We start from the raw sequence: 114,145 nt of genomic DNA, 5'->3' as shown, positions 1-114,145 counted from the left end.
CCTAAGGTGGAGTCGGCAGTGGTGCGGTTAATACCTAAAGCAGTATCAGCCAGAGCCTTGGTGTCGGCCGAAAGCCTGAATCGGGTCTGCCTTGAAGCCTTTAATCAGCGCCGTAAAACGCTGCGCAATTGCTTTAGCAATATTGCTACTGCAGAAGACCTGCTGCAACTGGGGCTGGATCCGGGCCAGCGTCCGGAGCAACTGGCAGTGGAAGACTTTGTCCGCATTGCACAGTGGCTGGAGCAAAAAGAGTCGCAGCTATGAGTTCACATTACAACGTACCGGTTGAAGTAGAAACCTTTTATATCGCCGCGCAATCAGACCCGACCGCAGAACGTTACGTGTTTGCCTACAGCATTACTATTCGCAATCATAGCAATGAGACTGTGCGCCTGTTACGTCGCTATTGGCTGATCACCGACGCAAATGGCAAACAAACCGAAGTAGAGGGCGAAGGCGTCGTCGGTGAACAACCTCTGCTGGCCCCCGGCAGCAGCTATCGCTATACCAGCGGCGCGGTGCTGGAAACACCGGTTGGCACCATGCAGGGCCACTATGAAATGGAAACCTCACAGCAAGAGCGTTTTAATGCAGCTATTCCGCTGTTTCGTTTGGCCATGCCCAACATTCTTAACTGATGGCCACTTACGTAATAGGCGACTTGCAGGGCTGCTATGATGTGTTGCAACGGCTGTTACAACGCATCAATTATAACCCTGCACAGGACAAACTCTGGTTCTGCGGCGATTTAATTGCCCGGGGCCCGCAGTCATTGCAGTGTCTGCAATTTGTAAAAAGCCTCGGCGACGGCGCCGTAACTGTGCTGGGCAACCATGACCTGCATTTTATCGCTTGTTACTATGGCTTTAACACCGTTAAAGCCAAAGATCTGTTACAACCGCTACTGGATAGCCCGCAGTTAGATGAGCTGGTGCAATGGCTTCGCCAACTGCCGTTACTTTATATCAGCCCGGATCAGCGTTACCTGCTGGTGCATGCCGGCCTTGCACCGCAGTGGTCACTCAATGACGCCTTAACATTAACCAGCGAAGTGCAGCAACTGTTACGCGATGACCCGCACACATTACTTAGCGTTATGTATGGCAACCAGCCCGATTCTTTTGCCGCCGGCCTTAGCGCAGAGCAACGTTGGCGCTTTACTGTTAACAGTTGCACCCGGATGCGTTTTTGCCGTGAAGATGGCACACTGGAGTTGAAAGAAAAGGGCCACCCCCGCTACCAGACCGCACTGGTGCCCTGGTATGAATTCTGGCGTAATAAACCGCATCCTGAGCTGTTTTTTGGCCATTGGGCGGCATTAAACGGCTATAGTCCTGTGGCAGATATTCATGCGTTAGATACCGGCTGTGTCTGGGGCAATGCGTTGACCGCTTACTGCATAGAAACACAACAACGTTATAGTGTGGCAGGCCTGTAGCAATCGCTGTATAATTGCACGCTTTGGCCAGACTTGAGAAGTTATTCATCTTACGTTAAGGTGAACATCAAGCTAAAAATCGGGAGTTATTATGAAGTTAACCGTTGCATTGCGGGTGATCGGTGGGTTCGGTATTATTTCACTGCTCCTGCTTATCATAGGTGTGGCTTCCTATGTCAGCCTGAACAATATCAGTACGTCGACCGCCGAAGTAAATCAGGTATCCATTCCGGCACTGGAAAACAGTGCTCTGATGCAAAGCGAATTCGTTTCCATGAGTAAGCTTAGCTTACAGGCATTTTATGCCAACACTTTGACCGAAGTGGCGACACTGAAACAACAATTCTCTGATCAACAACAACGTTATCAAAAGGCTTCAAACACCCTGGCAACAGCGGTGCAAAACGAGCCCACATTAAAGTCAGCTGCAGCAACAGTGGCACAAGCCTATACTGACTTTACCCCGGTTACCGCCAAACTATTCAGTCAGTTGGAAAACAATCTTAGCTTACGTGACACCATAGACAGTAAATTATCTGACTTGGAAATGAATGCAGATGATATGGCGTCACTGATCCTTGATTTTACTGACGTACGTGACGTACAGCGGCGTTTTCCCCGCTCTTACCAGGCCGCTACCAGCATAGAAACCGGTATCAATACCCTTATCAGTAATGTGGTAGATTTAAACCGCACCACCTCTGATACAACCGCTAACACCATCAGCAATGAAATTGCCTTTCGCCTGAAAGATTTGAATGAGCAGTTTGCTGTTATCCGCACAGAAACCAACGGCCAGGTTAATCTGGTGGCAGACCTGGAAGAAAAAATAGCTGAAATTAATAACTTGCTTGACGGCAGCAACAGCATTCCGGGCTTAAAGCTACAACGGCTGCAACGTACTGCAGAGGCAACAGCCTCTTTAGCTGCAGCAGAAGAACAAACCGCCAGCGCCATGGCCAGTTTGCAGCGTTTGTTAAGCCAGGCCAGCGCCGCCGCAGAGCAGATTCAGCAGGATTCCGTTGCACAAGTGTCCAACGCCATCACCTTGATTTTTGTTGTGGTGCTGGGATCAATATTACTATCGGTGGTTATCGCCACGGTAACAGTGCGCAGTATCTCCATGCCACTGGCCAAAGTGAACCAAATTCTTGGTGTGGTTGCCTCCGGTGATATGACACAGAAGCTGGACGACAGCGCTAAAGACGAGTTTGGTGAACTGGCGCGTAACTGCAACAAAGTTATTGCTAACCTGCAGCAACTGATTCAGGGCATCATTTCCCGCTCGACACAGTTAGCCGCAGCATCAGAGCAAACCTCAGCCATTACCGTGCAGACTACGCAGGCCATACGTGAGCAGAAGTCACAGGTTACCCAGGCAGCAACAGCTACCACAGAGATGAGCAGCACAGCACAAGTCGTACTGCAAAGTTCAAACGATGCCGTGGCAGAGATTAAGAACGCCGACAACGAAGCCGAACGGGTTAAAGGGATTTCACTGGAGAACAAAGCCATCATCGTGCAGTTGTCACAAGATGTTGAGCAAGCCTCTACCGTGATCAACAAATTACACAAAGACAGCGCTTCTATCGGCAGTATCCTTGATGTTATCCGTGGTATAGCAGAACAAACCAACCTGCTGGCATTAAATGCTGCCATTGAAGCGGCTCGTGCCGGCGAACAGGGTCGCGGTTTTGCCGTAGTTGCGGACGAAGTACGTTCATTGGCCAGTAAAACTCAGGCCTCTACCCAGGAAATTCAGGCCATGATTCAGGTGCTGCAAAGCGGTGCTCAGGCTGCGGTAGAAGCCATGAACAAAGGCCGTAAGCAAGCTGAAAACTGTGTTGAGAAAACTGAAGTCGCCACCAAAGCACTGGATTCCATCACCCATGCGGTGCATCTGGCTCACGATATGAGTGAACAAATCTCTGACGCTGCAAAAGAGCAGAATCAGGTATCACACGAAATCAGCAAGTTGTTGGAGTCAATCGTGTCTATTGCCGAAGAAACGGCCTCCGGTGCCGAGCAGACTTCTGAATCGAGCCACGAAGTAGCGCGTTTAGCTGAAGAGCTGCGTGTATCTGTCGAACAATTCAAAGTGTAAGCAGAACAACAGCAATAAAAAAACCGCCCTCAGGCGGTTTTTTTATTTAATGAAGTTTTAACTTCCGGCCCGCTCTTTCAACACGGCCAATAGCGGTGACGCCGCAAAGCCGTTCGCTTCAGCCCATGCAATATCACCGGAATCGGCGATAGCTGAGCCGGGTAACTGCTTCGCAATAAACTCACCGACATCTGCCGCATTGCTGGTAAAAGAATGCCGGATCAAGCTCTGGCCGTTACATACCACACCGTCGTATATGTTACGTAAGCGCAGGCGATAGTCACTTAATACCTTACGCAAGCGGTTCTTATCGTCCGCGGCTACGTAGTCACACATAGAAGCAGCTAACTGATCATCGGCTACCGCAGCAGGCGCTACCAGTAATGACAACGTCACTGCTGCCGTACAAAACAAAGTTGGCAATAATCTCATTTACTACTCCTCGCTGTATATAACCTGAATCATCTTAACAACATGTGCTGACAGGTGCAAATATGGCCTAAATCGTACTTTGACGCTCCAGCGTTATAAAGCGACAGGTGTATGGATTTACTGAATCTGCGTTATGGTTTGATTCATCAACCAGGCGCCAGGGCCCGAACGGCTGGTAGTCAGGAAAACATGTATCGCCTTCCGTTTCCAGCGCTATCTCGGTTAGATACAAGCGCTGCGCCAGCGGCAAACATTGCTGATAAATTTGCGCACCACCTATAACCATAACTTCCGCCTGGCCTTGTAACAGGTTTAATGCCTGCTCCAAACCTGTCACCCACTCGGCGCCTTGCGCATCAGCCGGAGGATTGCGACTGATTACAATATTACGCCGGCCCGGTAACACATGACCGATAGACTGAAAAGTCTTACGCCCCATGATTACCGGCTTACCTAAGGTAACTTGTTTGAAATGCTTTAAGTCGGCGGGCAAATGCCACGGCATACGGTTATCTTTGCCTATTACTCTGTTGGCAGCCATCGCTGCCACCATAGATATAATCATTAACGTACCTTAGCGCTGATAAATCACTTCCACATCATAATCATCGTCATCGAAGTCGTCATCATCGTCGTCTTCATCAATCACCTGCTGTGCATCGACCGGGCTATCATCCCACTTAAAGTTTACCGGATCAGCCGCTTGTTCTGCCGCCTGCTCTGCCGGTAGTAACTCAATATAATTCAGGATATCAGCCGCTAAACGCTCAGTATTGGTGCGGCTGGCGGCAGCAATTTTGAAAACCGGGCCATCCCATTCCAGTGCGGCTGTGACCTGAGCAATAACTTCGTCCAGTTCATCGTCCATCACCAGATCAAGTTTGTTAAACACCAACCAACGTGGTTTACCAGCCAGCTTCTTACTGTACTTTGCCAGTTCCTGCACTATGGTAACGGCGTTTTCCGCCGGATCTGAGCCATCTGCCGGTAAGACGTCAATTACGTGCAGCAACAAACGGCAACGCTCTAAATGCTTTAAAAACTGGATGCCCAGGCCAGCGCCATCGGCAGCACCTTCAATTAAACCGGGAATATCGGCAATAACAAAAGAGCGGTGCGATTCAACCCGCACTACGCCCAAATTCGGCACCAGGGTGGTAAACGGATAATCGGCTACTTTCGGCTTAGCGGCAGATACTGCGCGGATCAGGGTAGATTTACCGGCATTGGGCAGACCTAACAACCCGACATCAGCCAGCAACAATAGCTCAAGGCGTAAATTACGGATTTCACCCGGTGTACCGTTGGTTTTTTTCCGTGGTGCGCGGTTAGTACTGGTGGCGAAGCGGGCATTACCCAAACCATGCCAACCGCCTTTAGCGACGCGTAATCGTTGGCCGGCACGGGTTAAATCGCCCAATGCTTCGTCGGTATCGACGTCTATAGCACGGGTGCCCACCGGCACGCGCAACTCCAGGTCCTTACCGCGTTTACCGGTACAGTTTACACTGCCGCCTTTTTCACCGGGCTCTGCGCGGTGAAACTTTTCAAACTGATAATCAACCAGCGTATTCAGGTTTTCATCGGCAACCAGATAGACATCGCCGCCATCGCCGCCGTCGCCGCCATTCGGGCCACCCTTTGATATAAACTTTTCACGTAAAAAACTGATAATGCCGTTGCCGCCGTTGCCGGCTTCAACCCGTATTATCGCTTCATCTACAAACTTCATCGGGTGCGTCCTGATTAACCATATTAAATAACTACCAGCAAGCGGCTGGCATATAAGTATAACTTAGCTTGTTGCACGCTGTGCACAAAATGCCTGTTAGGTTGTATCAGGCACAATGTTTAATAAAAAACCCCGCACAAGGCGGGGTTTGTTTAAAGTCTTACAGCTTATTCGCTGACGATGCTCACAAAACTACGATTGTGCTCACCTTTAACTTCAAATTTCACTTTACCTTCAGTTAAAGCGAATAAAGTATGGTCTTTACCGATACCAACGTTGGTGCCAGGGTGGAATTTAGTACCACGCTGACGCACGATGATGCTACCAGCTAAAACTGATTCGCCACCAAAACGCTTAACACCTAAGCGTTTAGCTTCTGAATCGCGACCGTTACGAGTGCTACCTACACCTTTCTTACTTGCCATGTGTCGATACTCCTGTTACGCGCTGATGCTGGTAATTTTCACTTCAGTGAACCACTGGCGGTGGCCCATCTGTTTACGTGAATGCTTACGACGACGGAATTTAACGATTTTAAGCTTGTCGCCACGGCCATGAGTGACCACTTCCGCTACTACTTTACCACCTTCAACTAAAGGTGCACCGATACTGATGTCTTCGCCATTAGCGACCATCAACGGTGTAAATTCGATTGTTGCGCCGGTTTCTAAATCTAGTTTTTCTAGACGTAGAGTTTGACCTTCCGTCACACGGTGCTGTTTGCCACCACTTTGGAAAACCGCGTACATAGTTAACTCCGTACAAAGCACGCCATCGCTTGTTTTAAGGGGCGTGTTAATTCAATTCACAGGGCGCGAATTGTACGCAATTTCCCCTACCCCCGCAAGTAGTAATATAAAAAAGATCACTCTGCTGACAAAAGGATCCGGTTTTGCTTTGGGACTGCCCAGCCGATAGTGTAGAATTAGCGCCATTCTAAGGTTTAAGCAGTTGTTTTTCATGACGCTCGAACAGATCCAGCAGCTATCCTCTGAGGATATGACCGCTGTTAATCAGCATATTTTTTCGCAGCTAAACTCTGACGTGGCCCTGATTAATCAATTGGGCATCTATATAGTCAACAGTGGCGGCAAACGTTTACGCCCTCTGTTGGCGGTGTTGGCCGCCAGAGCACTAGGTTATCAGGGCAATGCCCACGTTACCGTTGCCGCTATTATAGAGTTTATTCATACCTCAACGCTGTTACACGATGATGTGGTTGATGAGTCGACACTGCGCCGCGGTAAACAAACGGCCAATGCAGTGTTTGGCAACCAGGCCAGTGTATTGGTAGGCGACTTTTTGTACAGCCGCTCATTCCAGATGATGGTATCGCTGAACGACATGCGCATTATGCATATTCTGGCTGACGCCACCAATATTATCGCCGAAGGCGAAGTATTACAGCTAATGAACGTTAATGACGCTGATACCACTGAACAAAGCTATATGCAGGTGATTTACTGCAAAACCGCCAAGTTATTCGAAGCCGCTACTCAATTAGCCGCTATTATTGCGCAGCAACCTGAAGCTGTGGTGAACAGCATGAAGCTGTACGGTATGCATTTAGGCACTGCTTTTCAGCTGATCGACGATGTACTGGATTATCAGGCTGATGCCACTGAGCTGGGCAAGAATATTGGTGATGATCTGGCTGAAGGTAAACCAACACTGCCATTAATTCATGCGCTGAAACACGGCACAGTGGCGCAACAGGCGCTGATCCGTGAAGCGATAGAGGAAGGCAATGGCATGGCGCAGCTTGATGCTATTATGGCCGCGTTGCATGAAACCAACGCCTTTGGCTACACCCGGCAATTGGCAGAAGCCGAAGCAGAAAAAGCCCGACAGGCTCTTGCCGCTGTGCCGGAGTCAGACTACAAGCAAGCATTACTGGCATTGGCCGATATTGCGGTATCGCGCAGCCACTAGAGTCTTTTCCGGCGGCAAATAAAAAAGGCGCCTCAGCGCCTTTTTTATTTGCAGAACAACTTAGTTATTCTTTACAAACTCTTCGCCTAAGGTGATATCGGCTTTTAACGTGCCCAACATATCATTCATGGCTTTTTGCTCATAAGCACTTAAAGTACCGATTGGCAGTAATGCCTCTACGCCATTTTTACCCAGCGTAATTGGCTGAGCGAAGAAACGGGCATACTCGCCGTTACCTTCTACATAGGCATATTCAGTTACTTTCTCGCCCTGCAAACCCTTAATCAAGGAAATACAGAAACGCGCAGCAGCCTGGCCCATAGACAATGTTGCAGATCCGCCACCGGCTTTGGCTTCAACCACTTCGGTACCGGCATTCTGAATGCGGTGTGTCAGAGATGCCACTTCGTCATCAGAGAAACTTACACCGGCAACTTGTGACAATAACGGCAGAATAGTGGTACCGCTGTGGCCGCCGATAACCGGTACTGTAATTTCAGTCGGGTTTTTACCTTTTAATTCACCGATAAAGGTTTCAGCCCGAATCACATCCAGCGTAGTGACACCGAACAAACGACGCGGATCATAAGTACCGGCCTTTTTGAATACATCAGCAGCAATAGCGACAGTGGTATTTACCGGGTTAGTAATAATACCCACCAACGCTTTCGGGCACTGTTGCACAATAGCTTCAGCTAAGGTTTTTACCACACCGGCATTAATGTTGAATAAATCTGAACGGTCCATGCCCGGCTTGCGTGGCATACCGGCAGGGATCATCACAATGTCTGCACCAGCCAGTGCAGTGTGCAAGTCTTCTTTACCGTAACCTGTTACTTTAACAGCAGTAGGGATATGGCTTAAATCAACCGCAACACCCGGTGTTACCGGCGCCAAATCATATAACGCTAAATCTGTACCTGCTGGTAAGTCTAATTTCAGCAATAACGATAATGCCTGGCCAATACCGCCGGCGGCACCTAATACGGCAACTTTCATAATTATCTCCCTTGATAACGGTTGAATGAAAACGCGCCAACAATACTGAAACCGCGTTGAAAATACAAATAGCTTAAGCCTAAAGTCTAAGCATTTTAGCGAATTTTAGTGTACTTTACTTCACAAAGTGTACCGGACAACGAACTTTGCTAAGATAGCAGCAATAAACAACAGGTAAGAGCGTGGTATGACTAAGCAAGCAAAACAAGAAGCACTGATCCAGGCGTTTAAGGCGCTGTTGAAAACTGAAAGCTTTGGTTCTCAGGGCGAAATTGTTGAAGCACTTAAAAACGACGGCTTTGATAATATCAGTCAGTCGAAAGTATCACGCATGTTGAGCAAGTACGGCGCCGTACGCACCCGTAATGCCAAACAGGAGATGGTGTATACCTTGCCCCCTGAGTTGGGCGTACCGACCACCAAAAGTCCACTGCGTCAGCTGGTGCTGGATATTGAGCATAATGATGTGATGATTATTATCCGTACCAGCCCGGGTGCGGCACAACTGATTGCCCGCTTACTGGATTCTGTCGGCAAAGCCGAAGGCGTGCTCGGTACTATTGCCGGTGACGATACCATCTTTATTGCGCCAAAGAGTGTGAAAAACATCGACTTCACACTGAGGAAAGTCACCGAACTGTTCGAAAAAGTATAACCGGAAGATCGTGTTATACTTTGGCAGACAACTCCAAAAAGCTGATTGAAGGCACAAAGAAAGCCGCACTCAGCTCAATGCGGCAGTAGTTTAACAACAGATCGTAGCCCACCCCCTGTGTTGCCAGACCAAGCCTGTTCGTTAGTTGCAGCTGCAACGCAGTCGCATCTGCGGCGAAACTCAGCTGTATCAGCCCCTGCTGTGGTAGCAAACAAAACGGCATATTCTGTTGCAGTACCCGGGATGAACTGTCCGGATCCGGCTGCATCAATGCAATATGACTGTCAGGCAACAGCATCGTGTCGGCCAATCTTTTGCCGCTGACTTTGTCGTAGCCCATGATTTCTTCCTGCTCAGACACAGCCAGTTGCTGCCAGGCTACAGCATCAAAAGCCAGACGTTGCAGATAGACATAGCTGCCGGCGGCAAATACCGGTTGCTGCGCCGCATCCACCAAAGCCGCCTGCCGCTTGGCACGGCCTTTTGGATTATAAGGCGCATCAACAAAGCCGCTCAGGTTCCGGCCATCCAGATAACGAAAACCCTGTAACTGGTCTTGTAATTCAACGTGCCCTTGCAGCATCTGCTGTACCTGCATGCTGGCAATAATGTTGACATCCAGCCGGTCTGACCGGATATGGATCAATATATCCAATGGCACAGGGGCTAAGTCGATATCCTCAGTGTTGAAATCCGGAAAGGCAGTAAGGCCGGCAGGCCTGGCATCAGGATACAACAGATCCCAAAAACTACTGCCTATAGCAACCACACCGGTTAACATGGCTTCAGAAAAATGTTCAGCAAGCCGGTCAAACAATAGCGGCAGACGGGCCAGCTTGTGCCGCAGCACCCGCTCATGCCCCTCTAATGCATTAAATAGTAAATAACTGCCATGTAAATTCGCTTCAGCACAAACACCCAGTTGCTCTCTGGCCATAATATTCCTTTTGTAACCACAGGTTTTCAGCCCGGCTGCGACATATCGCACCCTAACGGCAGGCTTTGTTGTGAGATATATCTCACAAATGAGTGAGCTTAAACGCTATTTACCCCGGAAACTCACAACAAGAAATAGTCATAAACATATGATAAATATCATAAAATGATGTAAATCTCATGTTTTACAATAATATTACACTGTGCTTTTTTCTCAAAAGCCATGCTTAAATCGCGCTGCAGAGTTCATACTTAACTCGTCAACGGATCGACCCCCTGACAGGATGACAGGGTGTAACTGCAGGACGCAGTGCTTGGCTAGGATAGCACAAGGATGAATAACAGGACACGCTCAGGACGAGCAGGCCTTTTTTCAGATTCTTCGCAGGCGCTGAGAATTGCACGGAAGATACAGGACACTCTCAGGATGAGAGCACATTATCAGGATGATAATGTTTAAGGATGACAGGATCAGGCAGGATGCCTCAGGAACACTCCGGGACGGAGCCAGGGATGATATGCTAAGGACAGTATCGACAGGATGACGAAACAGGACCTTAGGTGGCCGCGCAGTTTGCGGCCTACCTTCTTCCTTCGTACTGCTAACCGCTTACTGTTTGTCCAGCCGCTTTTGGTATACCGAAAAGTCCGGTACTTCACGCTGATAATCCTGCTGATACAAGCTGGAGTGAATAATAAAGTCTGCCGTAGCCTGATTACACGCCACCGGAATATTCCACACCACAGCTAAGCGGATTAATGCTTTTACATCCGGGTCATGCGGTTGCGACGACAACGGATCCCAGAAAAACACCAACCAGTCAATTTTCTGCTCAGCGATCATAGCGCCAATTTGTTGATCGCCACCTAACGGGCCACTGGCCAGACACACTACATCCTGCTGCAGCGCTGCTGCAACTAACTTACCGGTAGTACCGGTTGCTACCAGCTGTTTATCGGCAAAGAACGCTTTATGCGCCGCCACCCATTGCAGCAAAGCCTGTTTCTTACCGTCATGTGCAACCAGGGCTATCGTTTTCATCTTGCCGTGCTCCTGTTTCAGAAACCTTAGCTTAACGCGAAAAAAAAGCCCTGCATAGCAGGGCAAAACAACCAAGGTCCACGTATAACATCATTATTGGTCAGGTAACACGGCGGCTTTTGGCCCGGCGCATACCTTTAACCACATCATTCTTTGAGTTACTGATTTGATTCCACTATGCGTTTCATCGCTGTCATATAACCACGTAATTTTTTACCTACTGTCTCTACCGGATGCTGGCGGATAGTCTCGTTCACCGCTATCAGTTTCAGGTTATCCACGCCATTACTGCCGCTGATGCCTTTACCGATGTACTCACTACTTAAGCCATCAACCATATCTTTCAGTAACGGCACCGCCGCATGAGCAAACAGATAGTTACCGTATTCAGCGGTATCTGATATCACCACATTCATCTCATACAAGCGTTTACGCGCTATGGTATTGGCGATTAACGGCGTCTCATGTAACGACTCGTAGTATGCTGACTCTGCCACTATGCCGGCATCTACCATGGTTTCAAATGCCAACTCTACGCCGGCCTTAACCATGGCAACTAACAACAAACCGCGGTCAAAATAATCCTGCTCGGCAATCTTTTCGTTCGACACCGGTGCTTGCTCAAAGCCACTGCTGCGGGTTTGCTCACGCCAGGTCAGCAGGTTTTTATCATCATTGGCCCAGTCTGCCATCATAGTGCGGGAAAACTCGCCACTGATAATGTCATCCATATGCTTTTCAAACAGTGGTCGTAATGTTTGCTTTAGCTGCTCTGCTAAATCAAAGGCTTTGATTTTCGCCGGATTGCTCAAGCGATCCATCATATTGGTGATACCACCGTGCTTTAACGCTTCGGTCACCGTTTCCCAGCCGTACTGTATCAGTTTGGCGGCATAACCTGCCTCCACCCCATCGGCCACCATTTTATCAAACGCTAAAATAGCGCCCGTTTGTAACATGCCACACAGGATAGTTTGCTCGCCCATCAGGTCGGATTTAACTTCCGCCACGAAAGACGACTGCAGCACACCAGCCCTATCTCCCCCCGTTGCCGACGCATATGCTTTGGCAATGTCTAAGCCTTGTCCTTTGGGATCATTTTCCGGGTGTACCGCGATCAATGTCGGCACCCCAAATCCTCTTTTATATTCTTCACGTACTTCCGTCCCCGGGCACTTGGGCGCCACCATCACGACCGTGATGTCAGGGCGGATTTGCTTACCTTCTTCAACAATATTAAAACCGTGTGAGTACGCCAGGGTAGCGCCCTGCTTCATCAGCGGCATAACAGCATCAACCACACTACTGTGCTGTTTATCCGGCGTCAGATTTAATACTAAATCTGCCGTCGGAATTAACTCTTCATAGGTACCGACAGTAAAACCGTTACTGCTGGCTTTTTGAAACGACGCGCGTTTTTCGGCAATTGCTTCTGCGCGCAGCGCGTAGCTGATATTTAATCCCGAGTCCCGCATGTTCAGGCCCTGGTTTAACCCCTGGGCACCACAACCAACAATGACGATATTCCAACCTTTTAACAGCTCGCAACCGTTGGCGAATTCAGCCTTATCCATAAAGCGGCACTGCGCCAACTGGCCTAATTGCTGACGTAAATTCAGCGTATTAAAATAGTTTGTCATGATACTTCTCTAAATTCGTTGTAACCGCTCTAACCTGTTGGTGAGCATAAGCAGCACTGGTCGTCTGCTTTAATAAGCTAATACTAGTTGCTGTTTCTAGTTGCGTGAAGTGATATATTCTGAAGTCTGTATTTCATATTTTGAAATAAAGGAGTTGTATGGATATCCGTAGTGCCCAGCTGTTTCAGCATTTGGCCAGCAGTTTAAATTTCAGTAAAACCAGCGAACAAATGTATGTCAGCCCGCCAACGCTGACGCGGGTTATTCAACGGCTGGAAGAAGAACTGGGCACAGAGCTGTTTTTTCGTGATAAGCGCTCTGTTCGGCTCACTTCCGCCGGGCAACGTTTTCAACGGTTCGTCCGTACCTGGTTGGATGAATGGCATCAGCTACAAGTGGATTTGCAGCTGGCCAGCGCCGAATTAACCGGCGAAATCCGCTTATTTTGTACCGTTACGGCCAGTTACAGCCATTTGCCAGCCATCTTAGATCGCTTTCGTTTAATGTGCCCTAAAGCTGAAATCAAACTGACCACCGGCGATGCCGCCTCGGCGATAGAAAAAGTGCGATTGGATGAAGCTGATATTGCGCTGGCGGCACATCCCGTAAACCTGCCGGCCAACCTGGCATTTCGCAGCATTGCCAGCCTGCCGGTGATGCTGATTGCACCCACAATTCCTTGTAAAGTAAACGACTTATTGCAGCAAAATCCGCTTTGCTGGGACAAGGTACCGCTGATTATGCCGGAACATGGCCCGGCCCGCAGCCGCTTTGATCGCTGGCTGGCCGATATGGCCATAACCCCCCTGGTTGTCGCTAAGGTGGATGGCCACGAAGCCATGGTATCAATGGTGGCTTTAGGCACCGGTGTTGCTCTGGTAGCCGATGCGGTAGTCGTAAATAGTCCGGTGAAAGACCGCGTCAGGGCATTGGAGCTGAACTACCGCTTTGAGCCATTTGACTTGGGAGTGTGTATGCTGAATAAGCGGCTGCACGAACCGCTTATTCAGGCATTTTGGCAGGTTGCTACCGCAAAAGCGGAGATTAACCGCTAATGTTACGCCACGACTTTGCTACTTCACTATTTTTAAGTGTGACGCTCTTTTTGGCTTAGGTGGTTCAGGCGGTACAGGCTCATCTTCAAGACTATCACTGAAAATCTCTGCTTCGTCTTCTTCTTCTTCCAGCGTAAACACAGTGCCGGCGCCATTTTCACGGGCATAGATAGCTAACACTGCTGTTACTGGTATATACAGCGCAAAGGGTTTACCACCGAAGCGGGCATTAAAGGTTACCGCATCATTACCCAGTTGCAGGTTACCTACCGCAGAGGGTGCAGTATTCAGTACTATCTGACCATTCTGCACAAACTGGGTCGGCACCTTTACATCGCTGGCTGTCGCATCCACCACCAGATAAGGTGTACTATTATTATCGACAATCCACTCGTAAAACGCCCGCAGCAAATACGGGCGGTTTGGCGTCATCTTCATTAAAACTTCATTCCTCTGCGGATCTCACGCTCCACGTCGCTTAATGAAGCCTGAAACGCATCACGTTCAAAAATACGTGTCATATAATTTTTCAGCTCTTTACTGCCGGGGCCATTCAGTTCAATGCCCAATAACGGCAAGCGCCATAATAACGCCGCCATATAGCAGTCAACCAAGCCAAACTCTTCGCTCATAAAAAACGGTGTTTCGTTAAACAGAGGTGCAATAGACAGTAAGCCTTCCCGCAACTCCTGCCGTGCCGTGGCAGCGTTTTCATCGCCATTAAGAATGGCGGCAGCCTGACGGTACCAATCTTTCTCTATGCGGTACATCATTAAACGCGCCTGGCCACGTGCTACCGGATACACCGGCATCAACGGCGGGTGCGGAAAACGCTCGTCCAGGTATTCCATAATAATATTGGCTTGATACAACGCCAGTTCACGATCAAGCAAAGTTGGCAGGCTACCATACGGGTTTACTTCGTACAGGTCCTCCGGCAAATTATCTTGTGCGACCTGAAGAATATCGACAGTTACGCCTTTTTCAGCCAGTACTATACGTACCTGATGGCTGAACATGTCATCAGCAGCTGAGAACAATGTCATCACAGGGCGTTTGTTGGCAGTGATCGCCATGTCTTCCTCCGGTAAAATAAAAAACGGCAAAGGGGCGCTAAGGCCCCTGTAAACATATCTAGTTGAAATAACTAGTTAATGTACATCTTTCCAATATTCTTTTTTCAGCAAGTATGCCAGCACAAAGAAAATCAGCAGGAACACCATAACCTTGGTGCCAAGCTCACGTGATTCCAGTTTGGTTGGCTCTCCAACGTACTCCAGGTAGTTTACCAGATCTGCTACTGCACTATCATATTCTTCTGTGCTCAGCTCACCGCTACCGTCGGTTTTAATGCCAACATAAACCTGTTTTGACTCACCATCCACTAAACGCGTCTCATAGGCTTTGTATGGCATACCCTGCAATTCCTGCAGTACATGCGGCATACCAACCATAGGAAATACGTCGTTATTTACCCCAAATGGCCGCGCCGGATCAGCATAAAAACTACGCAGGTAAGTGTATAACCAATTCGGGCCGCGTACACGTGCGACGTTGGTTAAATCCGGCGGTGTCGCACCAAACCATTTTTCACCATCTTTAGCCGACATATTGTTGGTGATATGGTCACCCACTTTCTCACCGGTGAACATCAGATTCTCCATACCGATATCTTCCGGAATGTCTAAATCGCGAAAGGTGCGGGCATAACGCTGATATTGCATCTGGTGACAGCCCAGACAGTAATTCTGGAATAACCTGGCGCCATTTTGTAAAGACGCCTTGTCTGTCAGATCGATCGGGGCTTTATCCAGTGGTATGGTTGAGCCTGCCGCCATCGCCCATGACGATGCAACGAGTGCAATTGCTGAAAATAAGTTCTTCATCATCAGGTTAACCTTACTGGTAATGGTTTTGTTTTTTCATTCTTACTGTAGAACCACAGTAGAATAAAGAAGCCAAAGTATGTGAACGAGAAAATCTGTGCCAGTAGGGTATAAATACCCTCTGCCGGCAACACGCCCAAAACACCCAGTGCCACGAAGCTGATGCAGAAGTTAATCAGGTTAGCCGTGTGTAGCGCACTACGGTAGCGCATAGAGCGCACTGAACCGCGGTCAATCCATGGCAGCAACGCCAGAGCCAGAATAGCCAAAAACATAAAAATGGCGCCAAACAACTGATCAGGTACGGCACGTAAAATGGCGTAGAACGGCGTGAAATACCATACCGGAGCGATATGCTCTGGTGTTTTTAACGGGTTTGCAGCTTCAAAGTTTGGCGGCTCAAGGAAGTAACCACCACCTTCCGGCAGGAAGAAAATGACCCAGGCAAAAATAAGCAGGAAACCAGCCACGCCAACCAAATCTTTTACCGTGTAGTACGGGTGAAACGGGATTGCATCAACAATCACTTTCTTTCCACCGCGGGTAAAGTATTGGTGGAAGGTGAATTTCTTATCCGCTTCTGTCAGCTCTACCGTGCCGTCATTGTCTTTCTTAATGTCGATACCATCGGGGTTATTTGACCCTACTTCGTGCAGCGCCATAATATGCAGGAATACCAAAATAACCAGCACCAACGGCAATGCAATAACATGCAGCGCAAAGAAACGGTTTAGTGTAGCACCGGAAATAACATAGTCGCCACGGATCCACAGCGTTAAGTCTTCACCAATACCGGGAATAACGCCGAAGATAGAAATAATAACCTGTGCCCCCCAGAACGACATCTGGCCCCATGGCAGCAAGTAACCCATAAAGGCTTCTGCCATTAGCACAAGGAAAATCAACATGCCAAAAATCCACAGCAGCTCGCGCGGCTTTTGGTAGGAGCCATACATCATGCCCCGCAGCATATGCAGGTACACCACAACAAAGAAAGCAGAAGCACCGGTAGAATGCATATAACGCAGTAACCAGCCGTAATCGACGTCGCGCATAATGTATTCAACAGACGCGAAAGCGCCGTCGGCTGAAGGTTCGTAATTCATTGTCAGCCAGATACCGGTCAGGATCTGGTTTACCAGTACCAGCATGGCCAGTGAACCAAAGAAGTACCAGAAGTTGAAGTTTTTCGGTGCCGGGTACTGCATGACATGGAGATTCATTTTATCCATGAATGGCAAGCGGTATTCAATCCAGCTCATCAGATTTTTAAACATCAGACAGTCCCCTCATCTTCACCAATCACAATGGTATTGTCGTCGATAAACATATACGGAGGGACCTGCAGGTTAGATGGCGCCGGTACACTTTGAAACACGCGGCCGGCCATATCAAACTTAGAACCATGGCAAGGGCAGAAAAAACCGGAGCTGACACCTTCAACCTGGGCGGCAAAATCATTCGCAATATAGGTAGGAGAACAACCGAGGTGGGTACAGATACCTACAGCAACAAAAATTTCCGGCTTTTTCGAGCGATGACGATTTTGTGCGTAAGCAGGTTGTTGTTCAACTTCAGATGCCGGGTCACGCAGTTTGTCTTCGTGTGTGGCCAGCTCATCCAACATAGCCTGAGGCCGCTTTACGATCCAAACCGGTTTGCCACGCCACTCAACCCGGATCAACTGTCCCGGCTCAAGCTTACTGATATCCGCACTGACCGCTGCCCCAGCCTGTTTTGCCTTTTCACTTGGCATCCAGGACGCGACAAAAGGCACAGCAGCTCCGACAGCACCCACGCCCCCTACAACTGAGGTTGCAATGGTAAGGAAGCGGCGGCGACCATGATCTACAGGCGCATTGCTCATCCACTCATCTCCACGTTAACGCTTAAACAGAATTTAAGCGGCTGAATTTCAGCAATTATTATAAATCGAAAAAATAACGCCGATCATAATGAAAAGCCCTGCTTTACACAAGGATTAAGGCAAACTGAATCAGTATTATCTTAGGCTTTTGCGTTATACGGCAAAGTTTCACTGCCGGTTTGCCGCTGCTGCCGACGGTAAAATACAGGCAAAAAAAACCCGGCAACGAAGTGCCGGGCTTTGTACTTGAAAAACGCTTAACGTTTTGAGTACTGTGGACGTTTACGTGCTTTACGCAGACCCACTTTCTTACGTTCAACCTGACGCGCGTCACGGGTAACGAAGCCTGCTTTACGCAGTGCAGGACGCAGTGACTCGTCAAATTCCATCAGTGCACGGGTAATACCGTGACGGATAGCGCCAGCCTGGCCGCTGATACCACCACCTTTAACAGTGATGTACAGGTCGAATTTCTCAACCATATCAACCAGCTCTAATGGTTGCTTAACAATCATACAAGCTGTTTCACGACCGAAGTATTCAGTTAACGCGCGCTGATTAACAACGATGTTACCTGAACCGGCTTTGATGAAAACGCGGGCCGTTGAGCTTTTACGACGACCAGTTCCGTAATATTGATTCTGTGCCATGTTATGCTCCGATTAAATATCTAATACTTGCGGTTGCTGAGCAGCATGCTGATGCTCGGCGCCGGCGTAAACTTTCAACTTACGGAACATAGCGCGGCCCAGTGGACCTTTTGGTAACATGCCTTTAATAGCAAGTTCCAGAACCATTTCTGGTTTCTTCGCGATCAATTTCTCGAAGCTGATTTCCTTGATACCACCAGGGAAGCCAGTGTGAGAATAATACATTTTGTTCTGTGCTTTGTTGCCGGTAACCGCTACTTTTTCCGCGTTTACTACGATGATGTAATCACCGGTATCCACGTGTGGCGTGTACTCTGGCTTGTGCTTACCACGTAAACGGGCAGCGATTTCAGTTGCGATACGGCCCAGTGTTTTACCTGACGCATCAACAACGAACCAGTCGCGGGTTACGCTTTCTGGCTTAGCAGTAAAAGTTTTCATTTATCGATCCAAAAATAACTTAGTTACACCTGACACAGTGCAGGGCTGATGCAGTTGTGTCGTTAGCGTACCCCTTCGAGTACAAAAACTACCGGGCTAACGGCAGTATTAGGCTGTAACGTAGGCCGGGCGCGGATTATATATTAACCAATTGCAAAAATCAGCACCTTGCACAAAAAATTCCGCCAAATTGACAAAAAAGTTAGGGTAAATGTGCTTTGGCCAGATAGTCGCGTGACTGCATCTCCTGCAACCGGCTGATACAGCGTTTAAACTCAAAGTTTAAAATGCCATCGCTATACAGCTGTTCCAGCGCGGTTTGTGCGGAAATAATCAGCTTAACATGACGCTCATAGAATTCATCCACCAGGGCAATAAAACGCCGCGCTACATCGTCATTCTGCCGCCCCATGGTTTTGACGCCAGACAACAACACCGTGTGGTAACAGCGGCTTAACTCCATATAATCATATTGGCTACGGGCGGTCTCACACAGCTCAGAGAAATCAAACCAGACAATGCCGTCAGCTTCGTGCCGGGCATGTAATGTACGATTGGCAACCTCTATTTCTGCCTGCTGCTGGCGCGGTTCAACCGACAAGGCGGTAAAATAGTGCAGTAAGTTCGTCTCGGCCTGTGTATCTAACGGATAGTGATATATTTCCGCCTTTTCCAGCGTACGCAGGCGGTAGTCTATGCCGCTGTCAACATTAACCGTTTGCGTGTGTTGCTTAATCAGCGCTATGGCCGGCAAAAAACGGGCGCGCTGTAAACCGTTACGGTACAAGCCATCCGGCTCGATGTTGGATGTTGCCACCAGAGTAATACCGCGGGCGAATAAGGCTTGCATCAGGGTGCCGAGAATCATTGCGTCGGTAATATCTGACACGAAGAATTCGTCAAAACACAGAATATCGGTTTCCTGTTTAAATTTATCCGCCACTTTTTCCAGCGGATCACTGACCCCCTTTAACAGTTTCAGTTCCTCATGCACGCGATGCATAAAACGATGAAAGTGAATACGCATTTTGCGTGTGCCGGGCAGGCACTCATAAAAGGTATCAACCAGATAGGTTTTGCCGCGGCCTACCCCACCCCAAAAATACAAGCCTTGTATCGGTGGCTGAACGGCTGCTTTGCCGCGCAGCCGCTGCCACAGCGACACTGTTGCCGGCTTTTGAGCAACGAAATCATCAAATAAACGCTGCAGTTGGGTGACAGCGAATTCCTGCGCGGCGTCATGCTGAAAATCGTCACGCGTTAAATCCTGGCGGTATTTTTCTAGTGGTGTCATTGAGTCTTACTTGAAAGCTGCGCTGATAAGCCCTAAATATGAGAGATAATAGTAACATGCCTTACCACTGTGGATAAGAAGTTAGGTTACACTATTGGAAGATATTACCCCGCAGGAGTTATTATGGACTACATGTACGCCGCAGCCTGGCTTGGCGCTGGTTTAGTTATCGGCGCCGTTATCGCGCGTTTGGTTACGTTAAAGCAGCTTAATCAGCACAAATTACAGCTGGAGCTGGAAGAAAGTCAGGCTCAGTTGGCACAGTACCGGCAGGATGTATCCAGCCATCTGGAAACCACCAATCAGCTAATGACGCAGCTGCAGGATAACTATTCCCGCATTGCCAGACACATTGCCGACTCAAAGATGCAACTGGTGGAGCGGCCAACGGAATCGGTGCGCCAGGATATAAATTATCTGTCAGGCGATACCGCAGCTTATATCCGTCAGTCGTTAAATCAAATTGACGAAAAACGCCGTGTCTACTCAAACGCAGAGCAGCAGCCACGCGACTACTCTGGTGAAGCCAGCGGCCTGATTAAAGACCGCAAACACAGTAAATCGGGCGAATAATTTGTTACATATCTACAACGCTGTCAGCTGAACTTTTTTTATTGCTAAACGTTCTTAGTCGCAGATCATTGAAGGAGACTACTACGCTATGAATAAGAAATTGTCATTGCTTGGCGCCGCCGTTACAGCCAGCCTGTTGTTGACAACAGCACCACCTGCGGATGCCAGAATACCGTTTTTTTCATCTGAACAGGAAATACCTACTCTGGCGCCGATGCTGGAGCAAGCCACTCCCGCAGTGGTACATATTTCGGTTGAAGGCAGCCGCGAGGTACGGCAGCGTTTACCTGAAGCTTTTCGTTACTTCTTTGGCCAACGCGGACCGAACGAGTTCCGCGAAGAGCGGCCATTTAAAGGCTTGGGTTCCGGCGTGGTAATAGATGCCGATAAGGGCTACATCGTTACCAATAATCACGTTATTCAGGACGCCAACGATATTGAAGTCCGGCTCAAAGATGGCCGCACTTTTAAGGCAAAGAAACTCGGTGCTGATCCGGAAAGCGACATCGCACTGTTACAAATTGAAGCGAAAAAGCTGGTGCAAATTCCGCTGGCAAACTCAGACAAAACACGGGTAGGCGATTTCGCCATTGCCATTGGCAACCCTTTTGGTCTTGAGCAAACCGTCACCTCCGGCATCATCAGCGCGCTGGGCCGTGGCGGTCTGGGTATTGAGGGACTGGAAGATTTTATTCAAACCGATGCAGCAATAAACAGTGGTAACTCCGGTGGTGCCCTGGTGAACCTGCGCGGTGAGTTAATCGGCATAAACACTGCGATTCTCGGGCCAAACGGTGGCAATATCGGTATTGGTTTTGCCATCCCGGCCAATATGATGAAAAGCCTGGTCGACCAAATTATCGAGTATGGCGAAATCCGCCGCGGCAGCTTAGGCATCCGTGGTGGTGACGTAAACGCCGAACTGACCGAAGCGATGAACTTAAGCGTTAGTCGTGGTGCCTTTGTTAACGAGGTGCTGCCTGACAGTGCAGCCGCCGCCGCGGGGTTAAAATCCGGCGACGTTATTATCAGCATGAATGGCAATAAGATTAACTCCTTTTTAGAGCTGCGCGCCAAAGTGGGCACCCTGGGCGCCGGCCGTGAAGCCAAGCTGGGTATTTTACGCGACGGCAAAGAGCGTAGCGTAACAGTTAAGTTGCAACAGTTGTCTTCCGGCCAGGTGGCAGCAAATCAAATGCATCCGATGCTGGATGGCGCCGAACTGTCAAATACTGACGGCGGGGTAAAAGTGGATGCGGTGAGCAATAACTCTGCCGCTGCGCAGATAGGCTTGCTGGCGGATGATGTCATTGTCGGTGTAAACCGGCAGCGTGTGGCTAATCTGGCAGAGCTGCGCAAAGCATTGGAAAACCGCAGCGGCGTAGCCGCATTAAATATCCAACGCGGCAGTACTAACCTTTATGTGTTAATTCGCTGATAGCAAAGGTTTAAGCAGTAGCCAACGGCTACTGCTTAAACGATATTAATGCTATGCTAGCACTACCTGAATTTTACAGACAACACCGACTCCGTGGCTAAATTTTTGTTTTTTTTGCTTAAAAGCATTGCCTACGGGCTGGCGCTGGCCTTTGTGCTGATGTTGTTTTTTCCATCCTTTAACTATCTGTCGACCCCGCTATTCGGTAACAACGAAGCAGGTAAAGAAGAAGCGGTTGTCAGCTACGCCAGAGCAGTACGCCGTGCTGCATCGGCGGTCGTTAATGTTTATACCCGCAGTACCCTGGTTGATCCACGTTCCTTACGACCACGCACTATAGAACGGCAAGAGCTTGGCTCCGGCGTCGTAATGAGTGCTCAGGGTTACATCCTTACCAACTACCATGTGGTGTATGGTGCTGATCATATCGAAATTGCCCTGCAGGACGGCCGCTGGTTAGAAGCGGTATTAATTGGCCAGGACGAGTTGACAGACCTGGCCGTATTATATGTACAGGCAGAGAATTTACCGGTTATACCGCAAGATGCCGAACTTGAGCCTCAGGTAGGTGATGTTGTATTGGCGATAGGGAACCCGTTGAATCTGGGCCAAACTATTACCCAGGGTATTATCAGCGCCAATGGCAATACCGGTTTAAGCTCGCGTGGCTATATCGATTTTATGCGGATGGATGCCGCCATTAACCGTGGCAACTCCGGTGGCGCTTTGGTGAACAGTAATGGTACCCTGGTGGGTATTAACGCCGCAGCGTTCCAGCTGGAGAGTCAGGATATTCAGGGGATTTTCTTTGCCATTCCGTATCGGCTGGCACTGAATGTGATGCAAAAGCTGATTAAACACGGCAAGGTTACCCGTAGTAATTTAGGTGTATCCGGTGATGCGGTAGTAAACGCCGCCGGTGACAAGCTGATTTCCTCCGGGCAAAGGTTATACGGCCTGAGTATTACAGCGGTAAACGCCAACGGCCCGGCGGCTGAGGCGGGCTTACAAATAGGCGACATTATCCAGGCAATAGACGGACGGCAGTTTGATACTGTGCAGCAAGCGCTGAACATGATTGCTGAAACCGAGCCCAATACCAGTCTGGCACTAACGGTAGACCGCAGTGGTCAGCAACTCACCATCAATGCTGTAACCCGTGAGCTGCGCCGATAAAAAACGCGGCTAAGAAGCCGCGTTAACACGTTCAATATTGGCACCGAGCTGCCTGAGCTTGTGCTCTATCTGCTCATAACCGCGGTCAATATGATAGATCCGATCTACCACTGTGGTACCTGATGCAACCAAACCGGCAATAACTAAGCTGGCAGAGGCACGTAAATCGGTGGCCATCACCTGAGCCGCCATCAGCTTGGCGGTATGTTGGCATACCGCAGTATTGCCTTCCAGACTAATTTTTGCCCCCATGCGCTGTAATTCAGGCACATGCATAAAACGGTTCTCAAAGATCGTCTCGGTTACCATGCCAACACCGGCGGCTACAACATTCAGCACAGTAAACTGTGCTTGCATGTCGGTGGGGAAGCCCGGGTGTGGCACCGTTTTAACATTTACGGCCCGCAATACCCGCCCGGTCATATTGGCACGGATCCAGTCAGCACCGGTCGTGATTTCAGCGCCGGCCTCACGCAATTTGTCCAGCACAACTTCCAGCTCGGCAGGGTCGGTACTGCGGCAGGTCACATCACCGCCGGACACCGCCGCCGCCACCAGGAAAGTACCGGTTTCAATGCGATCCGGCAACACTCTGTGCTCACCACCCTGCAAGGCACTTACGCCTTCAATTACAATAGAATCGGTACCGGCACCGGAAATCTTCGCGCCCATGGTATTAAGGTACACCGCCAGGTCGACCACTTCCGGCTCGCGGGCGGCATTATCAATGGTAGTAATACCATCGGCCAATACCGCGGCCATCATCAGGTTTTCTGTGCCGGTAACGCTGACCATATCCATAATGATATGCGCACCTTTTAACCGGCTGGCGCTGGCTTTAATGTAGCCGTTTTCCACCACAATCTCGGCGCCCATTTTACGCAGGCCGTCAATATGCAGATTAACCGGGCGGGCACCAATAGCACAGCCACCGGGTAAAGATACTTCAGCACTGCCAAAACGACTGAGCAAAGGCCCCAGTGCCAAAATAGAGGCACGCATAGTTTTTACCAGTTCATAAGGTGCAAACTGATTGTGAACTTTACCGGCATCAACCTGCACTACGTTGTCAGCAAAACTGACATCGGCACCAAACAACTGTAACAACTTCACCGTCGTTTCAATGTCTTTTAGTTTAGGCACATTGGTTATCGTAGTGGGTTTTTCTGACAATAAGCTGGCAAAAAGGATAGGCAAAGCGGCGTTTTTGGCACCGGAGATAACTACCTCACCGTGTAAAGCCTGACCACCTGTAACAAGAAATTGCTGCATAAATTACTACATCGGAGGGTTAAGAAGTTTTTCTCTACGCCACTGCTCCGGCGTAAAGGTCTTGATGCTGACCGCATGAATAGAGCCGTCAGCAATGGCTGCCATTAAAGGCGCATAAATCATTTGTTGTTGTTTCACCCGGCTAACATCAGCGAAACAGGTACCCACTGCCGTTACGGCATAATGAGAACCTTCCGCACTGACAATCACCTCGGCCAGTTGCAACTGTTGTTGCAGCAACTGCTCAATTTGCTTGATGTCCAAAGCTAAACCTTAATCATTAATTGGCAATAAAGATCGTACTGCCGTCACGTCGGCCAATGATAGCAGCTGTTGCGGCACATTACATAACGCAATCGTGATGCCCAGCCGTTTGGCTTCGGACAACTGCTGCAGCAACCAGGCTAAGCCGGCGGTATCAATATTATCCAACGTGTCAAAGTCAAACTTTACGCTGCCGGACAGCTTATTTAACTGCGTGAAGGGTGAATACAGCATTAACGTATCACGATTTAATACACCGGTAAAATGTATAGCGTCAGCTTGCTGCGTGATCTTTAATGTCACTTTTCCTCCGCTCGGGTGATGGGCGCCTGGGCTTTCTCCGTCAACAGTAAAGTGACACTTTTCAGGCCTTGCTGGCGGATCAGGTTACTCAGCTCCGCTCTTTTGCTGTCCAGCAAAGAAATACCTTCGGCGACCATGTCAAACACCAGCCAGGTATCAGAATCCTTGCCACGACGTAGTTTGAATTCAATATTAATATCCGGCTTACCCGGATCTATTACCCTGGTTTTAATGCTGATAATCTTTTGGTTATCAATAGCACGTGCCGGTTCGATCATCACTTTTTGATCACGATACTGCGTAAATACACCAGCATAAGTAGCAACCATATAGTTTTGAAACGCATCGACGAAAGCCAGCAGCTCTTCACGCGGTGTATTTCTCAGATCGGCGCTGTTACCTATTACCCGCAGAGCAGCATAGCGGCTGTCGATATAGGGTACCAACTCTTCATTAACGATAAGACGCAACACTTCCGGGTCTGCTTCAATTTTGCTTTGATCTTTGGCAATCCGGCTAAAGGTATTGTCGGCCAGCACTTCCATCATTTTATATGGATCGGTATAGGTCTGAGTTTCAGAGCGAACCCCAGTTGCCGCCAGGCTCAGCAAGGTTAAACTGCCGGCCAGTATCAATGCATAAAGTTTCATATTAATTCCCGCGGTTAAATAAAAATTGACCAATCAACTCTTCCAGTACTAAAGCCGATTTGGTGTCTTCGATATAGTCACCGTCAGCCAGGATCTCAACAGTTTCATCAAGAAAACCCGGTTGTAATCCCAAATACTGCTCGCCCAGTAAGCCTGAGGTTAAAATTGCCAGGGTGCTGGTTTCAGGAAAGTTACTGTAACTGTTGTTGATTTCCAGCGTTACCACCGGCCGGTAATAGGTAGTATCCAGCTCAATTGCCGCGACACGCCCCACGACCACACCACCAACTTTCACCGGTGAGCGCACTTTTAAACCGCCGATATTTTCAAACTTGGCATGCAGACGATAGCTTTGTCCTGTGCCGGCCACACCGGAACTTGCCACCTGCAGCGACAGCATTAAAAACGCCGCTATCGCCAACACAATAAAGCCACCTACCAGTATTTCAATTTTCCGCGTGGTCATGTTATCCACCAAACATTAATGCAGTTAAAATAAAGTCAAAAGCCAACACGGCCAGCGACGCAGTAACAACCGTTTGTGTTGTTGCCTGGCTGATCCCTTCCGACGTGGGAACAGCATCGTAACCTTTGTGCAGGGCAATCCACATCACGATCAAAGCAAACACTACACTTTTAATCACACCGTTCATCACATCCTGGTACAAATCGACGTTTGCTTGCATCGCAGACCAGTAACCGCCACCATCAACACCCAACCAGTCGACCCCAACCAAATGGCCACCCAAAATACCCACCGCGGTAAAAATCAGCGCCAGCAACGGCATACTGATGACACCGGCCCAAAATCTGGGGGCAATAATACGCCGTAACGGGTCAACAGCCATCATCTCCATGCCGGACAATTGCTCTGTGGCTTTCATCAGGCCTATTTCTGCCGTAATAGCGCTACCGGCACGACCGGCAAACAGCAAGGCCGTTACCACCGGGCCCAATTCACGCAGCAAACTCAACGCCACCAGAGGGCCTAACATCTGTTCAGCGCCAAACTTTACCAGCACAGTGTAGCCCTGCAGGGCCAACACCATGCCAATAAACAAACCGGACACCAGGATAATCAGTAACGACAGCACCCCTATTACATACAGTTGCTTTATCAGCAGCGGGAAGCCTTTTCGTATATCCGGTTTGCCCAGCAAGGCGCCAAACAGCATAATGCCGGCGCGGCCAAAACCGCGGACATTGTTGATGGTACCCGCGCCGAGTTGTTGTAACTTATCTGCAATCACCCGACCAACTCCATTAATTCCTGCTCATAAGGCGCCGCTTTATAGTGAAACGGCACAGCACCATCTGCCTCGCCTTTTAAAAACTGCTGCACTAATGGCGAAGGATGAGCCCGTAGTTGCTCCGGCGTACCATGGCCAATAACGGTTTGCTCTGCCACCACGTAGACGTAATCGGCAATACTCATCACTTCGGTGACGTCATGAGACACCACCACCGAGGTTAAATTCAACGCATTATTCAAAGAGCGGATCAGCCGCACTATCACCCCCATAGAAATGGGATCCTGGCCGGCAAAAGGTTCGTCATACATAATCAGTTCCGGGTCCAGAGCGATAGCCCTTGCCAATGCTGCCCGTCTTGCCATACCACCGGATAATTCTGCCGGCATTAAATCACGTGCTCCACGCAGCCCCACAGCTTCCAACTTCATTAACACAATCAAGCGAATGAGGGATTCCGGCAGCCTGGTATGCTCGCGGATAGGAAAGGCCACATTGTCAAAAACCGTCATATCGGTAAACAGTGCGCCACTTTGAAACAGCATACTCATCCGTTGCCTGGCGGCATACAGCGCACTGCGCGACAGCTTGGGAATATCCTCGTCACCAAACAAGATATGGCCGCTGTCCGGCTTTAACTGCCCACCAATTAAACGCAGTAAGGTGGTTTTGCCGATGCCGCTCGGGCCCATAATGGCGGTTACTTTGCCGCGGGCAAACTGCATATTCAGATCACGGTAAATCACACGCTCACCGCGACTAAACGTCAGTTGTTGAATATCGATTAGTATATCTGACACCTAAAATGCTCTCCGCCGCTGTCAGCGCTGTTGTGCCCTGAGAGGTATAAAATGCAATATACATACATTAGTGTATGTTTTCAATTATACTGATTTCTACGTTGGATTATTGTAAACGGATCCAGCGCTAAAGTCGTTACAAAAAATCGTAACAAACTGTGCGGAAAATCGATATTGGCCGGAAACTACAGCTTTTTTTGCAATTCGCACCGATAAGCAGGAAAATACCACGCGATACCTTACACAAGACTTACACAGAACAGGGAAATACATATTGTCACCTTTGCTACTCGCCATTATTTTTGTCGTTGTCGGGCTGGTGTTACTGATTTGGAGCGCTGATCGCTTTGTGTTCGGCGCCTCCTCTATCGCCCGCAGCGCCGGTATATCACCGATGATCATCGGCCTTACCATTGTTGCTATGGGATCATCGGCACCGGAAATGCTGGTATCTGCCAGCGCGGCCTGGCAAGGACGGTTAGATACATCGGTCGGTAATGCGCTCGGTTCAAACATCACCAATATTTTATTGGTTATTGGTGCCGCTGCCTTATTAAAACCCATTGCGGTATCGTCGTTAACGCTAAAGCGCGAGTATCCGTTGCTGCTGTTATGCACCCTGTTGGGCTATTACTTTATTTCCGACAATATGCTGACGCGCTTTGAAGGCGTGTTGCTATTAACGGCTTTTGTTGCTTTTCTGGCATTGCTGGTTTATTGGGGCAAACACGCCACACCGGATGATCCGCTCATCGCTGAACTTAATGCCGAAATGCCGGCGCAAATCTCAGCGTTAAGAGCGATGGTTTGGCTTGGTATTGGCCTGGTGTTGTTATTGGCCAGTTCGCAATTATTGATCCATGGTGCCGTAACCATTGCCACTTACGCTGGTCTGAGCGATTTAGTGATCGGCCTAACCATCATTGCCATCGGCACCAGTTTACCGGAGCTGGCCGCCAGTATTATCGGTATACTCAAAGGCGAAGATGATTTAGCGCTGGGTAATATTATCGGCTCGAATATTTTTAATATTCTGGCGGTGCTGGGGCTTGGCGCTGTTATCGGCCCGGCGGGTTTGGATCCTATGGCCGGTAGCCGTGATAGCTATGTCATGATAGCCGCCACAATAATAATGCTGCTGATGTCACTTCGGATAGGTAAAATCAGACGCATTAACCGTACAGAAGGCGTAATACTGTTATGTGGTTTTGTCGGTTATCAGTATCTGTTGTTTAATGCCCTGACCGCTTCTTAAACTGAGAGTGATATGACAACTGATTTTCGTATCCGCGCTGCCGAGGTAATACGCATCGAAGCTGAGGCTGTAGCGCAGTTGCAACAGTATTTGGATAGCAGCTTTAATCTGGCCTGCCAGCTCATTTTCGACAGCAAAGGTAAAACCATAGTGTCCGGCATGGGGAAATCCGGCCATATCGCTAATAAAATTGCGGCAACTCTGGCATCTACCGGCACACCGGCGTTTTTTGTCCACCCGGGCGAAGCCAGCCATGGCGATCTGGGCATGTTGTCTACGGACGATGTGGTGATTGCTATTTCCAACTCCGGCGAAACGCCGGAAGTGTTGACCATTATCCCGCTGATTAAACGGCTTGGTATTAAACTGATAGCCATGACCGGCAATCCGGCATCAACGCTGGCGAAACTGGCCGATGCCCACCTGTGCGTTAAAGTAGAACTGGAAGCTTGTCCACTCGGCCTGGCGCCGACTGCCAGCACCACGGCCACCCTGGCGATGGGTGATGCGTTGGCGGTGGCTCTGCTGGAAGCCCGCGGCTTTTCTGCCGAAGATTTTGCGCTGTCGCATCCCGGCGGCAGCCTTGGCCGCAAGCTGCTATTGCGGTTGGACGATGTTATGCACCGTGACGCTGAGGTGCCTGTCGTGCCGCAAACGGCGACGATTAAAGATGCTTTACTGGAGATCTCAAAGAAAGGACTTGGCATGACAGCGGTAGTCGACAATGCCGGCGCCCTGGCCGGTATCTTTACCGACGGCGATTTACGTCGCATTCTCGATCAGCGTTACGATATCCATACGAGTCTGATCGCCGACGTCATGACCCGGCGCTGTATTACTGCCCGGCCGCAGATGCTGGCGGCAGAAGCACTGCAAATCATGCAGCAGAAAAAAATAAACGGTTTGATTATTCTGGACGACAGCGGAAAGCCGGTTGGTGCGATGAATATGCACGACTTACTGCGGGCCGGGGTGCTGTAATATGACATTGTTTAATCGTTTATATCAGCCGGTCAGTGCACAAATCAACGCTAAGGCTGCCGCCGTTAAGTTACTGATCTGCGATGTAGACGGTGTATTTTCTGATGGCCGGATCTATCTTGGCAACAACGGCGAAGAACTGAAAGCCTTCCATACCCGCGATGGCTATGGCATTAAAGCCTTGCGCCAGGCTGGTGTAGAGGTTGCGGTTATTACCGGACGTAATTCTGCCATCGTACAACAACGTATGACGTCGTTAACCGTGCCCTATATTTACCAGGGTCAGGAAAACAAACTGGCCGCCTTTGCCGATTTACAGCAAAAATTGCAACTTACACCGTCGCAGATTGCCTATATCGGTGATGATCTGGCAGATTGGTCGGTAATGCAACACTGTGGCTTAGCCGTGGCGGTAAAAGATGCGCACCCTTACCTGTTACAACAAACTGATTATATTACCAGTTTGCCCGGCGGCTATGGCGCAGTACGCGAGCTGTGCGATTTGCTGCTGATCAGCCAAAACCAATTCGGCTTATTTGACGGCAGCAGTTCATGAGAAAATTTCTTGTTTTTATTGTCTTCCTGCTGGCCGGAACCGCCGCTTATCTCTGGTTCGAACCGGCAGATGACGGCGATGCGCTGCAAACCGATCAGGAACTGTTGCCGGATTACGTAGCACAAAAGGTAACCCGCCGCTTGTATGATGCCCAAGGCTACCTGGCAGACACTGTCAGCGCCGATCGGTTAGAGCATTTCGAATTGCTTGGCTTCACCCGATTCGAAAATCCGCTGTATACGCTATACAACGACGAGCATCAACCCGGTTGGACAGCCAGTAGCCGTCAGGCCATTTGGTTTAACCAGGACAGAATAATTCTGGAGCAACAGGTCAGTATTGTAAGCCTGATGCCGGACGAACTGATCGAACGCATAGACACAGAAACATTGGAAATGTTATTTCCGGACAATACCTTGCAAAACGATGCGCCGGTATTTATTCAGGGCAAAGGTTTCTATATTAACGGCAGTGGCCTGCGGGCTGATTTGACCAATGGCAGCTTACAGCTGTTACAACACCAGCAAACGGTATACCAAAATGACCAATAAAATAATTTCTGTTCTGTTGCTGCTAAGCAGCAGCGTGGTAGTGGCACAGCAGCCCGACTACAGCCAGCAAATTCAGATAGATGCTGATAACCTGGCGTCGTTAAAAGAAAACGTGCTGACCTATCGCAACAACGTGGTGGTTACTCAGGGCTCGTTACAAATGAAAGCCGATCAACTGGAAATTAATGCCAGCGCCGGTAAGGGCAAAGAGGTTTATATCGCTACCGGCAGCCCGGTTAGCTATTCGCAGCTCATGGCTGATGGCCAGCCGGTGACCGCCAAAGCCAACGAAATACGCTACGAACCCGCCAGCCGGATGCTGACGTTAACCGGCGATGCCGAACTGGCGCAAAGTGGTAGCGTAGTAAAGGCCTCGACAATAAGGTATAACGTAGAGAAGCAGGAGCTTAGTGCCGAAAGCAATGAATCCAAACGCGTTACCACCATCTTTACGCCAGAGGAAAAAAATAATCCATGAAGTTAGTTGCGTCCCATCTGGCCAAGAGTTACAAAGGCCGGCAGGTTGTTAAAGATGTCAGCCTGGAGGTGAATGCCGGGCAAATTGTCGGCTTACTTGGCCCTAACGGAGCCGGTAAAACCACTACTTTTTATATGATTGTTGGCTTGGTGCCCTCTGACAAAGGCACTATCAGCCTGAATGACAAAGATATTACCTTTGATCCGATCCATGCCAGAGCCAGGCAAGGCATTGGCTATCTGCCGCAGGAAAGCTCTATTTTCCGCAAACTTACCGTACATGACAACCTGCTGGCCATTTTGCAAACCCGCAAAGACTTAACACCGGCCAAACGCGAAGAAGTAGCAGACGATTTGCTGGAAGAATTCCATATCGGTCATATTAAGAACAGCCTGGGCATGAGCTTGTCCGGTGGCGAGCGCCGCCGCGTAGAAATAGCCAGAGCTCTGGCTGCCAACCCTGCATTTATTCTGCTGGACGAACCTTTTGCCGGCGTCGATCCAATTTCTGTACTTGATATCAAGAAAATTATTCAACATCTGTGTCAACGTGGTATCGGCGTGTTAATTACCGACCATAATGTGCGTGAAACACTGGATGTGTGTGAAACTGCTTATATTGTCAGCCATGGTGAGTTAATTGCGTCAGGCCCGCCACAGGAAGTACTGTCGAATCAAAAGGTACGTGATGTATACCTGGGTGAGCAATTCAGGCTATAGTTAGCAAAAAATAATACCAGCGTGTCATTCAGGAGAACGGTAGAAGTAGATGAAGCCCTCTTTGCAACTTCGCTTAGGACAGCAACTAACCATGACGCCGCAGTTACAACAGGCTATCCGCCTGTTACAACTGTCGACGATTGAGTTGCAGCAGGAAATTCAGGAAGCTCTTGATGCTAATCCGTTATTGGAAGCAGAAGACGAGCACGATAGCTTTGACACCGCCCCCAAAGAACCACAACAACAAGCTGACAACGGTACTGACGTCGACCATAACCCTGACGATAGCTACGAACCGGCAGAGCCGGACAGCAGCGAGTCGATGACCGAACAGAATATTCAGGAAGATCTACCGCTGGATAATAACTGGGATGATTTAGTCAGCGCCGCCCCGGTAAGTGCCGGCAACAACAGCGGCGATGAAGACCATGTTTATCAGGGTGAGACCAGCGAAAACCTGCAGGATTACTTACGTTGGCAAATGCAACTTACCCCCTTCTCTGACACTGACCGCGCCATCGCTGAAATCATCATTGAAGCCATCGACGAAAACGGCCTGTTAACCATCAGTTGTGAAGACATTCTCGAATCACTCGGCGTCGACGACATTGAAGCTGACGAAGTAGAAGCCGTGATTAAACGCATTCAATTATTTGACCCAGTCGGGGTTGGCGCCCGTTCGGTACAGGAATGCCTGTTGGTGCAACTACGTCAGTTTGATCCCGACACACCGTTTTTAGCCGAAGCCCGCAACATGATCAGCGAGCATACAGAATTTTTAGCTAATCGCGACTTTCGTTCTTTGATGCGAGTGACTAGACTCAAAGAGGATGAGTTAAAAGAAGTGATGCGGCTGATCCACAGCCTTAACCCAAGACCAGGTGCCGACGTTATCCGTGAAGAGCAGCAGTATGTTATTCCGGATGTCAGCGTGCAGAAAGTAAAGGGCCGCTGGCAGGTAGAACTTAACCCCGATGCCATGCCAAAGGTACGGATAAACCAGCAATATGCCGCTATGTCACGCACCGCAAAAAACAGTGCCGACAGCCAGTTTATCCGCTCACATTTGCAGGAAGCGAAATGGTTTTTGAAAAGCCTGGAAAGCCGTAATGAAACCTTGTTAAAGGTGGCGAACTGTATAGTGCAGCAGCAACAGGCTTTTTTTGAACACGGTGAGGAAGCCATGAAACCCATGGTGCTGAACGATGTAGCGGAGATGGTAGGCATGCACGAGTCCACCATTTCCCGTGTTACCACGCACAAGTATATGCATACACCACGAGGTATATTTGAACTTAAGTTCTTCTTTTCCAGTCATGTTAGTACGGAGAGCGGCGGTGAGTGTTCTTCCACTGCTATCCGGGCTTTTATTAAGAAATTAGTGGCGGCGGAGAACCCGGCCAAACCGCTGAGTGACAGCAAGATGGCTGACATTCTGCTGGAACAAGGTATTAACGTTGCGCGGCGCACCATTGCCAAGTATCGCGAGTCGTTGTTTATTCCGCCGTCAAATCAACGCAAGACCTTGCTGTAAATAAGCCTAAAGAAGGAATATGTCTATGCAAATCAATCTAACCGGTCGTCATGTTGAAATCACTTCAGCCTTAAAAGAATACGTAGACAACAAGTTCGCTAAACTGGAACGGCATTTTGATCATATAAACAATGTACATGTGATCCTAAACGTGGAAAAATTGAAGCAGATCGCCGAAGCCAAGCTGCACCTGAACGGTGGCGAAGTGTTTGCCGTATCTGAGAATGAGAACATGTATGCTGCAATTGACCAGCTGATAGACAAGTTAGATCGCCAGGTCATTAAGCATAAAGAGAAAATAGCCCGACACTGATTAGATGATGATGAATTTAACCTCTATGCTTGCCGAGAACTGCACTAAAAGTGCAGTTCTTTTTAACAGCAAAAAGCGCATTCTGGAATATATCGCTGAGCTGGCTCACCAGCAACTGCCGGATATGACAGAGTACAGTATCCTTGAAGCGCTGATGACACGTGAAAAGCTCGGCTCAACCGGCATAGGAGGTGGTATTGCTATACCACACGGCAAGCTAAAGTGTGTAACACAGCCAATGTTGGTGTTTGTCGTCAGTAAAGAAGCCATTCCGTTTGACGCCATCGACAACCAACCGGTAGATATCTTCTGCGCCATTTTAATCCCGGAAGATCAGTGCCAGGCACATCTGAGCACTCTGGCCGGCATAGCACGGCTACTCAGCCAAAAAGAGCTGACGAAAAAAATCCGCCATGCTGAAACTAACCAGCAGTTGTACCAGCTGTTAGTGGAGTACAGCGCTATGGAACCGGTAAAATGAAGCTGCTGGTAGTAAGTGGTCGCTCCGGCTCAGGCAAGTCTGTTGCACTGCGTGTGATGGAAGACCTTGGCTACTACTGTGTCGACAATATCCCGGTAAACCTGCTTCCTACCCTTGCTACCACAGTAATGGGCCAATATGAGCGTGTTGCCGTCAGTATTGACGTGCGCAACCTGCCACAGGACCCCGATGAACTGGCAGACATTTTATCTTACCTGCCACGTAAACTGGATTTAACCATCCTGTATCTGGATGCCGACCACGCCAGCCTGATTAAACGCTTTAGTGAAACGCGCCGGCTGCATCCGTTATCGCATCAGGCCATGTCGCTGGACGAAGCCATATCGCGTGAACAACAATTGCTGGATCCGATCTCCAGCCGTGCCGATTTGTATATCGACACCACTGATTTGAACGTGCACCAGTTAGCCGAACAATTGCGCGAGCGTATTCTCGGGCAAAAAACCGGTCGGCTGGTTATTCTGTTTGAATCTTTTGGCTTTAAATACGGCATTCCCAAAGACGCCGACTTTGTATTTGATGCACGCTTTTTGCCCAACCCGCACTGGGAACCGGATTTGAAGCCGCTGACCGGGCTGGATCAACCGGTAAAAGATTACCTGGCAGCACAGCCGGTAGTAGCGAAGTATATTTGGCAAATCAACAGTTTTATCAGCACCTGGCTACCGCACCTGGAGCGTAATAACCGCAGCTATCTGACCATTGCCATCGGCTGCACCGGCGGCCAGCACCGTTCTGTCTACATGGTTGAAAGCCTGGCCGAAAGCTATCGCAGTTCACGCGATGACGTACAACTGCGTCACCGCGAATTAGTCAGGCATCATAATAAGGCCTGAGCATGCCCAAATTCAGTGAAACTGTCACCATTGTTAATCCGTTGGGCTTGCACGCCAGAGCAGCCACTAAACTGGCCCAGCTGTGCCAGCAGTTTACAGCACGGATTGAGCTGATACAGGAAGATAAAACGGCCGATGCCAGCAGCGTATTAGCCTTATTGATGCTGGCCAGCAGCAAAGGCAAAACGCTGCAGGTGTGTGCTGAAGGGGAAGACGCTGAGCGGGCACTCAGCGCCGTGGTAGATCTGATCAAAAACGGCTTTGACGAAAGCTAACGCTAGGGTTTCGGTTGCCGGTCGTGTTGTTTTTGTTGTGCTGGATGAATATTCACTAAACCTGTGGTTTTCTGTATCGCTTTCAGCTTGTGATGCAACGCTGTTTTAATCAACATGTGCGCACTGATAGGTGCAGTGATTAGCAGAAAAATGGTGATCAACAATTCGTGCACACTGACATCACCGGAAACACTGAAAAAGAAAATAGAACCCAATAAAATACCGCCCATGCCTAAGGTAGTGGCCTTGGTCGGGCCATGTAACCGCATAAAGAAGTCCGGCATTCTGCTCAGACCAATAGAACCAATCAGCACAAAGCTACCGCCTAACAACAGAAAAAACGCTACCGCCCACTCCATCCAATGTTGCATCAGCTACTCCTATTCAATGATATCGCCGCGTAACAGAAACTTGCACACCGCCACTGTACTGACAAAGCCAAGCATTGCTATCAGCAAGGCAGCTTCGAAATACAGTGGAGAGCCCATCAGCAAACCATACAGGATAATCAGCGCTATGCTGTTAATGTACATAGTATCCAGCGCCAGTATGCGATCCGGCAGGCTGGGGCCTCGCAGTAAACGCCACAGGTTTAGCAATAAGGCAATACTGATCATCGCGAACACCAGCATAATAACGTTATCTAGCATTGGAAAATCTCCTTCAGTGGTGCCTCATAGCGCTGTTTAATCGAGGCAATCAGTTCCGCCTCATCGCCCAGGTTCAGCACATGAATCAGCAACCATCGCTGCGGCAACGGCTCACCCGGCACCAGTAATTCGGCACTTGGATAAATCTCTGCACTAACAGTACCCGGCGTCATTGACACCGTACTGGCCAGAATAGTGATGGGTAACTCGTGTTGCAGATCCAGTGGCACCCGCACAAATGCCGGATTCAACCGCCGTTTCGGCCCGAGAATTAACACTGCCACCTGGGCGTTGGCGGTAATAATGTCAGCAAATACAAGCAGTATGTAACGTAATGCTAATAGCGGTCGTTCAATCAGTGGCTGCGGATCACGAAAACGCAATGTCAGCATCGGGATCAACAGTGCGAGGATAATGCCGAAAAATACATGCACCGCTTCAACACTCTGGTTTAGCAATAACCAAACAATAAGTAGCAACATACTGCGATAAGGTGTTGGCAACCAACGGTATTTAGGCTTAAACCTCATGGCGTTTCTCCCTGAGAAACCGACTGACCCAGAATAATCTCAATAGTCGCGCTTGTATCATATAACTGCGCCGCCGCCTGGTGTGACAGTTCGGTCAAAGGCCCGGCAAAGAGCACCAGCAACGGGCTGGCCAGCAGCAGCCAGCAAACTGCAAACACCTGCAGCGGCGCCGCTTTTTCTCCGGCAGCATCACTGCCACTGATACGCCAGAATAAGGTGCTGCCGGCGCGGGATAAACCAATAATCACCAGCAAGCTGCTTACCAGCACAAAGCTCCACAGTAACAGCCGGTTGCCTGGTTCTGTTGCCGCTTGCAGCAGCATCAGCTTACCTATAAAACCGGAAAACGGCGGTAAGCCGGCGACCGTTAATGCGGCCAATACAAACATAAAACCCAACAGCACCGGCTGGATCACCCGCCGACCCGACACCAACCGGTCTGCCGCCTTGCCGCGCTGATTAGCGATAAGATCGGCCAGTAAAAACAGTGCCGCAGTAACCAAAGTGGAGTGCACGGTATAGTACAGGGCGGCGGCAGCGGACAACTCTGTTTGCAGCGCCACCAAACTGACCAGGGTACCAACCGACACCAGCACAAGGTTGGCCACCAACTTGCGAAAATCCTGGCTGGCCATCACACCGACAGCACCCAGGGCAATAGTGGCCAAACCGGCCGGCAGCAACCAGTCAGCAGCAATACCGCCTAGTTCACCGGCGCCGGGACCAAATATTGTGCTGTAAACCCGCAGCAAAGCGTAAACACCAATTTTCGTCATCACAGCAAATAGCGCGGCAACCGGTGCAGAGGCAGAAGAATAGGTAGCCGGCAGCCAAAACTGCAATGGCAATACGGCTGCTTTCAGTGCAAACACTATCATCAGCATCAAACCACCGGCTTTTACCAGCATCATATCTTCAGCCGGCAAGGCGGTAACCTTGAGCGCCATATCGGCAATATTCAAAGTGCCCAAAGTGCCATATAACACCGCCAGCGAAATCAGAAAAATAGCCGAGCCGGTCAGGTTCAACACCACATAATGCACCGCAGCTTTGGTTTTGTTTTTGCCACCGGCATGGATCAACAAAGCGTAAGAAGCAATCAGCAGCACTTCAAAGAATACAAACAGGTTAAATAAGTCGCCGGTTAAAAAGGCGCCGTTAATTCCCATGATCTGAAACTGAAACAACGGGTGGAAAAAAGAGCCCTTTTCATCTTCACCGGCACTACCGTAACAAATAGCGCCTAATGCCAGAAATGACGTTAAACACACCAGCACAACCGATAATGTATCGGCGACAAGAATAATACCAAACGGCGCCTGCCAGTTACCGACCGCGTAGTGCAGCAAGCCCTGTTGCTGAACCTGCAGTAATAACATTACCGCCAATGCCAACTGGATTGCCGCAGAAACCATGCTGAGCCAGCGCCGGCGCATAGGAGAGTAATGGATTGGCGGTAGCATAATCAGTAATGCTGTCAGCATCGGTAACAATACCGGCGCCGTAATCAAATGCCACATTAACGACTTTCCTTCTTCATATTGGCTGCTTCCGGTAATTTACCGTCCACATGATCATTACCTAAATCGGCCCTGGCGCGGATAGCAAGAATTACCAGGAAGGCTGTCATCGCAAAACCTATCACTATGGCGGTTAACACCAACGCCTGAGGTAGGGGGTCGGCGTATTGCTCAGCAGTGCCCAAAACGGCAGCACCACGCAACGTCAGCCGGCCGGAAGAAAAAATAAACAAATTGACGGCATACGACAGCATTGTCAGGCCCAATACTACCGGGAAAGTGCGGCCACGCAGCATTAAAAACACACCACAGGCGGTTAAAAAGCCGATACAACCGGCAAATAAGGTTTCCATCAGATCGTATCCTTATGCACAGGCCTGTGGCTGGTGGTCATCTTGCCTAAACTGGCCAGAATCAGCAGCGTAGAACCTACTACTGTGACATACACGCCCAAATCAAACGCTATCGCACTGGCCAATTCAATCTTACCCAGTAGCGGAATATCAAAGTAATCGAACCAGGAGGTCAAAAACGGCCGGTTAAACAACCAGCTGGCTACACCGGTAGCCAAAGCAATTAACAGTCCCACCGCGACCACACGTTGATATTCCACATTCATCCGCGCTTTTACCCAATCGACACCCTGAGCAATGTATTGCAGAATAATGGCAACTGCGGTGACCAAACCGGCAATAAAACCGCCACCAGGCAAGTTATGGCCGCGGAAGAAAATATATACCGACACCATAATTGCCAGCGGTAACAAACTTTGCGACACGGTAGACAATAACAGCGAATGGCGCTCAATGGCCCAGGGCCGGCCATCGCCGTCACTGCTGGGTTTAAACAGCGGGATCCGCGTCAGCAGTTTGAAAATACCCAGCGAGGCGATACCCAGTACCGTAATTTCACCCAAGGTATCAAAGCCACGGAAATCGACCAGAATAACGTTAACCACATTAGTACCGCCACCACCGGTTTTGGCGTTAGCGATAAAGAAATCGGAAATTGTGCTGAACGGCCGCGTCATCAGGGCATAGCTTAAGCTGCCGACTATCACCCCCACCATACTGGCAATACTGATATCCCGCACCACCCTGGATGCTTCTGACTGCTTCGGCGTTTTGTGCGGTAAAAAGAACAGTGCCAGCATCAGCAAAATAATAGTCACTACCTCAACCGATAGCTGAGTTAACGCCAGGTCCGGTGCCGAAAAACGGGTAAAGGCGATGGACACCATTAAACCAACCACAGAAATCATCAATAAGGCGATCACGCGTTTGCGGTGCCAAATAACTGTTGCAAAGGCTGCCAGCAGCAGCATTACCGCACCGGCGGCGTTAACCGCATCTACTGCCAGCTCTTGCCGTCCACCCCACAGCGTATCTAAACTCAGCAACGGCATACCGGCTAACACAATAAAGGCGAATAACAAAAAGGTCATATAGCGCTGCAAAGAACCGTTATCCAACCAGTCATACAGCCGGTTGCAGCTGGCAGCAAACTTTTTAATACTGTTCTCAAAACTGTTTAAAGCATCAAAATCAGGTAAGGAGTTCTGAAAATCAAACAAATGTTTGCGGTTAACGTAAATCAACATGCCACCGGCCAATGCCAATACACTCATCATCAAGGGTAAATTAATACCATGCCAGATAGATAAACTGTACTGTGGCACCTCACCGGCTAACACCGCTGCAGATGCCGCATGCAACAAATTGCCGACGATATAGCCCGGGAAAATACCGACTAAAATACACAAAGCGACCAGTACTTCTACCGGAACCCGCATATAACGTGGCGGCTCGTGCGGTGTTTTCGTCAGGCCTTTAGGCTGACCATTGAAAAACACGTCGTGGATAAAACGCATCGAATAGGCAACCGAGAACACCGCTGCCACTGTTGCCAACACAGGAATAACCCAGGACAAGGACCCCAGCAAATGCTGATGCAGGGTTTCGGCGAAAAACATCTCTTTGGATAGAAAGCCGTTCAGCAAAGGTACCCCGGCCATCGCCGCTGCTGCCACCATGGCCAGTGTCGCGGTTATCGGCATAAATTGCCATAAGCCATTCAGCTTGCGCATATCGCGCGAACCGGATTCATGGTCAATTATGCCGGCAGCCATAAACAGTGACGCTTTAAACGTGGCATGGTTAATAATATGAAATACCCCCGCTACCGCGGCAAGGTCACTGCCCATGCCGAACAGCAGAGTAATTAAGCCCAGATGGCTGATGGTTGAGTAGGCTAACAAGCCTTTTAAGTCATGCTTAAACAACGCCAGATAGGCGCCGATTAACAACGTTGCCAGCCCGGTCAAACTCACCAGGATAAACCATAACTCCGTGCCGGATAAGGCCGGATAAAACCGCGCCAGCAAAAAAATACCGGCCTTTACCATAGTAGCCGAGTGTAAGTAAGCACTTACCGGCGTAGGCGCTGCCATGGCGTTAGGTAACCAGAAGTGAAACGGAAATTGCGCCGATTTGGTAAAGCAGCCCAGTAAAAACAGCACCAGCAACAGCGGATACCAACTGTGCTGCTGAATAATATCGGTGCTGGCCAGCACCACTTCCAAATCATAACTGCCTACCACTTCACCAATCAGTAAAAACGCGGCTAATAAGGCTAAACCGCCGGCTCCGGTTACTGTTAACGCCATACGTGCACCGCGGCGTGCTTCGGCTTTATGCCACCAGAAGCTGATCAGTAAAAACGAGCTGATACTGGTTAATTCCCAGAATAACCACAGTTGCAGCAAATTGCCGGACAGCACTATGCCCAGCATCGCTGTCATAAACAGCATCAGATAAGCGTAAAAACGCGGCATCGAGTCGCGCTCAGACAGGTAATAGCGGGCGTACAAAATAATTAACAGGCCAATGCCTAAAATCAGCAGACTGAATAAAAACGCCAGGCCATCAAGACGCACTACTATATCTAACCCCAGTAGCGGTACCCATTGCCAAAAGAAGCGCAGGCTTTCGCCGGCTAATATGGTTTCGGCGTGGTACAGCAGCAACATCAGCGCGAACGCCGGGGGTATAGCAGTAGCAAGGGCGCAAGCACTGCGGCTCCACTTAGCAGTGAGCACCGGCACCAAAGCCCCCAGCAGCGGCAGAAGTAAAATCCACAAAAGTGTCATAGCTGTCGCGCATCCTTATTAAAATTATTCTTAACTGCCAGCCCATTCTGCACCGCTTGGCTTACAGATTAAGTTGTTGATATCCAAAGGCAGTTAACTAAGCATAGAAGACGCATTGCCTTTGCAACATGGACGGGTGCAAAAAATCAGCTTGTCAGTTATTCAGCCGGTATTTATACCGGGATTTGGCATAAAAGTCTATTTATCACGCCGCGCCACGGCGCATCTGTACAGAGTTTCACCTTGCAGCCTAGCCGGTTTATCGCAACACTAAACTGGCAACACCGCACTAAAGCAAGTACAACTAATAGCAAGGTGATGCAGCAATTTTAAAGGAGTGGATATGAAAACCAGAACTGAGCGCGACAGCATGGGTGAACTGCAGGTGCCGGCCAGCGCGCTGTACCAGGCACAAACCCAACGCGCGGTGCAAAATTTTCAGCTTAGCGGCCTGACCTTACCAGTTGGCTTTATCCGCGCCTTATTGCAGATAAAACAGGCCGCCGCCACGGTAAACCAGCAGTTAGGCTTGCTCGACAGCAAGATTGCCGGCGCAATAGTTAAAGCCGCTAAAGCACAACTGGCTGACACCGACATGCAGCAGTACCCGGTAGACGTGTTTCAAACCGGCTCTGCTACCAGCAGTAATATGAATGTAAACGAAGTACTGGCCACCCTGGCCGAGCAGCTAACGGGCCTGGCGGTTAGCCCGAATGATCATGTTAACCTCGGCCAAAGCAGCAATGATACGATTCCCTGCGCTATTCATGTCAGCGCGGTGCAGGCTATTACCCGGCAACTGATCCCGGCACTGCAGCACTTGCAAGCGGTGTTGATAAGCAAAAGCCAGCAAATTGGCCATATTGTAAAAACCGGCCGCACCCATTTAATGGATGCCATGCCGGTAAACTTCAGCCAGGTGTTGGGCGGCTGGCAGGCACAACTGGCACAGGCTGAACACGGCGTACAACAGCAACTGCAGCAAATACAGGCACTGGCACAGGGCGGTACTGCTGTTGGCAGCGGTATTAATGCCGACCCACGCTTTGCCGCAGCCTTTTGCCGCCAACTGAGTGACGATACCGGGCTGGCATTTCGTCCGGCGGACAATTTTTTCAGCGCTATCGGTTCGCAAGACAGCGCGATTGCCACTTCAGGTGCATTGAAAACCCTGGCGGTGTGTCTGCTGAAAATCAGCAACGATTTACGCTGGATGAATTCCGGCCCGCTGGCCGGCCTTGGCGAAATTGCACTGCCGGCATTACAACCCGGCTCGTCCATTATGCCCGGCAAAGTCAATCCGGTGATCCCGGAAGCCGTGGCCATGTTGTCGGCTCAGGTTATAGGTAACGACACTACCATTACGCTGGCCGGCCAGTCCGGTAACTTTGAGCTAAACGTAATGCTGCCGCTTATTGCCTACAATTTGCTGCAAAGCATCAGCCTGCTGGCCAATGGCTGCACCGCGCTGGCAGATCAAGCCATCAGTGGTTTTACTGTGCTGGAAGATAATATCAGCAAAGCGCTGGCGCGAAATCCGATCCTGGTCACTGCGCTTAACCCACTGATAGGCTATGCCAAAGCCGCGGAAATCGCCAAGCAAGCCTATAAACAACAAAGGCCGGTGCTGGATGTCGCGCTGGAGCACACCAGTTACAGCCGGGCTGAACTGGAACAACTGCTGGACCCGGCGCGCTTATGTGAAGGGGGTAATGCCAGCTAAAGCCGGCGTTGTATTTTGTGGCCTTTAACTGCATAAAATAAAATCATGCCGTAGCACGGCAGCAGCAACCAGTATGCTTGCTGGCTGCCGCCGGCTTGTGCCAGCCCGCCATACAACAGCGGCAGCACGGCACCACCGGCAATGCCCATAATCAGCAATGCCGAAGCGGTAGCGGTAAGCCGCCCTAAGCCCTGCAGCGCCAACGGCCATACTGCCGGCCATACCAAAGCATTGGCCAGTCCGAGCAGGGCCAGATAAAATACCGGATCAGGCACCGCCGGCACCCCTGTCCAGCCAATCATAGTTTGCGATAATTGCAGGCTGTCTGCCGGGCTTAGCAGCACGCCACAGGTAAAGCCGATACCGCACAGCGCGGATAGCAGCAATGCCTGTTGCTGACTAAGCCAACGCGGAATACACAGTATACCCAGCACATAGCCCACTACCATAAAAGCCATAGTATAGGAGGTCAGGCTGCCAAAATGCGCCACCCCCAGCCCCTGACCAAATAACCCTATGGTATCGCCTGCAATAACTTCGACACCGACATAGCAAAATAATGTCAGCATCCCCAGCAATACCTGAGGATAACGCAGCACTGCGCGCCAGTTGCGGCTGTCGTCATCTGTATTAGTCTCCAGCTGGAGTTCAGGCAACGGCGACCACCAGACAAAGGCCATTAACCCGAGTAAAACCGCACTCATCAGCAGATAAGGCGTAATCAAGCGCTGCGACAACTGCATCAGCATCTGCTGCAACTCGTCGCTACTCAACTGTGCCAATGCCTCGTTGCTGTATGCGTCCATACCGGTGAGGATCCAGGCACTGAATAACAGCGGCACAATAAAACCGGCACCTTTATTGACAATGCCCATGCAGCTGATCCGCATAGCGGCACTGCTGCGCGGGCCAATACAGACAATATAGGGGTTGGTTGCTGTTTGCAGTATCGTCAACCCGGTACCCAGCACAAACAGCGCCAGCAAAAACAAGCTGAACTGAGCCGTTAATGCTGCCGGTATAAACAGCAATGCGCCGGCGCACATCACGGCCAGGCCGATCACCATGCCGTTTTTGTAGCCAAAACGGGTCAGCAATGCCGACATCGGCAGCGCCATCACAAAATAGGCAATATAAAATACAAAGGCGACCAGCAGTGCCTGAAATTCATTCAGCTGACAGGCTATTTTTAAGAACGGGATCAGCGCACCGTTCAGCCAGGTAACAAAACCAAACACAAAAAACAAGATGCCTATTAACAGCATAGGCAGCAGGCTACTGCGCTGTGGCAGCGCTTTTTCCGACATAAGTTCCGACATCAGCTTTCCCCGTTTTTCTGCGCTCTAGCGCTTATTGTAAGCGGCCGGCTATCCAGCTTGCCTGCACCTTGCCGGCAGCGTTTAGCCACACCAAATCGGCCGTTAATCCCTCTGTTATGGCGCCGCGCACTGCCGACTGGCCGATAAATGCTGCCGGCGTGCTGCTGGCCATTTGCACCGCCGCTACCAGCCCGGTTGCCAGCTCTGTGGCGGCATAATGCACCGCGCTGGCCATATCCAGCACCGAACCGGCCAGCGAACCCTGTGCATTAGTCAGTCTCATGCCACAGCGCTGTACTTTGCCGTCAAAAAAAGCAAATTCACTGTCATTCGTACCCACCGGTGACATAGCATCGGTTACCAGCATCAGCCGCGATACTCCTTTGGCGTTAAACGCCACCCGCGCCGCTAACGGGTGCAGATGTTCACCATCTAAAATAATGCCACAGTAAGCGCGCTTATCTGCCAGCGCACAGCCCACCATACCCGGCTCGCGCGACGTTAACGCCGACATGCCGTTGTATAAATGCGTAAAGCCGCTGGCGCCGGCGTCCAGCGCCGCCATTACAACATCAGCACTGGCATTGGAATGCCCCAGGCTAACCAGCACACCGTTTTGCACCAGCAGGCGGATCTGCTGCGGGCTGATATGCTCCGGCGCCACCGTCAGCAGGCGTACCCCCAGGTCTGCACGCAGATACAATGCCAGCTCAGCCTCTGTTAGTGGGCGTAAGTAATTAAGCGGATGACAACCACGCTTAGCTGTGGATAAATGCGGCCCTTCAAAATGAATACCCACAATACCGGGCAGCGCCTGCTGTAGCGCCTGCGCGACTGCATCGGCAGCGCGGCGCATCACGTCAATATCATCAGTAATGACCGTTGGCAGCATAGCCGTAGTGCCAAACCGGCCGTGCGCCTGCATCATCTGTTGCAGTGCCACCAGCGTGGGCTGCTGATTAAACAACACCCCGCCACCGCCATTTACCTGAGTATCAATAAACCCCGGCACCAGCACACCGTGCGCCAGACGCTGCAGCGGTACAGCGGCCGGCGGCTGGTCACTGATTTGCCGGATAACTCCATCTTGCACCGTTACATATTTATTCTGCCGCAATTGCCCGTCCAGCAGCACTGATGCGGCATGCAGGCAGAAAAATTCAGCTGACATATTGCTGTCCTGTTTTTAATGCCCGGCCTAACAGCGCAGCCCCTCGCACACCACTGGCAGCACCAAACTCAGCGCGGGCAAACTGTGGTAACCGGGCGCCGTGAAATAAATGCCGGGCCGTGGCTTCAGGCAACGCCTGCAGCAACTCCGGAATGTCCGACAAGCCGCCACCGAGCACAATAATGTCCGGGTCTAACGTCAGGATCTGCGCTGCCATAACGCTGCCCAGCGCACTGATATAACAAGCAAAGGTGGATACAGCAGCAAGCTCGCCTTGCCGATACGCACTAAGCCACTGGTAGCTGTCTGTCTGTGGCAGGCCACTAAAATGCTGGTATAACCTTGCCAGGCCGCTACCGGAAACATAAGGCTCGGCACAACCGGTCAGGCCGCAGCCGCAGCGGAACAACGGCAGAGCAAATTGATGTACCACCGCAGCAGCCAGGCCCTGATGGCCAAACTCCCCCGCCAGTTGCGCTGCGCCCTGATACAGCCTGCCATCCAGACAAAAGCCACCACCGGCGCCGGTACCAACAATAGCGCCGAACACCCGGCGCTTGCCTTTCCCCGCGCCGAGCAGCGCCTCGGACAACGCAAAACAGCGACAGTCGTTGCCGATGGCAACCGGGCGCTGCAAACGTTCGGTCAGCGCCGCGGCCACTGCTTGATTTGTCAGGCAAGGCACATTGCTGGATAACACTGTGCCGTCAGCCCGGATCACGCCCGGCAAGGCAATACCCACAGTGCCACCGTTGCCGTGCAGCTGATCGGCCTGCTCTACCTGCGCCACTACCGTTTGCAGAAAGCCGGCATAATCATCGGTAGGCGTTGCCAGCCGCCAGCTTTGCACCGGCTGCATAGCGGCATTAAATACCGTCAGCTCTATTTTGGTGCCGCCTATGTCCAGCCCGTAATGCATCAGTTACTCCGTTAAAGGATACAGCGTAACACCCTGCACCACGCGGTTTACCTGACCACCGGGACAGGGGTTATCCGGCGACACGCCCAGTTGCAGCGCTTTATAAAATGCCAGCGTCTGACACCAGAGCACAAAGGGTAAACCAAGCCAAACGTCAGCCAGCGCAGCGTCTGTAGCAAACTGATCCTGCGACAGCAAATCAATAGCCAATGCCTGTTTGTCCTGCTGCAGCTCACGCAGTAAATCCAGATCATATTGCCGGCTGTACTTGTCTGCAGACTGTAACAACAGGATTTGCGTACCGGCATTCACCAGCGATTTCGGGCCATGGCGAAAACCAAGCGGCGTCTCAAAGCTGCTTAGCACCTTGCCCGCTGTCAGTTCCAGATATTTTAATGCCGCCTCCTGCGCGATAGCTTTGAGCGGACCGGCACCTAAAAACACCATCCGCTGACAGGGTTGCAACGCCTGGGCACGGATCTGATCCAGCCGGCTGTGCAGTATCTGTTGCGCCAGCGCTATACTGCCGCTAAGCGCGTGTTGGTCGGGCGCAAAAGTCAGCAGCGTGGCCAGGTACATGCAGCTGAAACTGCTGGTCATCGCAAAGCTTTGGTCATGCGCCGCGTCAGGCATTAAGTACAGCAGGCTGCTGGCCGGATGCTGGCGCGCGTATTGCGCCAGCTGGCCCTCTGCATTACAACTGATCAGCAGATGGCGGCAGTTTGGCAGCAACTGGTCTGCCAGTTGCACCGCCGCCACACTTTCCGGGCTATTGCCCGAACGGCCATAAGACACCAGCAAGGTTGGCAATTCACTGCCTAAATACAGTTGTGGGTGGCTGACAATATCGGTGGTGCTGACAGCCTCTGCCCGTTGCCCGGCCAGCGGTAGTTGCTGCTGAATATAAGCAGCCAGGGCTTCGCCAATGTAAGCCGACGTGCCGGCACCGGTAAAAATAATACGCAGCTGTGGCTGTGCCAACAACGGCGACAGCCAGGCTGTCAGTTGCGCAGCAAAACCGCGATGTTGTTCAGCCAGTTGCTGCCACAGCCGTGGTTGCTGGCAAATTTCACGCGCCGTCCAACCAGCACCGGCTGCGGTTAATTGGGCCGGATCGGCTAATAACTGTTGTTCGGGGATATCAGTGGCTAACATCAGCGTCAGCTCCTTGTGTAATACTCATGCCACAGGCTGTGGCATAGTCAGCCAGCACCTGGTCTATTTTATCAAGCAGCAAGGCTTCGCCATTGTTGTCCAGCTTGCCACGCAACACAGCCTGATACTGCAGCGGCAGATACTGACTAAGCAGCGGCAGTGGCACGGGCCGGTTTAAATTACGTAGTAACCTGGCAACCGCTTGTTGTAATTGCACTTGTGGCCAGTAATAACGAATACGATCACTGAAGCTGTACAGTAATTGCCAGCTTAGCGCACTGCTGTCGGTATAAAAGCTCTGCCAGTAGTCCGGTTGCTGTTGCATCAGCGCGCTACAGTGTCCGGCTAAACCGGAACAGTCTGCCGCCGGCAGCAGCAAGCTTTCAATATGGGCCAACGCCAGTAAGGCTTCGCGCAGCGCAAAGGTCAGCTGCGGACCGACCTTTAAAATAGCAAAATGGCCGCTAACCAGGCCGGCATACAGCTCCGGCAACTGATAGTCAGTAGAATGCGCCTCGTATACCAGTTGTGGCTGCTGGCCGATATAGCGGCTTAGCGCGGCCGCCGCCTCAGGTTTAAACAGCTGCACCTTGCTGTTATCAAATTCAACACCCGGCTGCACCACTACTGCCAGTACTTTTTGCCAGACTGCCTCACCCAGACCGGCGGCCAAAAATGCCTGACGGTGGGTTTGCAAGGTTTTATCCACCGCTGCCACCGGTGTTACTGCGACATGGTGTTCCAGCTCGGTTACGCCGCCGGGCGCCGGTACTTCGGTGCCAATGACATAACACAGTTGCTGCCCGGCTACACAATGCTGCTCGGCAACCTGACACAGCCGTGCGGCCCGCGCCGCGATCAGCTCATCGCTTAACAGCGCGGGGTCGTCTGCACAGCGCATACTGGTATCAAGGTGAATTTTGCAAAAACCGGCGCGGACATAGGCCGCGATAAGTTGTTCCGCCTGCGCCAATGCCACTTCGCTGCTTTGTTTGCACCACACTACCGGGCCAAGATGGTCGCCACCGAAAATCAGTTGCTGTAACGGCACACCTTCAGCAGCAGCCAACTCTGACACATAACGGATAAAATCTGCCGGCTGCATACCGGTATAACCGCCATACTGGTTTACCTGATTGGCCGTTGCCTCTACCAGCAGCAGCGACTGATCTGCCCGCGCCCGGCGCAGCGCCGCCTTTAATACCAAAGGCTGGGCAGAACACACCGAATAAATACCTTGTTGCGCACCGGCTTTGTTTGCCTGTAGCACAACACGCAGGGCTGACACTGCAGCAGCGGAGGAATCTAATGCTGACATAGCTGCTCCTTAACCCACTATGCCCAGGGGTTTACCGGTTTGCCAGGCGCCACGGCTAAAATCAGGGAAATCTTTTGAATTACTGCGATCAGCCACCGACGCCACTGAAAGTGGCAGAACTGCAGACCAGGCGGCACCGTCGTAGACATCCTGATCCAGCGGCTCGGCATTACGCAGGCAATAAATCATCCGCCAGCACATTAAAAAGTCCATGCCGCCATGGCCGCCATTCTGCTCCGCTTCTTTGCCCATGCGTAACCACAAAGGGTGGTCATATTGGGCGTACCACTTCGTCATATCCTGATCCCAGTGGTGAAAATTACCACTGCCGCCCTGCTCCAGCGCAATGCGGTTCGGGAAGCCGGCAAACACACCATTGGTGCCCTGAATTAAATTATGCCGGCTGTAAGGCCGCGGTGTAGTGGTATCGTGCTGCACCATGATGGTGCGGCCTTTTACCGTTTTAATAATGCTGGTATTGATATCACCATGAATATAGTTCAGTTGATTGCGCGGATGATCGGCAGCAAACTCACGTTTGGCATAGGCTGCCCGGCCCAGCGCCGGCGAACTGGCCGAGGTTAAATAGTCAAAGCGGTCACCGCGGTTAATATTCATATATTGCGCGACCGGCCCCAAACCGTGCGTCGGGTACATATTGCCGTTCAGTTTGGTATGGAAATGAGTGCGCCAGGAGCCGGTTTTACGCTCGGTTTCCTTCATCTGCCAGCGCAACTCATGGATATATGCCGCTTCGCCGTGCAGCAGTTCGCCAAACACGCCCTGGCGCACCATATTCAGCACCATCAGTTCATCACGGCCGTAGTTGACGTTTTCCATCATCATGCAATTGCGTTGCGTGGCTTCAGAGGTATCTACCAGATCCCACATTTCTTCTAATGTCAGCGCCATCGGCACTTCAACAAAGGCATGCTTGCCGGCCAACATCGCATCTTTAGCCATCGGGTGGTGCCACTGCCACGGCGTGGCGATAATCACAATATCAACATCGTCACGGCTTAGCAGCTCACGGTAGCCGTATTCGCCCTTGTTGTAATAAGCCGGAGTATCGCGGCCGTAGCGGCTGACAATATCTTTGGCGCGTTTTAATACCTTAGCGTCAGGATCACAGACTGCGGTAATGCGGGCACCGGCAATCTTGCTGAAATGATGCACAAAACCTGAACCCCGTTCACCGACACCAATCAGGCCTACCCGTACCTCATGCATTGCCGGCACCACCAACCCCATTACCGATTTCCCCTTAGCTTTGGGTGTAAAACCGGTATTAGCGCCGCTGCCGGCACAAGACGCCAGCGCCCCCAGAGCTGCAGTGGCCATTGATGCTTTTAAAAATGAACGACGGTTTAAGCCTGACATACCAATCCCCTGTTACAAGTTAGCTTTATCTATCAGGTGCAATTGCACACCCTGTTTGGTTAATTCTTCGGCATAGTGCTCCGGAATGCCGCAGTCGGTTACCAAAGTGTGTATCGCCCGGCTGGCACAAATCACATGAAAGGCCTGCTGCTCAAATTTGGACGAATCTGTCACGACAATGATCTCGTTGGCAATCTCACACATCAGCCGGTTTAAACTGGCTTCTTTTTCAAAATGGGTGGTTAAACCGGCGCGTAAATCGAAACCGTCCACCCCCAGCACCAGCTTGTTAAAGTTGTAATCGCGCAGACTTTTCTCTGCCACACTGCCATAAAACGACATCGATTTTTTTCGCAGCAGGCCGCCGGTCAGCATTACTTCCACGTCTTCTGACTGCGCCAGCTCCATCGCAATGTTTAAGCCATTGGTCATCACGATCAGATCGCGGCGTTGGCTTAAATTCGCTGCCACCTGCTGGGTGGTCGTGCCCGAGTCCAAGATCACTCTGTCACCGTCATGGATCAGCGCCGCCACTGCCTGGCCCAGCTGTTGTTTTAATGCCGAGTAACAATGCCGTTTTTCTTTCAGTGACAGCTCGCGGCTCAGTTCACTGTTAATCAGCGCACCGCCGCGGGAGCGCACCAGTAGTTTTTTCTGATCCAGCACCGCCAAATCGCTGCGAATTGTCACCTCCGACACCGCAAAATGCTGCGCCAGTTGCTTTACTGCCACCTTGCCCTGTTGCTGCGTCAGCCGGACAATTTCCTGCTGTCGTTCAATGGTATTTAACATGTCCATGCTATTTTCCGTCAGTTTGCTTTCACTATGCCGAACATAGCATGCGGCTTTAGCTTTCAAAAGCTTTCGAAACAAGCAATAGCGGCAAGTATCCGCTGCCAGGCCTGTTCACATGCCGCTATTAGCGGCTTTCGCCTGGCTGACATCACTTTCACTTTACCTTAGCATGCCGCATTTCGAAAACAAATAAAAGTTTTTTTGCACTTCGTTATTGATCATTGTCTATTTTTAGCGCTATAAGTAAATACAAGAAAGCAATAGCACCTTCACTTGCTTTCGTTACAAAGTAGAAAATGGCAACAGCCGTACTAATAACAACAGCGGGGGAAGAATGAACAGCATCACAGCAAAACCAGCCATACTCAGTCTGGCCATCGGCCTGGCACTCAGCACTCAGGTTAACGCTGAGCAACAAAGCGAAACCGGTAGCGAGCAAGATGTAGAGCGTATCCAGGTATCGGGGATCCGCAGCAGCATTAAAGAATCGTTATTTCAGAAACAGAACGCCACCAGCGTGGTTGATCTGGTGGTAGCTGACGATATTGGTAAGTTTCCGGATGAAAATCTGGCCGAAGCGCTACAGCGTATTCCCGGCATTACCATTACCCGTAATGGCGGTGAAGGCCAGAATATACTGGTACGTGGCTTAGGCGGTGGCTATAACGTCACCACACTGAATGGCCGCAAACTGGCATCAGAATTTGCCGGCCGGGATTTTAACTTCGACACTATCGCCTCCGAGCTGGTTAGCGTACTTAAAGTGTATAAATCACCGCAAGCCCAGCTGCCGGAAGGCGGTATAGGTGCCGTCATTGATATTGAAACCCGTAAACCGCTGCAACTGGACGGCCGCACTGTTGCCGCATCAGCTAAAGGTATTTATGAATCCCGTACTGAAGACGTGCATCCGCATGCATCGCTGATTATCGGTGACAAAACCGCTGACAGCCGTTTTGGCGCACTGTTTTCTGCGGTGTATTCGCGTAAAACCCTGCGCGCCGACACCTATTCAGCATCAGGCTTCTTTGACGAAGATGAAGGCTGGGGCGTGGATAGCGCCGGCGTGCCGGTGGATACCAACAATAACGGCGTAATTGATGCAAACGAAACCTATGCCTCGAAGATCCCCAGCTATATGTATTTTGCCAACGCGCAAGACATCCGTGAACGCTTAGGCGCTACCCTGGCACTGCAGTGGCGTCCGACAGATAAGCTGGACCTGAATTTTGACGCCTTATATTCCCGCTACAACACCGACGGCAACCGTTACCAGATCGGCTTTGTCAATTACGATGAAGACTGGACACCGGGCACGCCGTTGTTCAGCGACGCCGAATTTGACGAGTTAAACCGGGTAATTAAAATGCGCCAGACCGGCGAAAACACTATGGTGGAATTGCTGAATATCAGCAGCCCGCGCAAAACCGACACCTATCAGCTGGGTTTAAATGCGCTGTATCAGCTGACGCCGCAGTGGTCTGTTACTCTGGATGGCGCTTATTCGGCAGCCAAGAACCAGAACGCCGGTGATAACCGTTTTATCGTCGCCCGCGGTTTTGTCGATGCTATCGACATCGATTACAGCACAGGCAATATCCTGCCTGATGTCACTATCAGCCCCGGCCTGACAGCAGAGCAGGATTACGGTGCCCACTACAGTTACAACTCCGGTACCGGCGTAGAGGATAAAATCACTGATTTGAAGCTGCTAAGCAACTATGTGCCGCTGGAAGGCTTGATCAGTAAAATTGATGCCGGCCTGCACTATGTTAAACAGACTAAAAGCCAGAGCCAGTTTGCCTCTGCCAACCCCAGCCAGTTTAGCCGCGGCGGCTTTTACCTGACCCGGGATGGCTATAGCTTTGATAACAGCAGTGTCTTTACCAAAGGTGAGTTTGAGTTATTCAAAATTCCGGCTGATGTGTTTGTACCGGCTAATTTTGATAACTTCCTCGACGGCGAAAACAGCATATCGCCCGAGCCCTGGCCCAGTTTTGATTACGACAAACTGCTGGCGTACTACCGCAGCCTGAACGCCGAAGCCGCAGATAACAGCATAGTGGCGGTGCCAAACCGCGCCGGTAGCTATCAGGTAGAAGAAGCTGTCAGTACCGCCTTTGTGCAGCTGACTATAGAACAGGACATGTTCGGCCTGCCGTATATGTTAAATCTTGGCCTGCGTGCCGGCAAAACCGATGTCACCTCCAGCGGCTTTGGCTACGACTTAAGCAAAGTGGTACTGGACAGTGAAGGCCAACCCATCAACAACGACTGGCGCCAGGTATTACCGGTAAGCTACAGTGACAGTTACGCTAATGTGCTGCCCAGCCTGAACTTTAAGCTGCACCTGACCGACAGCTTACTAATGCGGATCTCCGCCGCCGAAGTGTTAAGCCGGCCGGCATTGTATTATCTGCGTTCCTGGGCGGCGCCAAATTTTACCACCCGCGAGCAGGGCTTACCGACGCTGGCTATGGGTAACCCGGGCGTAAAGCCGGAAGAAGCGCGCCAGGCAGATTTAACCCTGGAGTGGTATTACGGTGACAGCAGCGCATTAAGCGGCGGTATCTTTGTGAAAGATATAAAGTCTTTTGTCACTGAGGACAAATTTGCTGCCAATGTGGCCGGCACCGATTATCTGGTGACGACCTCCGTTAACGGCGACTACGGCGCCACAGTCAAAGGCTATGAAGCGGCATGGCAACAATCATTGCAAGACTGGCTACCCGAGCCCTTTAACGGCCTGGGTTTTCAGTTGAACTATACCTTTGTTGACAGCAGCTATGATGAACCGGCATTAAAAGCCAAAGATCTGCCATTTCAGGGTATGTCGGAAAGCTCTTACAACGCCGTGCTGTATTATGAGCAATATGGCGTGCAAGCCCGCTTAGCCTATAACTGGCGCTCTAAGTTTGTTACCAACCCTGAAGATTGGGGCGGCCCGTCGTGGATTGCCGACTACGGCCAGTTAGATGCCAGTTTCAGCTACGACATTATGCCCAAACTTACACTGTTTGTTGAAGCAACCAACTTAACCAACAGCCGCTACCGGGGTTATGTCAAACGCGAAGATCAGGTGAACTATCTGGAACGTTTTGGTACTCAGCTGGCGCTGGGCGTGCGCGGCAGTTTCTAAGCGGCATGTTACGCTTTACAGAACCGACAGCCCTTAACCAAGCAATAAACTAAGGCATGGCGCAATTGACGATTCAATTGCGCCACTACCTTGTTAAATAATAAATAAAAACTATTGCCAACTACATATTGTTGCCAGCTATAATGCCGCTTTTATTTTACACAGCAGCAACAAAAAGGAAGCAGTTATATGGAAAACACCTTCGGCACCACCGCGCCACAGCTCAGCCAGGCGCGCATCAGCAAAGTAGCCTTCAGCGGCCAGGCCGGTGAATTTTTTGGTATTTGGATCGTCAATCTGTTACTCAGCATCGTTACCTTGGGTATCTACAGTGCCTGGGCTAAAGTACGCACCAATCAGTATTTTTATGGCCACACCAGTATAGAAAACCAATCGTTCCGTTACCTGGCCAGCCCGATACAAATTTTAAAAGGCCGCATTATTGCAGTCATTATCTTTGCTTTGTTTTTTGTGTTATCCGCTGTATCGCCAATACTTGCGGTGATATTAGCGCTGGCTTTTTTAATTGCCTCGCCATGGTTACTTGTGCAAAGTTTAAAATTCAATATGCGTATGACCAGCTACCGCAATGTGCGGTTTGCTTTTAACGGTGATTATGCCGGCGCCTTTAAGCACTTTGTCTTGTTGCCGGTGCTGGCAGCATTCACGTTGTATCTGGCCATGCCGTGGGTATTGAAACGGATGGACCAATTTGTTTACGGCAATATCAGTTATGGCGGTAAGCAATTTGAGGCCAACACTGAAACCGGCAATTACTATATCGCTGCCCTGGTGGCCATCGCCGCTGTGGTGTGTGTCGGTATCGCTTTCAGTGTTATCTCAGCACTGGTGATTGGCGCCACAGCCTTCGGTACCGAAAGTAGCTTAAATGGTGTGCTCGGTGTCACCGGCTTTCTGATTTTTGTCATGTACTTTTTAATGCTGACCCTCAGTGGTGCCATTTATCAAACTATGATCCGCAACCATTTATTCGAGCGCACTGCATTGCCACAGATTGTACAGTTCAAATCTGAAGCCCGCGTCATGCCGTTTTTATGGTTAACCATCACCAATTTGCTGGCGATTATTGTCACCTTAGGCCTGGCATATCCGTGGGCCAGGATCCGTAAAGCCAGCTATCTGGCAAGCGTGACTACGGTAGCGGTGTATCCACAAGCCGATTCGCTGGTTGATCAAGTACAACAAAGCAGCAGCGCCTTTGGCGAAGAAGCGGCCGGCTTATTTGATATTGACGTGTCGTTAGCCTGATGCACGCCAGCCACCGGGTTGCCGGGCAATTTCAGCAAGCTGCCAGCAGCATCTTGTATGCCGCGGTGGCAACCATCAGTGCCAGCGGCAGGCTGAGCATAGTTAGTGCGGCGGATCAGCGCAGCCTTTATCAGGCCAGTGCCGACGACTATCGCTTCGGTACTGTGCTGCCGGGGTTAGCAGTAGAACTGCAGCTACGCGATGGTGCAGTATTTGTGCCGGATGACCGCAGCTTTCGCTGGCCACAGCTTAGTGGCAAAGCCAAACTGGCCGCCTGGCTGGAAAGCCACAAGCTGGCTATGGTTGCAGCGGTGTTTTTATCGCCGCTGTTGCTGTGGTGGATTATTGTGTATGCCATGCCGATGGCGGCCAGTGCTGCCGTGCCCCTGGTACCTGACAGCGTAAAACGCCAAATGGGCCAGCAAACTTTTTACAGTTTGCAAAAAACCGTGCTGCAGCCTACAGAGTTAGCGGCACCACAACAGGCCGCTGTGCAGTACCACTGGCAAATGGCATTGCAGCAACTGCCGTTGCAACAGAGCAACTATAAGTTGTATTTGTACAAGTCAGACTTTTTTGGTGCCAATGCTTTTGCCCTGCCTGACGGCACTGTAGTAGTAACCGACGAGCTGGTAAAACTGCTGCACGACAAACCGGATGCGTTACTGGCGGTATTGTTGCATGAGATCGGCCATGTTGAAGGCCAGCACAGTGTGCGTTTAGTGGCACAGTCACTGGGCGCGGCTTTGGTGTTTGGTATTTTGTTTGGCGACCCGGAAGGCATTGCCGAGTTGCTGCTGGGCTCGGGCTCTGTGCTGCTGCAAAGTGCCTTTTCGCGTGATATGGAGCGTGAAGCCGATCAGTTTGCGTTACAGCAACTGAAAGCTTTGGGTAAGTCGCCATCTGCTTTTGCCGATGCCATGTCAGCACTGCTGAGCGAACACGGCGATAGTGATGGCAGTTCTGCCAGCTTGTTAAAATACCTCAGCTCCCACCCTGATACGCGCGAGCGTATAGAGCAGGCAACACAGCACCACACCGACTGAACCACCGTGCCGGATTCCGCCGGCGCGGTTTTATTGCTATAGTTGGCAGCAAAACCAAACAGAGACAATACCTTATGTTGCGCTTTGCCAGCTTAGCTTGTGCGTTATTTACTACCGGCCTTTTTACCGGCAATCTCAATGCTGCGCCGGTGGTACTGTCAGATATTAAAGGTTACGGCTTTGACCAGCAACGCCAGCTGCAGCAGTTCAGCGTGCTGGTATTTGATGATGCAAGCGGCAAAGTATTGGCACGTGGTGATGCCAGTGTAGCAGCCGGCTATCCGCAGGCTAAGCAACTGGCCGGCAACGGCAAAACCTTGCTGCCGGGTTTAATCGACGGCCATGGCCACGTATTGGGGCTGGGGCAATATTTAGCCGAGGCAGAATTGCGCGGCAGCGCCAGCGAACAGGACGCCGTAACACGGGTAGCACAGTTTGCCAAGGCCAATAAAGACGCCCCCTGGATTATCGGCCGTGGCTGGAACCAGGTATTGTGGCCGGACAAACAGTTCCCTACCACCGCCCTGCTCGATGAGGCCATCAGCGACAAACCCGTGTACCTGACCCGGGTTGATGCCCATGCCGGCTGGGCTAACAGCAAAGCGCTGGCGCTGGCAGGGATCAGCAAAGACACTATAGACCCCCCCGGCGGCGAAATTATCCGCGACAGCAAAGGTAACCCCACCGGGGTATTAATAGACAACGCCATGGCGTTGGTAGCACAACATATACCCGAACCGGATAAAAACGACACTTTGCGCGCCCTTAACGTGGCCTTTTCGCACTTGCTGGCGCTGGGCATTACCAGTGTGCACGACGCCGGCGTCGACACCGATACGGTAAAGCTGTATCAGCAACTGGCGGCAGAGCAAAAGCTACCAATGCGGATCTACCCGATGCTATCGGCGCGCGACCCGCAGCTACCGCAGTGGCTGCAAGCCGGTATTATTGATGACCCCAGCGACTTTCTCGATATCCGCTCGGTAAAAATTTATGGCGACGGCGCCCTGGGCAGCCGTGGCGCGGCCTTGATCGAACCCTACAGCGACCAGCCGTCGCAAACAGGCCTGCTGGTAACTCAGCCGGACCAATTAACGCAAATTATGCAAATGACGATAGATGCTGGTTTTCAAACTAATGTGCATGCGATAGGCGATTTAGCCAACCGCTTAGTGCTGGACCGCTTTGAACAGCTGGTGCCGGCAGATAAACGCGAATCAAGCCGGCATCGGGTTGAGCATGCGCAAATTGTGTCACCCAAAGATATACCGCGCTTTGCCAAACTGCAGGTGTTGCCAGCGATGCAAGCGGTGCATGCTACCTCAGATAAAAATATGGCCGGCGATCGCTTAGGTGTAGCGCGGCTGCGTGGTGCTTACGCCTGGCGCAGTTTTATTGATCAGGGCAGCATTATTGTTGGCGGCTCGGATTTTCCGGTCGAACTGGCCAATGCCTTTCATGGCATTCATGCCTCGGTTACGCGGCAAAGCCAGGATAACCAGCCGGAGGGTGGCTGGCTGCCGGAGCAAAAACTCAGCTTAACTGAAGCGCTACGCTCTTTTACTGTTGACGCCGCTTATGGCGCTTTTCAGGAGACCAGCATGGGCAGCCTGGCGCCGGGTAGCTGGGCTGACTTTATCCTGGTAGATCGCGATATCTACAATATTCCCTCCGAGCAATTATGGCGGGTAGAGGTAGAGCAAACCTACGTTAATGGTAAACAGGTATTCGCTAAATGATCAGCCAGAAGTGGAGCAAGTTAATCCGCTCCTTACAGCAAAAAAAATACCGCAAAGCCGAACAACTGTTTTTTGTTGAAGGCGAAAAAGCCGTGCTGGAATTGCTGGCCTCCGGCTGGCAGGTAGAAGCTGTTTTTGCCACCGACAACTTTTTACAGCGTCACCCGCAGCAAGTAACCACAGCGGCACTGGTGCAACAATGCAGCGCCGATGAACTGGTAAAAGTGGGCACTTTTAGCAGCAATGATGCTGCGCTGGCGGTGGTGAAAATGCCGGCACAGAGCGATTTTGTGCCGCATAGCCACGGCTTTGTGTTGGTGCTGGATCAGATCAATGACCCGGGTAACCTGGGTACTATTATCCGCATTGCCGACTGGTACGGCATTAAACATATTGTCTGCTCGCCGGATACTGCTGACTGCTACAACCCCAAGGTGATTGCCGCCGCCAAAGGCTCGTTTTTACGGGTGCAACTGCATTATCAGCCGCTACAGCCGCTGCTGGCACACAGCACACTGCCGGTATACGGCGCTTACCTCGGTGGAGAGTCAGTACACAGCCTTAAGCTAAACGGACAAGGCGGTTTTATCGTACTGGGTAACGAAGCCAACGGTATCAGCGCAGAGTTAGAGGGCGTGATCAGCCGTAAAATTACCATTCCCGCCTTTGGTGAGGCAGAGTCACTGAATGTGGGTATAGCGGCAGCAGTGATCTGCGATAATTTGCTGCGGCTAAGCCAAAAATAGGTTCGCGCCGGCAACAACGCTGTTAAACCGATATCAGTCGGCTCAGTAACACGGCGTTGTTACACACCCTTTTCGATGACTGTCAGCGTTCTTTCGATAAAACGTTCAACGGCAGGCTGCGGAATAAAATCCGTTTTATGTTCCGGGTTAAACTTGCTCAGGATGCGCTGTATTTCAGCGTTATTTTTAATCTCACTGACTGTCAGGCCCTGATCGTGCAGCACTTTTACTTGTGCAACCCACTGCAGGGTGTTTTGCCGGAACAGCTTAAGCTGCTGCTTGTCGGTTGGTTTACCGTGGCCCGGTACGATAAGGCTGTTTTCATCGCCTAAGTTTAAGATGGTATCGACAGCGGCGACAAAACCGGCTACGCCTCCGGCATAAAACGTCGGGTGCCAGTTGGTGGTATAAATATCGCCGACAAAAATAGTATTGCTAGGCTTATGCACAAAGATGGCATCGTTGGCAGTGTGTGATTTCACTGTCATGCTGTCAAAATCTGCGAAAGCAGCTGTAGATTGTATCAACTCACTGCCAGCGGCAATAAAATAGGCATTGCCACCGCTATGATCACTATGCTCATGCGTGTTGAGAATATAAGTTACTTGCTTAGCAAAGATACTCTTCACCTGCGCACTTAACGCCTCCAGCTGATTTTCGCCCGGCATCGGGTCAATCAGCACTACTCCTTTTGCGGTGTTAAACAAACCGATATTGGTCGCATACGCCGGTGTTAATATATAGGCATTAGCTGAGCGTTTAGTGACGCTAGTATCTGCCGTATCGGCAAAGCCGGACAAAGGGCAAATTAACGCTATAAAAAATAAGATGATTTTCATTCAGATCCCTTTATGAAAATAAAAGCTGTCAACCACACAACCTAGCCTGCTTTGCCTGGTTTGACAATAACCTGCTATTGGCAACTCAGCGCTTAAGCATTAACAGCCAGCTGGCTTTGGGCTACACTGGCGGCAGTGTTTTCCTCTTTAACCCGGCGGCTTTGGCTATGACTTTTCCTACTCTTGAACACACCATTGGCAACACCCGGCTGGTGAAATTGCAGCGCATGGCGGCGCATACCAACAGTACCGTATTGTTAAAGCTGGAAGGCGATAACCCGGCCGGTTCGGTAAAAGATCGCCCGGCGCTGAATATGATAGTGCAGGCCGAACTGCGCGGCACTATAAAGCCCGGCGATCGCATTATTGAAGCCACCAGCGGTAATACCGGTATTGCTTTGGCAATGGCGGCGGCGATTAAAGGCTATGCCATGACGCTGATTATGCCGGATAACGCTACTGAAGAGCGCAAAAGCAGTATGCGCGCTTATGGCGCCGAGTTGATACTGGTCACTAAAGAGCAAGGCATGGAAGGCGCGCGCGATTTAGCCCTGCAGATGCAGGCACAAGGTAAAGGCATAGTGCTGGACCAGTTTAATAACGCGGATAACCCGGCAGCGCACTATGCCGGCACCGGGCCGGAGATTTGGCAGCAAAGCCGGCAGCAAGTAAGCCATTTCGTGTCCAGCATGGGCACCACCGGCACCATTATGGGCGTGTCGCGCTACTTAAAAGAACAAAATCCGGCGATCCAAATTATTGGCCTGCAACCGGCTGAAGGTGCCAGCATTCCCGGTATCCGCCGCTGGCCCGAGGCCTATTTGCCGGGCTTCTTTGATAAAAGCCGCGTCGATCAGATTATTGATATCAGCCAGCAGGATGCGTTAACTGCGATGCGCCGCTTAGCGCGCGAAGAAGGCATCTTTGCCGGCGTCAGCTCCGGCGGTGCCGTACATGCGGCAATACAGTTGGCCGAGCAGCACGATAATGCCGTAATAGTGGCGATTATTTGTGACCGCGGCGATCGCTATTTGTCTTCCAATATCTTCTGAAGATAGCCGGTTTAACCCGGCCACAGCTATTTTAACCAACTTTTTTGGTCAGAATAGTTGGCCGCGTAATTTGGTCTTAGCAGCAAATTGCGCTATCCTTTAAAGCCCCCCTGCTTTAAATCTGATACAAAATAAGGATTTACTATGTTCTCACCTCGCAGTATCAGTCTGATCGCTGCCGTTGGGCTATGCCATTTCTCTGCCCATGCCACTGAAACCGATGACATTAAACAGCAACTGGCAGCGCTGAAGGCGCAAATTGCCGCCCTGGAACAACGCTTGGCAGAGCAGGAAGTTGCCGGCGAAAAAGCCACAGCACTGCTGGCGCAGCAACAGGCTGACACAGCTGACAATGCGGCTGATGCCGACAAAGACGGTATTAATGTCGGTGGCGCTATCCGCACCAATTACAGCCATACCTCGTACAGCGACGGCAATAAAAACCGCGGCGGCGACTTTGCTTTTGATATTTTCCGGCTGAATTTAAACGGCAGCATCGGTGATGTGCTGCTAAATGCCGAGATCCGCTTTTTTGACTATATGACCGCGGTAAAATACGCCTATGTTGGCTATCAGCTAACGGAAGACTGGCAGGTACAGGCCGGTATTACTCAGGTGCCTTTTGGTAACTGGCCATACAATTCGCATAACTATTTTTTCAGCACTAACTATTATTTGGGGCTGGAAGATGATCATGACCTGGGCATTATGTTTAAGCGCCAACTGGCCGACAACTGGCAGTTGGATCTGGGCTTTTTTAAAAATGATGAACTGGGTGGCGTTGATGGTTATGTCAGCAGCCGCGCTGATCGCTACTCGTACGACGTGGTAGGCTACCGCCAGGGCGATGACGGCATTTATGACGACCCGACACAGCCATTGGGCGAATACAATACGTTCTCCGGCCGTTTTGCCTATCAGTTAGAGCACAGCAGCGACTTTACCACGGAGCTGGGTGTCTCAGCCTTAGCCGGAGGCCTGCACAACGGCAGCTCACGCGCCGGCAGTTATAATGCCTGGGCGTTGCATTTAAACAGCCACTACCAGCGCTGGAACCTGCAATTACAACATGGTGAATACCATTACAACATCGACGATGTTGACCGTATGGCTGTAGGCGCTTATGCCTTTTATGACAGCATTGCCGCCAAAGCCAAAACCAGCACCGTTAACCTGGCCTACAGCCTGCCCATTGAGTGGGGTCCGGTAACCGGGCTGCAGTTTTATAACAACTATGGTTTGGTATACGACAAATCAGACAACAGCCGCGACACGATGATGAACGTCACCGGTTTCTCTGTAGCCGCCGGCGGCCTGTTTACCTATTTTGATTTAGTGCATGCCAGAAATCAGCCCTTCGTTGGCGGCAGTGCTGCCGGTGACAGCAGCGAAACCGAACGCCGCTTCAACATTAATATCGGCTACTACTTTTAACAAAGGCTGCGGCTTTGAGCACAGAACAAGGACAACAGCATGACTGATTATAAAGATCCGATGATCCCGGACGGTAAAGTTAACCCGATAGATACCGATTACCAAATAGGCCAGGACAATATCCTGGTAAAAGTCGGCCCGTTCGGCCTCGATATTCATAACAGAGTGTTTTTAATTTCTGCATTGGTAGTGGTGTTGTTTGTCGTACTGACCATCAGCTTTCAGCAACAGGCAGGGCCGGTGTTCACCAGTATGCGCGGCTGGCTGACAGCCAACCTCGACTGGTTTTTTATTTCTGCCGCCAATATTTTTGTCCTGCTGTGTTTAGGTTTAATAGTGTCGCCACTGGGCAAGGTGCGCCTCGGCGGTACCGAAGCCACACCGGACTTCAGTTACGCCGGTTGGTTTTCCATGTTGTTCGCAGCCGGCATGGGCATTGGCCTGATGTTTTATGGCGTGTCTGAACCGCTGTCGCACTTTAGCAGTGCATATGGCGGCGTTAGCATAACCGATGGTGTGCGCACCGATTGGGCCCCGCTGGCCGGTGCTGCCGGTGATGCGTTAGCCGCCGAGCGATTGGGCATGGCGGCCACAATTTACCACTGGGCACTACACCCCTGGGCTATTTACGCCATTTTGGCACTGGGATTAGCGCTGTTTTCCTTTAACAAGGGTTTACCGCTAACCATCCGCTCGGTGTTTTATCCGCTGCTGGGCGAGCGCATTTGGGGCTGGCCCGGCCATATTATTGATATTCTTGCTGTGTTTGCCACGCTATTTGGTTTAGCTACTTCGCTGGGGCTGGGTGCATCACAAGCCGGTGCCGGCTTGCATTATCTGTTTGACTGGCCGCAAGGCAGCACCACGCAAATATTGCTGGTGGCAGGCATTACCGCCATAGCGCTGATCTCCGTATTGGCCGGGCTGGAAGCCGGAGTAAAACGCTTATCTGAAATTAATATGCTACTGGCGGCATTACTGCTGCTGTTTGTCATTATTGTCGGGCCTACGCTGGCCATCGCCAGCGGCTTTGTTGCCAACCTGGGTGCTTATTTGCAGCATTTGCCGGCACTGGCCAATCCGTTTGGCAGGGAAGATGTTAATTTCTCGCAGGGCTGGACCGCATTTTACTGGGCCTGGTGGATCAGCTGGTCACCTTTTGTCGGTATGTTTATCGCGCGGGTATCGCGTGGCCGTACCGTGCGGGAATTTCTAATTTCTGTGCTGTTAATCCCTTCATTGGCCTGCGTGCTGTGGATGACGGTATTTGGCGGCACTGCAATTAGCCAGGTGGTGCAACAAGGCTACGAAGTAGCAGCCGGTGCCGAGTTACCGTTACAACTGTTTGCCATGTTAGACGTATTGCCACTGGCGCAAATCAGCTCTTTTATTGCCATTATTCTGGTGGTGGTGTTTTTTGTTACCTCGTCTGACTCCGGCTCACTGGTGATTGATACCATTGCCGCCGGCGGTAAGGTAAATGCTCCCACGCCGCAGCGCGTATTCTGGTGTACCTTTGAAGGTCTGGTCGCCGTGGCACTTATTCTGGGCGGTGGCCTGGTGGCCTTACAGGCTATGGCGGTGTCTACCGGCTTTCCGTTTACGCTGGTCTTGTTGGCGGCCTGTGTGGCGGTGGTAAAAGGCCTGATGTCTGAGCCCAGAGCCTGATGCGGTGAATAATATGGCTGGTGGAAACTAACCCTGATGGAAATAGAGCAAATTGAAATATTGCAATTTCTGCAGCGGCATTCGCCGTTTCAGGAGTTGCCGCCGGAGCAACAACTGCAGTTAGCGCAAAGTATTAATGTCGGCTATTTTCAGGCCGGCAGCGAGATACTGCGCTATAACGAGCCGCTGCAGGCGCTGCACCTTATTCGCAGTGGCGCGGTAGAAACCTTTCGTCGCAACGGCGATTTATATAACCGTTTAAGTGAAGGCGGTATTTTCGCTGAGCAAGGCCTGCTGCGTGGCGGCAAGGTACGCTTTCCGGCGACCGCGCTGGAAGATACGTTAATTTACTTTATTCCCGATAACGTATTTCAGCAGCTGTTTGACAGCAATGAGTTTTTTGCCGATTACGTTGAAGTAGGCGATACCGAACGGCGTAAATCGACCAAAGCGGCAAAGCAGGCCGAAGCCGATCTGCTCAGCGCGAAAATCAGCACCCTGTTACAGCGTGAGCCGGTGTGCCTGGCCAGCAGTGCCAATGTCTGGCAGGCGGCGCAAACCATGACAGAGCATGGCGTGTCCTGCTTGCTGATCCTGCATGATAGCGGCGCTGAGCAAAGTGCTGAAAAAGCTGCTAAGCGAGGTACCTTGGCCGGTATTATTACCGACCGCGATATCCGTTCACGCTTAGTGGCGCCAGGGCTGAAATCAGAAACCTGCGTCAGCGACATTATGTCCACCAGGCTGGTGACCATTGACCAACACCAGTATCTGTTTGAAGCCATGATGCTGATGCTGCGCCACAATGTGCACCATCTGCCGGTGCTGCAGCAGGCGCGGCCGGTAGGCGTATTGGCACTGTCGGATATTATCCGTTACGAGTCGCAAAACAGCTTGTTTGTGGTCAGCAGTATTTTCCGCCAGCAATCGGTAGACGAGCTCAGCGCACTTGGCAAAGATGTTAAAGCCTGCTTTGTGCGGATGGTCAATGAAGACGCCAACTCGCATATGATTGGCAGCGCCATGGCCGCCATTGGCCGCAGTTTTAAACAGCGGCTGCTGGAGCTGGCCGAACAGCAGCTTGGCCCGCCGCCGGTGCCGTACTGTTTTTTAGCGCTCGGCTCGATGGCACGCGACGAGCAGCTGATTGTTACCGATCAGGACAACGCCCTGGTGCTGGATAACAGCTTTGATCCGGCAAAGCACGATGCTTATTTTCAGCAACTGGCGGCTTTTGTCTGCGACGGCCTGGCCGCCTGCGGTTACAGCTATTGCAGCGGCAATATTATGGCGACTAACCGACAATGGCGCCAGCCGCTGCGGGTATGGCAGCAATATTTTACCGACTGGATAGAACAGCCCGATGCCGAACGTTTGCTGCACGCGAATATCTTTTTCGATTTAGACGCCGTTTGGGGTGAAACCCGCTGGGGCGATGAGTTAAATCAGCTGATAGCCACAGCAGCAAAAAACCGGCCGCAGTTTCTCGCCTGCATGACCCGTAATGCGCTGCAACGCACACCACCGCTGGGCTTTTTTAAAGACTTTGTCATGGAAAACGACGGCCGGCAAAATAACAGCCTGAATATTAAACGCCGCGGCACAGCGCCAATGGCGGATCTAATTCGCGTGCATGCGCTGGCGATTGGCTCTTTGGCAACCAATTCCTTTGAACGGCTACGCGATATTATTGTCGCCAGGGTGCTGCCCAACGGCCGCGGTGAAGATTTACGCGACGCCTTTGAAGTGATCGCCATGACACGCATCCGCCAGCAAGCTCTGGCCTTGCAGGCCGGTGAAACACCAGACAACAACGTGGTGCCGGAGCGGTTATCTGAATTTGAGCGTAAGCATTTAAAAGAGGCGTTTTCAGTGCTGAGCAATGCGCAAAAATTCCTTAAATTTCATCTGCGGGCCTAAGCATGCTGTATTTGGGCCCTTCCAAACTGCCACATGCCATCGGCCGGCAAGCAGACCCGGCCATCAGCAACTGGCAACAGTACTATCAGCAGCAGGCTGAACACAGCCAACATGCGCTGCTGCGGCAGTTTTATCAGGCCGGTATGGTGGCCGCCGACACCCCTGTTCGCGACGTGCCCTTGTTGGCATTGGATATTGAAACCACCGGGCTCAACCCTGCCAGCAGCGGTATTGTCAGCATTGGTTTATTGCCAATGGACTTAAACCAGATTTATGCCTCCAGGGCCAGGCAATGGCTGTTAAAACCGCGCTTTGCCCTTAGCGATGAGTCGGTTACGCTGCACCGTATTACCCATTCAGATATTGCACAGGCGCCGGATCTGAGCGAAGTCTTACCACAGTTGTTAGCCTTGATGGCCGGCAAAGTGGTGATAGTGCATTACCGCGGCATAGAACGGCCATTCTTACACGCAGCAATGCAGGCCCGGTTAGGGCAAGGTTGTTACTTTCCTGTGATTGATACTATGGCACTGGAGGCGCGGTTACACCGGCGCAAAACGCTAAGCCTGTGGCAACAACTGCGTGGCAAAAAGCCGGTATCTATCCGCCTGGCAGACAGCCGCTTACGCTATGGCTTACCCTCCTACCGGCCGCACCATGCTGCCACCGATGCGCTGGCCTGTGCCGAGTTATTCCGTGCCCAGCTGGCGGCACGTTTTAGCCCCGACACCCCGATCAGCCAACTGTGGTGTTAGGCCGCCTCTTGCATTTATCGCAGCCAGTTGGCATAGTGCGACAAAGCCACAACAGGTCAGACCACAATGAACCAAATTAAACCCAACAAACTGCAGCGCATCGTTACTAAGTGTTATCGGCTGCCGCAATCGTTGCAGGCCTTTGCGTTAAGCACAGTATTTGGCCGCGTGATTAAATTTGCCGGTACTGCCGGGGTAGAAGTATTAGAGCTAAAAGGTGCGCGCTCGGTGCTGCGGCTGAAAAACCGCAAGAAGGCGCAAAACCATATCGGTTCGGTACACGCTGCCGCCACCGGCTTACTGGCTGAGTCTGCCACCGGCTTTTTAGTCGGTATTCACCTGCCCGACAGCAAGCTGCCGCTGTTAAAGCAAATGCAGATTGACTATATCAAACGCTCGACCGGTGATTTAACCGCCGTAGCCACACTAACCGACGAGCAAATCGCGGCGATGCACAGCGAAGATAAAGGCGAAGTAACAGTAGCGGTAAGCATTACCGACAGCGCCGGTATTGAGCCGGTAAACGCTAAAATGACCTGGGCCTGGATCCCGAAAAAGCGCTGAGCCTGCAAGCAAACTAACGTATAATCCGCGTTTTCTCCGGCGCGGAGCTCACCTTGTCTTACGAATATCTGGCGTTAGCGGCTGCAGCTTGCTGGGCGCTTGGCAGTTTATTGTCGGCGCAAGCCTCTACTCATCTGGGCGCTTTTGCTTTTACCCGCTGGCGTATGCTGTGCGCTGCGCTGATGTTATGGCTGATTGCCGCTGTTAGCGGCGGCTGGGTAACCCTGGCCGTCGACAACCTGAGTGTGCTGGTGCTGTCCGGCCTTATCGGCATCTTTATCGGCGATACCGCGCTGTTTGCAGCGATGAACCGCCTCGGCCCGCGCCGTGCCGGGGTGCTGTTTGCTACTCACGCATTATTTTCTGTGGTACTGGCATATATTTTCCTTGGTGAAACCCAATGGGGCTGGACACTGATCGGCAGCAGCTTGCTGCTTAGCGGTGTAATGACAGCCATATTTTTCGGTAAACGCAAAACCGAACTGCATGCATGGGAAGCCAACCAAAGTCAGCTGAAAAGCGGCGTTGCTTTGGGTTTGCTGGCCGCATTGTGCCAGGCCGTGGCTACGCTAATGCTGAAACCTTTAATGGAAACTGCTATTGACGCCGTCTCTGCCAGCGCCGTGCGCATGACAACCGCCTTTGTGCTGCACCAACTGATCTTTATGTTGGGGTTTAAAGTCGCCCGCGCTTATTTGCCGCTGAACAAAAAAGTGTTTTTACTGGTGCTGGCCAATGCCGCGCTGTCGATGGTGTTGGGCATGACATTAATATTGCAGGCATTAAAATACGGCGACGCCGGTATGGTGGCAATACTGTCATCGGTTAGCCCGGTACTGGTATTGCCGCTGTTATGGCTGGTGTATAAGCGCAGCCCGGCAGCCGGCGCCTGGCTTGGAGCCTTGCTTACAGTAACGGGTACAGCATTAATATTGCTTAAATAAGCAACGCAGCGCGCTCTCACACCAGCCACCGCTTTTTAACTTAACGCAAACTGAATATATTACTTGCGGCTAATGCTTTATTAGCCCAAGATTGCCTAAAATAACTACAGAAATGCGCTTCCTGATGCCGCAAAAGTTTCATTTTATCTCTGGTTTACCACGCTCAGGTTCAACCCTGCTGGCCGGTATTCTCAAACAGAATCCACGTTTTCATGCTGCGATGAGTAGCCCTGTTGCCGGTCTGGTTAACGGTGCCTTAGAGCAGATGGGCGCGGCCAGCGAATCCTATTCGTTTTTTGATGAAGCAAAACGTAAGGCTATTTGCCGGGCCTTGATCGATGCGTACTACGCCGATAAAACCCGGCCGGTGTTGTTCGACACCAATCGCAACTGGACCGCCAGACTGCATCAGTTGGTCGAGTTGTTTGATGATTTTAAAATGATTTGCTGTGTGCGTAACCCTGCCTGGATTATGGACAGCTTTGAAGTGATTTACCGCAAAAACCCGTTTGATTACAGTCGGATGTTTAACGCCGCTAACCGACAAACGGTGTATAGCCGCTGCGATGCGCTGATTAATGCCGGCGGTGCCGTTGGTAGCGCCTGGACCGCACTAAAAGAAGCCTATTATGGCGAATTCTCTGACCGGCTACTGCTGATTGATTACGATATTCTGACCCGACACCCGGCACGCAGCATTGAGTTGCTGTATCAGTTTCTTGGCGAAACACCGTTTAAACACAACTTTGACCAGGTTGATTACGAAGAGAGCGAGTTTGACCAAAAACTCGGCGTTAAAGGTTTGCATTCCGTCAGAAAGAAAGTGGAGTTCAAATCCCGACGTAGCATTTTGCCACCGGATTTATTTACAAAGTATCAGGATATGGATTTCTGGCAAGACAAAACCGGTACCGCCGCCCATATTATCGCGGCAACCAAAACCTCTGACAGTGCCGAATAAAGGATCATAATTATGCATAGCAATATTCTTACCGCTTTATCCGGCCTGATCCTGCCGTTGGCTGGCTATGCCATGCCGGCTGCCAGCGGCAACACTTATCAACGCAGCTACCTTGCTGCCGCCCGACAAACTTCAGCTGCAGATCTTGTATTGCATAACCGTCCGGTAAAGAGCAAGGCTAAGCCAATTACTAATACTACAGTTGATGAACTCCAGTTGGGGCAAGCCAATCCGGTGCAGGAGCTAGTCATTATTGACAGTGCTGTACCAGACAAAGCCGTGCTGTATAAAGCGGCCAAACCGGGCACAGTCATTGTTGAGTTAACCGCTGATACCGATGGTTTACAGCAACTCACTGCTATTTTGCAGCAGTACCGGGGCCTGACGGCACTGCATCTGGTGTCGCATGCAGAACAAGGTGTATTGCTACTGGGTAACAGTCGTATTGATGCAGCACAGTTACAACAAGAATTGACCCTGTTCAGTTCGTTAAATGGTGCGTTAAAACCCGGCGCCGATCTGCTGTTATACGGTTGCAACCTGGCAAAAGGTGATGCCGGCGCTGAGTTTCTCGATATTCTGCAAACTAATACTCAGGCCGATCTTGCCGCGTCAAATAACGTTACCGGTAATCCGGAGCACGGTGGCGATTGGCAACTGGAAATCCAGCGCGGTCAGATTGACACTGAGCTGGTTTTTTCACAAAAAGCACTAAAAGACTTTTCTGCAGTTTTGGCATTAACTGAATACACAGCCCTGAGTATCTATAACAATGCTGGCGGTAGCTATTACAAACAAGCAGAGTTAAGTTCGGCAGATGATAAAGTCATTTTCAGTTCTCCGAGCGGATATGTTACCGCATACAACGCAGGCTCTTTGGGCATAATAACGGCTCTGAACTCGTCAAACAGTTATCTTGGTACACCTCTGCAAGTGAGCACTGACGGTAACATTGCGGCAACTTTCGAACTGCATCAGTTAAAGATGTGCGTGCAACACTACGAAGGAACAGAACAAACCTTAAATCTAACAATCAATGGCTACAATCTGCAAAACAGTAATGTACGCACACACAATTTCGCCATCACGACTCAACGGTGTGACGTCACTGAAGACATTGATACCGTAGATTTATCGGCCATTTTTGGCAGCAACTATGATTTAAGCCGTTTTGTTATCAGTTATGACGGAGCTACACCATCAGAGTACTTTTACTTTAAATCCGTCACTCTGGATAACTTTAAAAGTCCTGTTACTACCCCGATTGTCACCGATGCCCGTATCAGTATTTCCGGCGCCAGCGGTACCGGTGGCGCTTATAAAATTGGCGATACCATCAGTGCAACCTGGAACAATACTGCCGGTGGCGATAATAACGCTGGTATTACCGGTGTTACCGCGGATTTTTCCCAGTTTGGCGGCGGTGCTGCCGTAACGGCCACTAATAACGCCGGCACCTGGACAGCAACCTATACCATCACGGCAGGCGCCATTGATGCTACCAACCGTAATATCAGCGTCACTGCCAGCAATGCTGATGGCCCAACCACCACCGCCGACACCAGCAATGCTAGCGTCGATAACGTGGCACCTGCAGTAACCGATGCGCGGATCAGTATTTCCGGCGGCACCGGCTCTGGCGGAACTTATATTGTCGGCGACACTATCACCGCCAGCTGGAACAATACCGCAGGCGGAGATAACAATAGCGATACCATTAGTGGCGTGACTGTTAATTTCAGTCAGTTTGGTGGCGGTACAGTTGCCGCCAGCAATAGCGCCGGCACCTGGACAGCCACTTACACCATCGTTGCCGGTGCAATAGAAGCCGGTGGCCGTAATATAGCGGTTACTGCGACTGATAACGCCGGCAATACGACAACCACTGCCGATAGCAGCAATGCCGCTGTGGATAATGCCGCCCCTGTTGTCGGTAGTGTTAACGTACCAGCCAATGCTACCTATATTGCAGGACAAAACCTGGATTTTGTGGTTAATATTGCTGCTGTCAGTGATGTCGTAGTAGACACCGCTGGCGGCACGCCGCGCATTGCACTGACTGTCGGCGCCAGCACGCGTTACGCCAGCTACATCTCCGGTTCAGCCTCGCCTTGGTTAACCTTCCGTTATATAGTCCAGCCCGGTGACTTTGATGCTAACGGCATTACTGTCGCGGGTGTAATTGACGCCAATAGCGGTACCTTAACAGACGGTTCGGGCAATAATATGAATCTGACACTGAACAGTGTCGGCAGTACAGCATCTGTGCTGGTGGATGGTATAACGGTACCCGACGCCCCAACCATAGGCACAGCCACTGCTGGTAATGCCCAGGCCAGTGTCACCTTTACTGCTCCTGGCAATAACGGCGGCTCAGCCATTACCACTTATACCGCTACTGCCAGCCCCGGTGGCGCCTCAGGTAATTGTGCCGGCCCTGCAGCTTGCAGCATTAGCGTAAATGGCCTGGATAACGGTACCTCCTACAGCTTTACCGTGACAGCAACCAATATTAAAGGCAATAGCGTTGCTTCTGCGGCCTCTAATGCTGTAATCCCTAAAGCAAATCAAACCATTACCTTTAATAATCCCGGAGCGCAGAACTTTGGCACCACGCCGACATTGACAGCAACGTCATCTGCCGGAGTTGGCTATGCAGTAAGTTTCAGCTCAGCCACTACCGGTGTTTGTACCATTACTACCGGCGGCAGCCTAACCTTTATTAGCGCAGGAAGCTGTACTATTGACGCCGATCAGCCCGGTGATGCTGCCATTAATGCTGCGACGACTGTATCCCGAACCTTCACGGTGAATGCGGTTGCACCCGGAGCGCCTGGCAGCCCGGCAGCAACAGCAGGCGATACTCAGGCCAGCGTTGCCTTTGTAGCGCCGTTGAATAACGGCGGCTCCGCGATTACCAGCTATACGGTAACAACAAATCCGGCGGATGTTGCGCCGGTAAATGGCGCAGCGTCGCCGGTAGTGATTACCGGGTTAACCAACGGCCAGGCCTATACCTTTACTGTCACAGCAAATAACGCAGCAGGCACTGGCCCTGCATCGGCAGCATCCAACTCAATAACGCCGGCTGCTATCCAAACTATTACCTTTGCTAATCCGGGTGCGCAGAACTTTGGTACTACACCAACCCTGACAGCAACGACAGACTCCGGTTTAACGCCTGTATTTACTTCTTCCACACCAACAGTTTGTACTATAACAGCGGCAGGCGCACTGACGTTTGTGACCGCGGGTACCTGTACAATCAATGCCGACCAGGCCGGTAATGGTAGCTACTTGCCTGCTCCGCAAGTAAGCCGGACCTTTACTGTTAATCCGGTAGTACCGGGTACACCCACGGCTGTTGTTGCCACTGCGGCTGATACTGCTGCAAGCATTGCCTTTACCGCCCCGGCGAGTAATGGTGGCGTGAATATTACCGGTTATACAGTTACATCTAACCCCGGCGGCCTTACCGGCGTTGGGGCGGGCTCGCCGGTAGTCGTCAACGGTTTAACTAACGGCACGCCTTATACTTTTACCGTTGCGGCAACTAACAGTGCCGGCACAGGTGCTGCCTCGGCAGCTTCAAATGCTGTTACGCCCAATCCGGCTAATTCTGCACCGCAGATCTCAGGCTCACCGGCCACCAGCGTAGAGCAAGGCGAGGCGTATTTATTTACTCCCACCGCCAACGACATTGATGCCGGCACAACATTACAATTCAGCATTGTTAATAAACCCACCTGGGCCACCTTTGATACAGCAACAGGTACTCTTAGTGGTACACCGGCGCGCGAGCATGTTGGCACCAGCAGCAATATTGTTATTTCGGTCAGCGACGGCAGCCTCAGTGGCAGCCTGGCGGCGTTCAGTATTGAAGTTATATCGGTTAATGCCGCGCCGGTAGCCGTAGATGACAACATTGAACTACCGTTTAGCGCCAACCACACCTATCTGCTGGATGTAGCCGCTAACGATACCGACCCGGACGACGACAGCCTGACCATTACGGCCGCCAAAGCCGGTATTGGTCTGGTCAGTGTGCAGAGCAATAAACTGTTGTTTACTGCCCCGGACAATTTCAGCGGTACCGCCTCTTTCAGCTATAGCATCAGCGATGGCGAGCTAAGCGATATGGCGCAGGTAACATTGCAAATTGCAGGCAGTAACCCGGATGCACCGGTTATTACCGCACCGGATGATTTAATCGTCAATGCTACCGGCCTGTTTACCAAAGTAAATGTGGGGGTGGCCACCGCAGTTGATGTTGCAGGCAACCGGCTGGCAGTATCTTTGGTTAACGGCTTACCGATGTTTGCAGCCGGCAGCCGCGAACTGTACTGGCGGGCAACCGATGCCAGCGGTCTGAGCAGCACTGTCACCCAGTTATTACAGGTAAACCCTTTAGTCTCGTTAAGCAAACCGCAAACCGTGATTAACAACAGCACAGTTACAGTAGAGGTGATACTGAATGGCCAGGCACCGGTTTACCCGCTGGAGGTAGCTTACACTGTCAGCGGCTCTGCCGATGCCCTGACCGAGCATGATCTGGCAGCAGGCTCGGTACAGATTAACTCCGGGCTGCGCGCCAGCTTCAGCTTTAACCTGTTTGCTGATTTAAGCAGCGTGGCAGAAAAAGATATTGTGATTACACTGGATAATGGCCTGAACCTTGGTGCCAATGCCAGTACTACCATTAGCGTTACCGAAGCCAACCTGGCGCCCGTGGTCGTATTGGATGCACAGCAACAGGGCGAAAACCGGCTGACACTAAGTAAAGCCGGTGGCGTAGCAACCATTACCGCGCAGGTTAGCGATCCTAACCCGGGTGACAGTACCGGCCTGCAATGGCAAGCTGATGCGGCGCTGACTAATATCTCCGGCGATGCGATGCAGTTTGTGTTTGACCCTGCAGGCCTGGCTACCGGTGTCTATCGCATTGCGCTGACAGCCACTGATGATGCCGCTGCGCCGCTGAACAGCACCACCGAAATTTATCTGCTGGTGCAGGACAGCTTGCCGCTGCTGGATGACAGCGACAGTAACAACAATCTGATCTCTGACCAGGCAGAGGGTTTTGGCGACAGTAACAGCAATGGTATTCCTGACTATCTGGATCCGGGGTTTGACTGCAACGTCATTCCGGAACAACTGGCCAACGTTGTGCAGTTTGTCGCTGAAGGTGAGCCCGGTATCTGCCTGCGTAAAGGTACAACGGCAGCACTGAGCAATTCCGGTGGTATTCAGCTGACAACTGCAGACCAGCAAGCTCTGGAACCGGATATGCTGGCCACGAATATCGGCGGCAGCTTCGACTTTATGTTGCATAGCTTGCCTGTTGCCGGTGCCAGTTATCGTCTGGTATTGCCGCAGCGCCAGCCGGTGCCGCAAAATGCGGTTTACCGTAAATTTACTCAAGCCAATGGCTGGAGCAACTTTGTGCAGAATGAGCGCAATCAGTTGTTTAGTGCTGCCGGTGAACCGGGTTTCTGCCCTCCGCCGGGCGACAGCAGCTGGCAGAATGGCTTAACCGCCGGCCACTGGTGTGTGCAGTTACAGATAGAAGACGGCGGCGCTAACGATGCTGACGGCCTGGCCAACAGTACCATTGTTGACCCGGGCGGTGTGGCCGTTATCCTCAATGGTAACCAGTTACCTGTAGCCGCAGACGACAGCTACTCGGTACAGTGGAACCAAAGCCATACGCTGGACGTGCTGCAAAACGACACCGATGCAGATGGTGATACGCTGAGCATTAACCAGGCCTCTGCCGCATTCGGCAGTGTCAGTATCAGTGATGATGGCCTGACGCTGCTATATACTCCGGCACAGGATTTTGTTGGTACTGACACCTTAAGTTACGGCGTCAGCGATGCTAACAACGGCAGTGCCAGTGCAACGGTTACTGTAGAGGTGTATTATAACCGGCCTCCTGTCGTGGCCAATGCTACGGCCAATACCAATGACAAAACCGCTATCGATATTGATGTACTGGCCAATGCCAGCGATCCGGATGGCGATGCGCTTGTTATCAGCAGCGCCAGCGCACAACACGGCACGGTAACAATCACTGCAGCGCAAACCCTGCGTTATACGCCACAGCCGGGTTTCTCCGGTACAGATACCGTCAGCTTTACCGTCAGCGATAACCGTGGCGGCAGTGTTAACGGCGAAGTGCTCATCAGTGTCACTGCATATGAGGTCATAACCGTGGTAAATAAATCGTCCGGCGGTGCCGCCAATGGCTGGCCGCTGCTGTTGCTGGCCTGTTTGGTGATGCTTCGCCAACGCCAAATACTGCTGAAAACGTTATTGATGTTAGTGGCAACGCTGAGCTTTAGTGCCAGCGCTAACTGGTCTGTTGATGCATTTTTCGGCAAAAGCACTACGAAACAATCAACTACGGAGATCCGCAGCCAACTGCCGGCTGAAGCCGAATTGCTGCAATACGATAATAGCGGCAGAAGCTGGGCGCTGGGCCTGAGCTACTACTTCACGCCGCGGCTGGCAATACAGGCGCATTACGTGGATTTAGGTGATGCCAGTGTCAGCATGCGTGGCGAGACGCTCACTCCGGAAGCGTTCCACCGCAGCGTATCAGACATAGGCCCTATGCTGGCCAAAGGTGTGCGCAGCGGCCTTAATTACCATGTATGGCAGCATGCCGGCTGGTCGGCAACGGTGCAAGCCGGCGTGTTTGCCTGGAACAGCGAAACCCACAGCAGCGCCGGCGATAATTTTATCCGCTATAAAGTAAGCGACACCGACATTTACTGGGCGCTTGGCGCAGGTTATGCGTTGGACCAACATATAACCCTGCGCACGACATTTACCCGCTACCATCTGGAAGGGAATAAGGCTGATAATATTATGCTTGGCGTCAGTTATAACTTTTAATCAGCATTAAGGCGCCTGCGGGCGCCTTTACTTTCGTCGCGCCGCTTTCACTGCATGGTGAAATGGTTAATACTGGCGTAAGCCTGAGCCCGCCATGCTGTTAACCGGAGGCCGCCATGAAGCCACTTAGCAAATATTTAAGCAAACTCAGCCCTGCACAGCGCATCTTGGCGTTATTACTTTGTCTGTTGCTGTTGGCGGCCGGTATTTACACTGGCCTGCTGCAACAACGGGCGGTAAACCCGCTACTTGCACCGCTGGATGACAGAGCCACTGCTGCGCTGCAGCGCAGCCTGGTGTTGAGCAGCGCCTCTTTTGCTACTGCGCGCTTAATTGACCGCGGCATTGCCTTTGTGTCGGAGGCCGAAGTCGGCGTCGGGGTTGCCAGTGTTAAACCCGGCCAGTTATTAAAGCCGCTACAAGATATGGCCGTGCGATACTCTGATCTAATGGTATTGGCGATGACATCCATTGGCCTGCAGCTGTTTTTACTTGAGTTCGGTAAATTAGCGGCCCTGCCGTTATTTGGCTGCGGTATTTTACTGTCTGCTGTATTGCTGTTGCTGGGGCCTGCCGGCTGGCGCACCAGCTGCAGCCAGTTATTGCGTATTTTTATTGCCCTGCTGTTGGTGATCCGTATTGGTGTGCCACTGGCCGCTTTTGGTGTGGCTGAACTGTCAGACTGGGTATTAGAGCCGCAGCGTATTGCCGCCGAGGCCGCACTGAGTGGTGAAACCGCCGCGCTGCAGCGGGTAGATCAGCCGCTGCAAAATGCCGATGAAGGCTCATTCAGTTGGTTACGTCAGATGGCAGCGCAGGCGAATGATATGTTTGCCGCGGTTAAAAGCTTCTCCGACACCATGGTAGAAAAGCTGATCCAGCTGATAGTGGTATACAGCTTACAAACGCTGATATTTCCACTGTTATCGCTGTGGCTGTTATGGCATCTGGGGCGCTGGTTTGTACGCCGGCCACTGCCGGCAGTGCCGGCGGCAACCAGCACGGTTGCTGCAGCTTAAACGCGAAAGCGCTGTACCAAAGCACTTAAACGCTGTTCTATGCCGCCCAGCTCATCGGTCGATTTGGCCAGTTCAGAGGCGTTATTTGCTGCCTGGTCGGCCAGCTGGGCAATTTCATGAATACTGCGGCTGATATCTGCCGCCACAGCAGTTTGCTGCTCTGCCGCCGTGGCAATTTGAATATTCATCTGGGTAATGGTGCTAACCGATTTGGTAATGGTTTGCAGCGATTCACTGGCTTTATCGGCCTGGGCTACCGTTTGCACTGACTGCTCCTTGCCGCGCTGCATTACCAATACCGCATCTTTGGTGCCCTGTTGGAACACATCTATCATCTGCTGAATTTCATTGGTGCTTTGCTGGGTACGGGTAGCCAGGGTGCGTACTTCGTCGGCGACAACAGCAAAGCCGCGGCCCTGCTCACCGGCGCGTGCGGCTTCTATTGCCGCGTTCAAGGCCAGCAGGTTGGTTTGCTCGGCAATACCGCGAATTACATTCACCACTGAGCCAATCTGGTCGGCGTTAGCGCCGAGTTTCTCAATCGCATCGCCGGCACGGTTCACATCTTCGGCCAACTTATTAATCGAGCTGATGGTAAGCGATACACTGTGCTGGCCACCTACCGCTTCTTTATCGGCGTCCTGAGCGGCACCGGCAGCTAAACCGGCACTGCTGGCCACTTCCTGCACTGCTGTCGACATCTGATACACCGCGGCGGCGACCTGGGTGGTTTCGGCTTTTTGCGTGCCGGCATCCTGATCAGTTAAATGCACAATCTGCTGCATAGTACTGGCCGAATGGCTCAGCGCCAACACCGCTTGTTTTACTTCGCTAACCAGTTGCTGAATTTTTTGCGCAAACTCATTAAAGCCACGTGCCACTTCGCCTACTTCATCTGCTGTTTCTATCTGCAGCCGTTGGGTTAAATCCCCCTCGCCCCGGCCAATATTAATCAGCGCCGCTGAGGCTTTTTGCAGCGGCGATACCACTAAATTTGCCACAAATAACGCCAGCAACACCACCAACACCAGCAGCACTATAGCACCGCCGATAATCATCAGCAGCGTATCGCGGATGCGCTCGCTGATTTGTGCCTCCTGCTCTGCTACCCGGCGGTCAATATCATCAATATAAAAGCCCGAGCCTAACACCCAGCGGTTGTTATACAGCGGGGCAGCATAGCCCAGCTTGGGGGTTAAGCCGCCACGGGTTTTCTCATCCCACATATAAGTAACAAAGCCACCGCCTTTTTTGCCGGCGTCAATTAACTCGCGGATCAAATAAATACCATTCGGGTCCTGCAGGCTCATTAAATTACGCCCTTCCAGCGCAGCATTAGAGCCGTGCACTATATTCACGCCGTCCATATCATAAACAAACATATAGCCGTCATCGCTGAACTTCATCGCGCGGATCACCGCTTTTGCAGCCTCCAGTTGTTCGGCTGCGGGCGCACCACTACCGAAATAGGGTGCAACGGCTGTTACCGCAATGGCCACATGGTGTTGCAGCGCCGTTTGCTTCTCTGCCATCATATCGGCGCGAAACTGCACCACTTCTTCTTCGCCCATGGCGCGCATTTGGCTGTAAATCAGCAACATCAGCGCCAGCACTACCGTCACCATCGGCAATACCGCCAGCAGCAGCATTTTGTTTTTCAGCGTAAAATTGAACATCGGCAGGCTCCGCAAAATGGCGACAACAAATTGATTCTGTTACAGCATAGTGTAAATCATAGGTAAATAAAGCCGGCTACGACCTTAGTCGCGTATAGCAGAAGCACCGTTGCTGCATACGTATGCACCAAAAAAAGGCAGGCCGGCGCGAATAATCCCGGTTACTTTAAGCGACAAGAAAACCAGACAGGGTAGATATATGTGTAAAAAAACCTTAATACTGATGCTAAGCGTTGCCAGCGCTGTGTTGCTGGCCTGCAGCAAAGCACCGGAGCCGGCCATGCCAACCGACACACAACCATCAGCCGTCAGCAGCAACCAGGTCGATAACAAAATAGTGGTGTATCAGGTATTTACCCGTTTATTTGGTAATCAAAACAACACTAACAAGCCGTGGGGCACAGCGGAAGAAAATGGCGTTGGTAAGTTTGCCGACTTCACACCACAGGCGCTTAGCGCCATTAAAGCCATGGGCGTCAGCCATATCTGGTATACCGGGGTGCCACACCACGCCTTGGTGCGTGACTACAGCGCTTACGGCATCAGTAATGACGACCCGGACGTGATTAAAGGCCGCGCCGGCTCACCTTATGCGGTAAAAGATTACTATAACGTTAACCCCGACTTAGCCACAGATCCGGCCAACCGCTTAGCCGAATTTGAAGCCTTAATTGCCCGCACTCATCAACATGATATGAAAGTGCTGATTGATATAGTGCCAAACCATGTGGCACGTTCGTATCAGTCGCTAACCAATCCGGGCAGTGTTACTGATTTTGGCGCCAACGATAAAACCAGTGTTGAGTACCAACGCGACAATAACTTTTACTATGTGCCAGGTAGCGCCTTTAGCGTGCCACAGTGGCCGGCAGACTATAAAGTATTAGGCGGTGATGCTCATCCGCTGGCCGACGGCCATTTTGCCGAGTATCCGGCCAAATGGACCGGCAATGGCGCCCGCGCCGCACAGCCGGCGTTTGATGACTGGTACGAAACAGTAAAGATTAACTATGGTGTAAAGCCAGACGGCAGTTACGACTTTGACACCCTACCCAACGACTACGCCGACAAAGACTGGCCGGCGCATTACGCCTTTTGGCAGGGCAAAGATGTGCCTGACTCCTGGCGTAAGTTTCGCGATATTACCCAATACTGGTTGGCGAAGGGCGTGGATGGCTTTCGTTACGATATGGCCGAGATGGTACCGGTAGAATTCTGGAGCTATTTAAACGCCCATATTAAACATACCAACCCGGCCGCCTTTTTGCTGGCCGAGGTGTATCAGCCGCATTTATACCGCGACTATATTAAACTTGGCAAAATGGATTACCTGTACGACAAGGTCGAGTTTTACGACAGCTTAAAACTGGTGATGCAGGGCAAGGGCCCTACGTCTGCGTTAGTAGAAACCCAACAGCGGATGGCCGATATTGAGCACCATATGCTGCACTTTTTAGAAAACCACGACGAGCAACGTATTGCCGCCCCCGAATTTGCCGGCGACGCGCGCAAAGGCATGCCGGCAATGGTGGTATCTGCCACCATCAGCACCTCACCTACTATGCTGTATTTTGGCCAGGATGTCGGCGAGCCGGGTGCCGGTGACGCCGGTTTTGGTAAAGCCAGCCGTACGACTATTTTTGACTACTGGGGTGTACCGCAGCACCAGAAATGGATGAACGCTGGCAAGTTTGATGGCGGTGGCTTAACTGCTGACGAGCTGGCATTACATAACTTTTATAAAACTTTGCTTAGCTTTACCGCCGGCGCGCCGGCGCTGATGGGTGAATATACTGAATTACATAGTGTTAATCTGGCAGCCGGCACCGCCTACAGCGAGCAACAACTGGCGTTTGCCCGCTACAGTGCAGAGCAAAAACTGCTGATTGTCAGCCAGTTTAACAGCGACAACAGCGTTAATTTTGCCTTAACCGTACCCGCAGAGCTGATCAGCAAATGGCAGCTGACCGATGGCCAATACCGGCTTAGCGATAAGCTAAACGGCGGCGAAAACAGTCTGATAGTTAAAGACGGCGTCGGCACCGTAACTCTGCAACTGGCACCGTTAGCCTCGGTAATTCTGGAGCTGTAATTTATGCGCTTATTTATGCTGTTACTTGCCGTTTTTTTTTCTGCCGCCACCTTTGCCGCGCAGTATCAGGCACATCAGCTCGATGGCAATAGCCTGCTGATCCAAACCGAAGAGGGCAAGCTTAGCCTGACATTTTACCAAAGCGATGTAGTAGAAGCCTTCTACCAGGCCGACGGCGTTAAACAGCTGCCGTCATTTTCCATTAGCCAGCAAAGCGAACCGCAGCAGTTACGCCTGACAGAAACTGCAGAGGCGTTAACGCTGGGTTCGGCCAGTTTAACGGTAAAAATTAATAAAGCCCCACTGCAGCTAAGCTATTACTATCAGGGCAAGTTACTGCTGGCCGAAGAGCAAGGTTATTTTCAACAGCAACCGCCGCAGCAGCACGGCTTTCGCTTTGTCCTGAGTAAAGATGAAAAACTGCTCGGTGGCGGCCAGCGCGTGCTGGGTATGGACAGACGCGGGCAGAAATTCCCGCTGTATAACAAAGCACATTATGGCTACAGCACAGAGTCCAGCCAGATGTACCTTAGCCTGCCGGCGGTAATGTCGAGCAATAAGTATCTGTTGTTATTTGATAACTCCGCTAAAGGTGAAGCCGATTTAGGCCATACCGAGCCGGATATTATGCAGTTTAGCGCTGAAGGAGGCCGTAGCAGTTATGTGGTTGTTGCAGGTGACAGCTATCCGCAGCTGATAGACAACTACACTGCCCTCACCGGCCGTCAGCCACTGCCGGCGCGCTGGACCTTAGGCAACTATGCCTCGCGCTTTGGTTACCGTAACGAGGCCGAAGCCCGCGCCGTAGTACAAAAGTTTCGCCAGCTTAAACTGCCGCTCGATGCCCTGGTGCTGGATTTATACTGGTTCGGGCCGGATATTCAGGGCCATATGGGCAACCTGGCCTGGGATAACAATGCCTTCCCGCAACCGGAACAAATGCTGGCCGATCTGAAAGCCGATGGCATCAATACCATTTTAGTCACCGAGCCCTTTGTGCTAACCAGCTCTAAGCGCTGGCAAGAAGCGGTAGCGGCCGGCGCCATAGCAGCAGGCCCGGATGGCAAACCAAAAACCTTTGATTTTTACTTTGGTAACACCGGCTTAATTGATGTATTTAGCGCGCAAGGCCAAAGCTGGTTCTGGCAAATTTATAAGGGCCTGGCAGAGCAAGGCGTAGCCGGCGTATGGGGTGATTTAGGCGAGCCGGAAGTGCACCCGGACGATACCGTGCATGCCATCGGCATGGCCAACGAGGTACACAACGCTTACGGTCATCAATGGGCCGATATGGTGTACAGCGGCATGCGCCGCGATTTCCCAGAACAAAGACCCTTTATTATGATGCGCGCCGGTGCGCCGGGCAGCCAGCGTTTTGGTATGGTGCCCTGGACCGGAGATGTCGAGCGCAGCTGGGGCGGATTAAAACCGCAGGTAGAACTGGCGCTAAGCATGGGGCTGTTTGGTTTTGGTTATATTCACTCTGATTTAGGCGGCTTTGCCGGTGGCGAGCAGTTTGATAAAGAACTGTATATCCGCTGGCTGCAGTACGGCGTGTTCCAGCCGGTATACCGGCCGCATGCCCAGGAGCATATTGCGCCGGAAATGGTGTTTCACGATGCCGATACCATCGAAACCTTGCGCCCCTGGCTGAATTTACGTTATCAGTTGCTGCCATATAATTACACCCTGGCGTATCAAAACAGCCTAACCGGCATGCCGTTAATGCGGCCCTTGTTTTTTTATAAAGACAGTTTTTCAGACGAGCAAAACCCGGCGCTGATGGATGAGAAAAACAGCTACTTCTGGGGTGACGCTTTTTTAGTCGCGCCGGTCACCGAACCCGGTGTCACGTCATGGCCGGTGCAACTGCCTGGTGGCGTTTGGTTTGATTACTTCAACGGCACCCGCTACGAAGGCAGTAACAAAGTCGAGGTGCCGGTAACGCTGGACACTATCCCGGTGCTGGTAAAAGCCGGTAGCTTTGTGCCAATGGCGGAACTGGTGCAAAGCACGCGCGATTACAAAAGTAACAAGCTGACGCTGCATTACTATGCCGATAGCAGCGTGGACTGCGCTAAAGGCGAGATGTATGAAGACGATGGCAAAACGCCGGATGCGATAGCCAAAGGTGAGTTTGAGCTGCTGAACTTCTATTATCTGCAGCAGGATGGCGAGCAGCAATTTGAACTGCGCCGCAGCGGCGACTATGCCGGTAAGCCGGACAGCCGCGAGTTGACGCTGGTAGTGCATAACCAAAGCGCGACACCCAAGCATATCAGTATCGATGGTCAGTACCTGCAGTTGGTGCCGCAGCAAGCCCGCTTTAACCGCATGCACAATGTAGCCTGGTACGACAAAGCCGCTAAGCAGCTGCATGTAAAACTGCACTGGCAGGCAGATAAGCAGCAGATCCTGATCCGCTAATCCGTACAACAGCAATACCCTCCAGACTTCGGCACTGCAGCAGCAAATGGCTGCAGTGCCGCACGACTTTCCGGACCGGTTATAACCGGCCGACATTGGCAATATGCGGTGGTAAATGTAAAAGAAATCAAAACCTTGCAAATAGAATAAATAGCAGCTTTACTTGTTAACTCTGCCTGCGCGCCAGCCTGAGCAGCTATCATTCAGTTAACAGAGGCCAGCCAATGCAAACCTTATCGATTAAACAAAAAATTATGGTTTTAGCGACCATCCCGGTAATTTTGCTAACGCTGGTGCTCACCTGGCAATCTATCCGCCAAGCCAATGCCATTGCACAAATGAGCGTGCAACAACTGGAAGCTTCACTGTTTGCCGAGCGCCGATCACAACTGGATGCTTTTCTTGAGCTGGCGATCAGCGCCACAGCATCAGCCGGCACGGACGAAGCACGCAAACAGATCCTGCGCCAGCTGCGTTACGAGCAGGGCAACAATTACTTTTTCGTTTACAACACAGCAGGGGTGCAGATAGTCAGCGCTGACAATCCGGCAAGGGAAGGACAGAACTTTTACCAAAGCAGCACCCCGGATGGCCGCTATCTGGTACAGGATTATATTAAAGCCGCGCAAAGCGGCGGTGGCTATGTGGAATACAGCTGGCCACGCGTTGGCAGCAGCGTTGCCTCACCTAAGCTCGCCAAAGCCGTGCTGTTGCCGGGCACCGACTGGGTGCTGGCCACCGGCTTTTATATTGATGATTTACAGCAGCAGTTAACCGCCCTGGAGCAACAAAGCAACAATGAAGTAAAAAGCGGTATTATCCGGTTGGTGCTTATTGCTTTGCTGTTGCTGGCGCTGATCATTGCGCTGGGTTATACACTGGCACGTAGCATCCTTACGCCTTTGGCCCAGGCCGTACAAGCGATGAAAGACATTGCCCAGGGTGATGGCGATTTAACCCGTCGGCTGGACGATCAGGGGCATGAACTGGGCGAATTAGCCAACGCATTTAATGCATTCGCAGCGCAGGTCGCGACCCTGGTCGACAATGTACGCAGCTCGGTAAACAGCTTAAGCCAGTCTGGTGAGCAGTTATCCGGTCTTATGCAACAAGCTGAACAGGGTGTGCAGCGCCAGCATAGCGAAAGTGATCAGGTTGCCACGGCCATGCATGAAATGGCCACCACAGCACAGGATGTCGCCAGCAGCGCCAGTAACGCTGCGCACGCCGCCAATGATGCTGACCGTCAGGTACACCAGGCTGCGCTAACCCTGCAAAGTGCCATTGAGGTGATCCACGGCTTGGAGCGGCTGGTGCAAACCGGTGTCGATGTTATCGGCAGGGTCGGCAGTGAGTCGCAAAATATCGGCGGTGTGGTAGAAGTGATCCGTGGCATTGCCGAGCAAACCAACCTGCTGGCGCTAAATGCCGCTATCGAGGCAGCCAGGGCTGGCGAGCAGGGCCGCGGTTTTGCCGTGGTTGCTGATGAAGTACGTACCCTGGCTGCCAGAACAGCAACCAGCACCCAGGAAATTAACAACATGATTGGCCGCTTGCAACTTGGCGCTAAGGAAGCGGTCAATGCCATTAATCAAATCAAAGATGGCAGCAGCCATACCGTCAGCGAAGCATCAAAAGTCGACAAAGCATTGCACGAAATCCAAAATGCCGTCAGCACCATTAACGATATGAACAATCAAATAGCCAGCGCTGCCGAAGAGCAAACCACAGTGTCTGAAACCATCAACCAGAACGTACATACTATTGTCGAAATTGCGCAGGAAACAGCAGACGGCACCGGCAAGGCTGCCAGTATCAGTGAGCAACTGGTGATGTTGGCAAGCGGATTGGAGCAGCTGATTTCACGCTATAAAACCCGATAATATTAATAGCCGGTCGCCGGCTGTTACTTCTGGTAACCGCTGGCTTTTGCATTACAATGAAGCGGTTAGTAACCGGATGGATGTAGCCTGTGTACACTGCTGATTTTAATCATAAACGTAAGTTTGTCGTCAAACTGGGCAAGATGCTGCATAAGTACGGCACCCCGGCGTACCGGCTGGAAGCGCATTTAACCGAGCTGACTACCCACCTGGGACTAAAAGGCTCCTTTATTATCTCGCCCACCTCGATGACCTTTGTGCTGTGGACCGATGGCCACGAGCAGGAATATACCCATGCTTCCAGGGTAAACCCGGGCGATCTGGATCTGGGCGCGTTATCGCGCACCGACGAACTGGTCGATCAGGTGCTGCAGGGCAAAGTCAGCATTAATGAAGCCGATGCCCTGCTGGATGCTATAGATATGCGGCCCAGTTCATACAGTAAACTGGCCACCGCAGTAGCGATGATGGCCTCCGGCGGTGCCTTTGCCATGTTAATGGCCACCAGCTGGAATGATGTGCTGTGGTCGTCTTTACTGTCATTACTGGTTTATCTGTTTATGTTATGGGCACAACGTTCGCCGCGCATTGCCAATATGCTGGAGCCGTTAGTGGCGCTGGCGGCCGGTATCGGTGCCTGTGCTATCAGCAGCTATATCGATCCCGGCATTAATATCCGCCTGGCGGTTTTGTCGGCCATTATCTCCTTTATTCCTGGTCTGGCCCTAACCATCGGCTTTGCCGAACTGGCGGCACGCCATCTGGTATCGGGCAATGCCCGTATTATGGATGCGCTGATGCTGCTGTTTAAGTTGTACTTTGGCGCGCTGCTGGGTATTGCTATCGGCTTTGCCTTATTTGGCGTGGTCGACTTTGTCAAACCAGCGCCGATATCGCACCACTTTGCCTGGTTGGCCGTGGGTATTTTAGTCAGCTCGCTGATAGTGCTGTTTAAAAGCCGTGGCAAATATACACTGTGGTCACTGGCCGCCGGTTTTATTGCTTATGGCGTCAGCATCAGCGGCGCCAGCCTGTTCGATTACACCATAGGCGCCTTTCTCGGTGCCTTTGCCGTGGGCATTTACAGCAACCTGTTTACCCGGCTGGCGAATGCGCCGGCGGTTATTGTCGCCATGCATGGCCTTATTGTGCTGGTACCGGGCAGTAAAACCTATATCGGCTTAAACTCGCTGATCTCCGGCCAGGATTTTGTCGTGTCTGACCGTGTTGGCCAGCAAACCTTTCTTATTTTAATGGCCTTAGTAGCCGGGCTTATTTTTGCCAATGTAGCGCTGCCGCCGAAAAAAAGTTTGTAATATTATGCAGCCGCTGTCGATTTCATCCTTGCCGTAACGACCAGTTATACCGTTGAGGGTAAAACAGGAGCTACAACATGAATCACAGCCAACAAGTACAACAAATTACCGATCTGCTTGCGGGTTGGGCTAACGCATTGCGCCGCAAAGACGTTAGCAAAATTATGACGCTGTACCATGACGACATTATTGCCTTTGATGCAATAGCGCAGTTGCAATTTAAAGGCAAAGCCGACTACCGCGAGCATTGGCAACGCTGCATGGAATTTTGCAGTGGCGAATCTATGTTTGAAGTGCATCAGCTAAAAGTGCAGGCTAACGAACAACTGGCGTTTAGCCACAGCCTGACCCACTGCGGCGGCACCAATGACAAAGGCGAAATGCAAAGCTGCTGGATGCGCGCCACCCAGTGCTGGCAACATGGCAGCGATGGCTGGAAAATAGTACACGAGCACTACTCGATGCCATTTGATATGGAAAGCGGTGCTATTCTGTCAAACTTAGCGCCTTAAGGAGCACAACGATGAAATATCTGTGTCTGGTGTACAGCGACGAAAACAGCCTGCATAGCCTGCCCGACAGCCCGCATGACAGCGAGTGCAATGCCTATGCTGAAAAGATACAGGGCAGTGGCCGCATGCTGGCCGCCGAAGCTTTGCAGAGCGTCAGCACCGCCACCACCATTCGGGTGCGGAGTGGTAAAGTCAGCATTACCGATGGCCCCTTCGCAGAAACCAAAGAGCAACTGGCCGGCTTTTATCTGGTAGAAGCGCACGACTTAAACGAAGCGATCCAAATTGCCGCCGGTATACCGGCAGCGCGGGTCGGCTCGGTAGAAGTGCGGCCGGTGCGCCAGTTGGAGCTGTAACCGCGTATGCCGGTTAACCCCGCTCAAAGTGGCCAGATCCGGGCCAGGCTGAGCAAGCTATACCGGCAGGAGTCGCGCAAGGTACTGGCGACGCTGATCCGCCTGCTGGGCGATTTTGACTTAGCCGAGGAAGCGCTGCACGAGGCCTTTCATGCCGCACTGCAGCAATGGCCAAGGGATGGCATACCCGCCAACCCCAGCGCCTGGCTGGTGTCGGCCGGGCGTTTTAAAGCCATAGATCAGCTGCGAAAAACTGCGCGTTTAACCCAATTGCCGGATGAAATACTGGCACAGCTGAGCGCAGAAGAAACGCCGGACGCTGAACCGATAAGTGATGACCAGCTGCGGTTAATCTTTACCTGCTGTCACCCCGGGTTAGCCGCCGATGCACAGCTGGCACTAACGCTACGCGAAGTATGCGGCCTTACCACCGAGCAAATTGCCCGTGCCTTTTTAACCAGCCCTACTACCGTCGCGCAGCGCATCGTGCGTGCTAAAGGCAAAATCCGCGATGCGCGCATTCCGTATGAAGTACCGCTGCCGGCTGAGCTGCCACAGCGGCTGGATAACGTGCTGCAAGTGATCTATCTGCTGTTTAATGAAGGTTATTCGGCATCGATAGGCGAGCAGTTGCTGGATATCAGCTTAAGTGACGAAGCGATACGGCTTGGCCGCTTAATGCTGCAACTGCTGCCCGATGCCGAAACTGCCGGCTTGCTGGCGTTAATGCTGCTGCAACATGCCCGCCGCGCCGCCCGCATCTCAGCGCAGGGCGAGCTGGTATTGCTGCCGCAGCAAGACCGCAGCTTATGGCAACAGCATGACATACGCGAAGGCAGTGAGTTAGTGCAATGGGCGCTGCGTACCCGGCGTATCGGCCCTTATACCTTACAAGCTGCCATCGCTGCCATCCACAGTGAAGCGGCAACGGCAGCAGACACCGACTGGCATGAAATCAGCGGCTTGTACAATTTGCTGCAGCAGGCCGACCCGTCGCCGGTTGTGGCGCTCAACCGCGCCGTGGCCATAGCGATGCGCGACGGCCCGGCCGCCGGCCTGACGCTGATTAGCGAGTTGGAACAACAAGGTGAGCTTAGCCAGTATCATCTGCTGTATGCAGCCAAAGCCGACTTACTGCGCCAGCTTGGCCTGAAAACAGAGGCCCTACAGGCCTACCAGCAGGCGCTAAGCCTGTGCAAACAAGCACCGGAGCAGCGCTTTTTGCAGCAGCAAATTGCTGGCTTGCAAGGCTGACAGCCGCCGGCACTGGTCCGGGCTGTAGCTGAATACGTATGCATTTCGGGTATCTGCCTTGCTGCATCGTGGTGCAATGCTCTAGGGTTAGAGCACCAGAAAAGTCAGCGGAACCGTTTATGTTTATCTTCAACCTGCGTCGTTACCAGCTGTTATTGCCTGCTTGCTTAGTTTTATGCGCATTACCGCTGTCTGCCGCCAGCCTGAACGTCAGCTCCCCCGATGGCAATATAGTGCTGACGCTGGACGACACGGCGCTGACCTATCAGGTGCAATTTAACGGCCAGCCGGTGATAGCGCCCTCCGCGCTGGGCTTTCGTTTTCTGCAGCTGCCGGCCATTGGCAGCGGCTATAAAATCAGCAACCATAGCCGTAACAGCGTAAACCAGAGCTGGCAGCAGCCGTGGGGCGAGCGCGCAACCGTCGTTGATCAGCACAACGAACTGGCCGTAACGCTACAGCACCCGCAGCGCAAAGCACCCTTTACGCTGCGCTTTAAACTGTTTAACGACGGCCTCGGCTTTCGCTACGAAGTGCCGCAACAAGGCGTGGCTACGCTGGATATTATTGACGAGCTGACCGAGTTTCGCATCAGCGACAGCAAACAGACTACTGCCTGGTGGATACCGGGCCGCAGCTGGAACCGCTATGAAATGCTGTACCGCACTACAGCGCTAAACGAGGTCGACCGCGCCCATACACCCTTTACCGTTAAGCTGCCAGGCGGCGTACACCTGAGTATTCATGAAGCTGCGCTGGTCGATTTTGCAGCTATGGTGCTGGATCAGCAGCGTGACGGCGTGTTAAAAAGCGAGTTAACGCCCTGGTCAGACGGCATTCGGGTTAAAACCAACGGCAGCTTTACCACGCCATGGCGCACGGTACAAATTGCCGGCAGCGCGGTGGGTTTGCTCAATTCTGATTTAATCTTAAATTTAAACGAGCCGAATAAACTCGGTGATGTATCCTGGGTAAAGCCGGGCAAATACGCCGGTATCTGGTGGGGCATGCACCTGGAAACGCAAAGTTGGGGCAGCGGGCCTAAGCACGGTGCGACCACGGCAAATGCAAAACAATATATCGACTTTGCTGCCGCCAATGGCTTTGATGGCGTGTTGGTAGAAGGCTGGAATACCGGCTGGGACGGTGAGTGGTTTTTAAATGGCGCGGTGTTTAACTTTACCACGCCCTACCCCGACTTTGATTTGGCTGCAGTTACCGCTTATGGTGCAGCAAAAGGCGTTAAATTAGTTGGCCACCATGAAACCTCCGGCCATATCAGCAACTACGAAGCGCAAATGGCCGACGCCTATGACCTTTACGCCAAGCATGGTGTCAGCCAGATTAAAACCGGCTATGTCGCCGATGGCGGCCAGGCCACGCGCATTGATGAAAACGGCATAGAGCGCAAAGAGTGGCACGACGGCCAGCTGATGGTAAACCACTATCTGCATTCGGTGAAAGAAGCGGCCAAGCGGCAAATCAGCATTAATACCCATGAGCCAATTAAAGATACCGGCCTGCGCCGTACTTATCCGAACTGGATTAGCCGCGAAGGCGCCCGTGGCCAGGAATATAACGCCTGGGGCTCGCCGCCCAACCCGCCGGAGCATACTGCTATGCTGCCCTTTACCCGCATGTTATCCGGCCCGATGGACTACACACCCGGCATCTTTAACCTCGCCTATAAGGGTTTAGACGCGGAAAACCGCGTGCAATCAACACTGGCTAAAGAGCTGGCGCTGTATGTGGTGTTGTATAGCCCCATTCAGATGGTGGCCGACTTACCCGAACATTACGACGCCCACCCCAAAGCCTTTCAGTTTATTAAAGACGTCCCCACCGACTGGGCACAAAGCACAGCGCTGCAAGGTGAAGTCGGCGATTTTGTTGTGTTTGCCCGCAAGGATAAACACAGCAACGACTGGTACTTAGGCGCACTGACTGATGAACAGGCACGCACTGTAACGGTAAAACTGGACTTTTTGCCGGCCGGTAAGCGTTTTAGCGCACAAATTTACCGCGATGGCAAAGACGCCGACTGGCGCACCAAGCCATACCAGATGATTATCGAGCAGCAAAGCGTAACCGCTAACGACAGTTTAACCCTGCCGCTGGCCGGCAGTGGCGGCGCCGCCATTCGTTTTAAGGCAGAGTAACCTATGTACGCTAAAACCTTACTGGCGCTTAGCGCCGCCGGCTGCCTGCTAAGCAGCCATGCCATGGCACAAAGTTTTCAGCCAGACCGTTATCAAATAACACGGTTAGAACCCGCCAACTGGTGGGCCGGTATGCAGCATCCACAGCTGCAATTGCTGGTATATGGCAAAGATATTGCCAAATTAACTCCGGCGCTTAATTACGACGGCGTCAGCGTAACCGGCGTGGAACGCACCGCTAACCCAAACTATCTGTTTGTTAACCTCAGCCTGGCCGCTGATGTACAGCCGGGTGATATCGCACTGCAGTTTAGCCTGAACGGCGAAACGCTGCTTAGCCACAGTTACCCGCTGTTACAGCGCCGCGCCAACTCCGCCAAACGCCGGGGTTTTAACCCGGCTGATGTGATTTACCTGCTGACGCCAGACCGTTTTGCTAATGGCAACCCGGCCAATGACAATATGCCCGGTATGCCGGACAAAGCCAACCGCAATGACGACAACGGCCGCCACGGTGGCGATTTAGCCGGTATGCAAAACGCCCTGCCCTACATCGCCGATATAGGTTTTACCACCATTTGGCCAACACCACTGACCGAGAATAACCAAAGCGCCTATTCCTACCACGGCTATGCCGCGACCGATTTGTACAACATCGATGCGCGCTTTGGCACTAACAGCCAATACCGCGATTTTGTTGCTGCCGCCAACAGCAAGGGCATTAAAGTGATTCAGGATATTATTCTGAACCATATTGGCTATCAACACTGGTGGCTAAAAGATCTGCCGGATAGCAACTGGCTGAACAGCCAAAGTTTTTTAACCGGTACGGCCTTTGTTGGCACTAACCATAACCGCAGCACGGTGCAAGACCCGTACGCCAGCATCGTTGATAGCGCGCAGTTTACCGACGGCTGGTTTGTCGACACTATGCCGGATTTAAACCAGCGCCATCCGCTATTGGCGACTTACCTGATCCAAAACAGTATCTGGTGGGTAGAGTACGCCAATTTGGCCGGCATCCGCGAAGATACCTACAGCTACGCCGACAAGCAGTTTTTAAGCGAATGGGCACGGCGCCTGATGCTGGAGTACCCGGATTTTAATATTGTTGGCGAAGAGTGGAGCCCGAATCCGCTTATCGTGTCGTACTGGCAACGTGGTAAGCAAAACAAAGATGGTTATGTATCGCACACACCGGCGATGCTGGATTTTCCGCTCTATGACGCCATGTTAAAAGCATTGACCGACGATGAAAGCTGGAATGGCGGCTGGATTGGCTTGTACGAGATGCTCAGCAACGACCATATCTACGCCGAGCCGTTTAACCTGGTCACCTTTGAAGGCAACCACGACACCGCACGGATTTTTTCCCTGCTTAACGAAGATATGGCTTTATACCGCATGGCAATAAGCTACCTGCTTACCATGCGCGGTATACCGCAAATGTTTTACGGCACTGAAATCGCTATGACCAGCCCCAAAGTGCGCGATGACGGCAAAGTACGCGCCGACTTCCCCGGCGGCTGGGCCGGCGATAAGGTTAATGCCTTTACCGGCAAAGGCCTAAACAGCTCGCAGAAAAGCGCACAGCAGCTGGTAAAAACTCTGCTGAACTGGCGCAAAACAGCCAGCGCCATTCACAGCGGCAAGCTGATGCACTATGCCCCGGACAGAGGCACTTATACCTATTTCCGTTACAACGACAAGCAAACCGTGATGGTGGTAATGAATAAACAACACCAGCCGGTAACGCTGGATTTAGCCCGATTTAATGAAGTACTGCAACAAGGTAAAACCGCAACCGAGGTAATTACCGGCAACAGCATTAAGCTGGATAAACAACTCACCGTACCAGCACGGGGCACTTTGGTGCTGGATATTCGTTAGTTTTAAACACCCACAGCGGTGCCAGCCGCTGTGGTTTCTCAAAGCTCTGTCATTTTTTAGCCGCAATACCGCAAGTAAACACTGTATAACCTACTGTAAAGCAGCAATACTTTTGTTAATAAGTCAATCGCAAGCTTAAACCCCGCTTTCACCCAGACACATATTAAGCACGGTACAAGATGTTGTTGATTTAGCGACAAATGTTGGCTAGTTTAGCAGGGTGTGAAATCAGGATAGAAGGGTGAAACCCGCAGTGGAAAGCAGGGATTTTGCCTTCTAATAATATTGTTATACAACTTAAAGGGTTTAGCGGTGGGTTACGTTCCTTTTTTATTACTTGTTATGGTAATGCCGCTTATATTAGTGCCAGTGGTTTTGTTGCCTGCACTTTTGTTCCTGAGAGCCAGAATGGTTAAATCATTACAAATTTATATTGCAGTTGGGGCGTCTGTTGGCGGTTTGCTAGGGTGTGTTTTTAGCTATTCGTTTTACGCTCTCAGTAATGAGTTTAATAGTTACTATGTGTTTTTAACTTTGGCTTCAATACTAGTTGGCGCTACAGTTTCGTTCGTTGCATGGCGTTCAACCCAGGGGCGTAAAGTTGTATAACAAACGCCATCAAAGACGCGCCCTTTGGGCGCTCGACTCGCAACACGTTGCTCGCGTTTGTGGCGGGCGTTAGGCATTTAAAAGGACGTTACGTGAACTGGGCACGAATTGCTAAATACACAGTGGTTTACTTTATCTGTTCGACTGCTTCGGGAGTGCCATTGGGGTATGTTATTGGGCGCTATGATTCAGCTGGTGAAATGATTCCGAGCTCAATTTACTGGAGCTTTATTTTCCTTTCTATGGTTGTTGAAGCAACGATCATTTATTTTCTAGTGAAGAACCAGAAAAAATTTGCTTTTATACATGCACTTATAGTTGTTTTGCTCAGTTCTTTAATTGCATCATGTATTCTGTTTTTTCTTGCTGGCGAGGTTCTTTTGGGCGGCTGGCAAATTGATTATGTCAGTATGTTTATTGCGCTTTTGTTTGGTGTTGCCTTGGGCAAGCAAGCAGCAAAAAGTTCAGGTGTTGCAAATGCCTAACAATCGCCATCAAAAACGCGCCCGTTGGGCGCTCGACTCGCAACAAGTTGCTCGCGTTTGTGGCGGGCGTTATGTGGTGAGAGATGGACGCTGATTTGTTCATTCAAGATATAGGCCCGCTATTGAAGCAGAGTGGCTTCAAGAAGAGCAATTCCACTTGGCGAAAAGACCAAGGTGAGAGCATTGCCGTCTTCAACGTTCAAAAATCACAATGGGGTGCAGGCACGTTCTACATAAATTTGGGGGTCTATTTCCGCGCTTATGGCGACGAAGCATCCCCCACGGAGAACAAGTGTCATGTTCGGGTTCGTCTTCCGGTAGAAGAGGCATCGGCAGTGGTCGCCGCTGCTGTTGACTGGTTCGGGGCAAGGGTATCGCTACAGGATGCTGCGATCTTAGCAGAAGCAGACTCTAAGAAGGGACTGGTAGCCAAGGAGCTTCGAAATGCGGCAGCCACATAACAAGGCTAGGCACGGCGACGGCTTTTCCGTTGCGGCTACGCCTTCACTACAAAGCCGCGCGTGCTGGCGGCGTTAGGAAACTAGAACGATGGTTACATTTAGACCAGCTAAGGACTTAGCAAAAGCAGCAAACTTTACTTTGACGAATATGCGCCCATATTACGAACAATACTCTGTAGATTGGGATGAAGCTCAGATTGAGCAAATGACACAAGAGCTTGTGAACTTTGATATTTTGTTTGAAGAAAAGCTTGTTGGTGTCATTAGATTATCTTTCGACACTGAAGAGTGCTGGGTACGTGATTTGCAAGTGGATCAGAGTTATCAGAACCGAGGGATTGGCTCAATTGCTCTTGCTGAGGCGGAACGTTTGGCTAAAAATCACTGTTCTCACATTTTGAAACTTAGAGTGTTTAAAAATAGCCCTGCCATTCATTTGTATAAGCGGCAAGGGTTTGTTTTAACAAGTGAAGATGACAAAATTTGCTACATGAGTCGTGCCGTCTCCTAACAAGCAAATTTTATCGCCAGCAAAAAGCGCTGGCTGCGACGTCAACCCGCTGCGCGGCTTTCCGCGCTAAATTTGGGCGTTATGCACTAGGGAAAGAAAGAGGAACTAGCTATGGAATGTGCATGTAATTGTGGCGGAACCACAGCTGGTGGTGATTTTCTTCCTGGTCACGATCAGCGGCTAAGAACTGATCTAGAACGACGTGTTGGTGGCATCATAAATTTGCGTATGCTAGTAGAGGCTGCAGAGCATTTCGTAGAGGGCAGCATAGGAAGTTCTCAATTTAACGGCATGGTAAAAGAGTTGTTGAAAGATCTTGGTCCAATGTAATGGAGCATAACAAACGCAACCAAACCGGCCTATCGGCCTCGACTCGCTACGTCGCGTTTGTTGCGGGCGTTAGCTGCAAAAGGAAATTATGAAGCTCTTCGAAGTCATACAAGCCTTAGATAATTTCGATGATGAGGGAACCATATTCGTACAAAAAATTGATGGTTCTTATCACCCCAAGTCTGAAGCTGTGGTCATAGAAATGACCGACGAAGAACTTAAAATGAAAACTAGCGAAGTCGCAAAAACAAGATGCCCTGGCAAGTCCTATTTCCTAGAGGTTTTCGTAGCTCTAGAGGTTCTTGAGGGGTGGGCTTCAAATCATGGTGGCAAGCAACCAAATATCGAGCAAGCCTGCCATTGTTTAATACATTACGCTGAACGTGATGCATACCCTGAATCATTTTTCAGCTAACAAGGCGCTCAACTGGACAGCAAACAGTCGCTTCGTTTCGCGCATGGATGAAATCGTTGGAAAAAGGGGTCGTAGCTAATTATCGACACACCGGGAAAAAGGGGTCGTAGCTAATTAACGACACACAGGCGAAAATTCGGTATCGGTAAAATATTGCGGCAATGGATTTGCCGCACAACGCCTGACTGTTAGGGTTAGATTTGCAAACCAAAAATCTGGATCACGCCTACGGCGATCAGATAAATAGCCACAACATAGTTTAAGATTTTGGGCCGGATCAGTATCAGAATGCCGGCAACGATGGAGAGTACCGGAATAAGGTCAATATGCAGAGTCATAATCCTGTCCTTTTATGTTTGAGTTTAGTGGTGGGTTGACTAAAGCAGTTTGCTACCTGGACGGGAATATAGCAATCGATAAAAAGTAACCTGTGACAACCGCACCATACTTTCGTGCCTGGCACTGCCATCAGTTGACGGCACCTTTTAACAGGTGCTATTAATAGCTACTGTTAACAGCAGGAGCTGAGCATGCAAACCAAATTCTCTGAAGATGTAGTGCCGTTATCGGATTTAAAAATAAACCCGGGCAAAGTAGTTACTCAAACCAACACTACCCACCGGCCGGTATTATTAACCAGCCGTGGCCGGGGCGTTGCTGTGGTTCAAGCGCTGGAAGATTACGAGAACACCGCTGAAGAGCTGCGCTTTGTTAAAGCCATTGCAACCGGCCTGGCAGATATTCGTGATGGCAATACGGTAACTGCCGAACAGGCTAAACAGCTGCTGGGGATCGGCTGAGTGCGATTAGAGCTTGCTCAGTCCGCGCTGTCTGACCTGTTGGCAATAAAAGCCTGGTATCTGGAGCAAGGCGTGCCGCATATTGGTCAGCGTTTTGTTACCGACATTATGGCAGCTACCCGGCGCCTGACAGCGCAGCCTGATTCCGGCCGGATGGTGCCGGAGTTTAACCAGGCTAATATCCGTGAAATTATTCTGCCGCCGTTTCGTGTGGTGTACCTGCGCGAAGCAGACCGTATCAGCCTGATCCGTGTCTGGCGCAGCGAGCGTCAGTTGCAACTGCCTTAGAGGGACAACTTCAATGACAGAGCATCGCATTTTCAGCATGCCTTTTGCTAAAGTTTATCCGCTGTATGTGCAAAAAGCTGAGCGTAAAAACCGCACTAAGAATGAAGTGGATCAGATTATCTGCTGGCTTACCGGTTACAGCCAAACTGAGCTACAGCAGCAAATTGACCAACAGCATGACTTTGCCAGCTTCTTCGCTCAAGCCCCTGCGATGCACCCGAACTGTGGGCTGATTAAAGGCGTAGTTTGCGGTGTGCGGGTTGAAGATGTTGCCAACCCGCTAATGCAAAAAATACGCTATCTGGACAAACTGATAGATGAGTTGGCCAAAGGTAAAGCGCTGGCGAAAATACTGCGCCAGTAAGCTTTCTTTGGCGCTAACCAGTCGCTAGTCTACCGAGATTGCAATCTTACCTTTTCGGTTTCCGGTTTCGATTAGCTTATGCGCTGCCACTATGTCAGTTAACTTCATCACCCGCTCGACGATTGGCTTAATACCACCGGCATCAACTACTTTTGCTATTTCAGTAAGCCTTTTCGCTGATTGGGTTGTAAACACAAAATGGATCTCTGCATTGGCTAACCAGCCGGCAATCAGATTTTGCGGCACAGCCATATCGACAATAGACACTAACCGCCCTGAGGTTGCCAACAACGAAAGACTGTTTTCTATTGTCTTTTGCCCAACAGTATCTAAGACAATGTCAAAACCAGAGCTGTAGTCCTGCTGCAGTTGTTCGTACAACGACTCATTGCGATAGTCGTAATTAACATCAGCCCCAAGCATTTCGACAAAATCTTTGTTATGCAGACCGGATGTAGTTACCACATGCGCGCCAAAAAACTTCGCAATCTGAATAGCATACACACCAACACCACCCGCGCCGCCATGGATAAGCACTTTGTCGCCTTTTTTCAGGCGGCCCCGCTCAACTAAACACTCCCATGCAGTGCCTGCGGCTAAAGGCAATGTAGCCGCTTGCTCAAAAGAAAGGGTGGCAGGTTTTTTGGCGACTATAGCGGCTTTCTCAACATGGTGTGTTGCATAGCTGCCCTCATTTTCCAGTAATCTGGGCACATAAAACACCTCATCGCCAACCTGCAGATCATGCACATCTTTGCCAACTTGCTCAATGATGCCGGCACAATCAACGCCCAGCCTTGCCGGTAAGGCAACAATACTTTTGTAGTCTCCCCTTCTGGTTTGTATATCAACAGGGTTCACCGATGCCGCTTTTACCCTTACCAGCACTTCATCATCTGCAGGGGTAGGTGTCGGTTGCTCTACCAGCTTCATCACGCTTGCCGTGCCAAATTGTTCGATCACTACAGCTTGCATTTTTTATCTCCGAATTTGAATTTTCTGCAGTCTACATCGAAAGTTCCCTTTGCATAAGTACGCACAATTTTGTAATGTAGTATCAATTTGTATACCACTAAGAATAACGCCGATATGAACTACGATGAACCATTTGGCTGCTCAGTAACGACGACTCTCAAGGTGATCGGTGGCAGATGGAAGCCGATTATCTTGTTTAATCTGTTAGAAAACGACAAATGCAGATTCAACGCCTTAAAACGCATGATTAATGGCATTACGCAGCGAATGTTGACCATGCAGCTAAAAGAACTGGTCGATGACGGCGTTGTTGCGCGGCAAGTGTTTGAAGTTGTTCCTCCTCATGTTGAGTATTCGCTGACAGAATATGGCAAAACGCTGACCCCCTTATTGATGCAGATGAGAGACTGGGGGGCATTCCATGCACAGAGATCAAGCAGTACTGAGCAGGAAAAAGGCGACAACTATGTCAGTAAATAAAACATCAGATGAGCTATCGCCGCAGCAACGCATCCGCTACATCATTCAGGCTATTCGTGCCGAAGAACAATATTGGCGCGAACGCTACCCCATCCTGCGCTACCAGGACTGGCTTGGGCTGGGTATATTACTGTTTGCACTAACGGGGATGCTAACTGCCGCTGGTTTATATTACCTGCAGTTGATCCCGGCCTGGGCCTGCATAATTGTGGCCGCCCTGTGTGCATCGCTGTCGCATGAAGTTGAACATGATCTGATCCATCGTCAGTATTTTCGTAACACGCCAATTATCTACCATGGCATGATGCTGCTAACCTGGTTGATGCGCCCTAACACAGTTAACCCCTGGTACAGGCGCGATATGCATCTGTTACATCACAAAGTCTCCGGCACTACCAATGATGTGGAAGAACGTCTGGTAGGCAATGGCATTGCCTATGGCTTTAGTCGTTTTATTGTGATGTTTGACGGTTTATCGGGTCTGTATATACGTCGCGCTATTTTGCGCCGCGAAGTAGACAACTTTTCAGTGAAAAAGCTGCTGCAAGCAAGCTTTCCGCTGGCTAGCCTGTATTTTCTTTGTTGGTATCTGTTTTTGTTATTCCACGCCTATGATGCCCTCTTCGGTGGGATTAACGGCGGAGCTTATCCAGACAGCTTAGTATGGCTGATGCAAGGCATTGATTTCGCAGTGGTAGTGCTGATCGCCCCCAACGTAATTCGCTCGGCCTGTTTAAATTTTATTACTTCCCATATGCATTATTACGGCAACGTAGATAACTTGCTGCAGCAGACCCAAATTTTGGATCGCTGGTATTTTATGCCGCTGCAGCTATTTTGTTGTAACTTTGGCAGTACCCATACTATCCATCATTTTGTGGTGCATCAGCCATTCTATTTACGCCAATTGGTGGCCGGCAAAGCTCTTAAGGTGCTGCGCCAACAGGGAGTAAGAAGCAATGATCTGTCCACTTTTGTTAGCGGCAATCGCTGGAAGGAAGAGCAAACAGTCAGAGCAAATTGATTGCTTATTTTTGGCCGCCAGGCGCCGGCTTAATCAACCAGGAGAGAACGCAGCATGGCTTATTCAATTGCAGTGATCGGCAGCGGCATGGCCGGGTTAGCAGCAGCCTACAGGGCGCGTTGCGCCGGCCATGATGTCACTGTATTTGAAGCCCTTGAGCAGCATGGTATGGACGCCCACACGCTGACGGTAGCAGGTGGTCTGGTCGATATGCCACTGCGCGTGATGAGTCAGGATAGTTGGCCCGGCGTGCTGCAGCTGGCGCAAGAGGTTGGCGTTAGCACCTTTGATGTGCGCACTTTCAGCTCCTGCAGCTGGACTAATCGTCACACCTGGTTTCGCAGTGGCGAAGTGCCGCTGCTGGGCTGGCCTTTTGTTGGTTCCTGGCGTTACCTGAACAGCCGCACGCTGCGTATCGGTTTGGGTATCCGGCAACTGCGGCAGCTGACCCGCAGGCTGCAACATCAGGGCAACGACGCCACGCTGGGCGAATTGCTGGCACAGCAACACTTTGACCCGTTATTCTGGCGCGGGCTGGTACTGCCAATCCTTACCACCATTTGCACCTGCGACGAAACACACCTGCTAAACTGGCCGGCGCTACAGTTACTGTCGCTGCTGGACAACATTTTGCACGGCGCGACATTTTGTCGTCTGAGCGGCGGCACCCCTGCGTTAGTACAAGGGCTGACTAAAGAGTTGCGTTTCTGCAGCGGCAGCGCTGTAGCACTGGTAGAGCAAAACAACCAGGCAGTAACAGTGCTTAACAAGCGCGGCGAAACCGGCGTATTTGACCGGGTAATAGTCGCCACTCAGGCGAATCAGCTGGGCTTTTTGCATGCCGGGCAATTTGCTGCCGAACGCGACATGCTGGCGAATATCGGCTTTGCTTCAGGCGAACTATGGCTGCATACCGATGCGCGCTTTATGCCGTTATACAAACGCGACTGGAGCGCACTGAATTTCCAGATGGACCAGGCATTGGATAAACCCATGTTTACCGTTTGGGTTAATCAGCTAGAACCTTCCCTTAACAACACGCCGGTTTTTCAAACCTGGAACCCGCTGTTTGAGCCGGCCCCCGATACCGTACTGGCCAGGATACCGCTGCAACGTGCTGTGGTTGCCCCCGGCACCGCCCGGGTGCTAAGCGCCCTTAATCAATGGCACCACCAGCCCGGCCGCAAAGTGTTCTTTTGTGGCGCCTGGGCTTATGCCGGCGTACCGCTGTTAGAGTCAGCCGTGCGCTCAGCCAATACCGTGGTGGACATCATTAATCAACCTGCTGCGCACTGATAACTGCCGGGTTCACCTTCGGCAATACGCAACCCAGCCAGAGTAGCGGGCCGGCGCTGTTATAGCGCAATTGCAGTACCGCAAGATCCGGATCGGCAGGAATTGTTTAGCCTCTTAACATGGCAACTGTTCGGGCATCTGCCCTTTTATAGCGAACAGAACCAGGAGGAATGATTGATGACTGTACTTGCCAACAAAGTGGCTATTGTTACCGGCGCCAGCACCGGGATTGGCTACGCCACCGCAAAGCTTTTTGCCAGAGAAGGTGCTGCCGTAGTGGTGGCGGCAAGGCGACAGAAAGAGCTTGACCATCTTGTGGACTCAATTCAAGCGGAAGGTGGCCAGGCACTGGCGCTGGCGGGTGATGTGGCCGGGGAAGCTTTTGCCAAAGCCTTGGTAGATATGGCGGTAAACCACTTTGGCGGACTGGATATCGCTTTTAACAATGCGGCTATCCTCGGTGCTATGGGGCCGGTGCCGGATATGTCGCAAAAGGACTGGGACCAGGTTATTGCCACCAACTTAACCAGCGCGTTTTTGGGCGCAAAGTACCAACTGCCCGCTATGGCGGCCCGAAACGGCGGTTCGTTAATTTTCACCTCTACTTTCGTCGGTTATACCGCGGGTATGCCGGGTATGGCCGCCTACGCAGCCAGTAAAGCCGGCCTGATAGGGCTAACTCAGGTGTTGGCATCTGAGCATGGGCCGCAGAATATCCGCGTTAATGCCCTTTTGCCAGGTGGTACGGACACGCCGGCGGGTCGTGAGTTTGCCAATACGCCGGAAGCCCTTGCCTTTGTACATAATCTGCACGCCCTCAAACGCATGGCAACACCAGATGAAATTGCGCAGTCCGCATTATACCTGGCATCCGATGCTTCCAGTTTCACTACTGGCTCTGCGATGCTGGTCGATGGCGGAGTATCCATAAACCGTGTCTGAGAGGCAGGGCTTTGCGGTATCAAGCCGTATGCCCTGCTCTGCCGTGCAAAACCGTTTATTGCTCGGTAAATTGCTTTAGTGCTTGTAAGCGTTGATCCCACTGCGCTTCCAGACTGGCGATAAAAGCCCGCCCCTGCGCCAGCGCGGCAGCATCCAGTTGCACTTTCACTTCGCGCCCCACCGGGTGCAGCTGTACTACTTTAGCCGACACCAGCGCCTGAATTTGCTTACGGGCGCCCTGGCGGGAAATGCCAAGATCTTTAGACAGCTCGCCCATACACAGTGCAGCGCCATGTGACAGCCGCTGCACTATTTGCAACCGCACCGGGTCACCCAACGCTTTAAACAACTGTGCTACAGCGACCTGGCTCATTTGGCCTCCGCACTGAAATATTGCTGCAGCCGGCCCAGCATAAAGTCCCAGCCGCCGCTGTTTTCATTAAAGCTGCTTGCGGCAATTTCCGGCGGCAACCCGGCAAAGCCGGTTTCGGTTAAGCTAACCTTGCAGCGGCCCGGCTCAAGTTCGGCAATACGAAACTCAACCAGGGTGTTAGGCACGGTTAACACGTCTCCGGTGAAGTTATTGCCGCCCGGTACCCAACGATAGGCAAAATAGTTGCAGGGGTTGGCCGCTTCGATATAGACACTGCTTTGATGTTCTGTACCAAAACTAAAAACCGCTTGCGCGCCCTGGCGGTAGTCGCCTGTTACTGTATCGGGAAACCACTTTACCACCAGCTCTGGCGTAGCGATGGCGTTGTATATACGCTCTGCTGTGGCGTTGATAGTCAGTTCGCGTTGAATAATGTTTTGCATAAGTTGCTCCGTAGTTGAGTTTATCTTCACTGCGGTTTAATAAAAGCACAGCAGCACAAAATATGCAACCATATGGTTGCATATTTTGTGCTGGCATTATTTACTACCCTTAGCCACGCCAATGCGTTGGTGGCTTACTACAGAGCTAAATCTTAAGGCATGGTTATACTTCAGCTAAACTATTGGCATTTGCATTTACCGGAGCTACGATGAAATCCACTTTAATTCTCTGCCTGCTATTGTGTGTTAGCGGCTGCAGCAATAAAGCTGCATATCAAAATCTGCAACTGAACAAGCAGCAACAATGCATGCGCGGACCTGCTGCTGAGTATGACAAGTGCATGCAGGGCATGGACCAGAGCTATGAAGAGTATGAACGGCAGCGCCGGGAAGCCATCGAACAGTAACAAGCTGGCTGCCACTCCGGCCTCTTGCTAAAGGGCTGCAGCTGTTAGCCGCAGCTGCTGCCCTGCATGTTCTGCCCCGCTTAGTTACTAACGGTCAGCATATATTCGGCCACGGCTAAGCGGGTCTCAGCGTCCAGATAATCCTGTTTCGGCATAGGCGGATAGTCGTCACGCTTTTTCACCGGGTTAAGAATGTAGTCGGCCAGCGCTTGCGGCTCATCCATATACAAGCTTTGGAGCACCTGCACCGGCGGGCCCACTAAACGGCCGGTATAGGCATGGCAGCCGGTACATACACCCAGATAGACATATTTACCCTTTTCATCCGCTGCCACAGTGCGCGGTGCAGCGGGCTCTTCCAGCAGATAGTTAACCACGCTGTCGGTATTGGTAAAGCTGCAGGCCGGCCATTTACTTACGCCGACAGTGATATATTGCTGCGGGTTATTAATACAGCTGTTATTGCTGTTACCCACGCGGATAATATCCGGCTGTCCCTGCTTAAACTCAGTGGCCATCAGTACTTTGGCTTCGGCGATGGTGTCGTAGCCATTGTTGTACATCAGGTTATTTAAAATCATTACCTTGTCCGGCGTCGGATCAGACTCCGGGTCCAGCGTGGTATTCGGCGCATTCTGGTGGTCAGTAATAATGATACCGGCGGTTTTATTGCCGATAATAAGGTTGTCTTCAATGATCACCTCATCGGCCGCCATTATCAGTATGCCGGTACCGGCCGGAATGCCCGCTACCATTGAACCGGGCGCACCAAAATTGGCGGTATTGTTATTGCTGATCCAGTTATTGCGGATAATTACATCGACGGTGTCTTTAATCGGCAGGCCAGGTGTAACAAAGGCCAGAATGCCGCCGGTGTTATTGTGCACAAAGTTGTTCTCGACCACCGCATGGCGACTGTTTTCAATTTCAATGCCGGCGACACTGTCGAATACTTCGTTATTGGCGACATGAATATGGTCGCTCATGCCGACATAAATCGCTGCATCTTCAATGCCGGAAATAATGTTGTGCTCGACCAGACCATTTTCACCCAGCTGTGGAAAAATGCCGTACACACCGGTATCTTCAATAATATTGTTACGAATCTCAAAGTTATTGCCGGCCTGGCCCATAATGCCGTTGCCTTTGTATTTGGTGATCAGGAAGTTCTCGATCAGGATATTATTGCCGGAATATAAAATAGCGTCGTTTAACCGCTCTTCGCCAAATAAACGCGGCCTTTTACCGTCTATGATCACGCCGCTTAACCGAATATTGTCTTTATCGATATACACGGTTTCAATGTAATCGCCGGGAAACACCTGGATCACGTCGCCGGGCTTAGCGGCTTTTACCGCATCCATAATCAGCTGGCCGGGCTTCACCTGATGTACCTGGCCTACTTCACCGTGGTCAATCACCGATTTTTTTGCATTGCCTGAAGCTGCTACACCGCCGCTAAAGCTAACATCTGCGGTCAGACTTGGCGCCTGCATGGCCGTGTTACTAAAATACCGGCCGGAAAAAAAGGCGACCGGCAGTAGCAACACCAGCGCTATGGTAGTTTTTTTCATTCTGTCGCTCCTGAAGTGTGCGTGTTGGTTGTTATTTCTTTCGGTAATGCCAAGCCAGACGGTAAACGCTGTGGCGTTTGCGGCAGCAGGCTTTGATCGGTCAGACTGCCGAGAAAGGCGGTTATTTGCTGCACTTCTTCCGCCGTCAGTTTTGGCTCCCAGATATGCCAGTGCAGCAGTAAATCTTCACCCGCTGGCACCGCATGGCCGCGGCCCTTGCTGTAAAATTCAGTTGCCTGTTCCAGGCTGGCAAAACGGCCGGAATGCATATAGGGCGCAGTCAGCGCGATATTGCGCAGCGTTGGTACCTTAAAACCACCGCGTAATTTTTCCCACCCCGGTTTGGCACCGGCACCGGCGTCAAACGGCATGCCGTCCGGCTCGGGTGTGCCAATCACCGCAATCTGCTGATTGGTAAACAACGGCGGGGTATGGCACTCAGCACAGCGGGCAACAAAAGAGCGGAACACATTCATGCCTTTAATTTCCTGCTCGTTCAGTGCCTGATGGTAGCCATGGGCATAGTGGTCATAACGGCTGTTTAGTGACACCAGCGAGCTTTGAAACGCCGCCAACGCCGTTGCTACCTGCGGCAGCGCTATGCGTTCAGTGTTAAAAGCCTGACGAAACAGCGCCGGATAATGGGCATTGGCCTGCAAATCGGCCAGCAATTGCGCCGGCGTGTTGGCCATTTCATGTTCAGCCTGCATCGGGATCAGCGCCTGCTCTTCCAATGAGCCGGCACTGGCATCCCAAAACAACCGGCGTAAAAAGCCGACATTCCATAAACCGGGTGCACTGCGCGTACCCAAAGCCCCGTTGACACCGGCGCTGAGCGCCTTGCCATCGGCAAAACCACGCGCCGGCTGATGGCAGCTGGCACAGGCCTGCTGATGATTACCCGACAGCAATGGATCAAAAAATAAATAGCGGCCTAAATCGATTTGCTGCGGGCTAAAACCATCGCGCCGGGGCGGCAAAGCCGTTTGGGTGCCGCCAACACCTTTGTTTTGCAGTGAGTCGTATAAATCGTACCGGGTAACCAGTTTGCACTGGTTATCGGCTGTCAACTCAAAGCTGGGCGGACAGCTCTGGCTCAGGTTAAAGCCGTCTGTAGCGCTCAGGCTGGCAGCCAGTAATAAACCATGCAGCATCATGGCATGCCTGCCCCGATATAAGCAGCCACCGCCTGCATATCCTGTTCGCTCAGGCTGCGGCTGATCAGCGCCATTTGCCGCCCCGGTTTATCGGTCTTGTCTTTGCCACGCAAGCCGGTTTTAAAATGTTGCAGCTGCAGTGCTATGTAATCCGCGTTTAGCATGCTGAGCGCCGGGGCATTAAACGCCATATTGCCTTGCGCTTTGGCGCCGTGGCAGGCGCCGCAGCTGCCTATGTACATGCGCCGGCCCTGATCCAGCAGTGCAGCATCGGCAGCAACAGCCGGGGTGTCGGCCTGCTGCTGGCTGAAATAGCGCGCCAGAGCCTGAATATCAGCCGCGCTTAGCATCGCGGCCATCGCCGCCATTTGCTGACCCCTGACGTCTGTTGCATTGGCACCACGCTGGCCGCTTTGAAATTGCTGTAACTGCTTTTGCAGATAAAACGCCTGTTGTCCTGCCAGCAGCGGTGCGCCGGTGGCCACACTGACTGTACTCTGATGGCAGCCCAGGCAAGTGTCTGTCAGGGCCGGCAGATTGGCGGCATAAGCTTTGCCTGCCAAGATCAACGCGGCAGCCAGTTGGATAAATGTCATTTTCATCGCCCCACACACTCCGGGTTGTGATCGCTTTCTTGTCGGTAGAGTGCGTTTTAGCGGCGCCAGGTTCAAACGCAAAAGTGTACAAAAATGTGCAGATCGGTTTATTTCGCCTGCAGTGGGTTTACTATCAGCTCTACTGCATTCGCTGTAAAAACAAGCAAGCGCACTTACCACGCCAGGCAGCATGTTGCAGATAATTAGAACAAAAAAGTCAGGGGAAAAGCATGGCAACTCAACAGCAAGCTAAAAGTGGTTTTCGCAGGCAGCCGTTAGCCTGGTGTATCAGCCTGGCCATCGCCAGCCAGCTGGGTACAGCGTTGGCGCAGGACAATAACACGGCAGAAAAAACCGAATCGGCAATTGAAACCATTACCGTCACCGCGCAAAAACGCGTGCAGAATGTAATGGATGTACCGCTGGCGATTGACAGCGTTAGTGCTGAGAATCTTACTGACACCAGCTCAGTGCTACTGGGTGATATTGCCGATTACACCCCGGGGTTTAAATTCAGCAAAGAAGCGGTGGCACAGGCCTCGGCGGAAATACGTGGCATTTCCAGCAGTAATATCAGTACCGGCGGCGACCCGTCAGTGGCGATATTCTTTGATGATTTTTACCTGCCGCGGGCGGCGCAAAGTGTGCTGTTTTCCGATATGCAACGCATTGAAATTCTTAAAGGCCCGCAGGGCACCCTGTTTGGTAAAAACGCCGCCGCCGGGGTGGTAAACATGATCCCCAATGCGCCACGGTTGGACGATGAAGCCTTTGTCAAAGCCACGCTGGGCGATTACGGCCTGCAACGTTTCGAACTGATGGGCAATAAAGCGCTAAGCGATAACTTTGCGCTGCGCCTAAACCTGATGAGCAACCAGCGCGATGCTTATGTTGATAACCTGAACCCGGATTACCGCGGCAATGAACTGGGCAGCGTTAATCACCGCTCTGCCCGTCTGGTGGCGCTGTGGCAGTTAAGTGATGCCACCAAAGTGCAACTTAGCTACGACCGGGATGATGTCGACCAGGGTTATGCCCCTGGCGTTGGCGTCAGCCCTTATGCTTACAGCCTGAACCCAAGCGATCGTAAAATTGAAAACGATGTGATAGACGGCCATGAAACCCGCGATATGACGGCGCTGTCCGTTAAGCTATGGCACGATTTTAATGATGAGTGGTCTGCCAAATTTATCAGCAGTAAGCGCCAGTGGCAGGTATCCGGCCGTGATGACGCCGATGGCACCGCCGATAAAACCCGTTATCTGGACACCATTAACTTTGAAGACTCAGATATTTTTTACAACGAGCTACAGCTGAATTACAGCGACGGCAAGCTGAGCTTCGTCGGCGGTATGACCTACAGCAAAGAAAATGTCTATCAGAAAACCAGCCTGAATATTCTGGCCGATACCATTGCCCGCCTGACCACCGACAGCCTGAACCAACAACTGATCGGCGCGCTACAGCAAAACGGCCTGCCGGACGAAATGATTGCCCAAATGGGCTTACCGGCCGACCATATCTGGAACCCACAGAACTGGGCCAGCATGTTAAGTGTGATGGCGATGGTCGACCCATCGGTAGCCGGTTTACTGCAAATGCTTGGCGCTGAGCCTTTCAGCCCGCAGCTGGTAGCCGCCATAGGCGCCACCGGTGATCTGACCTACGACGCTATTGCCGGCGGCTTAGGCGTGGCAGAAATATTCGGCCCGTCTAACAGCGGTAAAATGTGGAGCGAAGATATTATCAACACCGGCGATTTTACTTCTTATGGCCTGTACTCGGATCTCGACTACCAGCTCAATGACCACTGGGGTTTTACCGCCGGTTTGCGTTACAGCCGTGACGAAAAGGACTTTAGCTGGGAAATTAAAGAACGCTCGTTCGGCCAGCCATTACCCGGCATCACCAATTTTCTTTTCCCGCTGATGCCGCAACTTAATGCCAGCAAAGACTGGAGTAAACTAACCGGCCGTGCGGTGGCACGCTACAATATCGACAGCAATAATATGCTGTATCTGTCTTATGCTACCGGTTATAAATCAGGCGGTTATGACTCTTTAGATCCAATGTCGTCGCAAAACCCCTTTGCACCGGAAGAAGTGGCCAATATTGAGCTGGGCTACAAAGCTGATCTGTGGCAAAGCCTGCGCGTTCAACTGGTGGCTTACCAGATGGACTTAACCAACCGCCAGCGCTCGGTTAACAGTAAGGCACCGGACGCCGGTGTAGCCATTCCAATCGTAATTAACGGCGACCAGGAAATCCGCGGCGGTGAGCTGGTACTGGACTGGCAAGCCAGCAACACACTAAAGCTGGGCCTGGTAACTGAATACCGTAAAACCGAGTCGAAATGGCAGCAGTTTTACAATGCCGATGGTGAACTGGTAACCGATGTGGAAAAAAGCTCGGCTGCCGACTCTTATACCCTGACAGCTGACTGGGCGCCGGATTACCGCCTGGCCGGCGGTGCCGTTAAACTGCATGTCGATTATGTATTTGAAGAGAATACCAAAGCTGATGATCCGGATATCCTGGATATTGCTTATCAGATCCCGGGCTATTTTGCTGATACAAAACACCTGAATGCGCGCCTGAGCTGGGCCAGCCAGGATGATCAGTGGCAGCTGGCGGTCTGGGGTAAAAACCTGACTGACAATACTACTGTAGGCGGTATCGGCGGCTTTGCGGCTGCAGCGCTGGGCACGCCGCTGACCAGCCTGAATGCACCGCGTACTGTCGGCGTGGATGTCAGATACCAGTTCTGATGCCAGCGACGGGCTAACACTGTGGCCTGTGCGCTGTGCCTTTACTAATTGCATGGCGCACGGCACACTCAGCTATTGCGTTACACTTAGCTATCCTGTTTAGCAGCGAAAGGCGATGATGAAAGTTATTGCGGCCACAGCTCTGTTACTACTTTTGCCGGTTGGCGCGGATGAGTTCGCCGTGTCGCCGCGCTTGTGCGTGCAGCACGCCGGTCAGGATTGTGTGTTACATCTGACCATTAGCTGGCAACAGCCACAACCGGTTTGCCTGTATCAGCAAACCGCCCCCGCTACGCCGCTGTTGTGCCAGCAAAGTGCACAGCAAGTTAAGCTGGCCTTGCCGCTACAACAGGACACAATGCTGCTGTTAAAAGATCAGGCCAGCGGTAAGCTGCTGGCACAGCGGCAACTGCGCTTATTACGGGTCGATCTGCAATCAGGTGAGCATTTGCTGAATAAAAGCCGTAACGGCTGGTGGTTACTGCAATGACAGCGCACATTCTGCTGATAGAAGACGATTTGGAACTGGCCAGGCTGGTAGAAGATTTTCTGCAGCATGAAGGCTTTCAGATCAGCCAGTGTGGCAATGCGCTGACGGCGAAGAAACTCCTGTTAGCACAGGCATTCGATTTAATTGTTTGTGATGTAATGCTACCCGGCAGCAATGGCTTTGATTTAGTGCGGCAAATTCGCCAGCAGTTTAAAGGCCCGATTTTATTTATGACGGCGCAAACCTCGGTTGCAGCCCAGTTAGAAGGCCTGCAGCTGGGCGCCCAGGATTACCTGTTAAAGCCGCTCGATCCGCGTATTTTACTGGCAAAAATTCGTATTTTCCTTAGTGAGGCACACAGTGCAGTAAGCAGCGGCGATATGTTGCAGCAGGGCAACCTGCTGATCGATCAAAAAGCTGCCAGCGTCAGCGTGGCCGGCCAAGAGATCAACCTGACCGGGTCCGAGCTGCAGTTGCTGATTTGCTTGATCAGCAATTACCCGGTGGTAGTAAGCCGCGAGCGGCTGTTTCGCGAGCAGCTGGGCCGCGAATACGACGGCGCCGACCGCACCTTCGATGGCCGCGCGTCCAGGTTGCGCCGCAAGCTACAGGCGGTAGATCCGCACTGGAATATCCGTAATATCTGGGGCAAAGGTTACTGCATTTCTTACCACAGCACAGAAGCAGAGCCGGCATGAGTTCGGCCTTGTTGCGGTTTTACTTTGCTATAGTACTGCTGGTGCTACTGCTGTTTTTCAGCTTAAGCCAGGTGTATCACCTGATCTATCAGCGCAATGATATAGTAGTAGCGGCGCAAAGCATTCTGCAGCAGGCCTATGTATATGATCAGCAGGCTGACTTGCAGTTAAGCTGTCGTATCAGCGCCAGCGAAGACTGCCCGAACGCGCTATTTGTTACTTACCCGCAGCAAATGTGGCAACCGATCCCCGGCTTTGATTATCAGTTGGAGATAATGCGCGACAGCGCCGGCAACGCCTCGCTTTGCGCTACTATGACCAACAACGATCTGTTGTGTCTGACTAAGTTAACCCTGCCGGCGCGGTTAGATTTCAGTGTCGATTTAGTGCATGTGTTTATGCTGCTGTTGCTACTGTTTTTATTCTGGTTAAGCCGTAATTTGTTTCGCGATGTCGAAACCCTGCGCCAGAGCGCGTTAAAAGAAGTAGCTTTGGGCCGCTTGCCGGCGTTTCAGCTTAGCAAGCAGTCGTATTTGCAGCCATTGGCGCAGTCGCTGAGCCGGATGAACCAAACCATTACTGATTTAAATACGCTGCAGCGTGAAATGGCCGACACCGTCTGTCACGATATTAAAACCCCGCTGGCGCGGCTGCGGTTTATTATGCTTCGGCTGGAAGACCAGTTGGCTGAAGCCGACAGCAAACAAATCCGCCGCAATCTGCAGGAAATTGAAGACAACGTCTACGATTATCTGCGTCTGGCACAGAAGGGCTTTCGCTCAGAGCTGGAATTAACCCAGCTGCAGCTGTCAGAACTGCTTAGCGAACTGATTGATAAATTTGCCGCCAACAGTGAACACCAGCTCAGCCTGCGGCCGACACCGGCGCTGACTATTCAGGCTGACAAAAAACTATTGCAACGTGCCTTATCTAATTTATTCAGTAATGCCCTGCGTTACTGCCACGGCCATGTCTGGGTTGAACTGAGCACTGACGGCAGCAATTGCCTGATTGATGTTATCGACGACGGTGCCGGTTGGCACAACAATGAAAATGTCAGCGATGGCGTCTCACACCACGGCATTGGCCTCGCCATCGTCGCCCGCGTCGCCATGCAACACGGCGGCAGCTTCAACCGCTTTAACCGCCCGCAAGGCGGCGCAGTTGCCAGATTAAGCCTGCCTTTAGGCTGCGCGGGATAACGCAGTTTCAAGGGGGCAGATCGCTTGAAGTTTTCAACTGCTCTGCCCCCTTGAAAGGTTTAGGCTGCGGTTGGCGTTTCCTGCTCTTTTACCAGCCATACCGACAAGGCGCCCAGTACCATGGCAGCACCGGCTAACATCACGATATACACCGCCTGGTTTTGAAACACCGAGCCTAAGATCCAGCCGGCAATTAAACCAGACACAATCTGCGGCGCGGCAATGGTAAAGTTAAAAATGCCCATATACACACCGGTTTTTTCCGGCGGCAAAGCACCGGCCAATATCGCATACGGCATGGCCAGAATAGCAGCCCAGGCAATACCAACGCCGATCATCGGCAGCATCAGCCCCAGTGCGCCTTTGGGAATTTCTACCTGAGTAATCAACAGGTTTACGTGCGTCATGCTTGGATCGGTAAACAGCACAAAGCTTAAATAGCCCAAACCACCTGCCAGCAAGGAGAACGAGTAAACAAACTTGCGGCCAAACAGGTTAGCCAGTTTGGCCATAACTAACGAGAACAGTACGGCAAACAGCGAGTAACCGGCGTATAAAATACCCACCCAGTCACCGGCCGCACCTTTGGCGGCAGCAATATGTGCCGGTACGCCGCCCATTTGGGCAATATAGCTGCCGTCGTACCACTCTACGCCGACACCCCAGGTGTTCTGCGCAATGGCCGCGGGAAAATAGGTCCACATAATAAACAGCGCAAACCAGGAGAAAAACTGCACCAGCGCCAGCTGCTTCATAATGCGTGGCATGCTTAGCATGGTTTGCCAGAAGTCGCTGAGTTTCTCGCCCAGCGAGCGCGACTTACGCACCTGTTCAGCCAGAGTTTGCGCCTCTGCATCCAGGCCTTTGTAAGCGTAATACTGCTCTGGTGCGTATTCTTTAGTGCGAAACACTGTCCACAGCACAGAGCCCAGCAGCACAGTAGCACCGATATAAAATGCCCAGATCACAGACGGCGCCACTTCACCGGCTTTAGAGGCGTTTTCCAGCCCAACCACGTTGGTGAGCACAAACGGCAAAATGGAGCCAAATACCGCACCGATATTAATTAGCAAGGTTTGTACTGAGTAACCAATATTGCGCTGCTCCGGTGGTACCATATCGGAGACCAGAGAGCGGAACGGCTGAAAGGTAACGTTAAAAGCGGCGTCTTTAATGGCGAAAATAACAAGGCCAAACAACATTGGCGGAATAAAGGCCACCACCATAGAGGCATTAGGCAACAGCATCATTGCCGCCGCAGCCACTACTGCACCACCGAGCATGTACGGCAACCGCCGGCCGAGCTTATTCCAGGTACGGTCAGACGCTGCACCCACAATAGGCTGTACCAGCAGGCCCATAATCGGCGCCGCCAGCCAGAATAACGACAGCGACGATAAATCGGCGCCTAAGTCTGACAGTATGCGGCTGACGTTGCCGTTTTGCAGTGCAAAGCCAATCTGGACACCTAAAAAGCCGAAGCTCAGGTTCCAAATCTGCCAAAAGGATAACTTAGGTTGTTTCATATCCGCTCCCCGGATGGTTCTATTATTCTGTGTAAGCGCACAGATCGGTCTAAGCTACACGATAGCGGCCATTTTGCGCAAAATTGTGCATACGTATTCATCTTGTTGTCGCACTGTTTTGGCGTTATTACCAAGGCTTAATCAGCATAGCAGTGCATCCGCGCGTTAATATGGTGCACGCAATAATTAGCACGGGGACAACATGAAAACCTTTAGCCTAAGCGCCATAGCGCTGTCATTGTTACTGACTGCTTGCCAACCACAAACCAGCCCGCCGCAAACCAGCGCATCTGCACCCGGGGTCAGCCCAGCCGCTACGCAGGTAACCGGTGAAGCCGCCAGCCCCTGGTGGCAGGACGCGGTGTTTTATCAAATCTGGCCGCGCAGTTTTTATGATAGTAACGGCGATGGCCATGGTGATTTTAACGGTATGACCGCCAAATTACCGTATCTGGCCGAACTAGGCGTTAATGCCTTATGGTTAACACCGATGTTTGAAGCACCGTCCTACCATGGCTATGACTTTACTGAGTTTTATCAGGTAGAAAGTGACTACGGCACTATGGCCGAATTTGCAGCCTTTATCGACGCGGCAGATGCCAAAGGCATGAAGGTGATTCTGGATTTGGTGATTAATCATATCTCCAGTGAACATGACTGGTTTAAACGCTCGGCCGCAGGCGAAGCACCGTACAAAGATTATTTTATCTGGCGCGATGATATGCCAAAAACCGGCAGTGGCTGGGGCCATGCCTGGAGCGATAACGATAAACCCGACGCGGTCTGGCATTACAATAAAACCCGTAACGCTTACTACTATGCCGCTTTTGGTGCCAGCCAGCCGGATCTGAACCTGCGCCACCCTGATGTAGTGGCAGAAATGAACAAGATGGCCAAGTTCTGGCTGGATAAAG

At 51.4% G+C, this 114,145-nt stretch carries 111 protein-coding genes (2 of these 111 only partly in view); 64 read left to right on the top strand and 47 right to left on the bottom strand.

Going from position 1 to position 114,145, the window contains the following annotated elements; translation table 11 throughout:
- From rsmA to ACTZWV_RS02055, 4 genes are all read left to right on the top strand, one after another.
- Window positions 1-264 carry the 3' end of a 16S rRNA (adenine(1518)-N(6)/adenine(1519)-N(6))-dimethyltransferase RsmA gene (rsmA, locus tag ACTZWV_RS02070; RefSeq protein WP_444784939.1) on the top strand. Its footprint begins 549 nt before the window's first position, so only the last 264 of its 813 coding nucleotides appear in the window; the start codon falls outside the window, past its left edge; the stop codon is at window positions 262-264.
- A complete protein-coding gene (apaG, locus tag ACTZWV_RS02065) occupies window positions 261-638 on the top strand; it encodes a Co2+/Mg2+ efflux protein ApaG (RefSeq protein ID WP_444784938.1) in 378 nt (125 codons plus the stop codon). The genes rsmA and apaG overlap by 4 nt, the downstream gene beginning before the upstream one ends.
- Window positions 638-1,438 (top strand): symmetrical bis(5'-nucleosyl)-tetraphosphatase, encoded by an 801-nt coding sequence (locus ACTZWV_RS02060; protein ID WP_444784937.1) that lies wholly within the window; start codon window positions 638-640, stop codon window positions 1,436-1,438. The genes apaG and ACTZWV_RS02060 overlap by 1 nt, the downstream gene beginning before the upstream one ends.
- Window positions 1,439-1,529: 91 nt before the next feature.
- Complete coding sequence (locus ACTZWV_RS02055; protein WP_444784936.1) at window positions 1,530-3,542, top strand: methyl-accepting chemotaxis protein; 2,013 nt, start codon at window positions 1,530-1,532, stop codon at window positions 3,540-3,542.
- 57 nt (window positions 3,543-3,599) lie between these two features.
- On the opposite strand, the gene ACTZWV_RS02050 is transcribed toward ACTZWV_RS02055, so the two are convergent.
- The 5 genes from ACTZWV_RS02050 to rplU all read right to left on the bottom strand — a co-directional run bounded on the left by ACTZWV_RS02050 (window position 3,600) and on the right by rplU (window position 6,455).
- A complete protein-coding gene (locus ACTZWV_RS02050; RefSeq protein ID WP_444784935.1) occupies window positions 3,600-3,974 on the bottom strand; it encodes a DUF3718 domain-containing protein in 375 nt (124 codons plus the stop codon).
- Window positions 3,975-4,041: 67 nt separating this feature from the next.
- Window positions 4,042-4,539 carry a type 3 dihydrofolate reductase gene (folA, locus tag ACTZWV_RS02045; protein WP_444784934.1) on the bottom strand — a complete coding sequence of 166 codons (498 nt, stop codon included), beginning with the start codon at window positions 4,537-4,539 and terminating at the stop codon, window positions 4,042-4,044.
- Window positions 4,540-4,548: 9 nt separating this feature from the next.
- Window positions 4,549-5,706 carry an Obg family GTPase CgtA gene (gene cgtA / locus ACTZWV_RS02040; protein ID WP_444784933.1) on the bottom strand — a complete coding sequence of 386 codons (1,158 nt, stop codon included), beginning with the start codon at window positions 5,704-5,706 and terminating at the stop codon, window positions 4,549-4,551.
- Between the two features lie 167 nt (window positions 5,707-5,873).
- Entirely contained in the window at window positions 5,874-6,131 is a 258-nt protein-coding gene (rpmA, locus tag ACTZWV_RS02035; protein ID WP_305552087.1) for a 50S ribosomal protein L27, read from the bottom strand.
- Window positions 6,132-6,146: 15 nt separating this feature from the next.
- Window positions 6,147-6,455, bottom strand: coding sequence for a 50S ribosomal protein L21 (gene rplU, locus ACTZWV_RS02030; RefSeq protein WP_068233856.1), 309 nt, complete (start codon window positions 6,453-6,455; stop codon window positions 6,147-6,149).
- 211 nt (window positions 6,456-6,666) lie between these two features.
- On the opposite strand from rplU, the gene ispB reads away from it, so the two are divergent.
- Entirely contained in the window at window positions 6,667-7,638 is a 972-nt protein-coding gene (gene ispB / locus ACTZWV_RS02025; RefSeq protein ID WP_444784932.1) for an octaprenyl diphosphate synthase, read from the top strand.
- 60 nt (window positions 7,639-7,698) lie between these two features.
- Here ispB and mdh read toward each other — a convergent pair whose 3' ends face one another.
- On the bottom strand, window positions 7,699-8,637 hold the full coding sequence (mdh, locus tag ACTZWV_RS02020; RefSeq protein WP_444784931.1) for a malate dehydrogenase: 939 nt from the start codon (window positions 8,635-8,637) through the stop codon (window positions 7,699-7,701).
- Window positions 8,638-8,824: 187 nt separating this feature from the next.
- Between mdh and argR the strand changes: the two genes are divergently transcribed.
- Window positions 8,825-9,292, top strand: a complete 468-nt coding sequence (gene argR / locus ACTZWV_RS02015; RefSeq protein ID WP_305552084.1) for a transcriptional regulator ArgR — start codon at window positions 8,825-8,827, stop codon at window positions 9,290-9,292.
- A gap of 13 nt (window positions 9,293-9,305) precedes the next feature.
- Here the strand turns inward: argR and ACTZWV_RS02010 are convergent, their stop codons facing one another.
- From ACTZWV_RS02010 to ilvC, 3 genes are all read right to left on the bottom strand, one after another.
- On the bottom strand, window positions 9,306-10,229 hold the full coding sequence (locus ACTZWV_RS02010) for a Dyp-type peroxidase (protein WP_444784930.1): 924 nt from the start codon (window positions 10,227-10,229) through the stop codon (window positions 9,306-9,308).
- A 609-nt stretch (window positions 10,230-10,838) separates the two neighbouring features.
- Window positions 10,839-11,270 carry a methylglyoxal synthase gene (locus ACTZWV_RS02005; protein WP_305552082.1) on the bottom strand — a complete coding sequence of 144 codons (432 nt, stop codon included), beginning with the start codon at window positions 11,268-11,270 and terminating at the stop codon, window positions 10,839-10,841.
- A 158-nt stretch (window positions 11,271-11,428) separates the two neighbouring features.
- Window positions 11,429-12,910: a ketol-acid reductoisomerase gene (ilvC, locus tag ACTZWV_RS02000; RefSeq protein WP_444784929.1), complete on the bottom strand. Its 1,482-nt coding sequence runs from the start codon at window positions 12,908-12,910 to the stop codon at window positions 11,429-11,431.
- A gap of 158 nt (window positions 12,911-13,068) precedes the next feature.
- On the opposite strand from ilvC, the gene ilvY reads away from it, so the two are divergent.
- Entirely contained in the window at window positions 13,069-13,965 is an 897-nt protein-coding gene (gene ilvY / locus ACTZWV_RS01995; RefSeq protein WP_444784928.1) for an HTH-type transcriptional activator IlvY, read from the top strand.
- A gap of 18 nt (window positions 13,966-13,983) precedes the next feature.
- Here the strand turns inward: ilvY and ACTZWV_RS01990 are convergent, their stop codons facing one another.
- The 8 genes from ACTZWV_RS01990 to zapE form a co-directional block, all read right to left on the bottom strand.
- Window positions 13,984-14,397 (bottom strand): ClpXP protease specificity-enhancing factor, encoded by a 414-nt coding sequence (locus tag ACTZWV_RS01990; protein ID WP_444785637.1) that lies wholly within the window; start codon window positions 14,395-14,397, stop codon window positions 13,984-13,986.
- 5 nt (window positions 14,398-14,402) lie between these two features.
- Window positions 14,403-15,041, bottom strand: coding sequence for a stringent starvation protein SspA (sspA, locus tag ACTZWV_RS01985; RefSeq protein ID WP_305552079.1), 639 nt, complete (start codon window positions 15,039-15,041; stop codon window positions 14,403-14,405).
- Between the two features lie 75 nt (window positions 15,042-15,116).
- Window positions 15,117-15,854, bottom strand: a complete 738-nt coding sequence (locus ACTZWV_RS01980) for a cytochrome c1 (protein ID WP_444784927.1) — start codon at window positions 15,852-15,854, stop codon at window positions 15,117-15,119.
- Window positions 15,854-17,128, bottom strand: a complete 1,275-nt coding sequence (locus ACTZWV_RS01975; protein WP_444784926.1) for a cytochrome b — start codon at window positions 17,126-17,128, stop codon at window positions 15,854-15,856. Before ACTZWV_RS01975 ends, ACTZWV_RS01980 begins: the two co-directional genes overlap by 1 nt.
- Window positions 17,128-17,718 (bottom strand): ubiquinol-cytochrome c reductase iron-sulfur subunit, encoded by a 591-nt coding sequence (petA, locus tag ACTZWV_RS01970; RefSeq protein WP_444784925.1) that lies wholly within the window; start codon window positions 17,716-17,718, stop codon window positions 17,128-17,130. The genes ACTZWV_RS01975 and petA overlap by 1 nt, the downstream gene beginning before the upstream one ends.
- Before the next feature lie 257 nt (window positions 17,719-17,975).
- A complete protein-coding gene (rpsI, locus tag ACTZWV_RS01965) occupies window positions 17,976-18,368 on the bottom strand; it encodes a 30S ribosomal protein S9 (protein WP_173501625.1) in 393 nt (130 codons plus the stop codon).
- A 12-nt stretch (window positions 18,369-18,380) separates the two neighbouring features.
- Window positions 18,381-18,809, bottom strand: coding sequence for a 50S ribosomal protein L13 (rplM, locus tag ACTZWV_RS01960; RefSeq protein WP_068233896.1), 429 nt, complete (start codon window positions 18,807-18,809; stop codon window positions 18,381-18,383).
- Window positions 18,810-19,011: 202 nt separating this feature from the next.
- The gene (zapE, locus tag ACTZWV_RS01955) at window positions 19,012-20,103 is read right to left on the bottom strand and encodes a cell division protein ZapE (protein WP_444784924.1); all 1,092 of its coding nucleotides are present in this window, start codon (window positions 20,101-20,103) and stop codon (window positions 19,012-19,014) included.
- 123 nt (window positions 20,104-20,226) lie between these two features.
- On the opposite strand from zapE, the gene ACTZWV_RS01950 reads away from it, so the two are divergent.
- From ACTZWV_RS01950 to ACTZWV_RS01940, 3 genes are all read left to right on the top strand, one after another.
- Complete coding sequence (locus tag ACTZWV_RS01950; RefSeq protein WP_444784923.1) at window positions 20,227-20,676, top strand: YhcB family protein; 450 nt, start codon at window positions 20,227-20,229, stop codon at window positions 20,674-20,676.
- Window positions 20,677-20,764: 88 nt separating this feature from the next.
- On the top strand, window positions 20,765-22,114 hold the full coding sequence (locus ACTZWV_RS01945; protein ID WP_444784922.1) for a Do family serine endopeptidase: 1,350 nt from the start codon (window positions 20,765-20,767) through the stop codon (window positions 22,112-22,114).
- A 105-nt stretch (window positions 22,115-22,219) separates the two neighbouring features.
- Window positions 22,220-23,290: a trypsin-like peptidase domain-containing protein gene (locus ACTZWV_RS01940; RefSeq protein ID WP_444784921.1), complete on the top strand. Its 1,071-nt coding sequence runs from the start codon at window positions 22,220-22,222 to the stop codon at window positions 23,288-23,290.
- A 9-nt stretch (window positions 23,291-23,299) separates the two neighbouring features.
- Here ACTZWV_RS01940 and murA read toward each other — a convergent pair whose 3' ends face one another.
- The 7 genes from murA to ACTZWV_RS01905 are packed head-to-tail and all read right to left on the bottom strand — an operon-like array spanning window position 23,300 to window position 27,829.
- A complete protein-coding gene (gene murA, locus ACTZWV_RS01935) occupies window positions 23,300-24,562 on the bottom strand; it encodes a UDP-N-acetylglucosamine 1-carboxyvinyltransferase (protein WP_444784920.1) in 1,263 nt (420 codons plus the stop codon).
- Between the two features lie 6 nt (window positions 24,563-24,568).
- Entirely contained in the window at window positions 24,569-24,826 is a 258-nt protein-coding gene (locus ACTZWV_RS01930) for a BolA family protein (RefSeq protein WP_444784919.1), read from the bottom strand.
- 9 nt (window positions 24,827-24,835) lie between these two features.
- Window positions 24,836-25,129 (bottom strand): STAS domain-containing protein, encoded by a 294-nt coding sequence (locus ACTZWV_RS01925; protein WP_444784918.1) that lies wholly within the window; start codon window positions 25,127-25,129, stop codon window positions 24,836-24,838.
- Complete coding sequence (locus ACTZWV_RS01920; RefSeq protein ID WP_444784917.1) at window positions 25,126-25,779, bottom strand: MlaC/ttg2D family ABC transporter substrate-binding protein; 654 nt, start codon at window positions 25,777-25,779, stop codon at window positions 25,126-25,128. The genes ACTZWV_RS01925 and ACTZWV_RS01920 overlap by 4 nt, the downstream gene beginning before the upstream one ends.
- A 1-nt stretch (window position 25,780) precedes the next feature.
- Window positions 25,781-26,245: an outer membrane lipid asymmetry maintenance protein MlaD gene (gene mlaD, locus ACTZWV_RS01915; protein ID WP_305552066.1), complete on the bottom strand. Its 465-nt coding sequence runs from the start codon at window positions 26,243-26,245 to the stop codon at window positions 25,781-25,783.
- Between the two features lies 1 nt (window position 26,246).
- Entirely contained in the window at window positions 26,247-27,029 is a 783-nt protein-coding gene (mlaE, locus tag ACTZWV_RS01910) for a lipid asymmetry maintenance ABC transporter permease subunit MlaE (protein WP_444784916.1), read from the bottom strand.
- Complete coding sequence (locus ACTZWV_RS01905) at window positions 27,026-27,829, bottom strand: ATP-binding cassette domain-containing protein (RefSeq protein ID WP_444784915.1); 804 nt, start codon at window positions 27,827-27,829, stop codon at window positions 27,026-27,028. Before ACTZWV_RS01905 ends, mlaE begins: the two co-directional genes overlap by 4 nt.
- 274 nt (window positions 27,830-28,103) lie before the next feature.
- On the opposite strand from ACTZWV_RS01905, the gene ACTZWV_RS01900 reads away from it, so the two are divergent.
- Genes ACTZWV_RS01900 through ACTZWV_RS01850 form a run of 11 tightly spaced genes read left to right on the top strand, consistent with a single transcriptional unit; the run spans window position 28,104 to window position 35,829 of the window.
- Window positions 28,104-29,084, top strand: a complete 981-nt coding sequence (locus ACTZWV_RS01900; RefSeq protein WP_444784914.1) for a calcium/sodium antiporter — start codon at window positions 28,104-28,106, stop codon at window positions 29,082-29,084.
- Window positions 29,085-29,096: 12 nt separating this feature from the next.
- Window positions 29,097-30,065 (top strand): KpsF/GutQ family sugar-phosphate isomerase, encoded by a 969-nt coding sequence (locus tag ACTZWV_RS01895; protein ID WP_444784913.1) that lies wholly within the window; start codon window positions 29,097-29,099, stop codon window positions 30,063-30,065.
- A gap of 1 nt (window position 30,066) precedes the next feature.
- Window positions 30,067-30,621, top strand: coding sequence for a 3-deoxy-manno-octulosonate-8-phosphatase KdsC (gene kdsC / locus ACTZWV_RS01890; RefSeq protein ID WP_444784912.1), 555 nt, complete (start codon window positions 30,067-30,069; stop codon window positions 30,619-30,621).
- Window positions 30,618-31,172: an LPS export ABC transporter periplasmic protein LptC gene (gene lptC / locus ACTZWV_RS01885; RefSeq protein WP_444784911.1), complete on the top strand. Its 555-nt coding sequence runs from the start codon at window positions 30,618-30,620 to the stop codon at window positions 31,170-31,172. Before kdsC ends, lptC begins: the two co-directional genes overlap by 4 nt.
- Window positions 31,162-31,650 (top strand): lipopolysaccharide transport periplasmic protein LptA, encoded by a 489-nt coding sequence (lptA, locus tag ACTZWV_RS01880; RefSeq protein WP_444784910.1) that lies wholly within the window; start codon window positions 31,162-31,164, stop codon window positions 31,648-31,650. The genes lptC and lptA overlap by 11 nt, the downstream gene beginning before the upstream one ends.
- Window positions 31,647-32,369, top strand: a complete 723-nt coding sequence (lptB, locus tag ACTZWV_RS01875) for an LPS export ABC transporter ATP-binding protein (RefSeq protein WP_444784909.1) — start codon at window positions 31,647-31,649, stop codon at window positions 32,367-32,369. The genes lptA and lptB overlap by 4 nt, the downstream gene beginning before the upstream one ends.
- A 49-nt stretch (window positions 32,370-32,418) precedes the next feature.
- Complete coding sequence (locus ACTZWV_RS01870) at window positions 32,419-33,903, top strand: RNA polymerase factor sigma-54 (RefSeq protein WP_444784908.1); 1,485 nt, start codon at window positions 32,419-32,421, stop codon at window positions 33,901-33,903.
- A gap of 25 nt (window positions 33,904-33,928) precedes the next feature.
- Window positions 33,929-34,216, top strand: a complete 288-nt coding sequence (hpf, locus tag ACTZWV_RS01865; RefSeq protein ID WP_173501607.1) for a ribosome hibernation promoting factor — start codon at window positions 33,929-33,931, stop codon at window positions 34,214-34,216.
- Window positions 34,217-34,223: 7 nt separating this feature from the next.
- The gene (ptsN, locus tag ACTZWV_RS01860) at window positions 34,224-34,697 is read left to right on the top strand and encodes a PTS IIA-like nitrogen regulatory protein PtsN (protein WP_444784907.1); all 474 of its coding nucleotides are present in this window, start codon (window positions 34,224-34,226) and stop codon (window positions 34,695-34,697) included.
- Entirely contained in the window at window positions 34,694-35,554 is an 861-nt protein-coding gene (gene rapZ, locus ACTZWV_RS01855; protein ID WP_305552055.1) for an RNase adapter RapZ, read from the top strand. Before ptsN ends, rapZ begins: the two co-directional genes overlap by 4 nt.
- Window positions 35,555-35,556: 2 nt before the next feature.
- The gene (locus tag ACTZWV_RS01850) at window positions 35,557-35,829 is read left to right on the top strand and encodes an HPr family phosphocarrier protein (protein WP_444784906.1); all 273 of its coding nucleotides are present in this window, start codon (window positions 35,557-35,559) and stop codon (window positions 35,827-35,829) included.
- A gap of 2 nt (window positions 35,830-35,831) precedes the next feature.
- On the opposite strand, the gene ACTZWV_RS01845 is transcribed toward ACTZWV_RS01850, so the two are convergent.
- Genes ACTZWV_RS01845 through ACTZWV_RS01820 form a run of 6 tightly spaced genes read right to left on the bottom strand, consistent with a single transcriptional unit; the run spans window position 35,832 to window position 41,677 of the window.
- Entirely contained in the window at window positions 35,832-36,200 is a 369-nt protein-coding gene (locus tag ACTZWV_RS01845) for a Na+/H+ antiporter subunit G (protein ID WP_444784905.1), read from the bottom strand.
- 9 nt (window positions 36,201-36,209) lie between these two features.
- Window positions 36,210-36,479 carry a K+/H+ antiporter subunit F gene (locus ACTZWV_RS01840; RefSeq protein WP_134052737.1) on the bottom strand — a complete coding sequence of 90 codons (270 nt, stop codon included), beginning with the start codon at window positions 36,477-36,479 and terminating at the stop codon, window positions 36,210-36,212.
- A complete protein-coding gene (locus ACTZWV_RS01835) occupies window positions 36,473-37,009 on the bottom strand; it encodes a Na+/H+ antiporter subunit E (protein ID WP_444784904.1) in 537 nt (178 codons plus the stop codon). Before ACTZWV_RS01835 ends, ACTZWV_RS01840 begins: the two co-directional genes overlap by 7 nt.
- A complete protein-coding gene (locus ACTZWV_RS01830) occupies window positions 37,006-38,529 on the bottom strand; it encodes a monovalent cation/H+ antiporter subunit D (RefSeq protein ID WP_444784903.1) in 1,524 nt (507 codons plus the stop codon). The genes ACTZWV_RS01835 and ACTZWV_RS01830 overlap by 4 nt, the downstream gene beginning before the upstream one ends.
- Window positions 38,529-38,882, bottom strand: coding sequence for a Na+/H+ antiporter subunit C (locus tag ACTZWV_RS01825; protein ID WP_444784902.1), 354 nt, complete (start codon window positions 38,880-38,882; stop codon window positions 38,529-38,531). The genes ACTZWV_RS01830 and ACTZWV_RS01825 overlap by 1 nt, the downstream gene beginning before the upstream one ends.
- A complete protein-coding gene (locus ACTZWV_RS01820) occupies window positions 38,882-41,677 on the bottom strand; it encodes a monovalent cation/H+ antiporter subunit A (RefSeq protein WP_444784901.1) in 2,796 nt (931 codons plus the stop codon). Before ACTZWV_RS01820 ends, ACTZWV_RS01825 begins: the two co-directional genes overlap by 1 nt.
- A gap of 343 nt (window positions 41,678-42,020) precedes the next feature.
- Between ACTZWV_RS01820 and ACTZWV_RS01815 the strand changes: the two genes are divergently transcribed.
- A complete protein-coding gene (locus tag ACTZWV_RS01815) occupies window positions 42,021-43,400 on the top strand; it encodes a class II fumarate hydratase (RefSeq protein ID WP_444784900.1) in 1,380 nt (459 codons plus the stop codon).
- Here the strand turns inward: ACTZWV_RS01815 and ACTZWV_RS01810 are convergent.
- Genes ACTZWV_RS01810 through agaR form a run of 7 tightly spaced genes read right to left on the bottom strand, consistent with a single transcriptional unit; the run spans window position 43,397 to window position 51,460 of the window.
- Window positions 43,397-44,719 carry a sugar MFS transporter gene (locus ACTZWV_RS01810; protein ID WP_444784899.1) on the bottom strand — a complete coding sequence of 441 codons (1,323 nt, stop codon included), beginning with the start codon at window positions 44,717-44,719 and terminating at the stop codon, window positions 43,397-43,399. The two genes, ACTZWV_RS01815 and ACTZWV_RS01810, sit on opposite strands and share 4 nt — an antisense overlap.
- A 31-nt stretch (window positions 44,720-44,750) precedes the next feature.
- Window positions 44,751-45,890 (bottom strand): N-acetylglucosamine-6-phosphate deacetylase, encoded by a 1,140-nt coding sequence (gene nagA, locus ACTZWV_RS01805; protein ID WP_444784898.1) that lies wholly within the window; start codon window positions 45,888-45,890, stop codon window positions 44,751-44,753.
- Window positions 45,880-46,809: an ROK family protein gene (locus ACTZWV_RS01800; RefSeq protein ID WP_444784897.1), complete on the bottom strand. Its 930-nt coding sequence runs from the start codon at window positions 46,807-46,809 to the stop codon at window positions 45,880-45,882. The genes nagA and ACTZWV_RS01800 overlap by 11 nt, the downstream gene beginning before the upstream one ends.
- Window positions 46,810-46,812: 3 nt before the next feature.
- Complete coding sequence (locus tag ACTZWV_RS01795) at window positions 46,813-47,964, bottom strand: SIS domain-containing protein (RefSeq protein WP_444784896.1); 1,152 nt, start codon at window positions 47,962-47,964, stop codon at window positions 46,813-46,815.
- Entirely contained in the window at window positions 47,951-49,282 is a 1,332-nt protein-coding gene (locus tag ACTZWV_RS01790) for a class II D-tagatose-bisphosphate aldolase non-catalytic subunit (RefSeq protein WP_444784895.1), read from the bottom strand. Before ACTZWV_RS01790 ends, ACTZWV_RS01795 begins: the two co-directional genes overlap by 14 nt.
- A gap of 9 nt (window positions 49,283-49,291) precedes the next feature.
- Window positions 49,292-50,662, bottom strand: a complete 1,371-nt coding sequence (locus ACTZWV_RS01785) for a Gfo/Idh/MocA family oxidoreductase (RefSeq protein WP_444784894.1) — start codon at window positions 50,660-50,662, stop codon at window positions 49,292-49,294.
- Window positions 50,663-50,674: 12 nt separating this feature from the next.
- On the bottom strand, window positions 50,675-51,460 hold the full coding sequence (gene agaR, locus ACTZWV_RS01780) for a transcriptional repressor AgaR (RefSeq protein WP_444784893.1): 786 nt from the start codon (window positions 51,458-51,460) through the stop codon (window positions 50,675-50,677).
- Window positions 51,461-51,791: 331 nt separating this feature from the next.
- Here agaR and ACTZWV_RS01775 point away from each other — a divergent pair, with 331 nt between their 5' ends.
- The 5 genes from ACTZWV_RS01775 (at window position 51,792) to ACTZWV_RS01755 (ending at window position 59,396) form a co-directional block, all read left to right on the top strand.
- Window positions 51,792-54,596, top strand: coding sequence for a TonB-dependent receptor (locus tag ACTZWV_RS01775; RefSeq protein ID WP_444784892.1), 2,805 nt, complete (start codon window positions 51,792-51,794; stop codon window positions 54,594-54,596).
- A gap of 189 nt (window positions 54,597-54,785) precedes the next feature.
- On the top strand, window positions 54,786-55,865 hold the full coding sequence (locus ACTZWV_RS01770) for a YjgN family protein (RefSeq protein ID WP_444784891.1): 1,080 nt from the start codon (window positions 54,786-54,788) through the stop codon (window positions 55,863-55,865).
- Window positions 55,865-56,911 carry a M48 family metallopeptidase gene (locus tag ACTZWV_RS01765; protein ID WP_444784890.1) on the top strand — a complete coding sequence of 349 codons (1,047 nt, stop codon included), beginning with the start codon at window positions 55,865-55,867 and terminating at the stop codon, window positions 56,909-56,911. Before ACTZWV_RS01770 ends, ACTZWV_RS01765 begins: the two co-directional genes overlap by 1 nt.
- 74 nt (window positions 56,912-56,985) lie before the next feature.
- Window positions 56,986-58,650, top strand: coding sequence for an amidohydrolase (locus ACTZWV_RS01760; RefSeq protein WP_444784889.1), 1,665 nt, complete (start codon window positions 56,986-56,988; stop codon window positions 58,648-58,650).
- A complete protein-coding gene (locus ACTZWV_RS01755; RefSeq protein ID WP_444784888.1) occupies window positions 58,647-59,396 on the top strand; it encodes a TrmH family RNA methyltransferase in 750 nt (249 codons plus the stop codon). The genes ACTZWV_RS01760 and ACTZWV_RS01755 overlap by 4 nt, the downstream gene beginning before the upstream one ends.
- A gap of 59 nt (window positions 59,397-59,455) precedes the next feature.
- Here ACTZWV_RS01755 and ACTZWV_RS01750 read toward each other — a convergent pair whose 3' ends face one another.
- On the bottom strand, window positions 59,456-60,235 hold the full coding sequence (locus tag ACTZWV_RS01750; protein ID WP_444784887.1) for an MBL fold metallo-hydrolase: 780 nt from the start codon (window positions 60,233-60,235) through the stop codon (window positions 59,456-59,458).
- A 167-nt stretch (window positions 60,236-60,402) separates the two neighbouring features.
- Here ACTZWV_RS01750 and cysM point away from each other — a divergent pair, with 167 nt between their 5' ends.
- The 10 genes from cysM (at window position 60,403) to ACTZWV_RS01700 (ending at window position 77,452) form a co-directional block, all read left to right on the top strand.
- On the top strand, window positions 60,403-61,287 hold the full coding sequence (gene cysM / locus ACTZWV_RS01745; RefSeq protein ID WP_444784886.1) for a cysteine synthase CysM: 885 nt from the start codon (window positions 60,403-60,405) through the stop codon (window positions 61,285-61,287).
- A 144-nt stretch (window positions 61,288-61,431) separates the two neighbouring features.
- On the top strand, window positions 61,432-62,721 hold the full coding sequence (locus ACTZWV_RS01740) for a carbohydrate porin (RefSeq protein ID WP_444784885.1): 1,290 nt from the start codon (window positions 61,432-61,434) through the stop codon (window positions 62,719-62,721).
- Between the two features lie 39 nt (window positions 62,722-62,760).
- The gene (locus ACTZWV_RS01735) at window positions 62,761-64,389 is read left to right on the top strand and encodes a BCCT family transporter (RefSeq protein WP_444784884.1); all 1,629 of its coding nucleotides are present in this window, start codon (window positions 62,761-62,763) and stop codon (window positions 64,387-64,389) included.
- Window positions 64,390-64,425: 36 nt separating this feature from the next.
- Entirely contained in the window at window positions 64,426-66,309 is a 1,884-nt protein-coding gene (locus ACTZWV_RS01730) for a DUF294 nucleotidyltransferase-like domain-containing protein (protein ID WP_444784883.1), read from the top strand.
- Between the two features lie 2 nt (window positions 66,310-66,311).
- On the top strand, window positions 66,312-67,064 hold the full coding sequence (locus ACTZWV_RS01725; RefSeq protein ID WP_444784882.1) for a 3'-5' exonuclease: 753 nt from the start codon (window positions 66,312-66,314) through the stop codon (window positions 67,062-67,064).
- A gap of 66 nt (window positions 67,065-67,130) precedes the next feature.
- Window positions 67,131-67,628 carry a DUF4442 domain-containing protein gene (locus ACTZWV_RS01720; RefSeq protein ID WP_444784881.1) on the top strand — a complete coding sequence of 166 codons (498 nt, stop codon included), beginning with the start codon at window positions 67,131-67,133 and terminating at the stop codon, window positions 67,626-67,628.
- A 53-nt stretch (window positions 67,629-67,681) separates the two neighbouring features.
- Window positions 67,682-68,572: a DMT family transporter gene (locus ACTZWV_RS01715; RefSeq protein WP_444784880.1), complete on the top strand. Its 891-nt coding sequence runs from the start codon at window positions 67,682-67,684 to the stop codon at window positions 68,570-68,572.
- A gap of 124 nt (window positions 68,573-68,696) precedes the next feature.
- The gene (locus tag ACTZWV_RS01710; protein WP_444784879.1) at window positions 68,697-69,533 is read left to right on the top strand and encodes a sulfotransferase family protein; all 837 of its coding nucleotides are present in this window, start codon (window positions 68,697-68,699) and stop codon (window positions 69,531-69,533) included.
- A 12-nt stretch (window positions 69,534-69,545) separates the two neighbouring features.
- Window positions 69,546-76,433: an Ig-like domain-containing protein gene (locus ACTZWV_RS01705; RefSeq protein WP_444784878.1), complete on the top strand. Its 6,888-nt coding sequence runs from the start codon at window positions 69,546-69,548 to the stop codon at window positions 76,431-76,433.
- Between the two features lie 116 nt (window positions 76,434-76,549).
- Window positions 76,550-77,452 carry a hypothetical protein gene (locus ACTZWV_RS01700; RefSeq protein ID WP_444784877.1) on the top strand — a complete coding sequence of 301 codons (903 nt, stop codon included), beginning with the start codon at window positions 76,550-76,552 and terminating at the stop codon, window positions 77,450-77,452.
- Here ACTZWV_RS01700 and ACTZWV_RS01695 read toward each other — a convergent pair.
- Window positions 77,449-79,128 (bottom strand): methyl-accepting chemotaxis protein, encoded by a 1,680-nt coding sequence (locus tag ACTZWV_RS01695; protein ID WP_444784876.1) that lies wholly within the window; start codon window positions 79,126-79,128, stop codon window positions 77,449-77,451. The two genes, ACTZWV_RS01700 and ACTZWV_RS01695, sit on opposite strands and share 4 nt — an antisense overlap.
- 199 nt (window positions 79,129-79,327) lie before the next feature.
- Here ACTZWV_RS01695 and ACTZWV_RS01690 point away from each other — a divergent pair, with 199 nt between their 5' ends.
- From ACTZWV_RS01690 to ACTZWV_RS01625, 14 genes are all read left to right on the top strand, one after another.
- Window positions 79,328-81,220: an alpha-amylase family protein gene (locus ACTZWV_RS01690; protein ID WP_444784875.1), complete on the top strand. Its 1,893-nt coding sequence runs from the start codon at window positions 79,328-79,330 to the stop codon at window positions 81,218-81,220.
- Between the two features lie 3 nt (window positions 81,221-81,223).
- Window positions 81,224-83,647 (top strand): TIM-barrel domain-containing protein, encoded by a 2,424-nt coding sequence (locus ACTZWV_RS01685; protein ID WP_444784874.1) that lies wholly within the window; start codon window positions 81,224-81,226, stop codon window positions 83,645-83,647.
- A 224-nt stretch (window positions 83,648-83,871) separates the two neighbouring features.
- On the top strand, window positions 83,872-85,530 hold the full coding sequence (locus ACTZWV_RS01680; protein WP_444784873.1) for a methyl-accepting chemotaxis protein: 1,659 nt from the start codon (window positions 83,872-83,874) through the stop codon (window positions 85,528-85,530).
- Window positions 85,531-85,619: 89 nt separating this feature from the next.
- Window positions 85,620-86,846: a threonine/serine ThrE exporter family protein gene (locus tag ACTZWV_RS01675; protein ID WP_444784872.1), complete on the top strand. Its 1,227-nt coding sequence runs from the start codon at window positions 85,620-85,622 to the stop codon at window positions 86,844-86,846.
- 77 nt (window positions 86,847-86,923) lie between these two features.
- Window positions 86,924-87,358 (top strand): YybH family protein, encoded by a 435-nt coding sequence (locus tag ACTZWV_RS01670; protein WP_444784871.1) that lies wholly within the window; start codon window positions 86,924-86,926, stop codon window positions 87,356-87,358.
- An 11-nt stretch (window positions 87,359-87,369) separates the two neighbouring features.
- Entirely contained in the window at window positions 87,370-87,714 is a 345-nt protein-coding gene (locus ACTZWV_RS01665; protein WP_444784870.1) for a YciI family protein, read from the top strand.
- 6 nt (window positions 87,715-87,720) lie between these two features.
- On the top strand, window positions 87,721-88,968 hold the full coding sequence (locus ACTZWV_RS01660) for an RNA polymerase sigma factor (protein ID WP_444784869.1): 1,248 nt from the start codon (window positions 87,721-87,723) through the stop codon (window positions 88,966-88,968).
- Between the two features lie 119 nt (window positions 88,969-89,087).
- Window positions 89,088-91,127, top strand: a complete 2,040-nt coding sequence (locus tag ACTZWV_RS01655) for a glycoside hydrolase family 97 protein (protein ID WP_444784868.1) — start codon at window positions 89,088-89,090, stop codon at window positions 91,125-91,127.
- Window positions 91,128-91,130: 3 nt separating this feature from the next.
- Window positions 91,131-93,017, top strand: a complete 1,887-nt coding sequence (locus ACTZWV_RS01650) for a glycoside hydrolase family 13 protein (protein ID WP_444784867.1) — start codon at window positions 91,131-91,133, stop codon at window positions 93,015-93,017.
- Window positions 93,018-93,718: 701 nt separating this feature from the next.
- Window positions 93,719-94,111, top strand: coding sequence for a hypothetical protein (locus ACTZWV_RS01645; RefSeq protein WP_444784866.1), 393 nt, complete (start codon window positions 93,719-93,721; stop codon window positions 94,109-94,111).
- Window positions 94,112-94,194: 83 nt separating this feature from the next.
- A complete protein-coding gene (locus tag ACTZWV_RS01640) occupies window positions 94,195-94,572 on the top strand; it encodes a DUF4304 domain-containing protein (protein WP_444784865.1) in 378 nt (125 codons plus the stop codon).
- An 88-nt stretch (window positions 94,573-94,660) separates the two neighbouring features.
- Complete coding sequence (locus tag ACTZWV_RS01635; RefSeq protein WP_306139408.1) at window positions 94,661-95,083, top strand: GNAT family N-acetyltransferase; 423 nt, start codon at window positions 94,661-94,663, stop codon at window positions 95,081-95,083.
- 111 nt (window positions 95,084-95,194) lie between these two features.
- A complete protein-coding gene (locus tag ACTZWV_RS01630) occupies window positions 95,195-95,413 on the top strand; it encodes a hypothetical protein (protein ID WP_444784864.1) in 219 nt (72 codons plus the stop codon).
- An 88-nt stretch (window positions 95,414-95,501) separates the two neighbouring features.
- Complete coding sequence (locus ACTZWV_RS01625) at window positions 95,502-95,828, top strand: hypothetical protein (protein ID WP_444784863.1); 327 nt, start codon at window positions 95,502-95,504, stop codon at window positions 95,826-95,828.
- Between the two features lie 194 nt (window positions 95,829-96,022).
- On the opposite strand, the gene ACTZWV_RS01620 is transcribed toward ACTZWV_RS01625, so the two are convergent.
- Window positions 96,023-96,166 (bottom strand): DUF3096 domain-containing protein, encoded by a 144-nt coding sequence (locus ACTZWV_RS01620; protein WP_173499862.1) that lies wholly within the window; start codon window positions 96,164-96,166, stop codon window positions 96,023-96,025.
- 192 nt (window positions 96,167-96,358) lie between these two features.
- On the opposite strand from ACTZWV_RS01620, the gene ACTZWV_RS01615 reads away from it, so the two are divergent.
- From ACTZWV_RS01615 to ACTZWV_RS01605, 3 genes are read left to right on the top strand one after another with little or no spacing between them, the layout of a single operon-like run.
- Window positions 96,359-96,628, top strand: a complete 270-nt coding sequence (locus ACTZWV_RS01615; RefSeq protein WP_444784862.1) for a type II toxin-antitoxin system Phd/YefM family antitoxin — start codon at window positions 96,359-96,361, stop codon at window positions 96,626-96,628.
- On the top strand, window positions 96,629-96,916 hold the full coding sequence (locus ACTZWV_RS01610; RefSeq protein ID WP_444784861.1) for a type II toxin-antitoxin system RelE/ParE family toxin: 288 nt from the start codon (window positions 96,629-96,631) through the stop codon (window positions 96,914-96,916).
- A 13-nt stretch (window positions 96,917-96,929) separates the two neighbouring features.
- Window positions 96,930-97,280 (top strand): DUF2200 domain-containing protein, encoded by a 351-nt coding sequence (locus tag ACTZWV_RS01605; protein ID WP_444784860.1) that lies wholly within the window; start codon window positions 96,930-96,932, stop codon window positions 97,278-97,280.
- Window positions 97,281-97,304: 24 nt separating this feature from the next.
- Here the strand turns inward: ACTZWV_RS01605 and ACTZWV_RS01600 are convergent, their stop codons facing one another.
- A complete protein-coding gene (locus tag ACTZWV_RS01600; RefSeq protein ID WP_444784859.1) occupies window positions 97,305-98,255 on the bottom strand; it encodes a zinc-binding dehydrogenase in 951 nt (316 codons plus the stop codon).
- A 114-nt stretch (window positions 98,256-98,369) separates the two neighbouring features.
- Here ACTZWV_RS01600 and ACTZWV_RS01595 point away from each other — a divergent pair, with 114 nt between their 5' ends.
- The 4 genes from ACTZWV_RS01595 (at window position 98,370) to ACTZWV_RS01580 (ending at window position 101,997) form a co-directional block, all read left to right on the top strand.
- Window positions 98,370-98,735 (top strand): winged helix-turn-helix transcriptional regulator, encoded by a 366-nt coding sequence (locus ACTZWV_RS01595; RefSeq protein WP_444784858.1) that lies wholly within the window; start codon window positions 98,370-98,372, stop codon window positions 98,733-98,735.
- Window positions 98,722-99,759 (top strand): fatty acid desaturase, encoded by a 1,038-nt coding sequence (locus ACTZWV_RS01590; protein WP_444784857.1) that lies wholly within the window; start codon window positions 98,722-98,724, stop codon window positions 99,757-99,759. The genes ACTZWV_RS01595 and ACTZWV_RS01590 overlap by 14 nt, the downstream gene beginning before the upstream one ends.
- 54 nt (window positions 99,760-99,813) lie before the next feature.
- On the top strand, window positions 99,814-101,055 hold the full coding sequence (locus tag ACTZWV_RS01585; RefSeq protein ID WP_444784856.1) for an FAD-dependent oxidoreductase: 1,242 nt from the start codon (window positions 99,814-99,816) through the stop codon (window positions 101,053-101,055).
- A gap of 177 nt (window positions 101,056-101,232) precedes the next feature.
- Window positions 101,233-101,997 (top strand): SDR family oxidoreductase, encoded by a 765-nt coding sequence (locus ACTZWV_RS01580; protein ID WP_444784855.1) that lies wholly within the window; start codon window positions 101,233-101,235, stop codon window positions 101,995-101,997.
- 55 nt (window positions 101,998-102,052) lie between these two features.
- On the opposite strand, the gene ACTZWV_RS01575 is transcribed toward ACTZWV_RS01580, so the two are convergent.
- Together ACTZWV_RS01575 and ACTZWV_RS01570 are read right to left on the bottom strand one after the other, a co-directional pair.
- On the bottom strand, window positions 102,053-102,370 hold the full coding sequence (locus ACTZWV_RS01575; RefSeq protein ID WP_444784854.1) for an ArsR/SmtB family transcription factor: 318 nt from the start codon (window positions 102,368-102,370) through the stop codon (window positions 102,053-102,055).
- Window positions 102,367-102,813, bottom strand: coding sequence for an SRPBCC domain-containing protein (locus ACTZWV_RS01570; protein ID WP_444784853.1), 447 nt, complete (start codon window positions 102,811-102,813; stop codon window positions 102,367-102,369). Before ACTZWV_RS01570 ends, ACTZWV_RS01575 begins: the two co-directional genes overlap by 4 nt.
- A gap of 209 nt (window positions 102,814-103,022) precedes the next feature.
- Between ACTZWV_RS01570 and ACTZWV_RS01565 the strand changes: the two genes are divergently transcribed.
- Window positions 103,023-103,220 (top strand): hypothetical protein, encoded by a 198-nt coding sequence (locus ACTZWV_RS01565; RefSeq protein ID WP_444784852.1) that lies wholly within the window; start codon window positions 103,023-103,025, stop codon window positions 103,218-103,220.
- 80 nt (window positions 103,221-103,300) lie between these two features.
- Here ACTZWV_RS01565 and ACTZWV_RS01560 read toward each other — a convergent pair whose 3' ends face one another.
- From ACTZWV_RS01560 to ACTZWV_RS01550, 3 genes are read right to left on the bottom strand one after another with little or no spacing between them, the layout of a single operon-like run.
- Complete coding sequence (locus ACTZWV_RS01560) at window positions 103,301-104,794, bottom strand: parallel beta-helix domain-containing protein (protein WP_444784851.1); 1,494 nt, start codon at window positions 104,792-104,794, stop codon at window positions 103,301-103,303.
- Window positions 104,791-105,951: a cytochrome-c peroxidase gene (locus tag ACTZWV_RS01555; protein WP_444784850.1), complete on the bottom strand. Its 1,161-nt coding sequence runs from the start codon at window positions 105,949-105,951 to the stop codon at window positions 104,791-104,793. The genes ACTZWV_RS01560 and ACTZWV_RS01555 overlap by 4 nt, the downstream gene beginning before the upstream one ends.
- Window positions 105,948-106,553, bottom strand: coding sequence for a c-type cytochrome (locus tag ACTZWV_RS01550; protein ID WP_444784849.1), 606 nt, complete (start codon window positions 106,551-106,553; stop codon window positions 105,948-105,950). The genes ACTZWV_RS01555 and ACTZWV_RS01550 overlap by 4 nt, the downstream gene beginning before the upstream one ends.
- A 224-nt stretch (window positions 106,554-106,777) precedes the next feature.
- Between ACTZWV_RS01550 and ACTZWV_RS01545 the strand changes: the two genes are divergently transcribed.
- The 4 genes from ACTZWV_RS01545 (at window position 106,778) to ACTZWV_RS01530 (ending at window position 111,705) form a co-directional block, all read left to right on the top strand.
- The gene (locus tag ACTZWV_RS01545) at window positions 106,778-109,315 is read left to right on the top strand and encodes a TonB-dependent receptor (RefSeq protein ID WP_444784848.1); all 2,538 of its coding nucleotides are present in this window, start codon (window positions 106,778-106,780) and stop codon (window positions 109,313-109,315) included.
- Window positions 109,316-109,430: 115 nt separating this feature from the next.
- The gene (locus ACTZWV_RS01540; protein WP_444784847.1) at window positions 109,431-109,805 is read left to right on the top strand and encodes a DUF3019 domain-containing protein; all 375 of its coding nucleotides are present in this window, start codon (window positions 109,431-109,433) and stop codon (window positions 109,803-109,805) included.
- Window positions 109,802-110,503 carry a response regulator transcription factor gene (locus tag ACTZWV_RS01535; protein ID WP_444784846.1) on the top strand — a complete coding sequence of 234 codons (702 nt, stop codon included), beginning with the start codon at window positions 109,802-109,804 and terminating at the stop codon, window positions 110,501-110,503. Before ACTZWV_RS01540 ends, ACTZWV_RS01535 begins: the two co-directional genes overlap by 4 nt.
- Window positions 110,500-111,705 carry a sensor histidine kinase gene (locus tag ACTZWV_RS01530; protein WP_444784845.1) on the top strand — a complete coding sequence of 402 codons (1,206 nt, stop codon included), beginning with the start codon at window positions 110,500-110,502 and terminating at the stop codon, window positions 111,703-111,705. The genes ACTZWV_RS01535 and ACTZWV_RS01530 overlap by 4 nt, the downstream gene beginning before the upstream one ends.
- 59 nt (window positions 111,706-111,764) lie before the next feature.
- On the opposite strand, the gene ACTZWV_RS01525 is transcribed toward ACTZWV_RS01530, so the two are convergent.
- Entirely contained in the window at window positions 111,765-113,231 is a 1,467-nt protein-coding gene (locus ACTZWV_RS01525; RefSeq protein WP_444784844.1) for an MFS transporter, read from the bottom strand.
- Window positions 113,232-113,433: 202 nt separating this feature from the next.
- Here ACTZWV_RS01525 and ACTZWV_RS01520 point away from each other — a divergent pair, with 202 nt between their 5' ends.
- Window positions 113,434-114,145 carry the beginning of an alpha-amylase family glycosyl hydrolase gene (locus ACTZWV_RS01520; RefSeq protein ID WP_444784843.1) on the top strand. It continues 1,010 nt past the right edge of the window, so only the first 712 of its 1,722 coding nucleotides appear in the window; its start codon is at window positions 113,434-113,436; its stop codon lies beyond the right edge, outside the window.

The sequence above is a fragment of the Rheinheimera sp. NSM genome (assembly GCF_052380015.1).
In the GTDB taxonomy this organism is placed as follows: domain Bacteria; phylum Pseudomonadota; class Gammaproteobacteria; order Enterobacterales; family Alteromonadaceae; genus Alishewanella.
This window is presented reverse-complemented; position numbering and strand designations above follow the sequence as displayed.

What these genes read in the sequence shown, in the direction of transcription:
- ACTZWV_RS01630 (WP_444784864.1), top strand. Translation starts at nt 95,195, where the DNA reads ATGGAATGTGCATGTAATTGTGGCGGAACCACAGCTGGTGGTGATTTT.
- ACTZWV_RS01530 (WP_444784845.1), top strand. Translation starts at nt 110,500, where the DNA reads ATGAGTTCGGCCTTGTTGCGGTTTTACTTTGCTATAGTACTGCTGGTG.
- murA (WP_444784920.1), bottom strand. Translation starts at nt 24,562, where the DNA reads ATGCAGCAATTTCTTGTTACAGGTGGTCAGGCTTTACACGGTGAGGTA.
- ACTZWV_RS01870 (WP_444784908.1), top strand. Translation starts at nt 32,419, where the DNA reads ATGAAGCCCTCTTTGCAACTTCGCTTAGGACAGCAACTAACCATGACG.
- ACTZWV_RS02010 (WP_444784930.1), bottom strand. Translation starts at nt 10,229, where the DNA reads ATGGCCAGAGAGCAACTGGGTGTTTGTGCTGAAGCGAATTTACATGGC.
- hpf (WP_173501607.1), top strand. Translation starts at nt 33,929, where the DNA reads ATGCAAATCAATCTAACCGGTCGTCATGTTGAAATCACTTCAGCCTTA.
- ACTZWV_RS01690 (WP_444784875.1), top strand. Translation starts at nt 79,328, where the DNA reads ATGTGTAAAAAAACCTTAATACTGATGCTAAGCGTTGCCAGCGCTGTG.
- ACTZWV_RS01640 (WP_444784865.1), top strand. Translation starts at nt 94,195, where the DNA reads ATGGACGCTGATTTGTTCATTCAAGATATAGGCCCGCTATTGAAGCAG.
- ACTZWV_RS01585 (WP_444784856.1), top strand. Translation starts at nt 99,814, where the DNA reads ATGGCTTATTCAATTGCAGTGATCGGCAGCGGCATGGCCGGGTTAGCA.
- ACTZWV_RS01665 (WP_444784870.1), top strand. Translation starts at nt 87,370, where the DNA reads ATGAAATATCTGTGTCTGGTGTACAGCGACGAAAACAGCCTGCATAGC.
- lptC (WP_444784911.1), top strand. Translation starts at nt 30,618, where the DNA reads ATGAGAAAATTTCTTGTTTTTATTGTCTTCCTGCTGGCCGGAACCGCC.
- cysM (WP_444784886.1), top strand. Translation starts at nt 60,403, where the DNA reads ATGACTTTTCCTACTCTTGAACACACCATTGGCAACACCCGGCTGGTG.
- ACTZWV_RS01795 (WP_444784896.1), bottom strand. Translation starts at nt 47,964, where the DNA reads ATGTTAGCCACTGATATCCCCGAACAACAGTTATTAGCCGATCCGGCC.
- rplU (WP_068233856.1), bottom strand. Translation starts at nt 6,455, where the DNA reads ATGTACGCGGTTTTCCAAAGTGGTGGCAAACAGCACCGTGTGACGGAA.
- ACTZWV_RS01845 (WP_444784905.1), bottom strand. Translation starts at nt 36,200, where the DNA reads ATGCAACATTGGATGGAGTGGGCGGTAGCGTTTTTTCTGTTGTTAGGC.
- agaR (WP_444784893.1), bottom strand. Translation starts at nt 51,460, where the DNA reads ATGGACATGTTAAATACCATTGAACGACAGCAGGAAATTGTCCGGCTG.
- zapE (WP_444784924.1), bottom strand. Translation starts at nt 20,103, where the DNA reads ATGACACCACTAGAAAAATACCGCCAGGATTTAACGCGTGACGATTTT.
- petA (WP_444784925.1), bottom strand. Translation starts at nt 17,718, where the DNA reads ATGAGCAATGCGCCTGTAGATCATGGTCGCCGCCGCTTCCTTACCATT.
- ACTZWV_RS01700 (WP_444784877.1), top strand. Translation starts at nt 76,550, where the DNA reads ATGAAGCCACTTAGCAAATATTTAAGCAAACTCAGCCCTGCACAGCGC.
- ACTZWV_RS01975 (WP_444784926.1), bottom strand. Translation starts at nt 17,128, where the DNA reads ATGTTTAAAAATCTGATGAGCTGGATTGAATACCGCTTGCCATTCATG.
- nagA (WP_444784898.1), bottom strand. Translation starts at nt 45,890, where the DNA reads ATGTCAGCTGAATTTTTCTGCCTGCATGCCGCATCAGTGCTGCTGGAC.
- ACTZWV_RS01990 (WP_444785637.1), bottom strand. Translation starts at nt 14,397, where the DNA reads ATGACGCCAAACCGCCCGTATTTGCTGCGGGCGTTTTACGAGTGGATT.
- ACTZWV_RS01815 (WP_444784900.1), top strand. Translation starts at nt 42,021, where the DNA reads ATGAAAACCAGAACTGAGCGCGACAGCATGGGTGAACTGCAGGTGCCG.
- ACTZWV_RS01670 (WP_444784871.1), top strand. Translation starts at nt 86,924, where the DNA reads ATGAATCACAGCCAACAAGTACAACAAATTACCGATCTGCTTGCGGGT.
- ACTZWV_RS01895 (WP_444784913.1), top strand. Translation starts at nt 29,097, where the DNA reads ATGACAACTGATTTTCGTATCCGCGCTGCCGAGGTAATACGCATCGAA.
- ACTZWV_RS01535 (WP_444784846.1), top strand. Translation starts at nt 109,802, where the DNA reads ATGACAGCGCACATTCTGCTGATAGAAGACGATTTGGAACTGGCCAGG.
- ACTZWV_RS01605 (WP_444784860.1), top strand. Translation starts at nt 96,930, where the DNA reads ATGACAGAGCATCGCATTTTCAGCATGCCTTTTGCTAAAGTTTATCCG.
- ACTZWV_RS01835 (WP_444784904.1), bottom strand. Translation starts at nt 37,009, where the DNA reads ATGAGGTTTAAGCCTAAATACCGTTGGTTGCCAACACCTTATCGCAGT.
- ACTZWV_RS01625 (WP_444784863.1), top strand. Translation starts at nt 95,502, where the DNA reads ATGAAGCTCTTCGAAGTCATACAAGCCTTAGATAATTTCGATGATGAG.
- lptB (WP_444784909.1), top strand. Translation starts at nt 31,647, where the DNA reads ATGAAGTTAGTTGCGTCCCATCTGGCCAAGAGTTACAAAGGCCGGCAG.
- ACTZWV_RS01545 (WP_444784848.1), top strand. Translation starts at nt 106,778, where the DNA reads ATGGCAACTCAACAGCAAGCTAAAAGTGGTTTTCGCAGGCAGCCGTTA.
- mlaD (WP_305552066.1), bottom strand. Translation starts at nt 26,245, where the DNA reads ATGACCACGCGGAAAATTGAAATACTGGTAGGTGGCTTTATTGTGTTG.
- cgtA (WP_444784933.1), bottom strand. Translation starts at nt 5,706, where the DNA reads ATGAAGTTTGTAGATGAAGCGATAATACGGGTTGAAGCCGGCAACGGC.
- mdh (WP_444784931.1), bottom strand. Translation starts at nt 8,637, where the DNA reads ATGAAAGTTGCCGTATTAGGTGCCGCCGGCGGTATTGGCCAGGCATTA.
- ACTZWV_RS01750 (WP_444784887.1), bottom strand. Translation starts at nt 60,235, where the DNA reads ATGAAAATCATCTTATTTTTTATAGCGTTAATTTGCCCTTTGTCCGGC.
- ACTZWV_RS01660 (WP_444784869.1), top strand. Translation starts at nt 87,721, where the DNA reads ATGCCGGTTAACCCCGCTCAAAGTGGCCAGATCCGGGCCAGGCTGAGC.
- ACTZWV_RS01595 (WP_444784858.1), top strand. Translation starts at nt 98,370, where the DNA reads ATGAACTACGATGAACCATTTGGCTGCTCAGTAACGACGACTCTCAAG.
- ACTZWV_RS01980 (WP_444784927.1), bottom strand. Translation starts at nt 15,854, where the DNA reads ATGATGAAGAACTTATTTTCAGCAATTGCACTCGTTGCATCGTCATGG.
- ilvC (WP_444784929.1), bottom strand. Translation starts at nt 12,910, where the DNA reads ATGACAAACTATTTTAATACGCTGAATTTACGTCAGCAATTAGGCCAG.
- ACTZWV_RS01615 (WP_444784862.1), top strand. Translation starts at nt 96,359, where the DNA reads ATGCAAACCAAATTCTCTGAAGATGTAGTGCCGTTATCGGATTTAAAA.
- ACTZWV_RS02060 (WP_444784937.1), top strand. Translation starts at nt 638, where the DNA reads ATGGCCACTTACGTAATAGGCGACTTGCAGGGCTGCTATGATGTGTTG.
- ACTZWV_RS01765 (WP_444784890.1), top strand. Translation starts at nt 55,865, where the DNA reads ATGCACGCCAGCCACCGGGTTGCCGGGCAATTTCAGCAAGCTGCCAGC.
- ACTZWV_RS01565 (WP_444784852.1), top strand. Translation starts at nt 103,023, where the DNA reads ATGAAATCCACTTTAATTCTCTGCCTGCTATTGTGTGTTAGCGGCTGC.
- ACTZWV_RS01550 (WP_444784849.1), bottom strand. Translation starts at nt 106,553, where the DNA reads ATGAAAATGACATTTATCCAACTGGCTGCCGCGTTGATCTTGGCAGGC.
- ACTZWV_RS01850 (WP_444784906.1), top strand. Translation starts at nt 35,557, where the DNA reads ATGCCCAAATTCAGTGAAACTGTCACCATTGTTAATCCGTTGGGCTTG.
- ACTZWV_RS01710 (WP_444784879.1), top strand. Translation starts at nt 68,697, where the DNA reads ATGCCGCAAAAGTTTCATTTTATCTCTGGTTTACCACGCTCAGGTTCA.
- ACTZWV_RS01555 (WP_444784850.1), bottom strand. Translation starts at nt 105,951, where the DNA reads ATGATGCTGCATGGTTTATTACTGGCTGCCAGCCTGAGCGCTACAGAC.
- ACTZWV_RS01735 (WP_444784884.1), top strand. Translation starts at nt 62,761, where the DNA reads ATGACTGATTATAAAGATCCGATGATCCCGGACGGTAAAGTTAACCCG.
- ACTZWV_RS01560 (WP_444784851.1), bottom strand. Translation starts at nt 104,794, where the DNA reads ATGAAAAAAACTACCATAGCGCTGGTGTTGCTACTGCCGGTCGCCTTT.
- ACTZWV_RS01540 (WP_444784847.1), top strand. Translation starts at nt 109,431, where the DNA reads ATGATGAAAGTTATTGCGGCCACAGCTCTGTTACTACTTTTGCCGGTT.
- lptA (WP_444784910.1), top strand. Translation starts at nt 31,162, where the DNA reads ATGACCAATAAAATAATTTCTGTTCTGTTGCTGCTAAGCAGCAGCGTG.
- ACTZWV_RS01730 (WP_444784883.1), top strand. Translation starts at nt 64,426, where the DNA reads ATGGAAATAGAGCAAATTGAAATATTGCAATTTCTGCAGCGGCATTCG.
- ptsN (WP_444784907.1), top strand. Translation starts at nt 34,224, where the DNA reads ATGATGAATTTAACCTCTATGCTTGCCGAGAACTGCACTAAAAGTGCA.
- ACTZWV_RS02050 (WP_444784935.1), bottom strand. Translation starts at nt 3,974, where the DNA reads ATGAGATTATTGCCAACTTTGTTTTGTACGGCAGCAGTGACGTTGTCA.
- rapZ (WP_305552055.1), top strand. Translation starts at nt 34,694, where the DNA reads ATGAAGCTGCTGGTAGTAAGTGGTCGCTCCGGCTCAGGCAAGTCTGTT.
- ACTZWV_RS01570 (WP_444784853.1), bottom strand. Translation starts at nt 102,813, where the DNA reads ATGCAAAACATTATTCAACGCGAACTGACTATCAACGCCACAGCAGAG.
- sspA (WP_305552079.1), bottom strand. Translation starts at nt 15,041, where the DNA reads ATGGCGATCACTGCCAACAAACGCCCTGTGATGACATTGTTCTCAGCT.
- kdsC (WP_444784912.1), top strand. Translation starts at nt 30,067, where the DNA reads ATGACATTGTTTAATCGTTTATATCAGCCGGTCAGTGCACAAATCAAC.
- ACTZWV_RS01635 (WP_306139408.1), top strand. Translation starts at nt 94,661, where the DNA reads ATGGTTACATTTAGACCAGCTAAGGACTTAGCAAAAGCAGCAAACTTT.
- ispB (WP_444784932.1), top strand. Translation starts at nt 6,667, where the DNA reads ATGACGCTCGAACAGATCCAGCAGCTATCCTCTGAGGATATGACCGCT.
- apaG (WP_444784938.1), top strand. Translation starts at nt 261, where the DNA reads ATGAGTTCACATTACAACGTACCGGTTGAAGTAGAAACCTTTTATATC.
- ACTZWV_RS01740 (WP_444784885.1), top strand. Translation starts at nt 61,432, where the DNA reads ATGTTCTCACCTCGCAGTATCAGTCTGATCGCTGCCGTTGGGCTATGC.
- ACTZWV_RS01810 (WP_444784899.1), bottom strand. Translation starts at nt 44,719, where the DNA reads ATGTCGGAACTTATGTCGGAAAAAGCGCTGCCACAGCGCAGTAGCCTG.
- ACTZWV_RS01590 (WP_444784857.1), top strand. Translation starts at nt 98,722, where the DNA reads ATGTCAGTAAATAAAACATCAGATGAGCTATCGCCGCAGCAACGCATC.
- rplM (WP_068233896.1), bottom strand. Translation starts at nt 18,809, where the DNA reads ATGAAAACTTTTACTGCTAAGCCAGAAAGCGTAACCCGCGACTGGTTC.
- ACTZWV_RS01580 (WP_444784855.1), top strand. Translation starts at nt 101,233, where the DNA reads ATGACTGTACTTGCCAACAAAGTGGCTATTGTTACCGGCGCCAGCACC.
- rpmA (WP_305552087.1), bottom strand. Translation starts at nt 6,131, where the DNA reads ATGGCAAGTAAGAAAGGTGTAGGTAGCACTCGTAACGGTCGCGATTCA.
- ACTZWV_RS02055 (WP_444784936.1), top strand. Translation starts at nt 1,530, where the DNA reads ATGAAGTTAACCGTTGCATTGCGGGTGATCGGTGGGTTCGGTATTATT.
- ACTZWV_RS01600 (WP_444784859.1), bottom strand. Translation starts at nt 98,255, where the DNA reads ATGCAAGCTGTAGTGATCGAACAATTTGGCACGGCAAGCGTGATGAAG.
- ACTZWV_RS01685 (WP_444784874.1), top strand. Translation starts at nt 81,224, where the DNA reads ATGCGCTTATTTATGCTGTTACTTGCCGTTTTTTTTTCTGCCGCCACC.
- ACTZWV_RS01575 (WP_444784854.1), bottom strand. Translation starts at nt 102,370, where the DNA reads ATGAGCCAGGTCGCTGTAGCACAGTTGTTTAAAGCGTTGGGTGACCCG.
- ACTZWV_RS01680 (WP_444784873.1), top strand. Translation starts at nt 83,872, where the DNA reads ATGCAAACCTTATCGATTAAACAAAAAATTATGGTTTTAGCGACCATC.
- ACTZWV_RS01820 (WP_444784901.1), bottom strand. Translation starts at nt 41,677, where the DNA reads ATGACACTTTTGTGGATTTTACTTCTGCCGCTGCTGGGGGCTTTGGTG.
- ACTZWV_RS01760 (WP_444784889.1), top strand. Translation starts at nt 56,986, where the DNA reads ATGTTGCGCTTTGCCAGCTTAGCTTGTGCGTTATTTACTACCGGCCTT.
- ACTZWV_RS01790 (WP_444784895.1), bottom strand. Translation starts at nt 49,282, where the DNA reads ATGTCAGCATTAGATTCCTCCGCTGCTGCAGTGTCAGCCCTGCGTGTT.
- argR (WP_305552084.1), top strand. Translation starts at nt 8,825, where the DNA reads ATGACTAAGCAAGCAAAACAAGAAGCACTGATCCAGGCGTTTAAGGCG.
- ACTZWV_RS01695 (WP_444784876.1), bottom strand. Translation starts at nt 79,128, where the DNA reads ATGTTCAATTTTACGCTGAAAAACAAAATGCTGCTGCTGGCGGTATTG.
- ACTZWV_RS01720 (WP_444784881.1), top strand. Translation starts at nt 67,131, where the DNA reads ATGAACCAAATTAAACCCAACAAACTGCAGCGCATCGTTACTAAGTGT.
- rpsI (WP_173501625.1), bottom strand. Translation starts at nt 18,368, where the DNA reads ATGGCACAGAATCAATATTACGGAACTGGTCGTCGTAAAAGCTCAACG.
- ilvY (WP_444784928.1), top strand. Translation starts at nt 13,069, where the DNA reads ATGGATATCCGTAGTGCCCAGCTGTTTCAGCATTTGGCCAGCAGTTTA.
- ACTZWV_RS01655 (WP_444784868.1), top strand. Translation starts at nt 89,088, where the DNA reads ATGTTTATCTTCAACCTGCGTCGTTACCAGCTGTTATTGCCTGCTTGC.
- ACTZWV_RS01945 (WP_444784922.1), top strand. Translation starts at nt 20,765, where the DNA reads ATGAATAAGAAATTGTCATTGCTTGGCGCCGCCGTTACAGCCAGCCTG.
- ACTZWV_RS01920 (WP_444784917.1), bottom strand. Translation starts at nt 25,779, where the DNA reads ATGAAACTTTATGCATTGATACTGGCCGGCAGTTTAACCTTGCTGAGC.
- ACTZWV_RS01785 (WP_444784894.1), bottom strand. Translation starts at nt 50,662, where the DNA reads ATGTCAGGCTTAAACCGTCGTTCATTTTTAAAAGCATCAATGGCCACT.
- ACTZWV_RS01840 (WP_134052737.1), bottom strand. Translation starts at nt 36,479, where the DNA reads ATGCTAGATAACGTTATTATGCTGGTGTTCGCGATGATCAGTATTGCC.
- ACTZWV_RS01525 (WP_444784844.1), bottom strand. Translation starts at nt 113,231, where the DNA reads ATGAAACAACCTAAGTTATCCTTTTGGCAGATTTGGAACCTGAGCTTC.
- ACTZWV_RS01825 (WP_444784902.1), bottom strand. Translation starts at nt 38,882, where the DNA reads ATGGAAACCTTATTTGCCGGTTGTATCGGCTTTTTAACCGCCTGTGGT.
- ACTZWV_RS01770 (WP_444784891.1), top strand. Translation starts at nt 54,786, where the DNA reads ATGGAAAACACCTTCGGCACCACCGCGCCACAGCTCAGCCAGGCGCGC.
- ACTZWV_RS01650 (WP_444784867.1), top strand. Translation starts at nt 91,131, where the DNA reads ATGTACGCTAAAACCTTACTGGCGCTTAGCGCCGCCGGCTGCCTGCTA.
- ACTZWV_RS01950 (WP_444784923.1), top strand. Translation starts at nt 20,227, where the DNA reads ATGGACTACATGTACGCCGCAGCCTGGCTTGGCGCTGGTTTAGTTATC.
- ACTZWV_RS01725 (WP_444784882.1), top strand. Translation starts at nt 66,312, where the DNA reads ATGCTGTATTTGGGCCCTTCCAAACTGCCACATGCCATCGGCCGGCAA.
- ACTZWV_RS02005 (WP_305552082.1), bottom strand. Translation starts at nt 11,270, where the DNA reads ATGAAAACGATAGCCCTGGTTGCACATGACGGTAAGAAACAGGCTTTG.
- ACTZWV_RS01830 (WP_444784903.1), bottom strand. Translation starts at nt 38,529, where the DNA reads ATGTGGCATTTGATTACGGCGCCGGTATTGTTACCGATGCTGACAGCA.
- ACTZWV_RS01800 (WP_444784897.1), bottom strand. Translation starts at nt 46,809, where the DNA reads ATGCATTACGGGCTGGACATAGGCGGCACCAAAATAGAGCTGACGGTA.
- ACTZWV_RS01705 (WP_444784878.1), top strand. Translation starts at nt 69,546, where the DNA reads ATGCATAGCAATATTCTTACCGCTTTATCCGGCCTGATCCTGCCGTTG.
- ACTZWV_RS01775 (WP_444784892.1), top strand. Translation starts at nt 51,792, where the DNA reads ATGAACAGCATCACAGCAAAACCAGCCATACTCAGTCTGGCCATCGGC.
- folA (WP_444784934.1), bottom strand. Translation starts at nt 4,539, where the DNA reads ATGATTATATCTATGGTGGCAGCGATGGCTGCCAACAGAGTAATAGGC.
- ACTZWV_RS01755 (WP_444784888.1), top strand. Translation starts at nt 58,647, where the DNA reads ATGATCAGCCAGAAGTGGAGCAAGTTAATCCGCTCCTTACAGCAAAAA.
- ACTZWV_RS01620 (WP_173499862.1), bottom strand. Translation starts at nt 96,166, where the DNA reads ATGACTCTGCATATTGACCTTATTCCGGTACTCTCCATCGTTGCCGGC.